This window comes from Tepidiphilus margaritifer DSM 15129, assembly GCF_000425565.1.
Lineage (GTDB): Bacteria > Pseudomonadota > Gammaproteobacteria > Burkholderiales > Rhodocyclaceae > Tepidiphilus > Tepidiphilus margaritifer.
In genome coordinates this window covers 226,209-307,500 of the sequence record NZ_AUDR01000014.1, presented here as the reverse complement: position 1 = coordinate 307,500, position 81,292 = coordinate 226,209, and the positions used below count along the sequence as shown (strand labels likewise).

General features: G+C 65.4%; 78 protein-coding genes, 1 tRNA gene, 1 other RNA gene and 1 pseudogene (2 of these 81 only partly in view). 25 read left to right on the top strand and 56 right to left on the bottom strand.

The window, feature by feature from the left end:
• The 8 genes from H607_RS13085 to H607_RS0104030 form a co-directional block, all read right to left on the bottom strand.
• A protein-coding gene (locus tag H607_RS13085) for an ATP-binding protein (RefSeq protein WP_083961926.1) crosses the window boundary here: on the bottom strand, positions 1-239 show its 5' end (the start). 1,498 nt of this gene lie to the left of the window's left edge; the window shows 239 of its 1,737 coding nt (coding positions 1-239); it begins with the start codon at positions 237-239; its stop codon lies beyond the left edge, outside the window.
• Positions 240-244: 5 nt separating this feature from the next.
• A complete protein-coding gene (locus H607_RS0104060; RefSeq protein ID WP_211218468.1) occupies positions 245-1,426 on the bottom strand; it encodes an SIR2 family protein in 1,182 nt (393 codons plus the stop codon).
• Entirely contained in the window at positions 1,419-2,744 is a 1,326-nt protein-coding gene (locus tag H607_RS11645; RefSeq protein ID WP_051240630.1) for a restriction endonuclease subunit S, read from the bottom strand. The genes H607_RS0104060 and H607_RS11645 overlap by 8 nt, the downstream gene beginning before the upstream one ends.
• Entirely contained in the window at positions 2,734-3,909 is a 1,176-nt protein-coding gene (locus H607_RS0104050) for a Fic family protein (RefSeq protein ID WP_211218467.1), read from the bottom strand. The genes H607_RS11645 and H607_RS0104050 overlap by 11 nt, the downstream gene beginning before the upstream one ends.
• Before the next feature lie 251 nt (positions 3,910-4,160).
• On the bottom strand, positions 4,161-5,858 hold the full coding sequence (locus tag H607_RS0104045; protein ID WP_028874374.1) for an RNA-binding domain-containing protein: 1,698 nt from the start codon (positions 5,856-5,858) through the stop codon (positions 4,161-4,163).
• 51 nt (positions 5,859-5,909) lie between these two features.
• Positions 5,910-7,457 carry a class I SAM-dependent DNA methyltransferase gene (locus tag H607_RS0104040; protein WP_028874373.1) on the bottom strand — a complete coding sequence of 516 codons (1,548 nt, stop codon included), beginning with the start codon at positions 7,455-7,457 and terminating at the stop codon, positions 5,910-5,912.
• 33 nt (positions 7,458-7,490) lie between these two features.
• On the bottom strand, positions 7,491-8,420 hold the full coding sequence (gene msrA, locus H607_RS0104035) for a peptide-methionine (S)-S-oxide reductase MsrA (RefSeq protein ID WP_028874372.1): 930 nt from the start codon (positions 8,418-8,420) through the stop codon (positions 7,491-7,493).
• A gap of 20 nt (positions 8,421-8,440) precedes the next feature.
• Positions 8,441-9,841, bottom strand: a complete 1,401-nt coding sequence (locus tag H607_RS0104030) for an amino acid permease (protein WP_028874371.1) — start codon at positions 9,839-9,841, stop codon at positions 8,441-8,443.
• A gap of 166 nt (positions 9,842-10,007) precedes the next feature.
• On the opposite strand from H607_RS0104030, the gene H607_RS0104025 reads away from it, so the two are divergent.
• Positions 10,008-11,039, top strand: a complete 1,032-nt coding sequence (locus H607_RS0104025) for an XdhC family protein (protein ID WP_028874370.1) — start codon at positions 10,008-10,010, stop codon at positions 11,037-11,039.
• 43 nt (positions 11,040-11,082) lie between these two features.
• Here H607_RS0104025 and H607_RS0104020 read toward each other — a convergent pair whose 3' ends face one another.
• The 13 genes from H607_RS0104020 to H607_RS0103960 form a co-directional block, all read right to left on the bottom strand.
• Entirely contained in the window at positions 11,083-11,505 is a 423-nt protein-coding gene (locus H607_RS0104020) for a SufE family protein (protein WP_028874369.1), read from the bottom strand.
• Positions 11,502-12,032 (bottom strand): putative Fe-S cluster assembly protein SufT, encoded by a 531-nt coding sequence (gene sufT / locus H607_RS0104015; RefSeq protein WP_028874368.1) that lies wholly within the window; start codon positions 12,030-12,032, stop codon positions 11,502-11,504. Before sufT ends, H607_RS0104020 begins: the two co-directional genes overlap by 4 nt.
• Positions 12,029-13,309, bottom strand: a complete 1,281-nt coding sequence (locus H607_RS0104010) for an aminotransferase class V-fold PLP-dependent enzyme (protein ID WP_051240629.1) — start codon at positions 13,307-13,309, stop codon at positions 12,029-12,031. The genes sufT and H607_RS0104010 overlap by 4 nt, the downstream gene beginning before the upstream one ends.
• Positions 13,266-14,474, bottom strand: a complete 1,209-nt coding sequence (locus H607_RS12845; RefSeq protein ID WP_051240628.1) for a SufD family Fe-S cluster assembly protein — start codon at positions 14,472-14,474, stop codon at positions 13,266-13,268. Before H607_RS12845 ends, H607_RS0104010 begins: the two co-directional genes overlap by 44 nt.
• A complete protein-coding gene (sufC, locus tag H607_RS0104000; protein WP_028874366.1) occupies positions 14,471-15,223 on the bottom strand; it encodes a Fe-S cluster assembly ATPase SufC in 753 nt (250 codons plus the stop codon). The genes H607_RS12845 and sufC overlap by 4 nt, the downstream gene beginning before the upstream one ends.
• Positions 15,223-16,650, bottom strand: coding sequence for a Fe-S cluster assembly protein SufB (gene sufB, locus H607_RS0103995; protein ID WP_028874365.1), 1,428 nt, complete (start codon positions 16,648-16,650; stop codon positions 15,223-15,225). Before sufB ends, sufC begins: the two co-directional genes overlap by 1 nt.
• Before the next feature lie 88 nt (positions 16,651-16,738).
• Positions 16,739-17,014: a cell division topological specificity factor MinE gene (gene minE, locus H607_RS0103990; protein ID WP_028874364.1), complete on the bottom strand. Its 276-nt coding sequence runs from the start codon at positions 17,012-17,014 to the stop codon at positions 16,739-16,741.
• Entirely contained in the window at positions 17,014-17,826 is an 813-nt protein-coding gene (minD, locus tag H607_RS0103985; protein ID WP_028874363.1) for a septum site-determining protein MinD, read from the bottom strand. The genes minE and minD overlap by 1 nt, the downstream gene beginning before the upstream one ends.
• Positions 17,827-17,838: 12 nt before the next feature.
• On the bottom strand, positions 17,839-18,600 hold the full coding sequence (minC, locus tag H607_RS0103980; RefSeq protein ID WP_028874362.1) for a septum site-determining protein MinC: 762 nt from the start codon (positions 18,598-18,600) through the stop codon (positions 17,839-17,841).
• Between the two features lie 21 nt (positions 18,601-18,621).
• On the bottom strand, positions 18,622-19,497 hold the full coding sequence (hslO, locus tag H607_RS11635; protein ID WP_037989445.1) for an Hsp33 family molecular chaperone HslO: 876 nt from the start codon (positions 19,495-19,497) through the stop codon (positions 18,622-18,624).
• Between the two features lie 8 nt (positions 19,498-19,505).
• Entirely contained in the window at positions 19,506-21,824 is a 2,319-nt protein-coding gene (locus H607_RS0103970; RefSeq protein WP_028874361.1) for a Tex family protein, read from the bottom strand.
• Between the two features lie 53 nt (positions 21,825-21,877).
• On the bottom strand, positions 21,878-22,732 hold the full coding sequence (locus H607_RS0103965; RefSeq protein WP_028874360.1) for a D-hexose-6-phosphate mutarotase: 855 nt from the start codon (positions 22,730-22,732) through the stop codon (positions 21,878-21,880).
• 2 nt (positions 22,733-22,734) lie between these two features.
• A complete protein-coding gene (locus tag H607_RS0103960) occupies positions 22,735-25,428 on the bottom strand; it encodes a bifunctional acetate--CoA ligase family protein/GNAT family N-acetyltransferase (RefSeq protein ID WP_028874359.1) in 2,694 nt (897 codons plus the stop codon).
• Between the two features lie 125 nt (positions 25,429-25,553).
• Here H607_RS0103960 and H607_RS0103955 point away from each other — a divergent pair, with 125 nt between their 5' ends.
• On the top strand, positions 25,554-27,011 hold the full coding sequence (locus H607_RS0103955; RefSeq protein ID WP_028874358.1) for an NAD-dependent succinate-semialdehyde dehydrogenase: 1,458 nt from the start codon (positions 25,554-25,556) through the stop codon (positions 27,009-27,011).
• A 7-nt stretch (positions 27,012-27,018) separates the two neighbouring features.
• Here H607_RS0103955 and H607_RS11630 read toward each other — a convergent pair whose 3' ends face one another.
• From H607_RS11630 to gluQRS, 8 genes are all read right to left on the bottom strand, one after another.
• Positions 27,019-27,939 (bottom strand): DMT family transporter, encoded by a 921-nt coding sequence (locus H607_RS11630; protein ID WP_037989444.1) that lies wholly within the window; start codon positions 27,937-27,939, stop codon positions 27,019-27,021.
• A complete protein-coding gene (locus H607_RS0103945) occupies positions 27,936-28,646 on the bottom strand; it encodes an ABC transporter ATP-binding protein (protein ID WP_028874357.1) in 711 nt (236 codons plus the stop codon). Before H607_RS0103945 ends, H607_RS11630 begins: the two co-directional genes overlap by 4 nt.
• Complete coding sequence (locus H607_RS0103940; RefSeq protein ID WP_028874356.1) at positions 28,639-29,451, bottom strand: ABC transporter ATP-binding protein; 813 nt, start codon at positions 29,449-29,451, stop codon at positions 28,639-28,641. Before H607_RS0103940 ends, H607_RS0103945 begins: the two co-directional genes overlap by 8 nt.
• The gene (livM, locus tag H607_RS0103935) at positions 29,448-30,734 is read right to left on the bottom strand and encodes a high-affinity branched-chain amino acid ABC transporter permease LivM (protein WP_028874355.1); all 1,287 of its coding nucleotides are present in this window, start codon (positions 30,732-30,734) and stop codon (positions 29,448-29,450) included. The genes H607_RS0103940 and livM overlap by 4 nt, the downstream gene beginning before the upstream one ends.
• Positions 30,734-31,648 (bottom strand): ABC transporter permease subunit, encoded by a 915-nt coding sequence (locus H607_RS0103930; protein ID WP_028874354.1) that lies wholly within the window; start codon positions 31,646-31,648, stop codon positions 30,734-30,736. The genes livM and H607_RS0103930 overlap by 1 nt, the downstream gene beginning before the upstream one ends.
• A gap of 31 nt (positions 31,649-31,679) precedes the next feature.
• Positions 31,680-32,771 (bottom strand): branched-chain amino acid ABC transporter substrate-binding protein, encoded by a 1,092-nt coding sequence (locus H607_RS0103925; RefSeq protein WP_028874353.1) that lies wholly within the window; start codon positions 32,769-32,771, stop codon positions 31,680-31,682.
• 101 nt (positions 32,772-32,872) lie between these two features.
• Positions 32,873-36,511 carry a bifunctional proline dehydrogenase/L-glutamate gamma-semialdehyde dehydrogenase PutA gene (gene putA, locus H607_RS0103920; protein WP_037989442.1) on the bottom strand — a complete coding sequence of 1,213 codons (3,639 nt, stop codon included), beginning with the start codon at positions 36,509-36,511 and terminating at the stop codon, positions 32,873-32,875.
• Between the two features lie 32 nt (positions 36,512-36,543).
• A complete protein-coding gene (gene gluQRS, locus H607_RS11625) occupies positions 36,544-37,461 on the bottom strand; it encodes a tRNA glutamyl-Q(34) synthetase GluQRS (protein WP_037989440.1) in 918 nt (305 codons plus the stop codon).
• A gap of 67 nt (positions 37,462-37,528) precedes the next feature.
• Here gluQRS and H607_RS0103910 point away from each other — a divergent pair, with 67 nt between their 5' ends.
• The gene (locus H607_RS0103910; protein WP_083961924.1) at positions 37,529-38,440 is read left to right on the top strand and encodes an alpha/beta fold hydrolase; all 912 of its coding nucleotides are present in this window, start codon (positions 37,529-37,531) and stop codon (positions 38,438-38,440) included.
• A 10-nt stretch (positions 38,441-38,450) separates the two neighbouring features.
• On the opposite strand, the gene H607_RS0103905 is transcribed toward H607_RS0103910, so the two are convergent.
• The 15 genes from H607_RS0103905 to H607_RS0103835 form a co-directional block, all read right to left on the bottom strand.
• Positions 38,451-39,032 (bottom strand): glycine zipper domain-containing protein, encoded by a 582-nt coding sequence (locus tag H607_RS0103905; RefSeq protein ID WP_037989437.1) that lies wholly within the window; start codon positions 39,030-39,032, stop codon positions 38,451-38,453.
• 129 nt (positions 39,033-39,161) lie between these two features.
• Entirely contained in the window at positions 39,162-39,923 is a 762-nt protein-coding gene (locus H607_RS0103900) for an SIR2 family NAD-dependent protein deacylase (RefSeq protein ID WP_028874349.1), read from the bottom strand.
• Between the two features lie 54 nt (positions 39,924-39,977).
• Positions 39,978-40,910: a DMT family transporter gene (locus H607_RS11620; RefSeq protein ID WP_051240627.1), complete on the bottom strand. Its 933-nt coding sequence runs from the start codon at positions 40,908-40,910 to the stop codon at positions 39,978-39,980.
• A 17-nt stretch (positions 40,911-40,927) separates the two neighbouring features.
• Positions 40,928-42,019 (bottom strand): redox-regulated ATPase YchF, encoded by a 1,092-nt coding sequence (ychF, locus tag H607_RS0103890; protein ID WP_028874348.1) that lies wholly within the window; start codon positions 42,017-42,019, stop codon positions 40,928-40,930.
• A complete protein-coding gene (gene pth / locus H607_RS0103885; RefSeq protein ID WP_028874347.1) occupies positions 42,019-42,639 on the bottom strand; it encodes an aminoacyl-tRNA hydrolase in 621 nt (206 codons plus the stop codon). Before pth ends, ychF begins: the two co-directional genes overlap by 1 nt.
• A 14-nt stretch (positions 42,640-42,653) precedes the next feature.
• Positions 42,654-43,289, bottom strand: a complete 636-nt coding sequence (locus tag H607_RS11615) for a 50S ribosomal protein L25/general stress protein Ctc (protein ID WP_051240626.1) — start codon at positions 43,287-43,289, stop codon at positions 42,654-42,656.
• Between the two features lie 78 nt (positions 43,290-43,367).
• Positions 43,368-44,321: a ribose-phosphate pyrophosphokinase gene (locus H607_RS0103875; RefSeq protein WP_028874346.1), complete on the bottom strand. Its 954-nt coding sequence runs from the start codon at positions 44,319-44,321 to the stop codon at positions 43,368-43,370.
• An 87-nt stretch (positions 44,322-44,408) separates the two neighbouring features.
• Positions 44,409-44,485 (bottom strand) — tRNA-Gln (locus H607_RS0103870).
• Positions 44,486-44,507: 22 nt separating this feature from the next.
• Entirely contained in the window at positions 44,508-45,350 is an 843-nt protein-coding gene (gene ispE, locus H607_RS0103865; protein ID WP_051240625.1) for a 4-(cytidine 5'-diphospho)-2-C-methyl-D-erythritol kinase, read from the bottom strand.
• The gene (locus H607_RS0103860; RefSeq protein WP_083961923.1) at positions 45,347-45,922 is read right to left on the bottom strand and encodes an outer membrane lipoprotein LolB; all 576 of its coding nucleotides are present in this window, start codon (positions 45,920-45,922) and stop codon (positions 45,347-45,349) included. The genes ispE and H607_RS0103860 overlap by 4 nt, the downstream gene beginning before the upstream one ends.
• The gene (locus H607_RS0103855) at positions 45,919-47,637 is read right to left on the bottom strand and encodes a tetratricopeptide repeat protein (RefSeq protein ID WP_028874343.1); all 1,719 of its coding nucleotides are present in this window, start codon (positions 47,635-47,637) and stop codon (positions 45,919-45,921) included. The genes H607_RS0103860 and H607_RS0103855 overlap by 4 nt, the downstream gene beginning before the upstream one ends.
• 125 nt (positions 47,638-47,762) lie before the next feature.
• Positions 47,763-48,707 carry a metal ABC transporter substrate-binding protein gene (locus tag H607_RS0103850; protein WP_037989433.1) on the bottom strand — a complete coding sequence of 315 codons (945 nt, stop codon included), beginning with the start codon at positions 48,705-48,707 and terminating at the stop codon, positions 47,763-47,765.
• A gap of 12 nt (positions 48,708-48,719) precedes the next feature.
• Positions 48,720-49,592, bottom strand: coding sequence for a metal ABC transporter permease (locus H607_RS0103845; RefSeq protein ID WP_028874341.1), 873 nt, complete (start codon positions 49,590-49,592; stop codon positions 48,720-48,722).
• Positions 49,589-50,359 carry a metal ABC transporter ATP-binding protein gene (locus H607_RS0103840; protein ID WP_028874340.1) on the bottom strand — a complete coding sequence of 257 codons (771 nt, stop codon included), beginning with the start codon at positions 50,357-50,359 and terminating at the stop codon, positions 49,589-49,591. The genes H607_RS0103845 and H607_RS0103840 overlap by 4 nt, the downstream gene beginning before the upstream one ends.
• Before the next feature lie 97 nt (positions 50,360-50,456).
• On the bottom strand, positions 50,457-50,882 hold the full coding sequence (locus H607_RS0103835) for a Fur family transcriptional regulator (RefSeq protein ID WP_037989430.1): 426 nt from the start codon (positions 50,880-50,882) through the stop codon (positions 50,457-50,459).
• Positions 50,883-50,980: 98 nt separating this feature from the next.
• On the opposite strand from H607_RS0103835, the gene H607_RS0103830 reads away from it, so the two are divergent.
• A complete protein-coding gene (locus tag H607_RS0103830) occupies positions 50,981-51,688 on the top strand; it encodes a fumarylacetoacetate hydrolase family protein (protein WP_028874338.1) in 708 nt (235 codons plus the stop codon).
• A 7-nt stretch (positions 51,689-51,695) separates the two neighbouring features.
• On the opposite strand, the gene H607_RS0103825 is transcribed toward H607_RS0103830, so the two are convergent.
• A complete protein-coding gene (locus H607_RS0103825; RefSeq protein WP_028874337.1) occupies positions 51,696-53,042 on the bottom strand; it encodes a malonyl-CoA decarboxylase in 1,347 nt (448 codons plus the stop codon).
• Between the two features lie 4 nt (positions 53,043-53,046).
• The gene (lgt, locus tag H607_RS0103820) at positions 53,047-53,862 is read right to left on the bottom strand and encodes a prolipoprotein diacylglyceryl transferase (protein WP_028874336.1); all 816 of its coding nucleotides are present in this window, start codon (positions 53,860-53,862) and stop codon (positions 53,047-53,049) included.
• A 98-nt stretch (positions 53,863-53,960) separates the two neighbouring features.
• On the opposite strand from lgt, the gene ilvD reads away from it, so the two are divergent.
• The 7 genes from ilvD (at position 53,961) to H607_RS0103790 (ending at position 58,687) form a co-directional block, all read left to right on the top strand.
• Positions 53,961-55,811, top strand: coding sequence for a dihydroxy-acid dehydratase (gene ilvD, locus H607_RS0103815; RefSeq protein WP_028874335.1), 1,851 nt, complete (start codon positions 53,961-53,963; stop codon positions 55,809-55,811).
• Positions 55,812-55,814: 3 nt separating this feature from the next.
• Positions 55,815-56,024: a hypothetical protein gene (locus H607_RS11610; RefSeq protein ID WP_037989428.1), complete on the top strand. Its 210-nt coding sequence runs from the start codon at positions 55,815-55,817 to the stop codon at positions 56,022-56,024.
• A complete protein-coding gene (locus H607_RS0103805; protein WP_028874334.1) occupies positions 56,017-56,319 on the top strand; it encodes a cell division protein ZapA in 303 nt (100 codons plus the stop codon). The genes H607_RS11610 and H607_RS0103805 overlap by 8 nt, the downstream gene beginning before the upstream one ends.
• Before the next feature lie 14 nt (positions 56,320-56,333).
• A non-coding RNA gene (gene ssrS / locus H607_RS13785) (6S RNA) lies at positions 56,334-56,515 on the top strand.
• 46 nt (positions 56,516-56,561) lie between these two features.
• Positions 56,562-57,362, top strand: a complete 801-nt coding sequence (locus H607_RS0103800; RefSeq protein WP_028874333.1) for a sulfite exporter TauE/SafE family protein — start codon at positions 56,562-56,564, stop codon at positions 57,360-57,362.
• Positions 57,363-57,368: 6 nt separating this feature from the next.
• A complete protein-coding gene (gene queF, locus H607_RS0103795) occupies positions 57,369-58,175 on the top strand; it encodes an NADPH-dependent 7-cyano-7-deazaguanine reductase QueF (protein WP_028874332.1) in 807 nt (268 codons plus the stop codon).
• 197 nt (positions 58,176-58,372) lie between these two features.
• Positions 58,373-58,687: a c-type cytochrome gene (locus H607_RS0103790; protein ID WP_028874331.1), complete on the top strand. Its 315-nt coding sequence runs from the start codon at positions 58,373-58,375 to the stop codon at positions 58,685-58,687.
• A 41-nt stretch (positions 58,688-58,728) separates the two neighbouring features.
• Here H607_RS0103790 and H607_RS0103785 read toward each other — a convergent pair whose 3' ends face one another.
• A complete protein-coding gene (locus H607_RS0103785) occupies positions 58,729-59,874 on the bottom strand; it encodes an EAL and HDOD domain-containing protein (protein WP_028874330.1) in 1,146 nt (381 codons plus the stop codon).
• Positions 59,871-60,896 carry a CDP-6-deoxy-delta-3,4-glucoseen reductase gene (locus H607_RS0103780; RefSeq protein ID WP_028874329.1) on the bottom strand — a complete coding sequence of 342 codons (1,026 nt, stop codon included), beginning with the start codon at positions 60,894-60,896 and terminating at the stop codon, positions 59,871-59,873. Before H607_RS0103780 ends, H607_RS0103785 begins: the two co-directional genes overlap by 4 nt.
• Positions 60,897-60,943: 47 nt before the next feature.
• Between H607_RS0103780 and H607_RS0103775 the strand changes: the two genes are divergently transcribed.
• The 3 genes from H607_RS0103775 (at position 60,944) to H607_RS0103765 (ending at position 63,473) form a co-directional block, all read left to right on the top strand.
• Positions 60,944-61,825, top strand: a complete 882-nt coding sequence (locus tag H607_RS0103775) for an NAD-dependent epimerase/dehydratase family protein (RefSeq protein ID WP_037989426.1) — start codon at positions 60,944-60,946, stop codon at positions 61,823-61,825.
• Positions 61,826-61,892: 67 nt separating this feature from the next.
• Positions 61,893-62,306 (top strand): CopD family protein, encoded by a 414-nt coding sequence (locus H607_RS0103770; protein WP_028874327.1) that lies wholly within the window; start codon positions 61,893-61,895, stop codon positions 62,304-62,306.
• Between the two features lie 9 nt (positions 62,307-62,315).
• Positions 62,316-63,473: a THUMP domain-containing class I SAM-dependent RNA methyltransferase gene (locus H607_RS0103765; RefSeq protein ID WP_028874326.1), complete on the top strand. Its 1,158-nt coding sequence runs from the start codon at positions 62,316-62,318 to the stop codon at positions 63,471-63,473.
• A 156-nt stretch (positions 63,474-63,629) separates the two neighbouring features.
• Here the strand turns inward: H607_RS0103765 and H607_RS0103760 are convergent, their stop codons facing one another.
• Both H607_RS0103760 and H607_RS11605 read right to left on the bottom strand, forming a co-directional pair.
• On the bottom strand, positions 63,630-64,763 hold the full coding sequence (locus H607_RS0103760; protein WP_028874325.1) for a PilT/PilU family type 4a pilus ATPase: 1,134 nt from the start codon (positions 64,761-64,763) through the stop codon (positions 63,630-63,632).
• Between the two features lie 19 nt (positions 64,764-64,782).
• Positions 64,783-65,874, bottom strand: a complete 1,092-nt coding sequence (locus H607_RS11605; RefSeq protein ID WP_051240624.1) for a type IV pilus twitching motility protein PilT — start codon at positions 65,872-65,874, stop codon at positions 64,783-64,785.
• Between the two features lie 72 nt (positions 65,875-65,946).
• On the opposite strand from H607_RS11605, the gene H607_RS0103750 reads away from it, so the two are divergent.
• The 4 genes and pseudogenes from H607_RS0103750 to H607_RS11600 form a co-directional block, all read left to right on the top strand.
• On the top strand, positions 65,947-66,666 hold the full coding sequence (locus H607_RS0103750; protein ID WP_051240623.1) for a YggS family pyridoxal phosphate-dependent enzyme: 720 nt from the start codon (positions 65,947-65,949) through the stop codon (positions 66,664-66,666).
• Positions 66,663-67,481, top strand: coding sequence for a pyrroline-5-carboxylate reductase (gene proC, locus H607_RS0103745; protein ID WP_028874323.1), 819 nt, complete (start codon positions 66,663-66,665; stop codon positions 67,479-67,481). The genes H607_RS0103750 and proC overlap by 4 nt, the downstream gene beginning before the upstream one ends.
• Complete coding sequence (locus H607_RS0103740; protein ID WP_051240622.1) at positions 67,481-68,074, top strand: YggT family protein; 594 nt, start codon at positions 67,481-67,483, stop codon at positions 68,072-68,074. Before proC ends, H607_RS0103740 begins: the two co-directional genes overlap by 1 nt.
• Positions 68,071-68,346, top strand: a pseudogene (locus H607_RS11600) (DUF167 domain-containing protein); the annotation flags it as partial. The gene H607_RS0103740 and the pseudogene H607_RS11600, both read left to right, overlap by 4 nt.
• 103 nt (positions 68,347-68,449) lie before the next feature.
• Here the strand turns inward: H607_RS11600 and H607_RS0103730 are convergent.
• Genes H607_RS0103730 through H607_RS11595 form a run of 6 tightly spaced genes read right to left on the bottom strand, consistent with a single transcriptional unit; the run spans position 68,450 to position 74,636 of the window.
• On the bottom strand, positions 68,450-69,724 hold the full coding sequence (locus tag H607_RS0103730; RefSeq protein WP_028874321.1) for a dihydroorotase: 1,275 nt from the start codon (positions 69,722-69,724) through the stop codon (positions 68,450-68,452).
• Positions 69,721-70,692 (bottom strand): aspartate carbamoyltransferase catalytic subunit, encoded by a 972-nt coding sequence (locus H607_RS0103725; protein WP_028874320.1) that lies wholly within the window; start codon positions 70,690-70,692, stop codon positions 69,721-69,723. The genes H607_RS0103730 and H607_RS0103725 overlap by 4 nt, the downstream gene beginning before the upstream one ends.
• On the bottom strand, positions 70,670-71,194 hold the full coding sequence (pyrR, locus tag H607_RS0103720; RefSeq protein ID WP_028874319.1) for a bifunctional pyr operon transcriptional regulator/uracil phosphoribosyltransferase PyrR: 525 nt from the start codon (positions 71,192-71,194) through the stop codon (positions 70,670-70,672). The genes H607_RS0103725 and pyrR overlap by 23 nt, the downstream gene beginning before the upstream one ends.
• Positions 71,191-71,670, bottom strand: a complete 480-nt coding sequence (gene ruvX, locus H607_RS0103715) for a Holliday junction resolvase RuvX (RefSeq protein WP_028874318.1) — start codon at positions 71,668-71,670, stop codon at positions 71,191-71,193. The genes pyrR and ruvX overlap by 4 nt, the downstream gene beginning before the upstream one ends.
• On the bottom strand, positions 71,654-72,220 hold the full coding sequence (locus tag H607_RS0103710) for a YqgE/AlgH family protein (protein ID WP_028874317.1): 567 nt from the start codon (positions 72,218-72,220) through the stop codon (positions 71,654-71,656). Before H607_RS0103710 ends, ruvX begins: the two co-directional genes overlap by 17 nt.
• Before the next feature lie 25 nt (positions 72,221-72,245).
• Positions 72,246-74,636 (bottom strand): penicillin-binding protein 1A, encoded by a 2,391-nt coding sequence (locus H607_RS11595; protein WP_037989421.1) that lies wholly within the window; start codon positions 74,634-74,636, stop codon positions 72,246-72,248.
• A gap of 120 nt (positions 74,637-74,756) precedes the next feature.
• On the opposite strand from H607_RS11595, the gene pilM reads away from it, so the two are divergent.
• From pilM to aroB, 7 genes are all read left to right on the top strand, one after another.
• Positions 74,757-75,827 (top strand): type IV pilus assembly protein PilM, encoded by a 1,071-nt coding sequence (gene pilM / locus H607_RS0103700; protein WP_028874316.1) that lies wholly within the window; start codon positions 74,757-74,759, stop codon positions 75,825-75,827.
• Complete coding sequence (locus H607_RS0103695; RefSeq protein WP_028874315.1) at positions 75,824-76,414, top strand: PilN domain-containing protein; 591 nt, start codon at positions 75,824-75,826, stop codon at positions 76,412-76,414. The genes pilM and H607_RS0103695 overlap by 4 nt, the downstream gene beginning before the upstream one ends.
• Positions 76,411-77,079 (top strand): type IV pilus inner membrane component PilO, encoded by a 669-nt coding sequence (locus tag H607_RS0103690; protein ID WP_051240621.1) that lies wholly within the window; start codon positions 76,411-76,413, stop codon positions 77,077-77,079. The genes H607_RS0103695 and H607_RS0103690 overlap by 4 nt, the downstream gene beginning before the upstream one ends.
• Positions 77,076-77,618: a pilus assembly protein PilP gene (locus tag H607_RS0103685; protein ID WP_037989419.1), complete on the top strand. Its 543-nt coding sequence runs from the start codon at positions 77,076-77,078 to the stop codon at positions 77,616-77,618. The genes H607_RS0103690 and H607_RS0103685 overlap by 4 nt, the downstream gene beginning before the upstream one ends.
• Positions 77,615-79,774, top strand: a complete 2,160-nt coding sequence (locus H607_RS0103680; protein WP_051240620.1) for a type IV pilus secretin PilQ — start codon at positions 77,615-77,617, stop codon at positions 79,772-79,774. Before H607_RS0103685 ends, H607_RS0103680 begins: the two co-directional genes overlap by 4 nt.
• A 112-nt stretch (positions 79,775-79,886) precedes the next feature.
• On the top strand, positions 79,887-80,447 hold the full coding sequence (locus H607_RS13585) for a shikimate kinase (protein ID WP_088178692.1): 561 nt from the start codon (positions 79,887-79,889) through the stop codon (positions 80,445-80,447).
• Positions 80,440-81,292, top strand: partial view of a 3-dehydroquinate synthase gene (gene aroB, locus H607_RS0103670; protein WP_028874311.1) — the 5' portion only. It continues 227 nt past the right edge of the window; 853 of the gene's 1,080 nt are visible here — the first part of the coding sequence; it begins with the start codon at positions 80,440-80,442; its stop codon lies beyond the right edge, outside the window. Before H607_RS13585 ends, aroB begins: the two co-directional genes overlap by 8 nt.

Here is an 81,292-nt window from a genome sequence, read left to right as displayed (position 1 = left end):
TCAGATTCGCGAAGCTTGACTTCCGCAATCCGGCCAAGCAGCAATCCCTGCTGGCCCTCGATAAGGACAAACTCCCCGACCTCGCCCCGCCCGTACCTGGCGCCAGAAAAGTGCGAGCCACTAACTCTGCCAGCCTCGCTCAAATTCACGCCAACCGAGCGCGCGGAGACCGAAGCGACAACGCCGATGAACAGCTCCGGGCGTAACACACCCCGTGGGAAAACCTTTTCGAGCTCCATCGCCTTTACTCCGCCGTCGCTACGCCCCGAATCGCCTTCACCAGCGCATCAGCAGGACTCAGCGATCTCAAATCTGGAATAAGTTGCGCAAACTGATTGAAGTCCGCGGAAATCAGCCAGACATCTTCCCCTTGTGCGTTCAGCTCTCCAAGGCGCCCCCAGTGTTCATTGCCATCAACCAGCCTTTCCTTGGCTGATGGATCAACAACAATCAGGCGCAGGTGCGGATTCGAATTAACCGCCGACATCAAAGGCTCACTCAAATGGTCATCATTGAACCCAAAACCCGTGACGATAATGCAGGTATTGGGCTCCCGTACTGACGCCATATATTGCGCCATGAGTTCAAGATGAGGCTGCCGGAAACTTTGCTGATATTTGCCTGCGGCCGGGTAGATCAAGCAGGCCTCGTGAGGTTCTGGTGATGCCTCCTGGACAACATTGCCATTACCCTTGTTTGCCCAGTTCACCGACCCATGCAGCTTGTAGAGAAGGAACACCCCTTCGAGATAAGTCGCGGATTCGCTGCCGTTGCGTGGGCGCCGCACGATATCCTGATCAAAAAACCTGGGGTCGAACCTGCGGGGATAGGAAAAAGAGAAACCATCAATCACCACAATCCCAAGCGCACCGGCGGCGCTCTCAAAGCACAGGTCGTAGTTGGTGGTGAAGATCTTTAGGCGCTGATCGCGAACGCGACGCCGGGATAGACGATGAACGAAAGTCCTGTGCGCTTCTAGTTTTTCTTCGTTGGCAAGAAATTTAGAACATTTCTCTAGGATCTGTCGCTTGCTATCGTTCAAGAACGATTCTAAAGCCTTATCTTCATTCAAAGCCAAGCTTGCTTCGATGCGTGACAGAAGCGCTTCGATATTTTTGTGTGTGATGTCATACCTTACGGTATCAATCACACTTTTCACTTTGTCGCTAGGGTTTGTGCCGACGACTTCATTCCAAAGGTCTAACATGCTCGGCCCACCGGCTCCCATTGAGCACCCGGAACCAGCGAGAACGACAAGATGCTGCATTTGCAGCGAGGAAAGTAGCACGTTGTAAAGCTCATCTTGGTTTCTCCGCGCCTGATCTACACCTATGTCATTGCTTTCTTCAGTCTGCAAAGACTTCCATTCGGATGACCGGGGAGGCTTGAAGGCCATGACGACAGCTTTTTTCTTTTCTTCAGTCATCGCAGACTCCTTGAATATCCAACTTTGAAACGCGCAGCTCGCCGGAGATTAGCCTAGGCAGCAGGGTGTCGCGGAGTTCGGCGAGGGTGCGGGATACGTGTTCGTTATCTGTAATACCTGATAGCATCGGACGGACTTGTCGCGAGAACTCGTTGATTAGCTCTTTGCCTGCACGTGGCACCGGTGTCGCAGATACGACTTCAGGTCGAACGGCAGGATATGCCCCGCCATCTGCAAGATTCGAGAGTCTCTCGATGTTTTCACGAGAAGTAGCCGCCAGGTAGATGAGCTCGGCAAACTCGCGCTGTACTGGCCGCAGAACAGCAAACCCTGTGCTGCCCGTCAGTCCTTCATCCGAGATCATCGCGTAGGAGCCATTCCCAGGACGAACCGTCCCGACAATCGTGTCCAATGGACGCAATACACGCTGTGCACGACTAGGCGCATTGTCAGCATCATAATTTGCGACGCTTTCAATACGCCCCCACTTTGTATTCGAAAGATCTACATAGTGAATTTGCTTCGGTCGTGTACTTCTTGTCCAAGTTTCCGGATTCAGGGAAGAGAACTCTGCCAGCGACGTCACTTCCCACCCCTCCGGAATCTCCCCCAACTCCGATTCGACGAGGCGGTCGGGGAAGAGCTCGTAGAGGTGGGCGGGGAGGCCGGGGAGGGATTGGCCGCGCTGCCAGCGGCCTTCCATCTTGGCGCGCACGGGTTCGAAGTCCACGAACCATGCCTTGAACAGGGCGCGGGCCATGGCTTCCAGCGTTTCGTTCTGCTTGCGGTTGAGTTCGATCTTGTCGTCGAGCGTGCCGAGGATGTGGGCGATGGCACTTTGCTCCGGCAGATCCGGTAGGCGCAAGGTGAATCCAAGAATGCGGTCACGCGACAGATTCATGATCGCAGTTCCGACCGCCCGGGTTTCGACGTGAGTTCGAAACGCTGGTGACTGAAGCACGTAGCCCAGATACTCCGGATGCACGCGTTTAGGATCGGCCCGAACTACTCCGCAAAACGCACCAACACAGCCTACCCAGTCTCTGCGGAGTTGCGCGAGCCGACCAACAGCATCGCGACTACCACTAGACATGGCGATTACGACATCGAAGCGGCGCAGTCGCTGATGATCCCGAACCAACGCAGGCGGAACGAAGAGAACGTCGGCGAGCTCAAGCGCCTGGTTCTTGATGTTGGTGGCGCGGAGCAATGGGATGCCCTCCGCGCCGTCCGCCAGCAGATCGCTTGGGCGATACGAGACGCCTCGGACCAAGTCGGCAACATCGCCGAGCGTGACTACGCGCCACTTATCCGCCATAGCCGTCCTCCCTCTGTTCATCAAACAGCCTCAAGTACGGCTCGAACACGAACCGCCGGTTGCGCGCGTAGCCGGTGATCTCGCGCAGCAGGCCGATGCCTTCCAGCCTGCTGACGATCTGGTTGGCGCCAGCGGGAGTGAGGTCCAGCCATTCGCGCACGGTGGCCACGTTGACGATGGGGTGGTCGAACAGCTGGTCCATGACGCGCTGGCCGTTGGCCGCGGCGCGGCCCAACCCTTCGGTGATGCGGGCGCGGAACTCTTCACGCATGCGCAGGATGGCGGCGGCGGTCCGGGCGGCTTCGCGGCTGACGCTGACCACACCTTCCAGGAAGAAGCCCAGCCAGCCTTCCCAGTCCCCGGCGTCGCGCACGGCCTGCAGGCGTTCGTAGTACTCGCTGCGGTGCTGCTTGATGTAGTGCGAGAGGTAGAGCACCGGCTTGCCCAGCAGGCGCTTTTCCGTGAGCAGGAAGGTGATGAGCAGGCGCCCCACGCGGCCGTTGCCATCGAGGAAGGGGTGGATGGTTTCGAACTGGGCATGCGCCAGCCCCACCTGGATCAGGGGCGGCAGGCCGGCGCCGTCGTGCAGGAACCTTTCCAGGTCGGACAGGGCGCCGGGCACCTCGTGCGGCGGAGGCGGGACGAAGGTGGCGTTGGCCAGGGTGCAGCCGCCGGGGCCGATCCAGTTCTGGCTGGTGCGCAGCTCGCCCGGTGTGAGGCGCCCACCGCGTACGCCCTGCATCAGTTCGGCGTGGATCTCGCGGATCAGGCGCACGGAGACGGGCAGGTCGGCCAGCCGGGCCAGGCCATGGTTCATGGCGCGCACGTAGTTGGCCACCTCGTTCACGTCCCTGGGGGTATCCGGGTCGAACAGTTGCGCCTCGGCAGCCAGCAGGTTCTGCAGGGAGCTTTGCGTGCCCTCGATCTGGCTGGAGAGCACGGCCTCGCGCCGCACGTAGGCGTAGAGGAAAAGATCGGGCTCGGGCAGCAGCGCGGTGATGGCATCCAGCCGTCCGCAGGCGAGCAGCGCACGTTCGAGCAGGCGCTGGCGCGCACCGGTCAGCTCGATGGCGGGTGTCGGCGGCAGGGGCGCCGGCACGAAAGCGCGCACCGTCTCGCCCGCCACGGCGGTGGCGGTGTATGTTCCAGTAATTCCGCGTTGCACGGGCTGCTCCTGGGTTTGGCTGTTTTCACGAGTGAAAATGAGGCACTAGGCTATTTTTACATGAATCGACCCGTGAAAATAGCACATTTTCAAAACCCTGTAGCGGACAATATGTGCTACGAAACCGGACAGTTCTATTTGTTGACAACAGCCCTGTGAGCAATACGAGTACCGCGAAAGCGAATGCACGCGTGCATTTTTATGGGAATCGCTCATAAATATGAGCGGCTCTCCAAAACTTATGAGCGCGCTCATATCTTTTGTCCCCGCTCATACCAGGCGCCCTTGCGCGCACCATGGCGCACCAGGCGGCCCTCGTCCACGAGCCGGGACAGCAGCCGTGTGGCCTGGTAGGGGCCGATGCGGCATAGCTCCGCGACTTCTCGGCGTGTGATCCGCCCGTGTTTTTCCACGTATTGCAACACCATTTGCTCCTGCTGCAACGGCTCGAATCCGCGCTGCCGGACGTAGCCTGCTTTGTCGCCCAGCAGCCTATAGACGGCGGCGGCCAGATGCCAGGTGCGGCCTTTCTTTTGCCCGCGCTCTTCGACGAGGCCCGCTTCCACCAGAGTGTGCAAGGTGGAGCGGGTTTGCGCTTCGGATTTCTGCAACAGGTGTGCGGCATCACCGGTCGTGAGGTTGCGCTCCTGCCACAAGGCGTTGAGGATCAGCAGCTCGTCCAAACCCAAGACACGTCCGCTTTGACCTTCCGTGACGATCAGACGCACGAAATCGAGATTGGCCTCGCCGCCGGGGATGACGAGGGTGACCCCAGTTGCATCGCTGCGTGCGTAAGACGGCGCCGGGCGACCGTTGCGCAACTGCTCGTAGAAGATGGTATCGATGCCGCGCGCGGTGCGTTCGACGATGCCGGCGCGCTTGAATGCATCGGCGAGCAGAGGGTTCCTTGGGCGAGGGGCGGTGACGAGCAGGTTGTCGAGGCGCACGCCTTCGGGAAAGCCGCCGGGGTTGCTGATTTCGATCCGGTCCGGGTGCCATTGGAAATGCACCGCCCCCAGGCGCAGATAGTCGCGGTGGATGAGGGCGTTGGCTACCGCCTCGCGCAGGGCACGCTCGGGGTAGTCTGGCACGCCCACTCGTAGCAGTCCGACCATCAGCTCCTGCTCGCGGTTGCGGGCACGGATGCGAGCCTCGATTTCCTCCATGATCCTCAGCAGCGGCCAGCGGAAGAAGTCGTTGACCTCCACGTCGAGTCCGCGCAGCACCTGAAAGGCCGCCTCGTGGGCTGGCACAAAACGGCGCAGGGCGTCTTCCTTGCCAAAGAGCAGCAGAGCGGCCAGACGCACGCCGCGCACGCTGCCGTTGGCTTCGACTACGCCGAGTGCCTTGGCAAGGTCCAGATCCGGAAGGTCGAGCAGGCTTTCGTCACTGCGGCCGCGCCGCTCACGTACGCTGCGGCGGAAGCGCTCGAACTCCAACGGGTCGAGGTCCTGCCAACGGGCTTCAGCGATAATCTGCGCCGAGGGATCCAGCAACCCTCGACCGGCTTGCAGGGACTGCACGTCATGGGCATCCATCGGCATGCAGGCGGGTTTACCGTCACCGCCTGTTGTTCGGCGTAAAAAGACGCCGTCCGCGCTGGCTATGGGGTGCTGCTGCGGTGGAATTTCAATCACGAGTACAAAGCGGCCATCGAGTTCGACCGACTCAACCCGCACCGCTACCGAAGGGCGGGTCTGGTTGGCGATCAGGGCAGCCAGCTTGTTTCGGTCGGTGGTGTCGCCGTGTCTCGGGCGTGCACCAGTGATACGTCCATCGTCTTCGACTCCGATCAACAGGTATCCCGGTTCATGTCCGCTGCGATTGGCCAGGCACACGACGGCTTTCACGAGGTCGCGATCGTTGAGCGGTGTCCGTTCCTCGCCCTTGAACTCGACCGCAAGGGTTTCGCCCGCGGTGATCATCCGAACGAGTTCATCGGGTGTCATCTCACTCTCCACGCTGCAGTCACGGGAAGACTGCCATCTTGAACGCAGCGTTCAAAACCCCAGCTCCCGCAGATTCGCTTCGATCGCCGCATCCAGCCGCGCTGCTTCTTCGCGCTGCGCGCGCCATTGGGCCGAGAGGCGCGCCATTTTCTCGGCGAAAGGTTCGCCGTCGTCGTCCTGGGCGGCGGCGCCGACGTAGCGGCCGGGGGTGAGGACGTGGCCGTGCTTGCGGATTTCTTCCAGCGTGGCCGATTTGCAGAAACCGGGTTCGTCGGCGTAGTCGCCCGCCTCCGCTTCGCCGCGCCAGGCATGGTAGGTACGGGCGATTTTCTGGATTTCTTCGTCGGTGAGCTCACGCCGGGTACGGTCGACCAGCACGCCCATCTTGCGCGCGTCGATGAAGAGCACTTGGCCACGCCGGTCGCGCAGCCCTTTGCCGGGATTTTTGTTGCGGGCGAGGAACCACAGGCAGGCGGGAATCTGGGTGGAGTAGAAGAGCTGGCCGGGAAGCGCGACCATGCAATCCACCGCGTCGGCTTCGATCATGGCGCGGCGGATGTCGCCTTCGCCGGATTGATTGGAGCTCATCGAGCCGTTGGCCAGCACCACGCCGGCGGTGCCGGACGGCGCCAAGTGCCAGTAGATGTGCTGCAGCCAGGCGAAGTTGGCGTTGCCCGCGGGCGGAATGCCGAAAGTCCAGCGCGGGTCGTCGCGCAGGCGCTCGCCGCCCCAGTCGGAGACGTTGAAGGGCGGGTTGGCGAGAATGTAGTCGAAGCGCAATTCGGGGAATTCGTCCTTGTGAAAACTTCCTTCGTTGTTCCAGCGGATGTCGGCGTCGATGCCGCGCACGGCGAGGTTCATTTTGCACAGGCGCCAGGTGGTGTAGTTGCTTTCCTGACCGTAGATGGCGATGTCGCCGATGCGCCCGCCGTGCTCTTCGACAAACTTTTCCGATTGCACGAACATGCCGCCGCTGCCGCAGCAGGGGTCGTAGACGCGTCCGTGGTAGGGTTCGAGCATTTCCACCAGTACGCGGACCACCGAGCGCGGTGTGTAAAATTCGCCGCCGCGTTTGCCCTCGGCGCCGGCGAACTGGCCGAGGAAGTATTCGTACACGCGCCCGAGCACGTCTTTGGCGCGGTTGGCTTCCTCGCCCAGGCCGAGGTTGGAGAAGAGGTCGATGAGCTCGCCCAGCATCACTTTGTTGAGCGCCGGGCGGGCGTAGTCTTTGGGTAGAACCCCTTTCAGGGACTCGTTTTCTTTCTCGAGGGCGCGCATGGCGTCATCGATGAGCACGCCGATGGAGGGATGGCGGGCGTTGGCCTGCAGATGCGACCAGCGCGCCGCCGGGGGCACCCAGAAGATGTTGTCGGCCAGATACTCGTCGCGGTCTTCGGCGGCCAGCGGGTCGTCGGCGAGGAGCGCCCGATGTTTGGCTTCGAACGCATCCGAGATGTATTTGAGGAAGACGAGACCCAGCACGACGTGCTTGTAATCGGAAGGCTCCATGTTGCCGCGCAGTTTGTCGGCGGCTTTGAAGAGTTCGGCCTCGAAGCCGAGGCTCGCGCCGTTGTTGGTAGAGGTGCGTTTTTTGGCCATGGCGTACTCTGGGCGTTTTGCCGCGAGGGGCGATCAAGGATGCGTGTCGGGAATGAAGCGCAAGACTTCGCCGTTGATGCAGTAGCGCAGGCCCGTGGGCGGTGGGCCGTCGTCGAAGACGTGCCCCAGGTGAATGCCGGTGCTCGCGCTGCGCACTTCGGTGCGGATCATGCCGTGCGAGCGGTCTTCGTGTAGCGTCACCGCGCCGGGAATCGCTTCATAGAAGCTTGGCCAGCCGCAGGGGCTGTCGAACTTCGCTTCCGAGCGGAAAAGCGGCGCATTGCTCAGGCGATCGACATAGACGCCGGGGCGCCGCTCATCGAGGTAGGGGCCGGTGAAGGAGCGTTCCGTGCCTTGCTCGCAGGCGATCCAGCGCGCGAGCGGCGGCAGGTGGCGCTCGGCGAGCGTGCGCCAAAAGGAATGCGGCATGCTTACGCCTGTACCCCCTAGGCCGCAGTATCCATTCGGGTTCTTCAGCAGGTAGTGCTGATGGTATTCCTCGGCCGGGGTGTAGGAGGAAAGCGGGGCGATTTCGGTGACGATTTCTTCGTAACCAGCGGCCGAGAGCGCCTGTTGATAGGCGTCGCGCGTGGCGAGCGCCGCGTCTCTTTGTTCCGGCGTGGTGGTGTAGATCGCGCTACGGTAGTTGCTGCCGAAGTCGTTTCCTTGGCGATCGCGCTGGGTGGGATCGTGGTTTTCCCAAAACCAGGCGAGCACGGCTTCCGGGAGCACGAGTTTGGGGTCATAGATGACTTTGACGACTTCGGCGTGGTTGCGCCCGCGCACCAGCCCTTGGCGCAGGCGTTGCTCGAAGTCGAGCACATCGTCGTAAGTGGGATGGGGAAAGCTGCCTCCGGCGTAGCCCACTTCGGTATCGAGCACACCGGGTAGCGCGGCCATGCGCTTTTGCGCGCCCCAGAAACATCCCATGCCGAGGACGAGGGTTTCTTTTCTATCGTTCATGATGGGTCCATGGTTCGTTCTCAGGCGGGGACGGCGCGCCCTTGCAGCCGCAGCCGCAGGCGGTAGCAGAGCCACATGAGGGCCACCCAGATGGGCAGGGCGATGACGGAAGCGCGCGTGCCGGGGTTGTCGAGCATCAGGAAGAGCAGGAAGGCGACGAAGGCGAGGCAGGCATAGTTGGCGAGCGGGCTCCAAAAGGCCTTGAAGGCGGGGGTGATGTGGCGTTGCCGCAGTACCCGGCGAAATTTGAGGTGGGTGAGGCTGATCATGGTCCAGTTGATCACCAGCGCGGCCACCACTAGCGACATCAAGAGTTCCAGGGCGCTTTGCGGCAGGAGGTAGTTGACCGCCACGCAGAAGAAGGTGATGAGCGCGGAGACGCCCACGGCCAGGACCGGTACGCCGTAGCGATTGATCTTCATGAGAGCTCGGGGCGCGTCGCCTTGCTCGGCCAGACCGTAGAGCATGCGGCTGTTGCAATAGACGCCGCTGTTGTAGACCGACAAGGCCGCCGTGAGGACGACGAGGTTGAGGAGGTGCGCCGCCGTGTCGCTGCCGATGAGCGAGAAGATGCGCACGAAGGGGCTGGCGCTGTAGGGGTCGCCGGCAGCGGTGAGCGAGGCCACCAGCTGGTCCCAAGGGTAGAGGGAGAGCAGCACGGCGATCGCGCCGATGTAGAAGATGAGGATGCGGTAGACCACCTGGTTGATGGCTTTGGGGATGACACGCCGCGGGTCGGAGGCTTCGGCAGCGGTGATGCCGACGAGTTCGAGCCCACCGAAGGAGAACATGATGATCGGCAGGGTAACCACCAAGCTGCCGAAGCCGTGGGGGAAGAATCCGCCGTGACGCCAGAGATTGGTGATGCTCGCCTGCTCGCCGCCCCGGCCGCTCGTGAGCAGGTAGAGGCCGAGCACGATCATGCCGACGATGGCGGCCACTTTGATGATGGAGAACCAGAACTCTGCCTCGCCGAAAGCGCGCACGTTGGCCAGGTTGATCAGATTGATGAGAAGGAAGAACGCCAGAACGGTGACCCAGGTGGGGATCTGGGGCCACCAGAATTGGACGTATTTGCCGATCGCCGTCAGCTCGGCCATGCCGACGAGCACGTAGAGCACCCAATAGTTCCAGCCGGAGAGGAACCCGGCGAATCGGCCCCAGTAGGTGTGGGCGAAGTGGCTGAAGGAGCCGGCCACGGGTTCTTCGACGATCATCTCGCCGAGTTGGCGCATGATGAGGAAGGCGATGAGACCGCCGATGGCATAGCCGAGCAGCATCGACGGTCCGGCGGTGGCGAGCACGCCGGCCGAGCCGAGGAAGAGCCCGGTGCCGATGGCGCCGCCCAGGGCGATGAGTTGGATGTGACGGTTTTTCAGGCCGCGGCGCAGCGGGGCCTCATGCAGGGTGGAATCGGTCATGGTCGAACGTTCAGAATCGTGGTGAGGTGAGCAATCTTACACGCGTCTTGGGACGCTGAGCGGGCCGGCCGGGTTCCTGCATCCTCATCGGGATGCTTGTACCCTTGCACGAAGTTTCTGATAGGCTCAGCATTACCGTGATTGGCGTTCCTCTGAGAAAGGCGATATGGACAGCACGGATCTTTCGGTATTGAATACGGCCATCGAGTGGCTTCATGCCGGTCGTCGGACGGTGTTGGCCACGGTGGTGGAGACGTGGGGATCGTCGCCGCGTCCGGTCGGGGGCTGGCTGGCGATCCGCGACGACGGACAGGTCGTCGGTTCGGTGTCCGGCGGTTGCGTGGAGGACGACCTGATCGCTCGGATTCGTTCGGGGGAATTGTTGGCCGAAGACGTCCCCGAATTGGTCACGTACGGAGTGACCCGAGAGCAGGCGGCGCGCTTCGGTCTGCCGTGTGGGGGAAGATTGCGGCTCGTCATCGAACCGGCCCCGGAGGTCGGATTGCTCGAGGAATTGAGAGCGAGGATCCATGCCAAACGTCTGACGATAAGGGAACTCGATACGTGTTCGGGGCGCTCGGTACTGCGCGATGCGACGCGGGATGAAACGTTTTTCTTCGACGGGCGCCTCATGCGCACCCTCTACGGACCGCGCTGGCGTTTGATCGTCATCGGGGCGGGGCAGCTGTCGCACTACGTGTGTGAGATGGCGCTCGCCGCCGATTACGAGGTGGTGGTGATCGATCCGCGCGAAGAGTTCGCTGAAGGATTTACCAACCCGGCGATCACGTTTCGCCGCGACATGCCGGACGATGCGATCCTGGATCTTGCCGTGGATGCGCACACGGCGATCGTGGCCCTGACGCACGATCCCAAGCTCGACGACATGGCGTTGCTCGAAGCCTTGAAATCCCCGGCATTCTACGTCGGGGCGCTCGGCAGCCGCACCAATTCGGCCAAACGCCGGGAACGGCTCGCGCTGTTCGACCTCACCGCCGAGGAGATCGACCGCTTGCACGGACCCGTGGGATTGTTCATCGGAGCCCGCTCTCCGGCGGAGATGGCGGTGTCGATCCTGGCCGAGATCACCGCGGCAAAGTATGGCGTGCCCATCGTGCAGAAGCGCGCCCTTGCCGAACGGGAGCGAGCCGAGCGGCATACCCTTCTCGATACGATGTCTTCCGCCTGCCGCACTTGATCGCAGGCGCAAGGCGATGATGGCAAGGAGGTGACGCTCGCGTTCAGGAGCGAGGGGCCGCTTCGATCGCCGCGCGGGCGCACTCGCGGATCCGCTCGATCATCGCCCTCAGGCCGTTGCCGCGAGTGGGAGAGAGGTGGGCGAGCAGCCCCAAGCGCTCGAAGAGGGCGAGGGTGTCGAGCGAGAGCGCTTCTTCGGGCGTCTTGCCTTCGTAGGCAGCGAGCACGATGGCGGCGAGCCCGCGCACGATGAGCGCGTCGCTGTCGATCGCCAGGTGCAAGCGACCGTTGTCGAGGCGGCAGACGAGCCAGACGCGGCTCTGGCAGCCGCGCACGAGGTGGGCGTCGGTGCGTTCGGTTTCCGGGAACGGGGGCAGCGAGCGACCCAGCTCGATGAGGTAGTCGTAGCGCCCGTCCCAGTCGTCGAAGAGGGCGAAATTCTCTTCGATCTCGGCGAGCGTCGTCATAGCAGCCCCAGTTCGAGCCGTGCGGTTTCGGAGAGGCGGTCGGAGGTCCAGGGAGGGTCGAAGACGACGTTGACCATGACTTCTTTGACTCCGGGAATTTGCTCCACCCGCTGCTTGACTTCCTCGCTGAGCACGGGGCCGAGTGAGCAGCCGGGGGCGGTGAGGGTCATGTCGATCTCGACCCGGGCGCCGTCTTCGTATTCTTCGATGTCGAGGCGGTAGATGAGGCCCAGGTCGACGATGTTGACCGGGATTTCAGGATCGTAGATCTGGCGCAGCACCTCGAGGATGCGCTCGCGCAGCTCGCCTTCGGCAGGAAGCGGCGAAGGGGCGTAAGGGTCGAGCCCGAAGGCGTCGGCATCCTCGCCGGCCACGCGCACGAGGCGCCCGTCGTGGAGCACGGTGAGGCTGGTGCCCAGCGTCTGCGTCAGGCGTACTTCGCTGCCGGCGGGAAGGGTGACGGGCTCACCCGAGGGGACGACGATACCGTAGACGTCGCGCCGCGTGGTGACCGTTTGGGTGTTCATGGGGCAAGGGCTCCCAGACGTTCGAGGGCGCGGGAGAGCGCCGACAGGGTTTGGTCGATGTCCGCTTCGGTGTTGTAGAAGGCGATCGAGGCGCGCACGGTGCCGGGCAGTCCGTAGCGGGCGATCAGCGGCATGGTGCAATGGTGCCCGACGCGCACCGCGATGCCTTGGGTGTCGAGCAGGGTGCCGAGGTCGGCCGGGTGGGTGCCGACGACGTGGAAGGAGGCGATGGGGGCCTTCGCTTCCGGAGGAAGGTCGGCGAGGAGCCGCAACCCGTCGATCGCCGCCAGACCGTCCCTCAACCTGCGGTAGAGGTGGGTTTCCCAGGCGGTCAGCTGCACCCGATCGAATTGGCGCAGGTAGTCGATCGCGGCGCCCAGGGCGATGGCTTCGGCGATGGGCGGGGTGCCGGCCTCGAACTTGTAGGGAAGTTCGTTGGGTTCGAAGCCGTGCTCGTCGACCCAGGCGATCATCTCCCCGCCGCCTTGCCAGGGAGGCATGGCTTCGAGCACTTCCTGCCGCCCCCAGAGCACACCGATACCGGTGGGGCCGAGCATTTTGTGACCGGAAAATGCGTAGAAGTCGCAGCCCAGCGCCTGCACGTCGACGGGAAAATGCCCTACCGCCTGGGCGCCGTCGATGAGCACGGTCGAGCCGACGGCCTTGGCTTCTGCCGTGAGTTCGGCAACCGGATTGATGGTGCCCAGGGTGTTGGAGACGTGGGCGAGCGCCACGAGCCGGGGTCGCCGCTCGAGCAACTGGCGGTAGCGTTCCCGGTCGAGCGTTCCGTCGTCCTGGACTGGTACGAGGGCGAGTTCGGCACCGGTGCGCCGGGCGAGCATCTGCCAGGGCACGAGGTTGGCATGGTGCTCCATCTGGGTGGCGACGAGGAGATCTCCTGCTTTGACGAAGGCATTGCCCCAGGCTTGGGCCACGAGGTTGATCGCTTCCGTGGTGCCGCGCGTCCAGAGGACTTCTTTTTCGCTCGCGGCGTGGACCCAGCGGGCGACGGTGGTGCGGGCGGTCTCGAAACAGTCGGTGGCTTCCGTGCTCAGGGCGTGCGCGCCGCGGTGCACGTTGGCGTTGCGGTTCTCGTAGAACTCGGTGAGCGCCTCGATCACCTGCCGTGGTTTCTGGGTGGTGGCGGCGTTGTCGAGATAGATGAGCGGCTTGCCATAGACCCGCCGGTGCAGGATGGGAAAGTCTTCGCGCCAGCGCTCGACGGTGGCCGCCTCAGGCAGCGGCGTCGTCGGGGAGGGGGAGACGGGAGTGGACATGGCGGAGGACCTCTGCAAGGGTGAAACGCTGCAGGACCGGAGCGAGGAAGGCGTCGATGAGCAGTCGGCGCGCTTCGACTTCGGGAATGCCCCGGCTGCGCAGATAGAAGAGCGCTTCGTCGTCGAGCCGGCCGAGAGTGGCGCCGTGGCCGCAGGCGACATCGTCGGCGTAGATTTCGAGCTCGGGTTTGACGTCAGCGGCGGCGCCGTCGGCCAGGAGCAGGTGATCGAGCCGCATGGCGGCGTCGGTGCGCTGGCCGGTGGGCTCGATGAGGATGCGGCCGATCACCGCGGAGTGCGCGGCGGCCGGCACCAGGCCGCGCCAGCGCACGTCGGTGGTGGCGCCGGGGGCGGCGTGGCGGATGCGTAGCGCCACGTCGGCGGAACCCTCCGGCTCACCTTGGGTGATGCCGGAGAGGCGCAGGGTGGCGGATTCGCCCAGGGTGACATCCCATTCGAGCCGCTGATAGCGGCGGGCGGCGGCGAAAGCCTGCACGTCGAGGCGGGCACGCGCACCGAGCCGGGCGCGGACGCGGTGCAGCAGGGCTTGCTCTTCGTCGGCCGTAAAGACGCCGTGGGTGAGTTCGGCGCCCTCGCCGAGCCAGAGATGCACGGCGCCGTTTTGCGTGGAAGGGCCGAAGGAGGCGAACGTTTCTACGAGCGCGCCGCGCGCCCCCGCGGCGACGTCGACGAGCAGGAGCGGCTGGACCCAGCCGGCGCCGTGGCGGTACTGGATCTGCAGGGGAGCGTCGGCCGTTTGCTCGAGCTCGAGGAGCAGTACTGCATCGGCTTCGACCAGGTTGCGCACGGCGAAATAATCCTCGTCCGGTTCCAGCCGCTCGCGCCAGCGTGCGCGGGTGGCCTCGTCCAGTTCGGACCAGGAACGCAGGCGCCATACGCGGGTGTGCGCAGCCACTGGCCGGCCCTGGTCGAGGCGGATCCATTCGCCGGTAAGCGGCTCGGGTGAAGGGAAGGGGAAATCAAGGCCGCGGCCGGCGCGCTCGGGGGCGAAACAGGCGGAGAGCCGCGAGTAGCGCCAGAATTCGTTCTTGCGCGTGGGGGGCGTGAGCGTGGCGAGCCGTTCGGCGAGCTGCTCGTGCCAGGCGCGCGTTGCCGCGTCTTCCGCCCAGCCGCAGGGGTGGCAGACGGCGAGTGCGGTATTCATGCGACCGACCCCTCGAGCACGGCGGCGTAGCCGCCTGCTTCGATCTGGTGGGCGAGCTCGGCTTCGCCCGAGCGTGCGATGCGTCCGCCGTGCAGCACGTGCACCCGGTCGGGGCGGACGTATTCGAGGATGCGGGGGTAGTGGGTGATGATGAGGAAGGCGCGATCGGGGCGGCGCAGGCGATTGACGCCGGCGGCCACGAGCTTGAGCGCGTCCACGTCCAGACCCGAATCGGGTTCGTCGAGGATGACGAAGCGCGGTTCGAGCAGCAGCATCTGCAGGATTTCGTTGCGTTTCTTCTCGCCGCCGGAGAATCCTTCATTGACACCGCGCTTGAGGAAGTCGGCCGGCAGCCCCAGCAGCTGCGCCGCTTCGCGCGCGGCGCGCAGCAAGGCGGCGCTGTCGAGCGGGGGTTCGCCCCGGGCCTTGCGCAGGCAGTCGAGGGCGGTGCGCAGGAATTGCAGGTTGCTCACGCCGGGGATTTCCACCGGATGCTGGAAAGAGAGAAAAAGCCCTGCCTGGGCGCGCGCTTCCGGCTCCATCGTGAGCAGGTCTTGGCCATCGAGGAGCGCTTTGCCTTCCAGGACTTCGTACCCTTCGCGGCCGGCCAGCACGTTGGCGAGCGTGCTCTTGCCCGCGCCGTTGGGGCCCATGAGGGCATGGACTTCGCCGGCGGCGATGTCCAGATCGAGCCCGTCGAGGATGCGCCGGCCTTCGACGGCGACGGTGAGGTTGCGTATCGTGAGCATCATCCGACCGATCCTTCTAGACTGACTTCGAGGAGTTTGCCGGCCTCGACGGCGAATTCGAGCGGCAGTTTCTGGAACACGTCCTTGCAGAATCCCCCGACGATGAGGGCGACGGCGCGCTCGGGGTCGATGCCACGCTGGCGGCAATAGAAGAGCTGCTCTTCGCTAACGCGCGAGGTGCTGGCTTCGTGTTCCACGATGGCGCGCGGATTGCGGCTCTCGATGTAGGGGAAGGTGTGCGCGCCGCAGTGCGGGCCGATGAGCAGCGAATCGCACTGGGTGTAGTTGCGCGCCCCGCTCGCGCCGGGGTTGATGCGCACCAGCCCCCGGTAGGCGTTCTGGCTGTGGCCGGCGGCGATGCCCTTGGAGACGATGGTGCTGCGGGTGTTGCGCCCCAGGTGGATCATCTTGGTGCCGGTATCGGCCTGCTGCCGGCCGCGGGTGAGCGCCACCGAGTAGAATTCGCCCACGCTGTCGTCGCCCTTGAGGATCACGCTGGGATATTTCCAGGTGATGGCCGAGCCGGTCTCGACCTGGGTCCAGGAGATCTTGGCGCCGCGCCCGGCGCACAGCCCTCGCTTGGTGACGAAGTTGTAGACGCCGCCGCGGCCTTCTTCGTCGCCGGGGTACCAGTTCTGCACCGTGCTGTAGCGAATCTCGGCCCCTTCGAGGGCGATGAGCTCGACCACCGCGGCGTGCAGCTGGTGCTCGTCGCGCATGGGCGCGGTGCAGCCCTCGAGGTAGGAGACGTAGCTGCCTTCGTCGGCGATGATGAGCGTGCGTTCGAACTGCCCCGTGCGGGCGGTGTTGATACGAAAGTAGGTGGAGAGCTCGAGCGGACAGCGCACGCCCTTGGGGACATAGACGAAGGAGCCGTCGCTGAAAACGGCGGAATTGAGCGCGGCGAAGAAGTTGTCTCCCGGCGGCACCACGCTGCCGAGGTACTTCTGCACGAGCTCGGGATATTTTTGCACCGCCTCCGAGATGGGGCAGAAGATGACGCCGGCTTCGGCGAGCTTGTCCTTGAAGGTGGTGAGCACCGAGACCGAGTCGAAGACGGCGTCGACCGCCACGCCAGCGAGCGCGGCGCGCTCGTGCACCGGCACGCCGAGTTTTTCATAGGTCTCGAGGAGCTTGGGATCGATCTCGGTTTCGCTGCGGCGCTTGGGCGCGGCGTAGTAGATGAGCCCTTGGTAGTCGATGGGCTCGTAGTGCACGTGCGCCCAGCGCGGTTCGCGCATCGTCTGCCAGCGGTGAAAAGCATTCAGCCGCCATTGGCGCAGAAAATCGGGTTCGTTCTTCTTGACTGAGATGTATTCGATCACCTTCTCATCGAGGCCGGGCGGTAGCGTTTCGGTTTCGATGTCGGTGACGAAGCCGGCCTCGTAGGCTTGGCTGAGGGCGGCGTCGAGTTCAGCGGTGGACATACGGCTCACTCCCCCGGAAGTCCGTGGATTTGTTGACCATTATACTAGGTTTTTGCGAGGGAGAGCCTATACGCTCCCTAGCCTGCCCCTATTGAGGGGCCGGGGGAGAGGCGGTTTCGCTGAGAACGATGTTGACTTCGAGGATCTCGATGTTGTCTTGCCGCTCGAGCTGGACCTTGATGTCTTCAGGAGCGATCTTCACGTACTTCGAGATGACGCCGAGCAGTTCTTTTTGCAAAGCGGGGAGAAAGTCGGGCGAGGACTTGCCGTCGATGTGTTCGCGCGCGATGATGAGCTGCAGGCGCTCCTTGGCGATCGCCGCGGTTTTTTTCTTTTCCCCGAAGAGGCGCGTGAGCAGCGACATCAGGTGCTCCCGAAGAGACGTTTGATGAGGCTGGGTTTTTCGTAAGAGACGAAACGCAGCGGTTTGTCCTCGCCGAGAAATCGGGAGACGACGTCGGCGTAGGCTTCGGCGACGTCCGTGCCTTTGAGGTGGATCGCCGGAACCCCTTGGTTGGAGGCTTGCAATACGGCATCGGACTCGGGAATGACGCCAAGGAGCGGAATGCGCAGCAGCTCCTGGATGTCTTTGTAGGAGAGCATTTCACCCTCCTCGACACGCTTGGCGCTGTAGCGCGTCACCAGTAGGTGCTCCTTGACCGGCTCCCGCCCTTCCATGGCGCGGCGGGACTTGGATTGCAGGATGCCGAGGATGCGGTCGGAGTCGCGCACCGAGGAGACTTCGGGGTTGGTGACGACGATGGCCTCGTCGGCGAAGAGCAACGCCATCAGGGCGCCGCGCTCGATCCCGGCAGGGGAATCGCACACGACGTAGTCGAAACCCATCGTTTCGAGCTCTTTGATCACCTTTTCCACGCCTTCTTCGGTGAGGGCATCCTTGTCCTTGGTCTGGGAGGCGGGTAGGATGTGGAGGGTATCGACGTGTTTGTCCTTGATGAGCGCCTGGGTGAGCTTGGCATCCCCTTGGAGCACATTGACGAAATCGTAGACGACGCGGCGCTCGCAGCCCATGATGAGGTCGAGGTTGCGCAGACCGACGTCGAAGTCGATGACGGCGGTCTTGAAGCCGCGAAGCGCCAAGCCCGAGGCGAAAGCGGCACTGGTGGTGGTCTTGCCCACCCCTCCTTTGCCGGAAGTGACGACGACGATGCGCACGTGTGGAGCCTCTCAAATGGTGTCGATGGGTTCGATGAGCAGGTGGCTTTGCCCTTGAATGATTTGTAATTTTACCTGCACGGCGCGGTTTGCGATAGACGGGGGGAGGCCGTTTTCGAACGTCTGGTAAATGCCGGCGATGGAGACGAGCTCGGGGCCGAAGTGGGTGGCGACGATACGGGCTTGCAGATTGCCGCCGGCACCGGCGAGTACCCGTCCGCGCAGGGGGCCCCAGCAGTGGATGCTGCCGGCAGCGATGATCTCGGCACCAGGGTTGGAGCCGGCCATGAGCACGACGTCTCCTTCGGGCGCATAGATCTGCTGACCGGAGCGCACCGGCCGATCGATGAATTTGGTAGGCGCCGCGGCGCGTGGTGTGTCGGCTGGGGGCGGGGCAGGGGTTTCGGGCGCGGCAGCCGGGGCTGTCTTGGCCGGTTCGGCACGACGTACGGCTTCCAGGCGCAGCGCCGTGGCGTCGAGCTGAGCGAGGTGCAGGCGCTTCAAGGCGGCGTCGAACGATTCGGGCACGCCGCGCACGCCGATGGGTTGCAGCCCGAGACGGCGAAAAAAAGCCACCAGACCGCTCCAGTCGACTTGTTCGGGCCAGTCGCTCACTTCGGAGAAATCGAGCACGGCCGGCTCTCCTCCAAAATAACTCTCGGTGCCGGCAAAGCGCTTGTGCAGCACGTCGGCAAGCCGTGCCGGACTCACGAGCGGGGAGCGCACGACGATGCCCTCGAATTGTCCGCTCTCGAATCGTACGTCTTCACTCATGATCGATGAAAACCTTTGCGGTCAGTGACGGGTGGCGGGTGCGGTGCCGTCGTCCTCGGTGAAGATGCGGGGAAGATCGTCGCGGGTGAAACGGTATTCCAGACCGCCGAGCTCGTCGCGCACGAGGATTTCCCCATCGCGCTCGAGTTGCGCTTCGACTTCCTCCCGGCCGAGTAATCGCAGCATCCGGATTACGGCAGCCTCGTTGGGCTTGACCTCGTGTGTGATGCCGAGCGCCGTGAAGAGGCGCACCGTTTCTTCGGGGAAGAGGCGCGAAAGGAGCTCGGGGGCGTCGAGGGAAAGGAGTTCGGCCGCTGTGACGGTGTCGGCGAGCCGGGTGAGTCGGTTCCAGCCGTCGGGGTCTTTTTCGTCGGCAGAGGGGAGTTTTTGCAGCAATAGCCCGGCGGCGGCGTGCCCGTCGGCGGCAAGCCACAGGCGCGCCGGCTGCTGCTCGGACTGGGCGAGAAAGGATTCCAGTGTGTCGCGTAGCGTCTGGCCGCTCCAGGGAACGATGCTCACGTAGGGCTCTTTCGAGACCGGGAGGTCGAGCACCATCTGCAGCTGGGCTGCACCCAGGAGCTCGCGCGCGCCAGCATCGGGCCGCGGCGCCCGCTCGCCCTCGTAGCGGGCGAAGGCACGCAGGTTGCGATCGGGGCCGAGGTCGACCACGAGCAGGCTCACCGGGCCTTCTCCTTGGGCCTGGAAAGTGATGCGGGTGGGATCCTTGAGCCGGGCGGAGATCATGGCGGCGAAGGCGGCGAGTTCGCCGAGCAGGCGCTGCACGGCGGGGGGATCGTTGCGGCGCGCGACGATGCCTTGCCAGGCGTCGACCAGGCGGACGTGGGCGCCGCGGATGTCGGCGTTGTCGATGAGGAAGGGTTGGACGGCGTCGTGCATGGCGAACCTCAGCGTTCCAGGGCGCGGGCGAGCGCCTGGGCGAGGGCGCTCTCGGGGGCGGGGGATTCGCGCCGGCCGGGTTTGGCGGGTTTGGCCGCCTTGGCGGGGCGACGCGCTTCCTTGTCGGCGGGTTCGGCGCGCGGCTTGGCCGTCGGGGCCGCTTCGGTACGGTCTTTTTTCAGCGACAGGGCGATGCGGCGCCGCTCGAGGTCGACTTCGAGCACGCGTACGCGCACGATTTGCCCTGGTTTGACGACCTCGTGCGGGTCGCGCACGAAGCGCTCGGAGAGTTCGGAGACGTGCGCGAGACCATCCTGATGCACGCCGATGTCGATGAATGCGCCGAAATTGGTGACGTTGGTGACCACGGCTTCGAGCCATTGGCCGGGGCGGAGGTCTTCAAGCGTCTCGATTCCTTCGGCGAAGCGGGCGGTGCGAAATTCCGGCCGCGGGTCACGCCCCGGCTTGACGAGCTCGGCGAGGATGTCGCGCACGGTGGGTAAGCCGAAGCGCTCGTCGGTGAATTCGGCCGGGTCGAGCGTTTCGATGAGGGCGCGCTGGCCGAGGACTTCGCGCACGTCCTTGCCGATGCGTTGGAGGATTTTGCGCACCACGGGGTAGGCTTCGGGGTGCACGGCGGAGGCGTCCAGCGGGTCGTCCCCTTCGGGGATGCGCAGGAATCCGGCGGCTTGCTCGAAGGTGCGGGGGCCGATGCGCGGGACCTCACGCAGTTGTTCGCGCCGGCGAAATCCGCCGTGGCGCTGGCGCCAGGCGACGATCTCTTCGGCGATACTGCGGTTGAGCCCCGAGACGCGGGCGAGCAGCGCGGGGCTGGCGGTGTTGAGGTCGACGCCGACGGCGTTGACGCAATCCTCGACCACGGCATCCAGCGTGCGTGACAGCTGCGTCGCGTCGAGATCGTGCTGATACTGGCCGATGCCGATCGACTTGGGGTCGATCTTGACGAGTTCGGCGAGCGGATCCTGCAGGCGGCGGGCGATGGAGACGGCACCGCGCAGGGAGACGTCGAGCTCGGGGAGTTCCTGGGAGGCGAGCTCGGAGGCGGAGTAGACCGAGGCGCCGGCTTCCGAGACGACCACTTTCTGCGCCCGCAGCTCGGGGTGGCGCGCCAGGCACTCGGCGACGAGGCGTTCGGTCTCGCGGCTGGCGGTGCCGTTGCCGATGGCGATGAGTTCGACGCCGTGCCGGGCGATGAGCTCGGCGAGCGCGGCGATCGTCGGCTCGTAGTGGCGCCGCGGCTCGAAGGGGTAGAGGGTGTCGGTGGCGATCACGCGGCCGGTGGCGTCGACCACGGCAACCTTGATGCCGGTGCGGATGCCCGGGTCGATGCCCATCGTCACGCGGGCGCCGGCCGGGGCGGCGAGGAGCAGTTCTTTGAGGTTGCGCCCAAAGACGCGGATCGCTTCCTCGCCGGCGCGCTCGCGCATGCGGTTGAGGGCGTCGAGTTCGAGGTGGACCGAGAGCTTGGTCGCCCAGGCCCAGCGGGCGGTGTCGAGCCGCCAGCGGTCGGCGGGGCGCCCCTGGTCGGCCAGGCCGTAGCGGCGTGCCATGACGGCGAGCGCGGGGTGGGGACGATCTTCGTCGTGGGGGACGTCGACGCTGAGCCGCAGCACGCCCTCGTTGCGCCCGCGCAGCAGGGCGAGCGCCCGGTGCGAGGGGATGGCGGCGATCGGCTCGTGGTGGTCGAACCAGTCGCGGAACTTGGCGCCTTCCGTTTCCTTGCCCTCGACGACGCGGCTATGGACGTGGGCTTCGTGCTCGAAGAGGGCGCGCAGCTCGGCGAGCAGATCGGCGTCTTCGGCGTAGCGTTCGGCGAGGATCTGGCGCGCCCCCTCGAGCACGGCCTTGACGTCGGCAAAACCCGCTTCCGGGTTGAGGTAAGCGGCGGCGAGCGCTTCCGGTTCGGCGAGCGGGTCGCTGGCGAGCGCGTCGGCGAGTGGCTCCAGCCCCGCCTCGCGGGCGATCATGGCCTTGGTGCGCCGTTTGGGACGATAAGGGAGGTAGAGGTCTTCGAGTGCCTGTTTGGTGTCGGCGGCGCGCAGCTTTTCGTCGAGTTCGGCGGTGAGCTTGCCTTGCCCGGCGATGGAGGAGCGAATCGCTTCGCGGCGTGCTTCGAGTTCGCGCAGGTAGCCCAGACGCTCTTCGAGCTGGCGCAGCTGCGTGTCGTCGAGCCCGCCCGTGAGCTCCTTGCGGTAGCGGGCGATGAAGGGGACGGTGGATCCGGCATCGAGCAGCGCCACGGCGGCCATCACCTGGCGCGGCGCGACGCCCAGTTCTTGGGCGATTCGGTTTTCGATCGTCGACATCGGCTATCGTCTTGTCAGGAAAAGGCGGATTGTGGCCGTCGGCGCGGCGGCGGTCAACGTTCGGGGAGCATGAGTGCCTGTCGTCCGGCCCATTCCTCGTCGGGTTCGAGCGACACGGGGACGCTCGCCTGCGCGGCCTCGATGCAGACGAAACGGCGCCATGCGCCGGGGGGAAGGTCGGCGGGGCCGGATTCGCCCGGGTTCCAGAGCACGGTCTCGCCGAAACCGGCCTGTGCGATCTCGGTGCGCAGGGTGGGCGTGGCGAGCGTGAGCACGCGTTCGCCACCGCGGTAGAGCCGGTCGAGCGGCGGCTCCAGTCGTGTGACGTTCTCCGCTTCGGCGTGCCACAGGCGGGGGTCGGCCGGGTCGGTGTATTCGCTGCCGCCCAGTCCTTGCAGGGCGCTGCGCTCGATCTCGGGTACGGCCAGATAGGTGTGTAGCGCCGCGGTGAAGGTGAAAGGGGCGGTGCCGGTATTGCGCACGGCGAGTTCCACGTCCAGGCGCCGTTCGGAGAGGAGCACGGTGACTTCGGCGAGGAAGTCGTGAGGGAAGGTGGCGCGTGCGCCGGGTGCGAGCAGGGAAGGGTCGAGCTGCAGGGTCACGAGTACGTAGTCTTCGCCCTGGCGTGTCTCGTCGATGCGCCAAGAGTGGGTGCGGGCGAAGCCGTGGCGCGCTCCGGAGCCGAGCGTGCCGAATTGGGGAAAAATGATGGGGATGCCGCCGCGAATGGGCTGCGCTCCGGTGAGGGCGGCGGATTCGCTCAGATAGAGCCGTTCCTGGCCGTCTTCGGGGATCCAGGAGAGGACCTGGGCGCCGAACGGGGTGAGGGTGGCGCGGGCTTCGCCCAACGAGAGGGTGAGCGCCGGGAGTTCGCCGAGGCGGTGGGTGTCGATGTGGACGGCGGGCATGGTCAGGAACCTTGCAGCGGCAGGATGCCTTTCTTGATGGTGCGGTCTTCGGGGTCGTCGGTGAGGGTGAAGCCGAGGCTTTGCACGAAACGCAACATGCGCTCGTTGTTGGCAAGAAAGACGCCGGTCATGTATTTCAGGCCCCGGCTGCGGGCCGTTTCGATGAGGATCTGCATGAGGCGGCGGGCGAGCCCCCGCCCCTGCCATTCGTCATCGACGACGATGGCGAACTCACAGGATTCACCGTCGGGATTCACGGCATAGCGGGACACGCCCAGTTCGATCTCCTTGCCGTTCTTGTCTTTGGCGACGGCGATGAAGGCCATCTCTCGATCGTAGTCGATCTGGGTGAGCCGCGCGAGCATGGGCGGGGGCAGCTCGTTGAGCGTGGTCATGAAGCGGAAGTACTTGGTCTCGGGCGAGAGACGGCGCACGAAGTCGGCCTCGAGCTCGGCATCTTCGGGGCGGATGGGACGAATGGTGATCTGGGTGCCGTCACCCAGAGTCCAGGTTTGGATGAGGTGTGAGGGGTAGGGGTGGATCGCCATGTGGTCGTAGCGATCCGCCGAGGGATTGATGGGTTGGATGGTGATCTTGGCATCCAGGGCGATGGCGTCCTGATCGTCGACCACCAGCGGATTGATGCTGAGATAGTCGATCCAGGGGAGTTCGCACACCATCTCGGAGACGCGCAGCAACACCTGCTCGAGCTTGTCGAAGGCGATCGCCGGCATGTTCCGGTATTCTTTCAGCATAGGGAAAACCCGGCTGTTGCGCACGAGATCCTGGGCGAGAAAGCCGTTCAGGGGGGGCAGGGCCACGCTCATGTCTTCTTCCATGCCGACGCGCCTGCCGCCCTCACCGAAGAGGATCACGGGGCCGAAAATGGGATCCCGGCGTACACGGATCGCCAATTCCCGCCCATGGCGCTTGATGACCATCGGTTCGATGGCCACGCCGTTGATGATCGCATCGGGCACGTTCTTCTTGACGTCGGCGATGATCTCCTGATAGGCGGTACGGACCGCGGCCAAGGAGCCGAGGTTCAGGCGCACGCCGCCCGAGTCGGCCTTGTCGATCACCGAGGGGGAATCGATCTTCATCGCCACGGGCAAGCCCAGCTCTTCGGCGAGCACCATGGCTTCGGTGACGCTGCGCGCGACTACCGTCTGGGCGATGGGAATGTGGAAGGCGGAAAGGATCGCCTTCGATTCCATTTCGTTGAGGCGATTGCGCCGCTCGGAGAGCGCCGTTTCGATGACGAGTTGCGCATTTTCCACGCGCGGCGGTTCGTGGTGCGACAAAGGGGCCGGCGTTTGGGCGAGGAGTTTCTGGTTGCGGTAATAGGAGGAGACGTGCGAGAAGAGCTCGACCGCAGGCTCGGGCGACTCGAACGTGGGGATGCCGGCGGCGATGAATTTCTGCCGTGCCTCTTCGACGAGCTCCTGTCCGAGCCAGCAGGTGACTACGGGCTTTTCGGCGTGCTTTTCTTCTTCGATGATCGCCTCGGCCACGGCGGTGGAATCGGTCATGGCCTGCGGCGTGAGGATGACGAGCACGCCGTCGACTTCGGGCGATTCGAGCACGATCTGGAATGTCTTGCGGTAGCGTTCGGCGTCGGCATCGCCCAGGATGTCGAGCGGGTTGCCGTGTGACCAGGATTCGGGCAGGAAGGCGTTGAGCCGCCCGAGGGTGTCGTTGCTGAGTTCGGCCAAGGGGATTTTCAGATCGGTGGCGCGGTCGGCCGCCATCGCGCCCAGGCCGCCGCCGTTGGTGATGATGGCGAGCCGGTTGCCCCGTGGACGGAGGCGGGCGAAGAGGGCCGTGGCGGCGGCGTAGAGCTGGCTGATGTTGTAGATGCGAATCACGCCGGAGCGGCGCAGGGCGGCATCGAACACGGCGTCGTTGCCGGGCTGGTTGCCGCTATGCACCAAAATGGCGCGCATGATTTCGGGGTGGCGCCCGGCCTTCAATACCAGTACCGGTTTGACCCGGGCGGCGGCGCGCAGCGCGCTCATGAAACGGCGCGCGTTGCGGATCCCTTCGATATAGAGAATGATGGATTCGGTGCGGTGGTCGGTGGCGAGAAAGTCGAGGACGTCGCCGAAATCGACGTCGGCCGACACCCCCAGCGACACGACGGCGGAAAAGCCCACGCCATTGGGCTTGGCCCAGTCGAGCACGGCGGCGCACAGCGCGCCCGACTGCGACACGAGCCCGATGGACCCCTTGATGGCCGAGGCATGGGCAAAGGTGGCGTTGAGCCCGATGCTGGGGCGCACGAGCCCGAGACAGTTGGGTCCGAGCACGCGCATCTTGTAGCGCCGGGCGATCTCGATGATCTGTCGCTCGAGGTAGCTGCCGCGTGGTCCGGATTCGGAGAAGCCGGAGCTGAGCACGACGATGGCCTTGACTCCCGCCCGGCCACAGGCTTCGACGATGCCGGGAGCCCGGTCGGGTCGGGTACAGAGGACCGCCAGGTCGAGCCGGTGTGGCACGTCTTCGACGGACTTGTAGCAGGGCAGGTCGAAGAGCGTTTCGTGATTGGGATTGATGAGGAAGAGCCGCCCGTGAAAGCCGGCTTCCAGCATGTTGCGCGTGACGGTCTGCCCGAGCGAACCCGGGCGGTCGGAGGCGCCGATGATACCGACGGAACGCGGTTCGAGCAGCGGCTGGAGATAATGGGTCTCTTTCATGACGTCGGGCCCCGGGCGATGACGCCATAAGTTTATCTCACCGCGGCCTGCGGCGGGTCTCCTGGGGGCGGGCAGGAGTAGAATCGGCGAGAAATTTGCGCGGGGCAAGAGGAAAGGAGCGAAGGATGTCGTTGGAGGCGGTGCGGGCGAAGGCGCTGCTGGTCGAGCGGGCCTGGATCGGAGGGCAATGGTGCGAGGCCGATTCCGGGAATCGTTTCCCCGTTTTCGACCCGGCAAATGGCGAGCGTCTCGCCGAAGTGCCGGACATGGGGGAAGCCGAGACCCGACGGGCGATCGCCGCGGCTGCGGCGGCGTTCGATCCCTGGCGCCGGAGCCTGCCCCAGGAGCGAGCGGCGGTGCTGTCGCGCTGGGCGGGGCTGATGCGCGAGGCGCAAGAGGCGCTGGCCGAGCTGGTGATGCACGAGCAGGGCAAGCCGCTCGCGCAGGCGCGCGGCGAAGTGGCGCACGCGGCGGCTTTCGTCGAGTGGTTCGCCGAAGAAGGAAAGCGCATCTACGGCGAGATCGTGCCCACCAATCGGGCCGACCGGCGTTTTCTCGTGCTGCGTCAGCCGGTGGGCGTCTGTGCGGCGATCACGCCGTGGAATTTCCCCGCCTCGATGATCACGCGCAAGGTGGCGCCGGCGCTGGCGGTGGGCTGCACGGTGGTGGTGAAACCGGCCGAGCAGACGCCGCTCACGGCCCTGGCGCTCGCGCGGCTCGCCGAGCAGGCGGGCATGCCGGCCGGGGTGCTCAACGTGGTCACCGGCGCCGATCCGGTGCCGATCGGTAGGGCCCTCACGGCCGATGCCCGCGTGCGCAAGATCTCTTTCACCGGCTCGACCGAGGTCGGGCGGCTGCTGATGGCCCAAAGCGCCGCTACGCTCAAGCGCCTGTCGCTGGAGCTCGGGGGTGACGCGCCTTTTCTCGTGTTCGACGACGCGGACGTGGAGGCCGCGGTGCAGGGGGCAATCGCCTCGAAATACCGCAATTCGGGCCAGACCTGCGTGTGTGCCAACCGCATCCTGGTGCAGGAGGGGATTTATGATGCGTTCGTGCGCCGCTACGTCGAGGAGGTGGGCAAGCTCGCCGTCGGACCGGGCTGGCAGCCGGGGGTGACGGTGGGGCCGCTCATCGACGAGACGGCGCTCGTCAAGGTAGAGACCTTGGTGGCCGATGCGATCGGGAAAGGGGCGCGGCTCTTGTGTGGGGGTCGCCGCTTGCACGGGCTTTTTTATGCGCCGACGGTGCTGGAGGGAATCACGCCCGAGATGCGCATCGCCCACGAGGAGATCTTCGGACCGGTGGCCCCGCTGCAGCGTTTCGTCACGGAAGAGGAAGGGGTGCGGCTGGCCAATGCCACCGACTATGGCCTGGCAGGGTATCTGTACGCGCGCGATGTCGGCCGCATCCTGCGCGTGGCCGAGGCGCTCGAAGTCGGCGTGGTCGGGGTCAATACCGGCTCGACTTCGAACGAGGCGGCGCCTTTCGGCGGCATCAAGCAGTCCGGCTTCGGGCGCGAGGGCTCAAAGTATGGGGTGGAGGAGTATCTGGAGTTGAAGTCGGTGTGCTTGGCGGGGCTGTAGCCCCGTTTCACCCTTCCTGGGCAGCGAGCGCGCGGGCGGCGGTGCGTTGATTCTCGCCCAGCGCCGCAAGGCCGATGCCTAGGAGCAGCAGCATGAAACCGAGCGCCTGCAGGCCGCCGAGCCGCTCGTCGAATATCAGCCAGGCGAGCAGGCTGCTGCCGACGGGTTCTCCCAGGGTAACGATGGCCACGAAGGCGGCCGAGACGTGGCGCAGCGACCAGTTGTAGGCCGTGTGCCCCACCACCTGAGGTAGCAGCGCAAGGAGCAGGAGCGCCTCCCAGCCCTTGACCGACCAACCCGATAAAGGTGTGCCGCTGAGCAGGCAGGCGAGCATGAGGAGCACCGCGGCGCTCGTGTAGACGCTGAAAACGTAGGCCGGCAGCGTGAGTCGTGCCCGCAGCCGGTGGCCCACCAGCAGATAAGAAGAAAAACACCAGGCGCCGGCAAGGGCGAGGAAGTTGCCCCGCAGGGAATCGGCGCCACCCGTGTGCCGGTCGCTCCAGAAAATAGCCAGGCTGCCGGCGAGTGCGAGCGCCATGCCGGCGAGCAGCGTGCGGTTGAATCGCTCGCGCAGGAAGAAGAAACCAACGAGCGCGATCCAGATGGGGTTGGTGGTGACCAGTACCGTGCTCGAGGCGACCGAAGTCAGGGCGAGCGAGCGGATCCACAGCGCGAAATGCAGCGCGAGGAAAGTGCCGGCGAGCAGCGCGAGCGCCAGCTGCCGCAGGGTCATGGCGCGCAGCGAGGCCCGGTCGAAGAAGAGTGCCACCGGCGCCACGGCGAGCGCGGCGAAGGTGAGCCGCCAGGCAGCCACGGCGAGCGACTCCACGCCCTCACTCTGGGTGAGGCGCGCGCAGATCGCCCCGGCGGCGATCGATAGCATCCCACCCACGGCGACGAGATAGGCGAGCGGCCGGCGTTCGTTCATGAGGCAGCATCGAGGTAGGCGGCGCGCACCTGGGGATCGGCGAGCAGGGCGGCACCGCTACCTTCGAGCACGATACGTCCGTTTTGCAGCACGTAGCCGCGGTGCGCGATCTTCAATGCCTGCCGGGCATTCTGCTCTACCAGCAGGATGGTGAGTCCGTGTTCGCGGTTGAGGGCGACGATGGTGCGAAAGATGGTGCGGATGACGAGCGGCGCGAGCCCCAGCGAGGGTTCGTCGAGCAACAGCAGGCGTGGTTCGCTCATCAGCGCCCGCCCGATGGCCAGCATCTGCTGCTCGCCGCCCGAGAGCGTGCCGGCACGCTGGGTACGGCGCGTCTCGAGCACGGGAAAGAGCGAGAAAACTCGCTGCAGGTTTTCTTCGACGTGCGCTCCCTCGAGCGGCGTCGCGCCCAGCAGCAGATTTTCGTAGACGCTCATTTTGGCGAAGACGCGCCGCCCCTCCGGAACGAGGGCCATGCCGAGGCGCGCGATGCGGTGCGGCGGTAGCGCCGTGATGTCCTCGCCCTCGAGCAGGATGCGGCCGCTGCTCGCGCGCGGAGTGCCGAAGAGCGTCGTCATCAAGGTGGATTTGCCGGCACCGTTCGCCCCGATGAGCGTGACGATTTCGCCGGCGCGCACCACCAGGTCGACCTCGGCCAGTGCCTGGATGGGACCGTAGTGGGCGCTGACGCGCTGCAATTCAAGCATCGGCGGCCTCTTCATCTTCTTCGCCCAGATAGGCGCGGATCACTTCGGGGTCGCGGCGCACCGCCTCGGGCGGCCCTTCGGCGATCTTGCGCCCGAAGTTCATCACCACCACGTGATCGGACACGTTCATCACCACGCTCATGTCGTGCTCGATGAAGAGCAGCGTCAGGCCGTGTGCGTCGCGCAGCGCCGTGAGCAGCGCCTTGAGCTCGGCCGATTCGCGCGGATTGAGGCCGGCGGCCGGCTCGTCCAGGCACAGCAGGCGCGGTCGCGCGCACAGGGCACGGGCGATTTCCACGCGGCGTTGGGTGCCGTAGGGTAGCGCCCCGGCCGGTGTGTCGGCAAAAGCGGTGAGCCCCAGCTCGGCGAGCCAGCGCCGGGCGAGTTCGATCGCCTCGCGTTCGGCACGTCGATAGCCCGGTGTGTGCAGCAAGCCGGCAAGGGCGAAACGCGACGCCCGCGCGAGCGCCTGATGCTGGGCCACGAGCAAATTTTCCAGCACCGTCATGCCACCGAAGAGGCGGATGTTCTGGAACGTGCGCACGATGCGCGCCTCGCGGGCGATGCGGTGACCCTTGAGGCGGGTGAGGTCGCGCTCGCTGCCGTCGTCCTCGTGCAGCAGGATGCGGCCGGCGCTGGGGCGATAGAAACCGGTGAGGCAGTTGAAGAGCGTCGTCTTGCCCGCTCCGTTGGGGCCGATGATGGCGGTGATCGCTCCGTGCGGCACCTGCAGCGAAAGCCCGTCGATGGCGGTGATGCCGCCGAAGCGCATCACGAGGTGGTCTACCGTGAGGAGCGGCGTCATGGCGCGCTGCTCCGCGACGGATTCAAGCGCACGGTGGGTTCGCGCCGCGCGAGCAGGCCCGTGGGTTTGACCGCCATGATGGTGACCATGGCCGCACCGAAGACGAGCATGCGGTAGTCGGCGAACTGGCGACCCACTTCCGGCAGCACGACCAACACCGCCGCGGCGAGCACTACGCCGAGCTGCGACCCCATGCCGCCGAGCACGACGATGGCGAGGATCGTGGCCGATTCGCTGAAGGTGAAACTCTCCGGCGAGATGAATCCCTGCCGGGCGGCGAAGAAGACGCCGGCAAAGCCGGCGAGCATCGCCCCGGTGGCGAACGCCGAGAGCTTGACGGTGGTGGTATTGAGCCCCAGGGCTTTGCAGGCAATCTCGTCTTCGCGCAGCGCCTCCCAGGCGCGCCCCGTGGGCAGCACGCGCAGGCGGCTGACCAGGGCGTGCGTGAGCAGCGCCAAGGCGACGATGAGATAGTAGAGGAAGATGAAGCGGTGCATGGGCGAAAATTCCAGCCCGAAGAATTCATGGAAAGTGCGCCCTTCGGCGCTGCGTGCGAACGGTAGCCCGAAGAAGCTGGGTCGGGGAATGTTGCCGATGCCGTTGGGCCCCCCGGAAAAGGAGGTCCAGTTGAGCAGCACGATGCGGATGATTTCGCCGAAACCTAGGGTGACGATGGCGAGGTAGTCTCCGCGCAGCCGCAGCACCGGATAACCGAGCAGGATCCCGAAGAGTGCCGCCAGGGCGCCCGCCACCGGCAGCGCTGCCCAGAAACTCCAGCCGAACTGGGTCGATAGCAGCGCATAGGTGTAGGCACCCACGGCGTAGAACGCGACGTAGCCCAGATCCAGCAGCCCGGCGAGCCCCACCACCACGTTGAGCCCCCAGCCGAGCATCACGTAGATGCCCAAGGTGGTGGCCGTGTCGATCACATAGCGGTTGTCGGCAAAAAAGATCGGCAGCAGGAGTGCCACTGCCAGCAGGCTCGTGCCGGCAGCCCGGCGCAGCACGGCGTCCGTGCTCGAGAAGGCCGCACTCTTGTGCGAGGGCTTGCGGCTGCGCCAGGCATCGAGCGCCGCCCGAAATGCCAGGCGCCCAAGGAAGATTGCCACGAGCGTCATGGCCCAGGCGCCCCAGCGGGTGCGCACGGCGAGCGCTCCTCCCTCCTCGACGGTGACGAGTCCGATGAAGGGCAGGGCGAGCAAGCCGCCGAGCACCGTGATGACGAGGGCATCGCGCAGGCGCAGGGCGAGCGGCGAAGGTGCAGGGAGTGCGGCAGCGGTCATCACACTTTCTCCACGTCGGGTTTGCCCAGCAGTCCTGTGGGGCGAAAGAGCAGCACCAGCACGAGGATGGAGAAGGTGGCCACGTCCTTGTATTCCGGCGAGAGGTAGGCCGACCAGAACGCCTCGACGAAGCCGATGAGGAGGCCCCCCAGCATCGCGCCGGGGACGGAACCGATGCCGCCGAGCACGGCGGCGGTGAACGCCTTGATGCCGGCGATGAAGCCGATGGAGAAGTCGATCACGCCATACTGCAGCACCGTCATCACGCCGGCGACGGCTGCCAGGGCGGCCCCGATGATGAAGGTGAGCGAGATGGTGCGATCGACGTCGATGCCCAACAGGGCGGCCATTTTGGGATCCTGCTCACAGGCGCGCTGCTGGCGGCCGAAGGCGGTACGCGTGATCATCCAGGCAAACCCGGCCATGACGATCAACGTGACGAGGACCACGGTGAGCTGTGCCCAGCCGAAGGTGACGCGGAAGTCGTCGGCCGACCACAGTGTGACGCCTCCCTGCCACAGCGGCGGCACGGACTTGATGCGCGCGCCCTGCGTGAGCTGGACGTAGTTCTGCAGGAAGATGGACATGCCGATGGCGGAGATGAGGGGGGCGAGCCGCGGGGCGCCGCGCAGCGGCCGGTAGGCGATGCGCTCGACCGCCCAGCCATAGAGGGCGGTGAAAGTGATCGAGGCAAAGAGCATGGCGAGCAAGACGAGCGGCGTGGGCCCGACCCCCAGTGCGGTGCAGAGCACGTAGGTAAGCACCGAGAGGAAGGCGCCGATCATGTAGATCTCGCCGTGGGCGAAGTTGATCATCCCGATGATGCCGTACACCATCGTGTAGCCGATGGCGATGAGACCATACATCGCCCCCAAGCTCAGCCCGTTGATGAGCTGCTGTAGCGCGTAGCCCAAAGGCGTCTCCCTCTCGTGTGTCCGGTATCTCTTACTCGGCGTAATCGTAGCGGCCGCCGGTCCACTTGTAGATGGCGAAGGCCGGTTTCTTGAGATCGCCTTTTTCGTCGAATTCCAGTGTGCCGATGGCCGTGTCGAATTTTCCTTTGCGCAGCACCGGCTCGAGCTTGGCGCGCTCGACTCCGCCGGCCTGCGTCACGGCCTGCTCGAAGAGCTGCAGGGCGGCGTAGGCATAGAGCACGTACCCCTCGGGTTCGATCTTGGCGGCGCGGAAACGCTCGACGATGGGCGCGGCTTGCGGATTCTTGCGCGGATCAGGCGTGAACGTGAAGTAGACGCGATCGGCGAGCTTGCCCGCGGCGGTGACGAGTTCGGAGTTGGTCATGGTGTCGCCTCCCACCACGACCAGCGGCAGTCCCACCTGATCGGCCTGGCGCAGCAGCAGCGCGACTTCGGTGTGATAGCCGCCGTAGGCGAGCACGTCGACGCCGGCGTTCTTCAGCCGGGTGACGATGCCGGAATAATCTTTTTCGCCGGCGGTGATGGATTCACGCAACACCGGCTCTTTGCCGGCGGCTTTCATCGCCTTGGCGATCTCGTCGGCGAGCCCCTTGCCATAGGCGCTCTTGTCGTCGAGCACGGCGACTTTCTTGTCCTTGAATTTGCTGGCGATCCATTGCCCGATCACCGAGCCTTGCTGGTCGTCGCGCCCCATGATGCGGAAGATGTTCTTCAGGCCGCGTTCGGTCACCTGCGGGTTGGTCGACACGGTGGCCATGAGGATGTCGGCGTCGTTGTAGATGTCGGAGGCGGGGATGGTGGAGCTGGAGCACCAGTGGCCATGTACGAACTGCACTTTTTTGTTCACGAGGGCGTTGGCCACGGCCACGGCCTGTTTGGGATCGCAGGCGTCGTCGCCGTATTCGAGCTTGATCTTCTGCCCGAGCACGCCGCCCTTGGCGTTGATGTCGGCGGCGGCCGCTTCCGCCCCTTTCTTGATCTGGTCGCCGGCGGAGGCGTATTGGCCGGTGAAGGGGCCGGCCACGCCCACCAGCCAGTCGGCATGGGCAAGGAGCGGTGCGGCAAGGCCGGCGGCGAGGGCGAGGGTGCGCAGCGGAGTCATCGGAGTCTCCTTTCTCGGTGTGGGTAAGAACGGCGCTCGGAGGGGGTGCGGCGCGAAGGATAGCGTGCGCCGCGCTGCCTGCCTATTGGGGTTTTCCCGCCTCAATCCTCCAGCGTCATGAGGCTCGCGTTGCCGCCCACCGCGGCCGTGTTGATGCTGAGGCTGCGCTCATGGATCAGCCGCTCGGGGCGGTAGGGCGGAGTGAGCAGCGGCACGATCGGCCCGGGACGCTCGGCAAGCCGCCTGCGCCACAGGGCGGCGAGCGCGGCTTCCCCCTCGAAGAGCAGCAAATCGATGGGTTCGGCGAGCAGGTCTTCGCTCAGGCGGCAGCGGGCTTGCAGGGAAGCCGGCAGGTCGTGCCGGATGCGCTCGGTCTGCGGGTTTGCGGGCAGCACGAGCGGGGCGCCGTTGGCGAACGCCGTCACGATCTGGCCGGCGTAGCCCTCGGGCGTGGTGGCGAAGCCGCCGATGAGATGGCGCGGCAGGAAGCGCAGGCGATTCTCCTCTCCCGTTGGACCGGGCAAGAGCAATTCCTTGCCGACGAGCGAGCGTCCGCGCCAGGCTTCCAGCGTTTCGAGGAGCCGCTGCCTCGTTTCGGTGCCGAAGAGCGCTTCGCCACGGGCTTCCAGCCAGTCGCGCAGCGGGCCCAAGTCTGGAGGTTCGTGCAGGAGCCGGGCCTGGGGAAAGCGCGGCTCCGGGGCGCGCGCGAGCAGCCGCAGCAGGTAGAGCGGCCCGCCGGCCTTGGGGCCGGTGCCCGAGAGCCCCTCGCCGCCGAAAGGCTGCACGCCCACTGCGGCACCGATGATGGTGCGATTGACGTAGAGGTTGCCGACGTGGGCGCGCCGGGCGACGAAGTCTACGGTGGCGTCGATGCGGCTGTGCACGCCCATCGTCAGCCCGTAGCCCGTGGCGGAGATCTCGTCGAGCAGGGCGTCGAGCGCTTCGGCGCGGAAGCGCTTCACGTGCAGGATGGGGCCGAAGTGCTCGCCGCCTATGTCCTCGATGCGGTCGATCTCGATCATGGTGGGGGCGACGAAGGTGCCGGCGGCGCAGGCCGGCGGCGGCTCCAGGCGATGGACACGATGGCCGGCGCGGGCCATGCGCTCGACGTGCGCTTCGAGCGCGGCTTGGGCTTCGGCGTCGATCACGGGGCCGACGTCGGTGCGCAGGTCCCGTGGATCGCCCAGGCGCAGCTCGCGCAGGGCCCCGAGCAGCATGGTCAGGGTCTTGTCGGCGATTTCTTCCTGCAGACAGAGCACGCGCAGGGCCGAACAGCGTTGTCCGGCCGAGTCGAAAGCGGAAGTGATCGCGTCGGCCACCACCTGCTCGGTGAGGGCGCTCGAGTCGACGATCATCGCATTGAGCCCGCCGGTCTCGGCGATGAGCGGCACTTCTTCCTCACGCCCGGCGAGCGTGCGCTGGATGGCACGCGCCACGGCGGTGGAACCGGTGAACATCACGCCACGGATGCGCGGGTCGGCCACTAGGCGTGCGCCCACCGTCTCGCCGCGTCCCGGCAGCAGCTGCAGCGCTTCGCCGGGGATGCCCGATTCGTGCAGCAGCCGCACGGCCTCGAAGGCGGTGAGCGGCGTCTGCTCGGCGGGTTTGGCGAGCACGGCGTTGCCCGCCGCGAGCGCCGCGGCGATCTGGCCGATGAAGATGGACAAGGGAAAGTTCCACGGGCTGATGCACACCACGGGCCCCAAGGGTTGGAGCTCGGGCGCTTCGGTGGCGAGGCGACGGATCTCGGCGGCGTAATAGCGGCAGAAATCGACCGCCTCGCGGATCTCACCCACGGCATCGGCCCAGGTCTTGCCGGCCTCGCGCACGATGAGGGCAAGCAGCGCATCGGTATGGGCTTCGAGGGCATCGGCTGCCGCCTCGAGTCGTCGGGCGCGCTCCGGCGGCGGGGTTTCGCCCCAGCGGGCACGGGCGGCGATCTCGAGGGCCGCCTCGATCGCCGGTTCGCCGGCTTCGATCGCCTCGCCGAGCAGGTCGGACCTGTCGGCCGGGTTGCGGCAGGGCAGCCCGACGGCTCCTTCGCGCACCGTTCCCCCCACGAGCGGGGCGGCCGTGCGCCGGATCGTGTCCTCGGCGGCGATGCGGGCCGCGAGCCGGCGCTGGGTGGGGCGATCGGCGAGATCGAGTCCCAGCGAATTGCGCCGCTGCGGCGCGAAGAGCTCGGGCGGCACGGGAATGTTGGGGTGCGGCGCACCGCCCAGCGCCCGGGCGCGCGCCACCGGGTCGGCGATCAGGGTCTCCAGGGGCACGTCGGCGGCGATGCGGTTGACGAAACTGGTGTTGGCGCCGTTTTCCAGCAGGCGGCGCACGAGGTAGGGCAGCAGCGTCTCGTGGCTACCCACTGGCGCATAGATGCGTACCTGTCGGTGGCGCTCGGGGTGTCCGACGAGCGACTCGTAGAGCGGCTCGCCCATGCCGTGCAGGCATTGGAATTCGTAATCGCCCGGCTGCCAGCGCTCGCCGGCCAGGTGAAAGACCGCCGCGAGCGTATGAGCGTTGTGCGTGGCGAATTGGGGATAGATCACGTCGCGCGCGGCGAGCAGCCGTTTGGCGCAGGCGAGATAGGAAACGTCGGTGTAGACCTTGCGCGTATAGACGGGATAGCCCGTGAGCCCGTCGACCTGGGCGCGTTTGATCTCGCTGTCCCAGTAGGCGCCTTTGACGAGACGGATCATCAGCCGGCGCTCGCGCGCACGGGCCCGGGCCACCACCCAGTCGATGACGAAAGGGGCGCGTTTCTGGTACGCCTGCACGACGAATCCGAGCCCTTGCCAGCCGGCGAGCTCGGGATCGGTGAGCGCCGCATCCAGCAGGTCGAGCGAGAGTTCGAGCCGGTCGGCTTCCTCGGCGTCGATGTTGAGTCCAATGTCGTAGCGCTTGGCGAGGTGGCACAGCTGCAGCAGGCGCGGCAGCAGCTCGGCGAGCACACGGTCGGGCTGCGACCAGTGATAGCGCGGGTGCAGGGCGCTCAGCTTCACCGAGATGCCGTTGCCGTCGACCACGCCGCGTCCGGCATCGCGCCGGCCGATGGCGTGGATGGCGTGTTCGTAATCGGCCAGATAACGCGCGGCGTCCTGCGCCGTCATCGCCGCTTCGCCCAGCATGTCGAAGGAGTAACGGAATCCTTTCTGTTCGAGCGGTTGCACGCGCTCGAGCGCTTCTTCGATCGTGCGGCCGGTGACGAAGGTCTCGCCCAGCAGGCGCATGGCCACGTCCAGCCCTTTGCGCACCAGGGGCTCGCCGCCGCGCGCGAGCAGGCGCGTGAGTGCGGAGGAGAGTGCCTTTTCCTCGGCGAGGGCGACGAGCTTGCCGGTGACGACCAGGCCCCAGGCAGCGGCGTTCACGAAGATCGAGCGGCTGCGACCCAGATGCTCGCGCCATTGTCCACGGGCGAGCTTGTCGCGGATGAGCGCATCGCGCGTGGCGACGTCGGGGATGCGCAACAGCGCCTCGGCCAGGCACATGAGCGCCACGCCCTCACGACTTGAGAGGCTGAATTCGGCCATCAGCGCGGCCACGCCGCCCTGCTTTCGCTGGCGCTCGCGCAACGCCCGGGCGAGCTCGGTGGCCAAACCTTCGATGCGCGGCAAGAGTTCGGCAGGCAAGGTAGCCTCGTCGACTCGGGCCGGTACGCAGTCCGGCTCGGGTGGCCGGGTAGCAAGCGCGATGATGTCGCGCCGGGGGTCCGCGGGGGCCGCGGACGGGGGAGTGAAGCTCATGGCGTCTCCCGCAGGATCAAGGGGTGCGCCGATTATAAAGTATCTGGATGGTAATATTGACGGATTGCGGGCACCTGGCCGATGTTCCAGTGCGCCACCGCCCAGGCGAGGAGTTCGGCAGGCGGGGCGCCACGCAGTTCCGCCGGCGGCGCATGGCCGAGAAAGTCGAGCGCCTGGACGAGACGCACGCTCGCCTCGGCGGCCTCCAACGGGCGGGCGAGCGTTTGCTTCGAGAGTTTGTCGCCGCGCGCGTCGACGGCCACCGGCAGATGCGCGTAGCACGGCACGGGCAGCCCCAGCGCACGGTGCAGGGCGATTTGGCGCGCGGTGGAACCGAGCAGGTCGGCGCCGCGCACCACGTCGGTCACGCCGCCGAGCGCGTCGTCGATCACCACCGCGAGCTGGTAGGCGAAGACGCCGTCGGCGCGCTTGATGACGAAGTCGCCCACCTCGCGCGGCAGATCCTCGGCGACGCGCCCCTGGATACGATCGTCGAAACTCACGCAGCCCTCGGCACGGAAACGCCATGCTCGCGCCGCTTTGCCCGGCGGCAACCCCTCGCGGCAGGTACCGGGGTAGAGCGTGCTGCCGTCGATCGCCCGCGGCGCCTCGGCGAGGTCCTTGCGGCTGCAGCCGCAGGGGTAGAGCCAAGCACCCTCGCGCAACCTCGCGAACGCGGCCTCGTAGTGCGCCAGATTTCGGCTCTGGTAGGCGACTTCGCCGTCCCAGGCAAAACCGTAGGCTTCGAGCGTGCGCAGAATATCCGCATCCATCCCGGGGACGACGCGCGCCGCATCGAGATCGTCGATGCGCACGAGCCAGCGCCCGCCGCGCGATCTCGCATCGCAATGGCTCGCGAGCGCCGCCAGCAAGGAGCCGAAGTGCAGCCGCCCGGTGGGCGAGGGGGCGAATCGGCCGACGACGGATTCAGGGGCGACAGGGTTCGTCATGCGATCTGGCGATGAGAATGAAAAAATGGCAGGTCCCATCCTACTACGGACCAAAGGAGACGGAAAAATGGAGAAACCCGTTGCATACCGGCCGCGACACACGCCGCGCATCCGGCAGTTGCCGCTGCGTGGTCTGGAGTCGTGCGTGCGCGAATGGGGGCCGGAGGCAGGGCTGCCCGTGTTCCTATTGCACGGCTGGATGGACAGCGGCGCCACCTGGCAGTTCGTGGTCGATGCGCTGCTCGATCATCCGCTACCCTACCGCTTGATCGCCCCCGACTGGCGCGGCTTCGGCGATAGCGCCTGGTGTACCCACGGATACTGGTTTCCGGACTACCTGGCGGATCTGGAAGCGCTGCTCGACGCGCTCGCGCCCGGGAAAGACGTGGTACTGGTCGGTCACAGCATGGGAGGCAACGTCGCCGGACTCTATGCCGGCATTCGCCCGGAACGCGTGCGCGCGCTCGCCCTGCTGGAAGGCTTTGGTCTGCCCGAACATCGCCCCGAAGAAGTGCCCCAGCGTTATCGCAGCTGGCTCGACCAGCTCGCAGCGCCGCCCACCTTGAACGCCCCGGAATCGATCGAGGAATTCGCACAGCGCCTGTGCCGGCGGCACCCTCGTCTGCCGCTCGATCGGGCGCGCTTCGTGGCCGCCTGCTGGCTACGGCAAGCCCCCGACGGACGGCTCGCCTTCCGCGCCGATCCGCGGCACAAGATCCTCAATCCCATCCTCTATCGCCTGGAGGAAGCCAAGTCCTGCTGGCGCGCCGTCACCGCGCCTTGCCTGTGGCTATGGGGCGAAGAATCGGAAATCCCGCGCCAGCTCTCCGCCGATTGGGAGGCGCGCAAGGCGTGTTTTCGCCACTGGGAGGGACGGTCGATCGCCGAAGCGGGACACATGATGCACCACGAACAGCCGCAGGCCGTGGCGCAGGCGCTGGGGGAGTTCATCGAACGGGCAGTGCAGACGCCAACCTGAGACCGTCGGTTCAGTCGATCACTTCCCAGCGACCTTCACCCACGGCGCACGCCTTGCCGCGGACTTTCTCCTTGCGCCCGTCGCGTGTGATCACCGTCTCGTAATGACGGCACTTGCGCCCATCGCGGACGAATTCATCCAGCGGGGTGACGGCATAGGTAACGCCATAAGGAGTACGCCAGCTCACGGTCTGTCCCCGTTTACCGAGCTCCAGCGTGTGCCCGAAACAGGCCCGATCCTCTTCGTCCATCTGGCGTCCCAGTTCGGCGCCGAGCACAGCGCCGAGGACGCTGCCGAGGATGATCGCCGCCGCCCGACTGCCGCCCTCGCCGATTTGGCTACCCACGGCGGCGCCGGCCATTCCGCCCAGCGCGGCACCGAGCGCCTCGCGATTGCAGCGGCCAGCGTAGATGCCGAAATCGTTGCCCCATTTTTTCCCCGAGTACCCTAGGTAAAGGGGATCATGCTGTTTGCGCCAACCGTGGGCCGGTGCCCAAGGGGGTGGATCGGCGGAAGCAGTGGTAAGCATCGTAGCGGATAGAAAGGCGGCTGCGGCGGTGATCAGGAGGCTTCGGGAGAAGTGGCGTTTCATCGGCAAATTCCTATAGAATGACTTGGTTATATGGAATAAGGATTGTCGCTTACCTTTGGCCATCCAGTTTTTCAAGGCGGACGGTCGATCTGCGGGGTTGGCAGCAGCGGCTCTCACTGATCTCTGGATTTACCCCTCCCTCGCCCGCGCTCCGGCCACGATCCGTGGCAGGAGCGTGGCCGCATCGCCACGCAGGCGGTAATCGACGAGATGCGAGACGGCGGTTCGTTCCGGGTTGATTTCTACCGTAGGTATGCCGGCGCTGGCGGCGAGCGCCACCGGTTCGGCGATGTAGGGAAAGAGGCTGGTGGTGCCGATGGTGAAGACGAGATCGAATCCGCGTGCGAGCTCTTCTTCAAGTCGTTCCACGGCCAATCGGGGAAGGGGCTCACCAAAGAGCACGACCCCGGGACGCAGCACTGCGCCGCACTGGGGACAGCGCGGCGGAATCGGCAGGCGCCCCCAATCCCCTGCCGGACGGGTATGGGCGCAGGTGGTGCAATAGAGTTCGCGCAAGTTGCCGTGGATTTCGATGACTTGGCGGCTACCCGCCTCGAGGTGCAAGCCGTCGACGTTCTGCGTGAGTACCACCGCGTGCGGCACTTCCGCAATGGCGCGGTGCGCGGCGTTGGCACGTGCGTGCGCCAGCCGGCAGGCCATGCGCGCAAGCTCGCGCCAAGTGAGTTCCGGCCTTGCCTGCAGCATGTGCCCGGACAGCACTTCTTCGTAAGGCAAGCCTTCCTCGTTGACTCCGTCGGCATAGAGTCCGCCCGTGCCGCGGTAGGTGGGCAATCCGGAGGCTGCCGAGATACCGGCTCCGGTAATGAAGAGCGGCCGGCGGGAGGCCGCGAGCAGTTCGGCGATTTCTTCCAGGATATGCGTTTCGGTCATGACGATCGTTTCCTTGCGAACGATGATTCTAGGTGGATCGTCGGACCAAAAAGATCAACCGCGGTTCGCGCGCCCGCGGCGATGGCGCAAGGCGTCGTCGAGCGTGGCGGCCACCAGGCCGGTGAGGATGAATACGAAACCGGCGAGGTCGTTCCACGGCAGCGTCTCGCCCAGCATGGCCATGGAGGCGAGATAGCCCACCAGCGGCACGCTCAGGGTGGCGAGGCTGGTGGTGATGGCGGGCAACGCCCGCGTGACGGTGATCATCGCCCAAAAACAGAAAGCGGTGGTGATCGGCCCGTTGTAGAGCAGGATGGCCCACAGCGGGGTTTCCCAGCGGATGTGGGCGACGTCTTCCAGCGCGAGGGAGAGCGGCAGCAGAACCAGGGCCGCGATGCCCATCTGCCAGGGAGCGAGCGAAAGCGGCGTGCCGCGCCAGCGATGGCCCCGTACCTGCACGATCAGTACCGCCCACAGGAGCGCCGCGAGCAGCAGCGCCCCGTTGCCGAACAGCACCTGAGGATCATGCCAATCGAAGGCAAGCGGATTGAAGAGGATCAGCACGCCGGCAAGCCCTAGGGTGACGCCCAGCAGCCGCAGACGGGTGAGCGGCTCGCGCAGCCGCCACACGGCGAGCGGCAACACCCATAGCGGTGTGGTATAGGCGAGGATGGCCGAACGACCGGCGGAGACGTACTGCAAACCGACGTTGACCAGGGCGCTGAAAGCGGCCATCTGCAGCAAACCCACGCCGAGCACCACCGGCCAGTCGTCGCGGTGCGGCCACTGCAATTGCCCGCGCCAGGCGGCCACGGCGGCGAGAATGGCGGTCCCGAGCACCATGCGCGCCGCGGCAAACGCGATTGGCGGGATGTACTGCAGCCCGTATTTCATGATGGGCCAGTTGGCCCCCCAGAGGATGACGACGAGCAGCAGCAGGGCCCAGGCGCTACGCGGAGAAGGGGGGGCGGGATCGGACGGCGACATGGTGCTTCGGCCTGCGCTTAAACGTTGAACAGGAAGTGGATCACGTCGCCGTCCTGAATCACGTAGTCCTTGCCCTCGGCGCGCATTTTGCCGGCTTCCTTGGCGCCGTGTTCGCCGCCGTAGCGGATGAAATCTTCATAGGCGATGGTTTGGGCGCGGATGAAGCCGCGCTCGAAGTCGGTGTGGATGACGCCGGCGGCCTGCGGGGCGGTGGCGCCGATGGGAATGGTCCAGGCGCGTACTTCCTTGACGCCGGCGGTGAAGTAGGTCTGTAGGCCGAGCAGGCGGTAGGCGGCGCGAATGAGCCGGTTCAGGCCAGGTTCTTCCAGCCCCATCTCGGCGAGGAAGGCTTGTTTGTCCTCGTCATCGAGCTCGGCGATCTCGGCTTCGATCGCGGCGCAGATGGGGACGACTTCGGCCCCCTCGGCGGCGGCGTGTTCGCGTACGGCTTCGAGCAGGGGGTTGTCGGCGAAACCGTTCTCGCTCACGTTCGCGGCGTAGAGCACGGGCTTGGCGGTGAGCAGAAAGAGGGGCTTGAGGAGCGCCTGCTCTTCCTTGGTGAGTGCGAGCGCCCGCACCGGTTTGCCGGCGTCGAGTTGGGCGTAGGCGCGTTCGAGCACGGCCACCAGCGCCTTGGCGTCCTTGTCGCCGGCCTGTGCCGGTTTGCGCCAGCGGGTGAGGGCCTTTTCCACCGTGGCGAGATCGGCGAGCGCGAGCTCGGTGTCGATCACCTCGATGTCGCGCAAGGGATCGACACCGCCAGCGACGTGTACCACGTTGGGATCCTCGAAACAACGCACGACGTGCACGATGGCGTCGGTCTCGCGGATGTTTGCGAGGAACTGATTGCCCAGCCCCTCGCCCTTGCTCGCACCGGCCACCAGTCCGGCGATGTCGACGAATTCGACGATGGCCGGGACGATGCGCTGGGGCTGTACGATGCGGGCGAGTTCGGCCAGGCGCGGGTCGGGGACTTCGACCACGCCCACGTTGGGTTCGATGGTGCAGAAGGGGTAGTTGGCCGCTTCGATCCCCGCTTTGGTAAGCGCGTTGAAGAGGGTGGATTTGCCGACGTTGGGTAGTCCGACGATGCCACAGCGCAGACTCATTACTTTACTTCCTTGTCTGTTGGGCCGCTCTTGGGCGGTTTGGTTTTGGCGTTGATGCGCCCCATGGCGCGTTCCCACTGCCCGGCGGCGATGTCGGGCCAGGCGGCGAGCGCGCGCTCGATGGCCTCCTCGATCGCCTCGCGCTCTTCGGCGCGGGGGGGCTTGAGCACGTAGTGGATCACCGCGTCGCGCTGCCCCGGATGACCGATCCCCAGGCGCAGACGCCAGAAGCGGTCGGTACCGAGCGCGGCTTGGATGTCCTTGAGGCCATTGTGGCCGGCGTGACTGCCGCCGAACTTGAGGCGCACCTGCCCGGGGGAGAGGTCCAATTCATCGTGGACCACGAGGATTGCTTCGGGTTCGATGCGAAAGAAGTGTGCAAGGGTTCCCACCGCCAGGCCGCTGCGGTTCATGTAGGTGGTGGGCAGCAGCAGCCGTAGCTCGCCTGCGCGGCCGACGAGACCGTGGAAGCGGGACTCGGGGGCGAGCGTGATGCCGAGCATGTCGGCGAGGCGCTCACAAAACCAAAACCCGGCATTGTGCCGGGTCTGGGCGTATTCGGCCCCGGGGTTGCCGAGGCCGACCACGAGGCGCGGTGCCGCGCCAGGTCGCTGTGTCATGGCTGCAGTGGGGCTCAGGTGGCAGCCGATTCGCCGCCTTCGGTACCGGTTTGCGCTTCGCCTTCGCCCTCGCTCTCGCCTTCACCGCGTATCTTGAGCGCGGTGGCTACGACCGGATCGCCCTCGCCGTGGTATACGATCTCGACGCCAGGGGGCAGGGTGAGCTGCGATAGATGCAGCGACTGTTCGGGCTGCAGGCCGGAGAGATCGACGGTGATGTATTCGGGCAGATCTTTGGGCAGGCAGCGCACTTCCACTTCGGTGAGCACGTGGCTGACGATGCAGCCGCCGAGTTTGACGGCGGGGCTTTCTTCGGCGCCGACGAAGTGCAGCGGCACGTTGAGGTGGATTTTCTCGTCGGCCGAGACGCGCTGGAAGTCGACGTGCAGCACGAGCGGCTTGTAGGCGTGCCATTGGGTGTCGCGCAGCAAGACGTTCTCACGCTCACCATCGATTTCGAGCGTGAGGATGGAGGCGTGGAACGCCTCGTTGTTGAGCTGGTGGTAGAGCTCGTTGTGATCGAGTGTGATCGGCTGGGGGGCTTTGTCGCCGCCGTAGACGATACCGGGCACGCGGCCGGCACGACGCAGGCGGCGGCTCGCACGCGATCCCTGCTCGGTTCTCCGGCTGGCTTTCACGGTGATTTGCATCGAAGTTTCTCCTTGCGGTTGCTGGGTGCCGCCCGCGACCAGGCGGCAGGGTATCCGGCCCACGAAGGGCCGGGAAAACTAGACTTCGTTGAAGAGCGAGCTCACCGACTCTTCGTTGCTGATGCGAAGCAAGGTGTCGGCGATGAGCGCGCTCACCGAGACTTGGCGAATCTTGGGGCAGGCACGGGCATCGTCGCGCAGCGGGATGGTGTCGGTGACCACGAGTTCGTCGAGTTCGGAATCCTGGATTCGGGCGACCGCCGTGCCGGAGAGCACAGGGTGGGTACAGTAGGCGAGCACGCGCGTGGCCCCGTGTTCCTTGAGGGCTTGGGCAGCCTTGCACAGGGTGCCGGCGGTATCGACGATGTCGTCCATGATGACGCAGGTGCGCCCCTTGACTTCGCCGATGATGTTCATGACTTCGGAGACGTTGGCCTTGGGGCGGCGCTTGTCGATGATGGCGAGGTCGCAGTCGAGGCGCTTGGCAAACGCGCGGGCGCGCACCACGCCGCCGACGTCGGGCGAGACGACCATGAGGTTCTCGTAGCGTTGTTTTTCGAGGTCGTCGAGGAGCACGGGGGTGGCGTAGATGTTATCCACCGGGATATCGAAGAATCCCTGGATCTGGTCGGCGTGGAGATCCATGGTGAGCACGCGCTGCACCCCTACGGCCTGCAACATGTTGGCCACGACCTTGGCGGTGATGGGGACCCGCGCCGAGCGGGGGCGTCGGTCTTGCCGCGCATAGCCGAAGTAGGGCAGGGCCGCGGTGATGCGCCAGGCCGAGGCGCGCTTGAGCGCATCGACCAACACGATGAGCTCCATGAGGTTGTCGTTGGTCGGGGCGCAGGTGGGCTGCAGGATGAAGACGTCCTGACCGCGGACGTTTTCCAGGATTTCGACGTTGATTTCTCCGTCGGAAAAACGGCCGACCGTGGCCGCTCCCAGCGGGATTCCCAGGCGCCGCACCACGTCTTGTGCGAGCTTGGGGTTGGCGTTGCCGGTGAAAACCATCATGCTGCCGCGAGGCATGCGTATTCTCCGCACCCGAGTCCGTCGTCACGGGACCAGACCCGCGAAAGTCGAAACGGGCAGGCGAGAGGCGCCTGCCCGTCGTGTTGGCTGGGGAGGAAGGATTCGAACCCTCGAATGCCGGAATCAAAATCCGGTGCCTTGACCAGCTTGGCGACTCCCCAAGTAACCGGTTCGCAGCGGCGCTCAGAACCAATCATGGAGCGGATGGCGGTGCAGCGTTCGCGCGACTTTTGCCTGCCAGCCCGAAGGGACTTGGGCGGCGATGCGCTCGGCCTCGGAGGGCTCCGCGAATTCGGCGAACACGCAACTGCCCGATCCGCTCATTCTGGCCGTTCCGGCATGCCGGGCGAGCCATTCGAGCGCCGCATCGACTTCTGGAAACAACGCTCTTACCACCGGTTCGAGATCGTTTCGCAGAGGCGTCGTTGCGAGAGACGCTATTGTGCCAATGGGGGTATTCCTTGTCAAGCGGGGCGAGGCGAAAACCTGGGCTGTGGAGACGTGAATACCTGGCCACACGACCACGAACCAGCGCTCGGGACCAGGATAAGGGGTGAGACGCTCGCCGATCCCCTCGACGAAAGCGTCTTCGCCGAAGAGGAAGAAAGGGACGTCGGCGCCGAGCTGCAGGCCGAGTTCCATGAGCTGGGTACGGGAGAGCCCTCCGTTCCAGAGGCGGTTGAGGGCGATCAGGGTGGTGGCGGCATCCGAACTGCCTCCGCCCAAACCGGCGCCCGTGGGCAGGACCTTGTGCAGGGTGATGTCGACGCCGTAAGGGGTGCCGAGTCGCGACTGGAGCAGATGGGCGGCGCGCAGCGTCAGATCGGCCGATTCGGGCACGCCGGGGACCTCGTGCGTGCGGCGGATGAGCCCGTCGTCGCGGCGCTCGAAGTCGAGCATGTCGCTCCAGTCGATGAGGCGAAAGTGCGATTGCAGCAAATGGTAGCCATCGGCGCGTCGACCGACGACGTGCAGGAAGGTGTTGAGCTTGGCCGGGGCCGGACAGCCTGTTAGGCGCTCGCTCATGGTTCGGAACTCCAGCCGTCGATCAGGAGCACGAGGCGGGCGGCGCCGCGTTCGATCGTCAGGCGCCGGGGGCGGGCATCTTGCCAGGAATCGAAGGTGACGATCCAGCCGGAATGCCAGACGCGATAGGGCCTGCCTGATTCGTCGCGTTCGATCCGATCGGGCACGGGGCCGGGATCGCCTTGGACCCAGGCGGTGAGGGCGGGGAGCGGGGGCGGAGCAAAACCGAGGAGGGGTTCGAGCAGTGTCGCGGCGTCGGTTTCGTGCCGCTCGCCTTCGGCCGTGGCGAGCGTGGCATTGCCGTCTTCCAGGGTGAGCCGCGCCAGCGTCTGGCCGGTAGGGGAGAACAGGGAGAGTTCGGCGCGGCTCGGCGTGTGACTCCAGGAAAACGCAGTGGCGAAGCGATGCTCTCCGTCATCGGCGGCGAGCCGTCCGGTGAGATGGAATCGGGTGAGCAGCGGCGCAGAGCTTGCGGTTTTCGGCTCGGGGGCGTTTCCGGGGACGGTGGCGCAGCCCATGGGCAGCAACAGCGCCGCCATGAGCGCGAATCGTAGCGTTGCAGGAAGAATCATCGCCCTTGTTGGTGCAGCCAGCGCTGCACGCGGCGCAGCGCTTCGGCATCGGGCGAGCGGCCGATCGCCTGCTTGAGCAGGGCTTGCGCTTCTTGGGTACGTCCGAGCACGGTGAGGACCTCGACCAGATGGGCAGCGATCTCGGGGTCGTACTGACGGCGATAGGCGCTTTGCAGCAGCGTCAGCGCTTCTTCGGGGCGGCCTTGGCGATAGCGCAGCCAGCCGACGCTGTCGAGGATGAAGGGGTCGTTGGGGGCGAGTTCGAGCGCCCGGGTGAGGAGTCGCTCGGCTTCGTCGAGGTCGCGGTTGGCATCGGCGAGCAGATAGCCCAGGGCGTTGAGACCATGAGCATAGTCGGGGTGCAGCGCGACGAGTTTGCGCAAGTAGCCTTCGGCGGCTTCGTGCTGGCCGAGTTTTTCTAGGATCATGGAGTATTCGTAGAGAAGCTCGGGTTCGTCGCCGAGTTCGGCGATCGCTTCGTCGACCCAACGGCGGGCGTCTTCTAGCCGACCGGCGTCTTGCAGCAGGCGGCTCTTGAGGAGCACTTCCGTCTTGGGATCGAGCACGGCGCGGGTCTGGTCCAGCGTGTCGAACGCCGCTTCGATCTTGCCTTGCATGGCCAGGGCGTCGGCAAGGAGCCGTTTGCTCTCGTCCTCCAGCTGGGGATTGGAGATCTTGCGCAGCTCGAATTCGGCGCGCCGCGGCTGGCCGGCAGTGAGGTAGAGCTGAGCGAGCTGCAGGCGCAGGAAATCGGGATTGTTTCCCCCTTTGGCGATGGCGCGCTTGAGTGCGGAGATGGCGCGATCGAGCCGGCCCGTGCGCTCGGCCATCAGGGCCACGGCTTGCAGCAACTGGGTGTCGTCAGGGGCGTCGGCGAGCAGTCTTTCGAGGTGCTGGAGGGATTCTTCTTCGCGTCCTGGAGTGACGGCGAGGTGCTTGGCGAGCGTGAAGCGCACGACGCGCGCGTAAGGGTGTTCTTGCAGGTAGGATTCGAGACGGGTGATGGCGGTTGCGGTGTCGCCCTGTTCGCCGAGGATCTCGGCCCACAGCGCCAGCGCGAGATCCCAGTCGGGCCGCAGGGTGAGGGCGTGCTCGGCCGCTTGACGCGCGGCCGGGAGGTCACCGGCGCGGCGGGCGGCTTCGGCGCGGGCCAGATGTGCTTCGGGATATTCGAGGTAAGGGGTGGTGGCGAGCTCGACGATGCGGCGGGCCATCTCGGCATCGCCCAGCTCGTCGAGGGCGGCATTCAGCCCGAGGAGGTTCTGCGGCAGTTGCTCGGGATGGCTTTTGAGGATTTCGTCGAGTTGTGCCAATACGGCTTTTTCGCGCTGGGCGTCGAGCTCGGCGCGCATGCGCTCGAAGCGCTCGATGGCTTCGGTATCGGGTTCGAATTGGCGCCATAGGGTGAGGGCGCGGTTGAGGGCGTCGCTCTGGCGGGTGATGGCGGCGATCTCGGCGGCGCGGCGGGCGAGTTGGGCCGAGCGGGCGTGGCGCGCCGCGAGCAGGAACGCCTGGGTGGCCCGGCCGTACTCTTGCTGGCGCAGGGCGATCTCACCGATCAGGGTCCAATAGACTGTTTCGCCGTCGAGCTCTTCTGCCGGCGATTCAGCCGGTGCGGCGGTGTCCATGGGAGGGTGGGGCGACTGGGCGAGCGCGCAGGTACAGGCCGTGGCCAGGCCCAGCGAAAAGAAGAGACGGCGAAAGCGACGGTTCATGGCACCTCGACAAGGGGGAGGGCCGGATCGGTGAGAAGTTGCGGCAACGAGGCCGTTTGGCCGATCACGGCCGGCTTTTTGCATAGGATAGCGCAAAACGGTCGATCCGCGCTGCTCGGCCTCGTTCAGGAGGCAGGGGACGCCGCCAGGGCCTCATAGAGCGTGCGGGCGTTGACTTCGATGAGGTCGCGATAGGTGGGGGCGGGGCCTGTCGGGCCGCTGAGGGCATCCGAATAGAGGCGTCCGCCCACGGTGAGCCCTGCTTCACGGCGCAGTTGCTCGACGAGGCGGGGGTCGGAGACGTTCTCCAGAAAGGCGACGCGGATGCCTTCGCGCCGGGCGCGGTCGGCGAGCGCGGCAAGGGCCTTGGCGCTGAGCTCTCCATGCGGAACCACGCCCTGGATGCCGATGAGCTCGAGACCATAAGCGCGGGCGAGGTAGCGGAACGCATCGTGATTGGTGTAGGCGCGACGCGATTCGGGAGGAAGGGCGGCAAAGCGTTCGTGCCATTCGCGCCACAGGGATTCGATGCTATTCGCATATTCAGCGGCGCGTCGCCGGTAGTCGTCGGCGTGCGCGGGGTCGTACTGGGCCAGCGCTTCGGCCAGCTTGGGCATCGCCTTGGCCACGAGGCGCGGGTCCTGCCAGAAATGGGGGTCGAAAGCGCCGTGGTGGTGGTCGTCATCGTGCTCGTCGTGTGTGTCTCCGGCGGGCAGGAGGTCTTCGGGGGGTAGCAGCTCACCCAACATGACGATCTTTTTTTTGCCGGCGCTGCGGGCGAGTCGTTCGACCCAGTCGTCGAATCCCAGGTCGATGCGGACCACGACGGCCGCTTCCTTGATGGCGCGGGTGTCCGAGGGTTTGGGTTGGTAGCCGTGCGCATCGGCGTCCGGGCCGATCAGGGGGACGACTTCGACCAGTTCTCCCCCTACTTGGCGTACCCAGTCGGCGGCGATGGAGAACGTGGCGACCACGCGCAGGGGGGCTTCTGCCCGGGCGCTCAGGGAGGCAAGAGAGAGGAGTGGAGTGAGGGCGAGCGTGAGGAGGACGCGACGGCGGGCGATGGGCATGGGGCGCTCCGGTCAGTTTTCGAGGTGGCGTTTGCGCGGATGGCGCTGGCGTAGAAAGCCATGAGGGGCGAGGAAGAGCGAGACGAGATAGGGCAGCGCGAGTGCGAGTGCGATGGCAGGGCCGGCGGGGAGGTCCCAGCGAAACGACGCGACGAGCCCGAGGTAACTGCCCAGGGCGCCGCAGCCGGCGGCGAGCACGAGCGCTTTCCCCAGGCCGTTGACCCACAGGCGGGCGGTGGCAGCGGGCAGAATCAGCACGCTGATCGCCAGCAGGGTGCCGATGGCATGGAAGGCGGCTACGAGGTTGAGTACCACCAGGACGAGGAATCCGTAGTGTGCCAGCGCCGACAGGCGCGGGCTGTGGCGGCGCAGGAAAGGGGCGTCGAAACATTCGAGCACGAGGATGCGCCAGCCCAGGGCGAGCAGTACCAGCGTGGTGGAAGCGACCAGGGCGATGAGCGCGAGCGTGTCGCGGTCGATCGCGAGGATGGAGCCGAAGAGCAGCTGCAGCACGTCCACGGGGCGGCCGTGCGCCGTCATGAGCAGGATGCCGGCGGTGAGCGAGAGGATTTGGAAGGTCCCCATGGCGGTGTCCTCGAAGAGCACCGAGTGGCGCGCCGCCCAGCCGGTAGCGATCGCCACGAGCACGCCTGCAGTCAGCCCGCCCAGGGTCATCGCGCCCAGGGACAGGCCGGAGAAAAAGTAGGCGGCGGCCACACCTGGGAGCACCGCATGGCTCATCGCGTCGGCCATGAGGCTCATGCGGCGCAGCATGAGGAAGACGCCCACGGGGGTGGCGCCCAGCGTGAGCATCAGGGCGCCGGCGAGCGCCCGGCGCATGAAATCGTAGTCGGCAAAGGGGGTGAGGAGCTGGGGCAAGGTCATGAGGCAACCTCGTCTTTTTCCTCGTCCGCGGGCAGAGGGCAAGGGGCGGCATGCTCGTCGAAAGCTTCCGCATGATGTCGGGCTCGTTCGAGGTGCTCGGGGCTCAGCACCGCTTCGGTGGGGCCGAAAGCGACGAGCTCGCGCGCGAGCAGCAAGGTCAGAGGGAAGTAGCGACGCACTCGCTCGAGATCATGCAGCACGGCGATCACCGTGCGCCCTTCTTCGTGCCAGCGACGGATGAGGGCGAGGAATTCTTCTTCGGTGGACTCATCGAGTGCGTTGAACGGCTCGTCGAGCAGGATGAGCCGGGCATCCTGCACGATGATCTGGGCAAAGCGCACCCGCTGCAATTGACCCCCGGAGAGCGATGGGAGCGGCCGATGCTCGAATCCTTGCAATTTGACCGCCGCAATGGCTTCCGCCACCCGGCGGTGCGCCGCCTTGTCGAAAGCGCGCCAAGGACCGAGCCAAGGCCAACAGCCCATGGCTACCGCGTCGTGGACGTCGACGGGAAAATCCAGGGACCACGTCGGCTGCTGCGTGAGGTAGGCGAGTCGTTGCCGGTACTCGGGCGGCAGACCGATGCGACCGGTCATGGGCTTGAGCTCGCCGGCGAGCACCTTGAGCAGTGTGGATTTGCCGGCGCCGTTGGGGCCGGCCACGGCGAGCAGCGCGCCGCACGGAATCGTCGCGTGCAGGTGATGGATGGCCGGATGGCGGCCGTAGCCGGCCGTGAGGTCGTACAGGACGATGGCCGGGGTGTTCATCGGGTCCCCCAAAAGTAGAGCAGCCAGATGAGTCCCAGGGGCAACGCTGCCAGACCGAGGCGACCGACGATGCCCAGCGTCCACAAGGATCGGGCGCTCATTCATTTTCTCCGGCGCGGCAGGCGGCGCACAGGCCGTGGATCACCAGCTCGACGCGTTCGGCGACATACCCCGACGGCAGCGGCGGCAGCGGCGGTGTGGGTGCGGGCAGGCAGCGCGTCTGAGCGCAGCGGCGGCACTGGAAATGGGCATGCGCTTCCCGATCTTCGACCGGCTCGTAGCGGGCGGCGCGCCCTACCGTCGCCAGCCGCCGTACCAAACCGTGGACGGCGAGCCAGTCGATCGCGCGATAGATGGTGACCCGATCGGGGACGTGATCGGAATTCCGGGCGAGATGCTCCAATACCTCATCGGGCGTGAGCGGCTCGTCGGCCTCCGCCAGACAGCGCAATACGGCCAAGCGCGCCGCGGTCACGCGGCCGCCGGCATCACGGATGCGCCGGGAAAAATCCGGATCGTTCATAGCGGGGCTTCGTTTGGGTCTTTTTGCCATTTTATTGCATTTTTACCTGACGTCAAGGCAGCGTAGAATCGCGCCGGAAGTCCAATGAGGAGTCGATCATGTCCCGTGAAGAATTCGTGATTCCTGCGCCGGCGCTGCCGGCGGTGCCGGTGGGCTGCGGCGGGCTCTTCCCTGTGCGCCGCATTTTCTGCGTGGGGCGCAATTACGCCGAACACGCACGCGAGATGGGAGGGGATCCGAGTCGCGAGCCGCCGTTCTTCTTCATGAAACCGGCCGACGCCGTCTGGCACCCCGGCGATGCCGACGCGCGCTGGCCCTATCCGCCGGCCACCCAAGAAGTGCACCACGAGGTCGAACTGGTGGTCGCCCTGCGCGGCGGAGGCCGGGAACTCTCCTTCGAGGAGGCCGAAGAGGCGATCTACGGCTATGCCGTCGGTCTCGACATGACGCGGCGTGACCTGCAGGCGGAGGCGAAAGCCAAAGGTCGGCCGTGGGACGTGGCCAAGGGGTTCGATGCCTCGCTGCCGATCTCCACCCTCTTGCCGAAGCCGGGCGAAGTGCTGCGCGACGGGCAGATCGGCCTCGAGATCGACGGTGCGCCGCGCCAGCGCGGTGACCTCGCACAGATGATCTACGACGTACCGGCGGTCATCGCCGAGATCTCGCGCTATTGGCGGCTCGCGGCGGGCGACTTGATCCTCACGGGAACGCCCGCCGGCGTCGGTCCCGTACGCCCGGGCGAGCGCGTCCGCGCCTGGGCGGAGGGCGTGGGCGAGCTCGCTTTCGTGGTGGGCGAGGCGGCTTGAGGCGGCGCTAGCGCGCGAGGCGACGCACTACGGAAGTCGCCTCGATGAGGCCGTCGCGCTCGTAGGCGTCGATGCGATCCTGCAGCTTGTCCGGCTCGTAGCGGTAATTGACCATGATCGCCCAGGATTGGCGCCAGCCTTTGGGGGAAGTGTCGGCGAGCCAGTTGAGCCGTTCGAGGCGCGCGCCGTTGCCCAGGTGGAAGCGCGCCACCGGGTCGAGGGCACGACCGTTCTCCGTGGCGAGCAGATAGCGGGCGGCGGCGCGCAGCAGCGGCGCGGCAAGCGCCTCGCGCCACGCTTCGGTGCTGGCGACTTCCGGCACCTCGAGGAGCCGCTGCAGGAGTTCCGTTCCTTCAGGGGCACCGGCGGCGCGCAGCTTGCGCCAGTCGGAGGCGGTAAAGGCTTGCGCGAGTGCCTCCGGATGCGCCCGGTACCAACGCACCAGCCCAGGGATGGGCGAGAGGGTGGCAAAACGCTCGAGTTGAGGAAAGTCGCGGCGCAGATCGTCGATCACCCGCTTGAGCAGGAAGTGACCGAAGGAAATGCCGCGCAGTCCTTTCTGCGTATTGCTGATGGAGTAGAAGATGGCCGTATCGGCCCGCTCAGTGGCAAAGAGCGGCGCCGAGACGTCGAGCAGCTGCTGCACGTCGCCCGCCAGCCCTTCGGTCAGCGCGACCTCGACGAAGATGAGGGGCACCGAAGGCATGCGCGGATGGAAAAACGCATAGCAGCGCCGGTCGGAATCGAGCCGGTTCTTTAAATCCTGCCAGGATTTGATTTCATGCACCGCCTCGTAGTGCATCAGGCGCTCGAGCACGTCGGCCGGGCTATGCCAGGTGATGCGCTGTAGCTCGAGGAGCGTCACGTCGAACCAAGAGGCGAGCAATCCCTGCAGTTCCAGGTCGAGCGGGGCGAGCAGAGGATCGTCGCGCAGAAATTCGAGCAGCTCGGCGCGTAGATCGACGAGGAAATGCACGCCCGTGTCGGAAGCGGAAAATTGGGTGAGGATGCGGCTGCGGGGGGTGCGCAGGCTCTCGCGCAGCGCCGCTTCCGCCTGCCACTGCGCATCGCTGCCGCGCGCTCTGCGGTAGGCCTCATAGGCATCGTCGATGCGCTCGGGTTCGGGGCCGAATTCGGTGAGCAGGATGCGCAGGAATGCCCGCCGGCCATTTTCGTCGAGTTCGGTATAGGTCTTGGCGAGCTTGGCGGCGCGCTGGCGCGCGCTCACCTCGCCGCCGATGAGATCGGCGCATTCGCGCAGCTCGTCGCGGATGCGCTCGAGCACTTTCTCGGGCGGCGGCTCGAACCAACCGCGCACCAGGGACAAGCCCTTGCTCAGAAGGTCGTTGCTCATTGGTTCATCCTTGCGTCGCAGGAAAGGAAGAATCGGGGCGTTGGCGTGCATACAGATACAGGACGGCGCCAGCCAGTAACATTGCCAGCGAGAGCCACTGCGCCGTGCTCAACGCCGGGGTGAGCCAGGAGAGGATGCCCGGATCGGGGGTACGGAAGCACTCACAGACGAAGCGGATGGCACCGTAGCCCATGAGAAAGACCGCGGCGACCCGCCCCGTGGGGCGGGGGCGGCCGGCATACCACCACAGCAGCACGAAGAGCAGCACGCCTTCGCCGAGCGCCTCATAGAGCTGCGATGGGTGGCGCGGCAGGGCATCGACCTGGGGATAGACCATGGCCCAGGGCAGGGACTCGGGGGCCGGACGCCCCCACAGTTCGCCATTGATGAAATTGCCCAGCCGCCCGAATCCCAGCCCGGGCGGCACGAGCGGGGCGACGAAGTCGGCTACTTGCCAAAACCCCATACCCTCACGTCGCGCAAAGAGCAACATGGCGACGATGGCGCCGACGAGCCCGCCGTGGAAACTCATGCCGCCACGCCAGATGGCGAAGATCTCGAGCGGATGGGCGAAATAGTATTGTGGCTGGTAGAAGAGCACCTCGCCCAGTCTTCCCCCCAGTACCACGCCGAGCACCCCGTAGAAGAGCAGTGTGTCGAGTCGCTCCCGCGTCCAGCGGCCATCGCCCAGACGATGGGCGTGGCGTGGCGCGAGCCACAGGAAAGTGAGAAAGCCGGCGAGGTACATGAGGCCGTACCAGCGTACCGACAGCGGGCCGAGCGAGAAAGCGACGGGGTCGAACTGCGGATGTACGAGCATGAACGAAAGACCGTTGCCTGAACCGGGGGTTCATTGTAGCCCAAGGCCGGTTCGGGACTAGAATAACGGACATCATAGCCGACGTTCGAGGACCTCCCATGCCGCAGTATCGCTCCCGCACCAGCACCCACGGCCGCAACATGGCCGGCGCCCGCGCCCTGTGGCGCGCCACCGGCATGAAGGAAGAGGATTTCGGCAAGCCGATCATCGCCATCGCCAACAGCTTCACCGACTTCGTGCCCGGGCACGTGCACCTGCGCGATCTCGGTCGCCTCGTGGCCGAGGAGATCGAAAAGGCGGGTGGCGTGGCCAAGGAGTTCCACACCATCGCCATCGACGACGGCATCGCCATGGGACACCAGGGCATGCTCTATTCCCTGCCTTCGCGCGATCTGATCGCCGATTCGGTCGAATACATGGTCAATGCGCACTGCGCCGATGCGCTGGTATGCATCTCCAATTGCGACAAGATCACTCCGGGCATGCTCATGGCCGCCTTGCGGCTCAATATCCCCGTGGTCTTCGTCTCCGGCGGCCCGATGGAAGCCGGCAAGGTGCGCTGGAAGGATCAGGACCTCTCGCTCGATCTGGTCGACGCCATGGTGAAGGCGGCCGACCCCAACGCGAGCGACGAGGAAGTCGCGCTCGTTGAGCGTTCGGCCTGCCCCACCTGCGGCTCCTGCTCTGGGATGTTCACCGCCAACTCGATGAACTGCCTCACGGAGGCATTGGGGCTGGCGCTGCCGGGCAACGGCACGCTCGTGGCCACGCACCGCGACCGCGAAGGGCTTTTCCGCCGCGCCGGGCGGCTCATCGTCGAACTCGCCAAGCGCTATTACGAGCAGGGTGACGAATCCGTGCTGCCGCGGCGCATTGCCACCCTGGCCGCGTTCGAGAACGCCATGTCGCTCGACGTCGCCATGGGCGGGTCGACCAATACCGTGCTGCACCTGCTCGCCGCGGCGCACGAGGCCGGAGTGCCCTTCACCATGGCCGACATCGACCGCATCTCGCGCCAGGTGCCCTGTCTGTGCAAAGTGGCTCCGGCGGTGAGCACGGTCCATGTCGAGGACGTGCATCGCGCGGGCGGTGTGATGGGCATTCTGGGCGAGCTGCAGCGTGCCGGATTGCTGCACGACGAGGTGCCCACCGTGCACAGCCCGACGCTGCGGGCGGCGCTGGCGCACTGGGACGTCATGCAGACTTCGGCGCTCGACGTTTTCGAGTTCTATCGCGCCGCTCCTGGCGGCGTGCCGACCCAGCGCCCCTTCTCGCAGGAGCGGCGTTATCCCTCGCTCGACATGGACCGTACCGCCGGGGTGATTCGCGACCAGGCCAACGCCTTTTCCCGGGACGGCGGGCTGGCGGTACTCTACGGCAACCTCGCGCCCAAGGGCTGCATCGTCAAGACGGCGGGCGTGGACGAGTCGATCTGGGTTTTTCGCGGGCGTGCCCGCGTCTTCGAGAGTCAAGAGGAAACCGTCGCAGCCATCCTCGGCGACAAAATCCAGCCCGGCGACGTGGTGGTGGTGCGATACGAAGGCCCCAAAGGGGGGCCGGGCATGCAGGAGATGCTCTATCCCACGAGTTATCTGAAATCCAAAGGCTTGGGGAAATCCTGTGCGCTCCTCACCGACGGACGTTTCTCCGGTGGAACCTCGGGTCTCTCCATCGGGCACGTTTCGCCGGAAGCCGCCTGCGGCGGCACGATCGCGCTCATCGAAGAGGGCGACACGATCGAGATCGACATCCCGCAGCGGCGCATCCATCTGGCGGTGGCTGACGAGGAGCTCGCGCGTCGGCGCGCGGCGATGGAGGCCAAAGGGGAGGCTGCCTGGCGTCCGGCTTCGCGCCAGCGCCAGGTCTCGGTGGCGCTGCAGTCCTACGCGGCGCTCACCACCAGCGCCGATACCGGGGCCGTGCGCGATCTCGGGCAACTGCGGAGGTAAGCGATGGAAACCGAACTCGCGCATCTCGAACGCCAGGCCGAGCGGCTCGCGCAGCTCGTCGAGCGTCTGAGCGCGCACAATCAGCGATTGCAACGCCAGGTGGCGCAGCTCGAAGCCGACAAGCGCATCCTTGAGGGTAAGCTCGCCCAGGCGATTCGTGGCATCGAGCGTGCCGTGACCCTGCTCGAACCGGCGGAGACGAGCGATGTCTGAAACGCACGTCGACGTGACCCTGATGGGGCGAACCTACCGCCTGGAGTGTGAGGCGGGCGAGGCGGAGCCGCTGGCCCAGGCGGCAAAACTGCTCGACGAGCGTATCTCCGCCCTGGCGAAACGCTCGGGGCTGAGCGGCGAGAAGCTGGTGCTATGGACGGCTCTGGAAGTGGCGCTCGACCTGGTCAAGCTACAGCAGCAGGGAGGGTTTGACATCACACGTTTCAAGCGTAGAATTGAGCTCATCGGTGCACGGCTCGATGGGGTGTTGAGTCAATACGATTGCCCCTTGTAGCCGTTGCCCTCAGGTTTCCCCTGCGGCGTTCGGGAGGGTCGTACGATCCTAGAACCAATATCGTGACGATGGGTCGCGGCCCCGAGAAACCGCCAGTGTGCGCGCCCTCTACGGGCGTGCCTGAGGCGGAAGGAAAGCGACCAACCTGAACCTCGGGTTCAGGAGCATCGGCCCGATCGGCGCTCGCGGGGGATCTCCTTCGCCAAACCCGGCTTAGTCCGGGTTTTTTCATGGGGCACGCGATGGACGCATGGTGGCTGGCCTATCCGCTGCTCGGTGCCGTGGTCGGCATCTTCGCCGGTCTGCTCGGTGTGGGCGGCGGGGCGATCATGGTGCCGATCCTCACCTCGCTCTACACCGCCCAGGGATTCCCGACCGAGAACGTCGTGCACCTGGCGCTAGGGACTTCCATGGCGAGCATCGTGCTCACCTCGGTGAGCAGCTCCCGGGCGCATCATGCGCGCGGGGCGGTGGAGTGGGGCGTAGTGCGCACCATGGGGCCGGGCGTACTCGTCGGCATTTTCCTCGCCTCGTTCATCGCTGCTGCTTTGCCCTCCCGGCCATTGGCGATCTTCTTTGCCTGCTTCATCGCCTACGTCTGCGTGCAGATGTTGCTCGACATCAAACCCAAGCCTTCGCGTCAGCTGCCCGGCCCCTGGGGGTTGGCGACCGCCGGCGCCGTGATCGGGGCGGTGTCGGCGCTGGTGGCGATCGGCGGAGGCTCGCTCACCGTCCCTTTTCTCACCTGGTGCAACGTGCCGGCGCATCGCGCCATCGGCACGTCCGCCGCCTTGGGGCTGCCGATCGCCTTCGCGGGCGCGATTGGCTATATCGTCATGGGCTGGGGACATCCGGGATTGCCACCCTATTCGCTGGGCTACGTCTATTTGCCGGCGGTGATCGGAGTGAGCGCCGTGAGCTATTTCACCGCCCCGCTGGGGGCTGCGCTCGCTCATCGCCTGCCGGTGCGCACGCTCAAGCGCATCTTCGCCTTGGTGTTGCTCGCGTTGCTCGCGAAGATGCTGCATTCTCTCTTCGGATGATCGACCATGAGTGAATTGTGGCTCGGACGTCAGGTGGCGGTTCCTTCGTCCTACGACCCCGGCGTGCTTACACCGATCGAGCGTGCGCAGACGCGCCGCGACCTCGATCCGCCGCCTTTCGTCGGTTTCGACGAGTGGCATGCCTATGAGCTCTCTTGGCTCGATGAGCGCGGCAAACCGGTAGCGGCGCTGGCGCGCTTGCGCGTGCCCTGCGATTCGCCCTGTCTCATCGAATCGAAGTCGCTGAAGCTCTACCTCAACGGCTTGGGCGGCACGCGTTTTCCCGAGGTCGAGGCGGTCGCGGCCACGATCCGGACCGATCTGTCGCGGGCAGCCGGGGCGTCGGTGGAGGTGGCGATTGCACCGCTCTCGGCTCGGCCGCAGCGCGCGCCGGGCTATCCCGAGGGGTATTGCGTCGACGAGCTGCCGGTGGAAATCGAGACCTATCGCTACGATCCGGCGCTGCTGCGCATCGCCGAGGAAACGCCAAGGGCGCAGCGGCTCGTGAGTCATCTGCTCAAGTCGAACTGCCCCGTGACGGGACAACCCGACTGGGGCTGCGTCGTCGTGCACGCCCTGGGACCGGTGATCGATCCAGCTTCATTCCTGCGCTACGTCGTCTCCTTTCGCGCGCAGCAGGAATTCCACGAACAATGCGTCGAGCGCATCTACCGCGACCTGTGGCGCCTGGGGATGCAGGAACTGATGGTGCTTGCCTGCTACACCCGCCGCGGCGGGTTGGACATCTCCCCGGTGCGCGCCTCGCGCGTCGGCTTGCTGCCGCACACTTTGCCCGAGGAGATCCGGCAATGAGTGCCGATTGTTGCGCTTCGTAAAAAGCGCTTGTTTTCCCCGGCGCCAGGATTAGGATGAATGATGTGGGCGCGTTCAGTTTGGGTTAACATAGCGCCTCGCGCCGCGGGAGAGGCCGCGGTTTGAGCGACGAAGACGCCGGCAGTGCCTCTCGCCGGTCGCTTCGAACTTTTTTCAGTGACTCAAAGGAGAGTACGATGCACAAGGCACTCTGGGTTGGCGCTGCGGCGCTGTTCCTGGCGGGTCCGGCGCTGGCCGCCGATGCGGTGGATGGCGAAGCGCTCATGAAGAAATACGGCTGCGTGGCCTGCCATGCCACCGACAAGAAACTGGTCGGTCCGGCCTACAAGGACGTGGCCAAGAAATACACCGAGGCCGACGTACCCAAACTGGTGCAGAAAGTGAAGAACGGCGGTTCGGGTGTGTGGGGGCCGGTGCCCATGCCGCCCAATGCGCAAGTGCCGGAAGCCGACATCGAAAAACTCGTTCGCTGGATCCTGACGCTGAAGTGAGATTGTCGCGCCGCGGTGCATTTCAGGACCGCGGCGTTTTTTCAGGCGTTGAGTCGGTCGGCGTATTCCAGCGCCGTGAGATGCGCCCGGTTCAGGACGGTGGGCGCAAGTTCGAGTTTTTCTGCATGATGACGCAGGAGGGTTGCATCGGGGCTTTCGCATGCTCGAGCGAGCTCGAGGAAAGGGGCGAATTCCCCTTGGCTGCGGATGAGCGCTTCTCGTATCGCCTCGCTCACGGTGATGTGCTGTAGTACTTCCGTCATTGGTATTCCCAGCAAGACGTCGAGGATGGAAAAGACGCCGCACAGAAACAGCTGTTCCGTCACCTCGGCAGAAAAAAATCCTTTGCCGATCTCTTCCATGAGTCGCCCCCGGACGAGGGACGTTTGGGCAAGGGCTTGCTGCGAGGGATGCTGCGAGGCATTGAGCAGCAGTAACGACAACCATTTCAGCAGATTACGGTAACCGAGGATCTGGACCGCGTGCCGGAACGAGGTCACTTCACACATCAGCCCCATCCCGGCCGAATTGATGTAGCGCAACAGGCGATAGCTTAGCGCGACGTCTCGTTTCAGGAGTTCTTCGATCTCGGCGAGGTCGGCGTCGTGTTGAAGTTTCTGGATGAGCTGCAAGACGATACCGAAGCTGGGCGTGGCGCGTTTCTGGGGTGTTTCTGGGGTGCTGTGCAGGAAGAACCAACCGCAGGCGCCGGAAAACCCTCGTGCGATGATGTCGGCGAAGGCAGCGGGATCGGTTAGGCCCCAAGCAAGCGCGATGCCCGGTGCCTGCCCGGGAACGAAACTGCGTCGTAGGTCGACCAAGGTGAAGCGCCAATCGCCCAGGGGAGGAACGGGACTTACGCCGTCATACCAACCGAGGCAGAGGGGAATCCCTTGGGCATGGACGAGAGGCAAGAGGGCCTGGACTTTGGGGTGGGTGAGGGCGGGAGCGGGGATCTCGAGAAAGGTCCCTTCGGGCCAGGACCAATCGAGAAGTTCGGGCCCCGGAACCAGGCGTCCGAAAGAGAGGAAGACCGTGTGTGCAGCCGGCCAATAGGGGCGCAAGCGGGTTAGTTCTTCGAGCGCGGCTTGCGTCGAGGAGGCGTGCAGGAACAGGCGGTTGGCGGTGATCGCCTGTTTGCGATTGACGGTGGGTTCGCGCGTCAGGACGGTGGCGCTGTCGCTCATGTAGGGCTCGTGGCGAAGGTGAATGCATCGCTGAAGAAAGAATCGGCATCCATGCCGTGGGCCAGAAAGTCGCGCCGCGCCGCTTCGATCATTGCCGGGGCGCCGCAGGCATAGACTTCGTGGCCGGCGAGTGTCGGCAGATCCTGTAGCACGGCGCGGTGCACGAGCGCGGTGCGCCCTTCCCAGCGATCCTCGACGAGGGGCTCCGAGAGTACGGGAACGTAGCGCAGCCAAGGATGTTCGGCGGTGAAGCGTTCGAGCCATTCGTGCCGATAAAGGCCGGCACGCGTGCGTGCGCCCCAGTAAAGCATGGTGGGACGGGCGATGCCGGCATGGTGCATGTGCCGCAGCATCGATTGGATCGGAGCAAATCCCGTACCGCCAGCGAGGAAGAGGATCGGTGCTTCGCTTTCCTCTCGCAGAAAGAAACTACCGAGCGGCCCCTCGAGTCGCAGCATTTCCTTGGGCTTCATCGCTGTGAAGACGTGCGTGGTGAAGCGGCCGCCGGGCACGAGCCGGATGTGGAGTTCGAGGAAATCGTTTTCCTCCGGGGCATTGGCGAGCGAGAAGCTGCGCCGCGCCCCGTCGGGCAGCAGCACGTCTACGTACTGGCCGGCCCGGAAGCGGAAATCAAGGCTCGCCGGCCGTTTGAGGGTGAGGATCATCACGTCTTCGGCGGCACGCTCCAGGTGTTCGACCCGGGCGGGGAATTTTTGGACCGGGAAGTCGTCGGCACGGCGCAGCTCGCGCACGGCGATGACGAGATCCGTGATCGCCCGGGCGCGACAGGGCAGGAACCAGCCTTGCGCTTGTTCTTCTTCGGTGAGCGCCGAGGCGGCCACGGGACCGGTGTATTCGACCCGGCCTTCGATGAGCCGGGCGCGGCAGGCGCCGCAGGCGCCGTCGCGGCAGCCGTAGGGCAACAGCAGGCCGGCGGCGAGCGCCGCTTCGAGCACGGTCTGATCCGGTGTGACGCGGAAGTCGGCGCCGGGATGGTCGACGATGCGGACGGTGGCGTTCATGGTAGGCTTGTGCATCCAGCGTGACGCAGAAATCGCGAAAGGATAGCATGAAGCGGGCAAGGAGATTGCTGGTGGTTGGGGCGGGCGACGTGGCGGCACGGGCGATGCGTTTTCTGCCTGCCGGGGTTCGCGTCGTCGTTGTGGTGCGTCGTCCCGAGGCGGCGACGGCCTGGCGTGAGAGGGGGGCGAAGGTGCTGATCGCCGATCTCGACGACCGGCGCAGTCTGTGTCGCCTCGCCGGGCTCGCGCCTTGGGTGTGGATGCTCGCACCGCCGCCAGCCGAGGGGACGGAGGATCCCCGCTCGCGGCGTCTCGCGGCGGCGTTGGCTCGCTGCGGAAGGCGCCCCCGCCGCCTGGTCTATGTCGGCACGAGCGGCATCTACGGCGATCGGGGGGGCGCTTGGGTGAGAGAATCCGATCCGCCGCGGCCGCAAACCGCCCGGGGAAAACGTCGTCTCGCGGCCGAGCACCGCTGGCGCGGCTTTGCGCGCCGTCTGGGGGTTCGCCTGACGATCCTGCGCGCGCCGGGGATTTACGCCGAGGATCGCTTGCCCTTGGAGCGGCTGCGCCGTGGCTGGCCGGTGCCGCGCGAGCCGGTATGGACCAACCACATCCACGCCGACGATCTCGCCCGTGCCTTGTGGCTTGCCACCTTCCGGGGGGCGAGCTTGCGCGCCTATCACGTGGTCGATCAAAGCGAGCTCACCTTGAGCGAATTCTACGAACGGCTCGCAGAAACCTTCGACTTGCCGGCACCGCCGCGCCTGCCCCTGGCCGAGGCGCTGGCGGCGGTACCGTCCGCCACGGCCTCCTTCATGCGAGAATCGCGCCGTCTGCGTTCCGAGCGGTTGCGGCGGGAATTGCGCCTGCGCCTGCGCCATCCGACGGTGGAGGGTGTGTTGGCGGCGCTCGCAGCCCATGGTAAGTAACGGATGAGTGGCTCGAAGAACCGTCGCGCAGGAGGTTATTCGAGGTGCCCAAAAGGAGAATCAGTCCATGCTGGTCGTCAAATCCCTGCACATTATCTTCGTCGTGAGCTGGTTCGCCGGGCTCTTCTACCTGCCGCGCATCTTCGTCAATCTGGCGATGGTCGAGAACGAGCCGGCGGTGCGGGCGCATCTCTTGGTGATGGCGCGCAAGCTCTACCGCTTCATGACGCCTTTGGGGGTGCTCGCGATCGTCTTCGGTCTGTGGCTGTGGTTCGGCTTCGACTTTTCCGGCGGCTGGCTGCATGCGAAGACGCTGCTCGTAGCCTTTCTCGTCGTCTATCACCTGGCGTGCGGCCGCCTGCTGCGCGCCTTCGCCGAAGGACGCAACCGGCACACGCATCGCTGGTACCGGGTCTTCAACGAGATTCCCGTGCTGGTGCTCACGGCGGTGGTGTTCCTCGCCGTGTTGAAACCTTTTTGAGGAGGCGGCGTGAGCGAGCGCTTTTTCGTCCCTTGTCCGCGGGGTCTGGAGGGGGTGCTCGCCCAGGAGTTGGCGAGCTTGGGGGTCGAGCGGCCCGAGCCGGCTTCTGCCGGGGTGGGGTTTGCCGGCGAGTTTGCGCTCGGTGCCTGGCTGAACCTGACGAGCCGCATCGCCACGCGCGTACTGTGGCAAGTGGGGGAAGGTGGCTATCGCAACGAGGACGAACTCTATCGCCTGGCCCGCGACGTTCCCTGGCCACGGTATTTCGCCGTGGAGCGCGCGATCCGCGTCGATGTGCGCGCGCAGCGCTCTCCTTTGCGTAGCCTCGAATTCGCGGCGCTGCGGGTCAAGGATGCGATCTGCGATCGATTTCGCACCCAGCTGGGCACGCGACCCAGTGTCGATACCGCCACGCCGGAAATACGCATCTGGGTTTTCCTGCAAGAGCGGCGCGCGCGGCTCTACCTCGACTTGAGCGGTGAGCCGCTCTACCGTCGCGGTTTCAAACGCTCGACGGTCGCCGCGCCCTTGAAGGAAAATCTCGCGGCGGGGATCCTTATGCTCACCGGCTGGCGGCCGGACGAGCCGCTGGTCGATCCGATGTGCGGCAGCGGGACTTTTCTGCTCGAAGCGGCGATGGCCGCGCGCGGCATCGCCCCGGGGCTCGCGCGGGGGTTCGCCCTGGAAAAGCTGGAAAATTTCGATTCGACGCAGTGGCAAGCATTGCGCCGGCGAGCCGAGGCGCTGCGCCATGATACGCCGCTGAAGTTATGGGGGTCCGACGTCGACGCGGCGATGATGGCAGCAGCGCGCGAGAACCTTGCCGCAGCGGGCTTGGAGGAGGCGGTGCACTGGCAGGTGGCCGATGTGGCAGAGCTGGTTGCCCCGGCACCGGAAGGCGTTTTGGTGGCCAATCCGCCCTACGGCGTGCGACTCGACGAGGCGCAGCGGCTGGCCGCGTGGTATCCGCGCCTGGGCGATGCCCTCAAACGCCATTGGACGGGCTGGCGCGCGTGGATCCTTACCGCCGATCCGGAATTGCCGCGCGGCATCGGGCTCAAGGCGAGTCGGCGCGTGCCGCTCTTCAACGGGGCGTTGGAGTGCCGCCTTTTGGAATACCGCCTCGTGGCTGGCCCGATGCGGCGGCGCGCCAGTACGCCGCCGTGAGGCATGCCCTCAGGGAGACGCTGAAGAAATGAGCGAGCGGGATGAAGCGCAAGGCGCACGGAGCGCAGCGACCGAGACATATCGAGTAGATAGGCGAGGGAGCGAGCACCGCGCAACGCAGCGATTCGCCCGCGCAGCCAATTATTCAGCGTTTCCTCAGAGGACGTCGAGGCCATCGGGCGGACGAATGTCGGGTTTGTCTTCCCGCTTGCTGTAGAGCTTGATCTGCAGCCGCAGGTCGTTGACCGAGTCGGCATAGCGCAGCGCGTCTTCGTAGCGAATGAGCCCTGCCTCGTAGAGGTCGAAGAGGGACTGGTCGAAGGTCTGCATACCCAGTTCACGCGAGCGTTTCATTACGTCCTTGATCTCGCCCACCTCCCCTTTGAAGATGAGATCGGCGATGAGGGGCGAGTTGAGCATGATTTCTACGGCTGGGACGCGGCCGGGGCCGTCGGCTCGTGGCAGCAGGCGCTGCGACACGAAGGCGCGCAGGTTGAGCGAGAGATCCATGAGCAGCTGCTGGCGCCGGTCTTCGGGGAAGAAGTTGATGATGCGATCGAGCGCTTGGTTGGCGCTGTTGGCGTGCAGCGTGGCGAGCGCGAGGTGACCGGTTTCGGCGAAAGCGATGGCGTAGTCCATCGTCTCACGATCGCGGATCTCGCCCATCATGATGACGTCCGGGGCTTGGCGCAAGGTGTTCTTCAGGGCGATTTCCCAGTTTTCGGTGTCGATGCCGATCTCCCGTTGCGACACGATGCAGTTCTTGTGCGTGTGCACGAATTCGATCGGATCTTCGATGGTGATGATGTGACCGAAGGAATTCTCGTTGCGGTAATCCACGAGCGCCGCAAGCGAGGTGCTCTTGCCGGTACCGGTGCCGCCGACGAAGACCACCAGGCCGCGCTTGAGCATGGCGATTTCCTTGAGAATGGGGGGCAGCATCAGCTCCTCGAAAGTCGGGATCCGGTCGGCGATGGCACGAAGGACCAAGGCGACGGCCCCTTTCTCGAGATAGGCATTGACGCGAAAACGCCCGATTCCCGTGGGATTGATGGCGAAGTTGCATTCCTTGGTCGCCTCGAACTCGGCGGCCTGGCGGTCGTTCATCAAGGCACGGGCGATTTCGGCGGTATGGACGGCGGTCAGCGGCTGTGCCGTTTGCGGAGTGACTTTGCCGTCGATCTTCAGCGCCGGGGGAAAATCCGGGGTGATGAAAAGGTCGGAAGCCTTTTTCTGCTTGGCGAGCTTGAGTAGGTCGTTGACGAAGCGCAGCGATTGGTCTTTTTGCATGATGACGGTCCTGAGCCGATTATTGCTTGGGTGGAATTCCACCAGCGACCTGGATGACGCGCGTAGGAGCAACTTGGAACTGATCCTTGTTCTGCGCCACCGACCGGGCTTCGTCGACCGAGATCACCTGCTGGCGCACCAGCTCCATGAGGCACTGATCCAGCGTCTGCATGCCGATGGCCTGATTGGTCTGGATGATGGAATACATCTGGGCCACCTTGTTCTCGCGGATGAGGTTGCGGATGGCGGCGTTGGCAATCATGATTTCATGTGCCGCCACGCGACCGGTGCCGTCCTTGCGCTTGAGCAGCACCTGCGAGATGACGGCACGCAGGGATTCGGAAAGCATCGATCGCACCATCTCTTTCTCGGCGGCCGGGAAGACGTCCACGATCCGGTCGATCGTCTTGGCGGCCGAAGAGGTGTGCAAGGTGGCGAAAACGAGGTGACCGGTCTCGGCGGCGGTGAGCGCGAGCCGGATGGTTTCGATGTCGCGCATTTCACCCACCAGGATCACGTCCGGGTCTTCGCGCAACGCCGAGCGCAGCGCATTCTCGAAAGAATGGGTATCGCGATGGACTTCGCGCTGGTTGATGAGAGCTTTCTTCGGCTCGTGGACGAATTCGATGGGATCTTCGATGGTGAGGATATGGACCGGTTGATGCGTGTTGATGTAATCGAGCATCGCTGCCAGAGTGGTCGATTTCCCCGAGCCGGTCGGGCCGGTGACGAGCACGATGCCGCGGGGCTGATCGCAGATGGTCTTGAACACAGGGGGGGCGGAGAGATCCTCCAAGGTGAGAACTTTGCTCGGGATGGTGCGAAAGGCCGCTCCCATGCCGCGGTCCTGCATGAACGCATTGACCCGGAAGCGGGCGATGCCGGGGACTTCGAAGGAAAAATCCGCTTCCAGATGCTCTTCGAAGTTCTTGCGCTGCGCATCGTTCATGATGTCGTAGACGAGCGCCTTGACGTCGGCATCGGCGAGCGTGGGGAGGTTGATGCGTCGGATGTCGCCGTTGATGCGCAGCATCGGCGGCAGGCCGGCGGAGAGGTGGAGGTCGGAAGCCTTGTTCTTGACGGAAAAGGCGAGCAGTTCGGTGATGTCCATACAGACTCCTGGGAGGCGGATGGCGGCGATGCTATACTCGATGCGGTCTTGGACTCGGAGTATGGCTTCGGAATGGCGATTGTAGCGGATTCACCGCATCGCGAGGAACTTTTGTGTCATCGGCTCGACGCGTTGCGTGCGCGCGTGGCCGAGGTCGAGGTGCGCGCCGGGCGTTCTCCCGGCTCGGTGACGATCGTGGCGGTGTCGAAGACCCAGCCGCCGGAATCCGTGCGTGCGGCTTTTGCCTGCGGACAGAGGGTATTCGGCGAGAACTATGTGCAAGAAGGCGTGGCCAAGGTCGAGGCGCTCGCGGATCTGCCACTCGAATGGCATTTCATCGGCCCGATCCAGAGCAACAAGACGCGCGCCATCGCCGAGCACTTCGCCTGGGTGCATTCCCTCGATCGGCTGAAAGTGGCCGAACGGCTGGCGGCGCAGCGGCCGGCCGCATTGGGGCCGCTGCAGGTGCTATTGCAGGCCAATGTGAGCGGCGAAGCGAGCAAGTCCGGCGTGGCGCCGGCCGAGGTGCCGGCGCTCGCGCAGGCGGTGGCGGCGCTGCCTGGTCTGCGTTTGCGCGGTCTGATGTGCATTCCGGAGCCGACGTCCGACGAGACCGTGTTACGTGCGCGCTTTCGCACGCTGCGCCATTGTCTGGAGGACCTGCGCGCGATGGGGCTCGAGCTCGACGTGCTCTCGATGGGTATGTCGGGTGATTTCACCCTTGCCATCGAGGAGGGGGCGACGCACGTGCGCTTGGGGACGGCGATCTTCGGGGAGAGGAAGAAACCATGAGAATCAGTTTTCTTGGCGGCGGCCGCATGGCCGAGGCCCTGATCGGCGGCTTGTTGGCGCGCCAGGTGGCGAGTGCGCGCGCAGTCCAGGTGATGGATCCCGACGCAGTACGCTGCCGGGCGCTGGAGGCGCGCTTCGGTGTGGCGGCGCAGCCGGTGCTCGACGATGCCTGGTTCGAGACCGACGTGATCGTGTTGGCGGTCAAACCCCAACATCTGCGCGAGGCCGTGGCTCCGCTCGCCGGCCGTCTGGGGCGAATCCTGGTGCTGAGCATCGCCGCGGGTCTGCCGCTGGGCGTGATCGGACGCTGGCTCGGCGGCCATCGACGGCTCGTGCGCGCCATGCCGAATACCCCGGCCTTGGTGGGGGCGGGAGTCACGGGGCTCTATGCCGACCCGAGCGTCGATACGCTGGGGCGCGAGGAGGCCGAGCGCATCATGGCGGCGGTGGGCGAGGTGCTCTGGGTCGAAGAGGAAGGCAAAATCGACGCGATCACTGCACTCTCCGGCAGCGGCCCGGCCTACGTCTTCGCCTTTCTCGAAGCCTTGCAGGCTGCGGGCGAAGCGCTGGGGTTCGACGCTGCCACTGCCCGGCGCTTGGCGCAGGCTACGGTCGCCGGGGCGGTGCGGCTCGCCCGGGAGAGCGAGGAGCCTTTGTCGCGCCTGCGCGAGAACGTGACGTCCAAGGGCGGAACGACGGAGGCAGCGCTGGCGCGCTTGAATGAACGCGGGTTCGCCGAGACCCTCCGTGAGGCGGTGTTCGCTGCTTACGCGCGCAGCCAGGAACTCGCGCGGCAGCTGGGCGAGGCGCCGTGATGATGGGACAGCAGCTCTTCGATCTGGTGTTCGGGACGCTCGCGCAGGCCTTTACCGCCGTGCTCTGGCTGCGGGTGCTGATGCAGGCGCAGCGCATCTCTTTCTACACCCCGCTGGGCCGCTTCGTCCTCGCGCTCACTGACTGGGCGGTCTTGCCGCTGCGCCGCGCCTTGAAGCCGCGCATGCGCTGGGACGTGGTGAGCCTGGGGCTAGCCTGGGCGACGCAATCGCTCTTCGTGCTGCTGAAGATGGCGGTGTTCGGTCAGCTCGCGCTCCTGCCGCTCGGCGGCCTCGCCGGTCTGGTGGTGCTTGGGGGGTTACTCGAGACGTTCTACGTGCTGGGGTATCTCCTCTTTTTCGCCGTCCTGTTCGCGGCGGTTTTGAGCTGGGTCAATCCTCATGCCTCGGCCGCAATGCTCACCGAGGCGCTGGTCGCGCCCTGGCTCGAGCCGATCCGGCGCGTCGTCCCGGTGATCGCTGGCATCGACCTGAGTCCCCTCGTCTTTCTGCTGTTGCTGCAGGTGCTGGCGATCGCCGGCGGACAACTGCGCTTTCTGCTGGTGCGGCTGTTGCTCGGTGGTGGGATGGGATGAGCGAGGCGCCGGTCCGCCTCGAGCGCGAGGCCTTGGTGGTGAGGCTGCACGTTCAGCCGGGCGCCAAACGCAGCCAATGGGCGGGATGCCATGGCAACGCGCTGAAACTGCGCGTGGCCGCGCCCGCCGTGGAAGGAAAGGCGAACGAGGCGCTCGTGCGTTTTCTGGCCGAATTCTGCGGCGTGCCGCGCTCGGCCATCGAGATCCTGCAGGGGGAGGCGAGCCGCACCAAACGCGTGCGCATCGCCACCCCGGATCCGCAGGCGGTGGCAGTCAGGGTGGCACGCTATGAGCGCCCGTGGCACGATATGCGCATCGCCACCCCGGATCCGCAGGCGGTGGCAGTGCGGCTTGCGACGATTGCTTCGCCGGTGCTCAGCGACTGAAGACCGGTCGGCCGCCTACCAGAGTGGCCACCACGCGCCCCTGTACCGTTTGCCCCAAGAGCGGCGTGTTCTTCCCGAGGCTTGCGAGCGACTCGGGCGTGACCTGCCAAGGGGCTTGGGGATCGAAGAGGCAGAGGTCGGCCACCGCGCCTGCTCCTAAATGTCCTGCCTCTTCCAGGCCGAGGAGCCGGGCAGGATGGTCGGTGATGGGGGCGAGCGCCGCGGCGAGGTCGAGCCCGCGCTCGCGCGCCCACGCGAGGGTGAGCGGCAGCAGCAGTTCCAGCCCGGTTGCGCCGGGTTCGCTCTCGGCAAAAGGTACGGCCTTGGCGTCGTCGTCGACCGGGGTGTGGTTCGAGTCGATCACGTCGATCAGCCCTTCGGCGACGGCCTGAGCGAGCGCTGCACGGTCGGCTTGGCTGCGCAACGGGGGGATCACGTGTGCGTGGGTGTCGAAGTGGCCGATGTCGTGTTCGCTGCAGACAAGGTGCAGCGCCGAGACGCTGGCGCTCACGGGTAGCCCCGAGGCTTTCGCCTGGGCGAGCAGCGGCAGCGAAGCGGCGCTCGAGAGGTGTTGCACGTGCAGACGCACGCCGGTGGCGCGGGCGAGTTCCAGTAGCCGCGCCAAGGCGATCGTCTCGGTGCAGGCGGGAACGCCCGGCAGGCCCAGGCGGGCGGCGACTTCCCCGTCGTGCGCGCAGCCGGCTGCCGCGAGCCATGGGTCGGAGGCCGTGAGCCACACGGGGAGATCGAAGGTCGCGGCGTACTGGAAGGCACGAAAGAGCGACAGGCTGTCGGCGATGGGTACGTCGGCCTGACCCAGGGCGACGCAGCCGACTTCAGTGAGGAGCGCCATTTCCGCGAGCCGTTCACCCTTGAGACCAAGGGTGAGTGCGCCCACCGGGTGCACGCGGGCAAGCCCCAGCGCTTCGGAGCGGAAACGCAGCATCTCGACGAGGCCGGCTTCGTCGAGCGGGGGATCGGTGTCGGGCGGGGTGACGACACGGGTGATGCCGCCGCCGACGGCCGCCTTGAGCTCGGAGGCGAGCGTGGCGCGATACTCGAACCCCGGCTCGCGCAAGCGTGCAAAGGTGTCGATGAGGCCGGGGCAGACGACCAGCCCTTCGGCTTCGATCGTCTGATCGGCGTGGAAATCCGGGTCCGGGCCGCGGCCGACGATGCGTCCGTCGGCGATCAGCAGATCGGCGAGCTCTTCCTGGTGGCGACGGGGATCGACGAGGCGGGCGCCGCGGATGCGCACTCTCATGCTTGGGCTCCTTGTCCGGCGAGCAGGCTCATCACCGCCATGCGCACGGCGATGCCGAAAGTGACTTGCGGCAGGATCACCGACCGGGGGCCATCGGCCACCGCCGAGTCGATCTCGATGCCGCGGTTGAGCGGTCCAGGGTGCATGACGATGGCGTCGGGCTTGGCGAGCGCGAGTTTCTCGGGCGTGAGCCCGAAGCGTTGGTGGTACTCTTCCTTCGAGGGCAGTAATGCCCCTTTCATGCGCTCGTTTTGCAGGCGCAGCATCATGACGACGTCGACGTCACGCAAGCCCTGGCGCAGATCGTGGAAGACCCGGGCGCCGAACTGTTCGAGCCCGACGGGCAACAGTGTTTTGGGGCCGATCACGCGCAGCTCGCCCACGCCCAGCGTGGTGAGTGCGGCGATCTCGGAGCGGGCCACACGCGAGTGGAGCACGTCGCCGACGATGGCCACCGTCAGCCCGGAGAAATCTTTCTTGTAATGCCGGATGGTGTACATGTCGAGCAGCCCCTGGGTGGGGTGGGCGTAGCGTCCGTCGCCGGCATTGACCACGTGGACGTGCTCGAGGCCGCGCTCGCGCAAGTGGCGGGCGATGAGGAAAGGCGCGCCGCTGCTCGCGTGGCGTACGACGAACATGTCGGCGTTCATCGCGCAGAGGTTGTCGATGGTATCGAGTAGCGACTCGCCCTTGGTGGTGGAGCTCGTACTGACGTTGAGGTTGATGACGTCGGCCGACAGCCGCTTGGCGGCGATCTCGAAGGTGGTGCGCGTGCGGGTGGAATTCTCGAAGAAGAGGTTGAAGACGCTCTTGCCGCGCAGCAAGGGCACCTTCTTTACCTCACGCTCGGTGACTTCGAGGAAAGGTTCGGCCATGTCGAGGATCTGGAGCAACACCTCGCGCGGCAGTCCGTCGAGGCTCAGGAGGTGCTGTAAGCGGCCATGTTCATCGAGTTGTGGGTGGCTCATCGCGCAGGGTCCGGAGGGTGAAGAGGCCCGCTTCGTCGCGGGCGAGTTCGAGCCGCTCGCCGGCGGGCAGCGGCTGGGGCAGGGTATGGGCCACGTAACGGGCGCAGATGGGGAGTTCCCGTTCGCCGCGGTCGACGAGCACGGCAAGTTCTACACGCGCCGGGCGGCCGTAGTCGAAGAGCTCGTTGATCGCTGCGCGTACGGTGCGGCCTGTATAGAGCACGTCATCGACGAGCAGGATCCGCGCATCCTGCACCGGGAAAGGGATGTGGGAGGCGCGCACGCGCGAGCGCCCCAGACCCCGCTGGGCGAGATCGTCACGGTAAAACGAGACGTCGATGCTGCCGAGCGCCTTGGAAGGGGCGAGCTCGCGCTGCAGCCGCTCGGCGAGCCAGGCTCCGCCGGAATGGATGCCCACCAGAGCATCGAACCGGTCGATGTCGGCAGCGAGCCGTTTGCGCAGCGTCGAGTAGAGGCCTTCCGCCTCGGGTATCGGGTTCATGCAGGCTCCTTGGTGGAGGCGACGGCATCGCGCCAAGGTGCGCCGTCGAAGAAACTTTGCAGGATGGCGCATGCCGCGAGTGCATCGCGTACCGGTTTGCGACGCCGCCAGTCGCGGTGGCCGGCTTCCACGAGTTGGCGTTCGGCCACACAGGAAGAGAAGGCTTCATCGACCAGCACCACGGGAAGCCGGTGGCGGCCGTGCAGGCGGCGGGCGAAGCGCTCGCAGCGCTGCCCGTGTTCGTGGTCTTGCGCTTCGCCGGGGCGGCCGACGACGAGGAGCACCGGCTGCCACTCTTCGACGAGCGCGGCGATGGCGGCGAAAAAGCCGGCCTCATCGCGCGAGGGAATCGTGGTGAGTGGCACCGCCAGGCGCAGCCCGAGATCGCCTTGGGCAAGGCCGGTACGCGCAAGGCCATAGTCGAAAGCGAGCACCGTTCCGCGCTGCGGCAGGGCCGATTCAACCGTGTCCGGCATGGATGACGAGATGGTGGAGGGCAACGCCCAGGAGGGCCAATGCGGCTTCGTAGCGCTGCTCCGGCTCTACCCCGAAGATGATCTCGGGGTCGGCCGGTACGGTGAGCCAGGCGTTCTGTGCGAGTTCCTGTTCGAGCTGACCGGGGGACCAGCCTGCATGCCCCAGCACGACGAGGAAGTCGTGCGGATCCTTGCCTTCGCCGATTGCCTGTAGCACGTCGCGTGAACTGGTGAGGGCAAGTCCGTGCGGCAACACCGTGGTGCCGTGCCAGGAACCGCCGGGACGATGCAGGACGAATCCGCGCTCCGTGGCGACCGGCCCGCCAAAGAAAACAGGGCGGACCGCGAGATCGGCTTGAGGGAGGGACAGGTTGATGCGCTCGAAGAGCGTCCCCAGGGTGATCTCGGTGGGGCGGTTGATGATCACCCCCATGGCGCCCTCTTCGGAGTGTTCGGCCAGATATACCACCGTCTGGGCGAAATTGGGATCGGCCATGTCGGGCATGGCGATCAAGAAATGATGTTTGAGGCTCACGTGGGATCGGCTCATGGGTGGATTCTAGCGCAAATCTCGTTCAATTCAGAAAAGGACGATCGAGCACCGGAGCGCGAGGAGCGGCGTCGGGCACACCCTGCCGCCGCTGCTGGATCAAATCGTAAAAAGGATCTTCCGTCATGTCGTTCGGCGGAGGAACTTCTTCGCTGGGTTCGGATGATGGCGGATACGGTGAGGGAGGCGGGTATTCGCTGTAATAGTATTCTGGTTTGCCGTCAAGCAGCACCGTGGAGATGCCTTCGGGCATGGGACGCTTGACCTCGGGTTGGCCTTGCAGCGCCGTCTCCATGTATTCGATCCAGATCGGCAGTGCGGCGCGTCCCCCCGTCTCGGCCCGTCCGAGCGAGCGCGGCTGGCTGAAACCGAGCCAGCTCACGGCGACGATCTTGGGCTGATAACCGGCAAACCAGGTATCGACCTGGTTGTTGGTCGTGCCGGTTTTGCCGGCCAGATCCGAGCGTTTGAGCCGGACCCGTGCCGATGCGGCAGTCCCGCGCTCGACCACCGTGCGCAGCAACGAGTCCATCATCCAGGCGTTGCGCTCGGAGAGCACGCGGGGCGCATCTTGTCCTGCGACCTTGGGCTGAACGCGCAGGAGCAGATTGCCTTGTCCGTCGCGCACTTCTTGGATGAAATAGGGTTCGACGAGATAGCCGCCATTGGCGAACACCGCATAGGCCCGCGCCATCTCCCATGGGTTGGCGCTGCCGGCCCCAAGCGCCATCGTCAGGTAGGCGGGGTGCTTGGCCGGATCGAAGCCGAAACGGGTGAGCCATTGTTGGGCGTAGGCAGGCGTGATGTCGTTGAGCACGCGGATCGCGACCACGTTCTTCGACTTGGCCACGGCGTCGCGCAGGCGCATCCAGCCTTCGTAGCGATCGTCGTAATTCTTGGGGTCCCAAGCCTTGCTGCCGGTGACCTCGGCGGAAAAACTGAGTGGTTCGTCCTCGACCCAGCTACCAGGCCCCCATCCCTTCTCTAGCGCGGCAGAGTAGATGAACGGCTTGAACGAAGAGCCGGGCTGGCGCTGGCCCTGGGTGGCATGGTTGAATTTCGTCAGACCAAAATCATAGCCCCCTACGAGAGCACGCACCGCCCCGGTGTCGGCGTCGAGCGAGACGAGCGCCGCCTGGGCTTCGGGGAGCTGGGTGAGTTCCCACTGGTCGTTTGCCAGCGGTCGCAGACGCACGACGGCGCCGGGCTGTATACGCTGTTCTTCGGGTGCCTTGGCACTGAGGCTACGGCGCACGAAGTCGAGCGCCTTGTCAGTGAATTCGAGCGTTTTGCCGTGACGCCAGACGACGAGTTTGCGTTCGCTCGCTTCCAGCGCGACGGCGGCCAGTGCATCGGGGAAATCGGGGTAGGACGAGAGCTGGGCATCCAAGGTATCCCAATCGCGCTCGGCTACCGCTTTGGCGTCGAGCATGCCTTCGGGGCCGCGGTAGCCGTGGCGTCGGTCATAAGCCACGAGCCCGTGACGCACGGCCGCCTCGGCCGCACGCTGGTCGGCCAGACGAATCGTCGTGAAGATTTGAATGCCGGAAGTATAAGCAGCTTCGCCGAATCGCTCCAGTGCGAAGAGGCGTGCCATCTCGGCGACGTACTGGCCGACGCCATTGGCGTTTACGGCGGTCGGATCGTTGCGATAGCGATCCTGGGCGAGCACGATCGGTTCGGCCATGGCCGCGGTGTATTGTTCTTGCGTGATGAATCCTGCTTCGAGCATGCGGGAGAGGACGTATTCGCGGCGTTTCTTTGCCGCCTCGGGATTGCGAATGGGATTGAGCTGCGAAGGCGCCTTGGGTAGCCCCGCGAGCAGCGCCGCCTCGGCCAGCGTGAGCGCCTGCACCGGCTTGCCGAAATAGGTCTGCGCTGCGGCGGCGAAGCCGTAGGCGCGTTGGCCGAGGTAGATCTGGTTGAGGTAGAGCTCGAGGATCTGATCCTTGCTCAGTTCGCGCTCGATCTTGAGGGCGAGCAGGATCTCGTAGAACTTGCGGTTGAAGGTTTTTTCGCGCGAGAGGTAGAAATTGCGCGCCACCTGCATGGTGATGGTCGAGGCGCCCTGAGCCTTGCCGCCACGCACGAAATTGACGAAGGCGGCGCGAACGATGCCTTGCACGTCGATGCCGGGGTGCTCGTAGAAGCGCTCGTCCTCGGCGGCGAGGATGGCCTGCTTGAGGTGATCTGGTATGACATTGACGTTTAAGACGACACGCTTCTCTTCGCCGAACTCCGCCAGGGGTTCGCCTTCGGCGGAGTAGACGCGCAAGGGGATCTTCGGCTGATAGTCGATGAGCTGATCGAGCGTGGGCAGCTGCTGCCAGGCGAGGACGATGGTCGTTGCAAGAATGCCACAGGCGGCGATTCCCAAGGCGAATAGGGCGAGTATCGAGGTTTTGACCCGAGACATGAGGGTGTCCGTAGAAAGTTTTTTGATTATACCGAGTGAAAGGGCGTTGTCCTTGGATGGATATGCCGATTATAATTGCCGCGCGACCGTGAGGCATGATGCCGGACAGGGGGCCATCGGATGATCTGGGACAAGTTGCTGGGGTGGGGGAGCGGTAGCGGAAGTGGGCTGATCGGGGTCGACCTTTCGGCTTCCGCGGTCAAAACATTGGAATTGTCTGGCAGCATCGAAGTTCCGCTCATCGAACAAAGCGTCATCGTGCCACTTGCCGAAGGGGCAATGGTCGACAACGCGCTGGTCAACTTCGATGGGGTGGCGCAGGCCTTGCGCGCCGCGATTTCCCAGCACCACGGGGGGGCGAAGCGGCTCGCCTTCGCCTTGCCAGATGCCGTCGTGATGATGAAGACGGTGACGCTGGCCGCCCTGGAGAGCGAACGCGAATTCGAAGAGCTCGTCCTGATGGAGGCGGCGCGTTTCGTCCCCTTCCCGCTCGAAGAGGTCGCGCTCGACTGGGAGATCACGGGGCCGGGCCATCTCGAAGAAACCGTCGAGGTCTTCATCGTCGCGGCCCGGCGCGACCGCGTCGATGAGCTCGTGGCGCTCGCCGATGCGGTCGGTGTGGAACCCGCGGTGGTCGATGTCGCCTCGCTCGCGTGGCAACGGGCCCTGGTTCGGGGTAGCGAGGAAGAAAGGTCGAAACGCATCGAGGCGCATTGTAATCTCGGGGCGAACCTCTTGGAAGTGTTCGTCTTCCATCGCGGCAGGCGCGTTTTCGATCGCACCCAGCCCGTGGGAGGGCAGCAGCTCGCCCGCGAATTGATGCGCCGCAGCGGCAAAACGGCTCAGGAAGTAGAGCAGATGACCGAAGAACATCGCTGGCCGGTCGATCTCCTCGGCCAGGTGGTGGTTCCTTTTTGTGACACGCTCGCCCAGGAAATCGCCCGGGCGCTGCAATATTTTTTTGCAACCCAGTCCTCGGATCACGTCGATCGGGTCGTCCTGGGCGGGGGCCTGGCGGCTTTGCCGATGCTCCCCGACGCCGTCCGGCAACGGGTGGCGGCTCCCGTCGAAGTGGCCGACCCCTGGAAGGGTTTTCAGGTCCATCCGCGCCTGCGTGACCGCCTTCGCCCTAGTCTCGCGCCGCGCATGGTCATCGCCACCGGTCTCGCCCTGCGGAGGTTCGATCAGTGACCCGTATCAATCTCTTGCCCTGGCGCGAAGCGCTGCGAGAACGGCGCCGGCGCCTGTTCTACAGCGGGCTCGTCGCCGCTGCCTTGGCCGGGGTGCTCGTTGGCATCATCGGCTCTCTCTACCTCAATGGGCTCATCGAGCGACAGCAGGAGCGTAACCGCTTCCTCACCGAGCAGATCGGCCAGCTCGACAAGCAGCTTGCCGAGCTCAAAGAACTGCGCACCCTCATCGATGGCATCGTCGCCCGCAAGAACGTCATCGAGTCCCTGCGCGCACGTCGCGTCGAGCCGGTGCTGCTCTTCGACGAGCTGCCCCGGCGCCTTCCCGAAGCCACTTTTCTCGAGTCCTTGGAGCGGCGCGACGCCCTCGTGACCTTGCGCGGCATTTCCCAGTCGAACGCGCGCGTCTCCGAGACCATGCGTTCCCTCGATGCCTCGCCTTATCTCACCGACGTGCGGCTCATCGAGACCTTGGGCCTCGATAGAAACGGGCAAAGGGTGGTTCGGTTCGCCTTGCAGTTGCGCATGGACCGTCCCGTGATCGAGGCGATGGGGGCGGAAAAACCGGCGGCGGAGGGCAAACCATGAAAGTCGATGTGCGCTTCGATCTGCGGCGCGACCCGTTGCGTTGGATCAGGCAGTTCCGTGACCTGGATCCTCAAGATCCCGGCAGATGGCCGCCGGCTCCTCAAATCACGGTCATGGTGCTGCTGTTTGCCCTCATCGTCGCCGGTGCCTGGTGGTTTTTCTGGACCTCACAGGCCGAGGAGCTCGAACGTGTCAAGGGGCAGGAGAAAGAGTTGCGCGACCAGTGGCTGGCGAAGAAGCGGCAAGCGGTCAATCTACCCGAATATCGCGCCCAACTGCGCACGGCCGAAGCCCAGTTCGGCGCTCTGTTGAAGCAGTTGCCGAGCAAATCCGAAATGGACGCCCTGCTGCAAGACGTGCATCAGTTCGGGCTGAAGCGCGGCCTACGCTTCGAACTGTTTCGCCCGGGGGATGAGGCGCGGCGTGACTTCTACGTCGAGATGCCGGTGGCGATCGTGCTCGAAGGGGGGTACCACGAGATTGCCGGTTTCCTCAGCGACGTCTCTTCCATGCCGCGGGTGGTGACGTTCGGCGACATCAAGCTCGCCCCGCAGAAAGACGTGGGCCTGAAGTTCGAGGCGACGCTGCATACCTACCGTTATCTGGACGAGGAAGAGCTCAACGCGACCGCAGCCCAGCCGGCGGGGAAAGGAGGGAAAAAATGAGCTTTCCTTCACTGCCGGCGTTGACGTCGGTTTTGGCCGTGTTCCTGCTGGCCGGATGCGTCGAGGCCCCTCCTTCGGACGTGACTGACATCCAGCAATGGATGGAGGAGTCTGCCAAAGGTCTGAAAGGGCGGGTTCCGCCGCTTCCCGAAGTCAAACCGTTTCCTCCGGTGGTTTATAAAGCCCAGGATTTGACCGACCCCTTCGACCCTGGCCGTCTAGCCCCGCCGGCGCTCAAGTCGGCCAAGGGAGGGGGTTTGCCTGCTCCGGACATGAATCGGCCGCGTGAGCCGCTCGAGCGCTTCTCGCTCGAAGAGCTCAAGCTCAGGGGGATATTGCGCCGGGGCAAAGAGATTCGGGCGCTGATAGAGGCGCCGGACGGTGTCTATCCCGTCACGGTGGGATCCTATCTCGGACAGAATTTCGGCCGGGTCGTGGCGATCGAGGAGACCAAGGTCAAGATCGAAGAAATGGTGCAGGATACCGAACAGCATTGGATCAAGCGGCCGGTGGAATTGAACTTGGAGGAAAAACGATGATTCGCGCAGCTGGAGAAGTTCTTGGTTTCGAGGCCAAGAGGGGTGCCGCCGCACGCTGGATGGGGATGCTCGTCTTGGGAATGTGCCTGATGCTGCTCTTGGCCGGCGGGCGTCCGGCCATGGCCGAGGAGAAGGCCGCGCTCCTCAAAGACATTTCCCTCGTGGAATCGGGACAGGGGGGAATGAGGGTCGATTTCGTCTTCGAGGGGAGCGTCGTCAATCCCTCGCATTTCGCGCTCACTAGCCCCTCGCGCATCGTCATCGATTTTCCCAATGCGAAGAGCCAGTTGGGGGCGCCCTCGCGGGAGATCAAACGCAACGGCATCGAGCGGATCTACGCAGTCGAGGCGGCCGGGCGCTTGAGGGTCGTCCTTGCCCTGTCGCAGCCGATGACCTACCGCCTCGCCCAGATCGGCTCGGGCTGGGGTCTCGAGCTCGAAGCCGGTACCGCCGCTCAAATGGCCAGCAAGGCGCAGGAAGCCCTCGTTCCCTACCAGACGCAGGCGGTGGGGCAAGCCGCCTCGTCGGGGGGTGGGGCCGTCGTTCCTTCGATCCTCTCGGTCGACTTCCGGCGGGGAACGAACGGTGAGGGCAAGGTGATGGTGCATCTCTCCACCCCTGAGATCGCGCCCGACCTGCGCCGTGCCGGCGAGCGCATCGAGGTCGTCTTCCCCGAGACGGCGCTGCCGCAGGAGCTCTACCGCCGCAGCGACGTGACCGATTTCGCCACGCCGGTGCAGAGTTTCCGCTTCGAGCGGCGCGGGCGTGATACCGTGCTCGTGATCGAGCCCAAGGGCAACTGGCAGCACACCGCCTATCAGGCCGACGCGCTCTTCGTCGTCGACATCCAGCCGGTTCAGGAAGACCCCAACAAGGTGCTCGTGGGCAAGCCCCAGTACAAGGGCGAGCGACTCACGCTCAACTTCCAGAACATCGACGTGCGTGCCGTGTTGCAGGTGCTGGCCGACTTCAGTGGCTTCAACATCGTCGTCTCCGACACCGTGCAGGGTACCATCACGTTGCGCCTGGTCGACGTGCCCTGGGATCAGGCGCTCGACATCATCCTGCAGAACAAAAAGCTCGATAAACGTCAGCAGGGCAATGTCATCTGGGTTGCCCCGGCGCAGGAGATCGCCGAGCAGGAGAAGGTGCGTCTGGACGCGCTCAACCAGAGCATCGAGAAAGGGGTGTTGGTCACCGAGAGCTTTCAGATCAACTACCATTCGGCCTCCGAGATCTATCAAATGATCTCCAATGACAACACGACCGGGGGAAGCAATAACAATACCAAGAAAATGCTCTCCGACCGTGGCATGGCGACCTTCGACATGCGCACTAACAAGCTCTTCATTACTGATGTTGAAGAGCGCCTTCAAGCGGTGCGGGAGCTCTTGAAACAGATCGACGTGCCGCCACGTCAGGTGGTGATCGAGGCGCGCATTCTCGAGGTGTCCTCGAATTTCAACAAAGAGATCGGGGCGCGCCTCAATACGAATGGTAGGCCAATCATTTCGGCAGATTACTTTAATATCGGGCCGATCAGCCGACCATTCTTCCAACAGAACAACAATATCAATGAAGGTCAGTTTTCGACTTTTGCCCTTTCTATCTTCAACCGGTCGGCGACGCGTTTCCTCAACCTGGAACTCAACCTGGCCGAAGTCACGGGGAAAACACGTATCGTCTCCAACCCGAAGATCATGACGGCGAACAACATCGAGGCGCGTATTGCCGTCGGTCAAGAAATTCCTTACGTGACCACGGTGACGGCCAACAACATGACTTCTCCCAACGTCCAGTTCAAGGAGGCGGTGCTCGAACTTCGCGTCACGCCGGTGCTCACGCCGGATGGCCGCATTCGTATGAAGGTAGTGGTACATGACGATCAGCCGGACTACTCACGTAGCATTCAAGGCAACCCGCCGATCCGCAAGCGTGAAGTGGTGAGCGACGTTCTGGTCGATAACGGCGGCACGATCGTTCTCGGTGGTTTGTTCCAAGAAAATGAAACCAACGGCGTCGATCAGGTGCCCTGGTTGGGCGATGTCCCGGTCTTTGGTAACCTTTTTCGCAACAAATCCAATTCGGCGACGCGCACCGAGCTGATGGTGTTCCTCACGCCAAGAATCGTGGCCGAAGACTTGCGCCTGCGCTGATCCCGCGGTTATGTCCTCCAAAAACCCGCCCTGCTCAGGGGTGGGTTTTTGCACTGTATGGCAGGGCTTTTTACGGTACACTAGCCTCGATCAACGAACGTGAGCGTATCGGGTGGAGCCCATTGTGTTCATCGGAATGATGGGGGCTGGCAAGACGACCGTCGGGCGCGCTTATGCGGCACGACACGGGCTGGCTTTCATCGACAGCGACCAAGAATTGGAGGCGCGTACCGGCGTCTCCATTCCCACGATCTTCGCCGTCGAGGGCGAGGAGGGATTTCGCGAGCGCGAGACGCGGCTGCTCGCCGAACTGCTCGGCCGCGAGGACATCGTGCTCGCCACCGGCGGCGGGGTGGTACTGCGGCCGGAGAATCGGGCGCAGCTGCGCCGCCGGGGCATCGTCGTCTATCTGCACGTGCCACCGGAGGTACTGTGGGAGCGGCTGCGGCACGACCGCCATCGGCCGCTGCTGCAGGTGCCACAGCCGCGGCAGCGTATTTTCGAACTCTATGCCCAGCGTGACCCGCTCTATCGCGAGGCGGCCGACATCGTCGTCGATGGCGGTCGAATGAAGCCCGCGGCCATGCTCGCGCGCGTCGAGGAGGCGGTACGCGACTACCTGTCGGGTAGAGGGGAAAGGGTAGTGATCGCGCAAGGAGAAGGGGATGCGTGAGCTGGCCGTCGATCTGGGTGAGCGGTCCTATCCTATTTTCATCGGTTCCGGCGTGCTTACGGCCCATGAGTTGCTGCTGCCGCACCTGGAGCAGCCGCGCGCGGTGCTCGTCACGAACGAGACGGTGGCGCCGCTCTATCTCGAGCGCGTAACGACCATGCTGGAGCGTCACGCCGTGCGCGTCGACTCGGTGGTGCTGCCCGACGGGGAACAGTACAAAAACTGGCAGACGCTGGAAAAAGTCTACGACACGCTCGTCGATACCCGCGCCGAGCGTGCCACCACCCTCATCGCCCTGGGCGGAGGCGTCATTGGCGACATGACGGGTTTTGCCGCCGCCACCTGGCAGCGTGGGGCTCCTTTCGTGCAGATGCCCACCACGCTCCTGGCGCAGGTCGATTCTTCCGTGGGCGGCAAGACGGCGATCAACCATCCGCGCGGCAAGAACATGATCGGAGCTTTCCATCAACCTCGTGCCGTGCTCATCGACACCGATACGCTCGCGACCCTGCCGCTGCGCGAGCTGCGCGCGGGGCTCGCCGAGGTGATCAAGTACGGTCTCATCCGGGATGCCGCCTTCTTCGATTGGCTCGAGGGGCACATGGAGGCGTTGCTCGCGCTGGAGCCGGAACCGGTGGCCTTCGCCATCGAGCGCTCCTGTCGCAACAAGGCCGAAGTGGTGGCGGCTGACGAGACCGAGCGTGGCGAACGGGCCCTGCTCAATCTCGGACATACCTTCGGCCATGCGATCGAGACGGGGACAGGCTACGTCGATTGGCTGCACGGTGAGGCGGTGGCCGTGGGGATGCTGATGGCGGCCGAGGTGTCACTGCGCCTGGGCTGGA

Coding starts and splice junctions, on each gene's coding strand:
- H607_RS0104060 (WP_211218468.1), bottom strand. CDS start 1,426: ATGACTGAAGAAAAGAAAAAAGCTGTCGTCATGGCCTTCAAGCCTCCC.
- H607_RS11645 (WP_051240630.1), bottom strand. CDS start 2,744: ATGGCGGATAAGTGGCGCGTAGTCACGCTCGGCGATGTTGCCGACTTG.
- H607_RS0104045 (WP_028874374.1), bottom strand. CDS start 5,858: ATGACACCCGATGAACTCGTTCGGATGATCACCGCGGGCGAAACCCTT.
- H607_RS0104040 (WP_028874373.1), bottom strand. CDS start 7,457: ATGGCCAAAAAACGCACCTCTACCAACAACGGCGCGAGCCTCGGCTTC.
- msrA (WP_028874372.1), bottom strand. CDS start 8,420: ATGAACGATAGAAAAGAAACCCTCGTCCTCGGCATGGGATGTTTCTGG.
- H607_RS0104030 (WP_028874371.1), bottom strand. CDS start 9,841: ATGACCGATTCCACCCTGCATGAGGCCCCGCTGCGCCGCGGCCTGAAA.
- H607_RS0104025 (WP_028874370.1), top strand. CDS start 10,008: ATGGACAGCACGGATCTTTCGGTATTGAATACGGCCATCGAGTGGCTT.
- H607_RS0104020 (WP_028874369.1), bottom strand. CDS start 11,505: ATGACGACGCTCGCCGAGATCGAAGAGAATTTCGCCCTCTTCGACGAC.
- sufT (WP_028874368.1), bottom strand. CDS start 12,032: ATGAACACCCAAACGGTCACCACGCGGCGCGACGTCTACGGTATCGTC.
- H607_RS0104010 (WP_051240629.1), bottom strand. CDS start 13,309: ATGTCCACTCCCGTCTCCCCCTCCCCGACGACGCCGCTGCCTGAGGCG.
- H607_RS12845 (WP_051240628.1), bottom strand. CDS start 14,474: ATGAATACCGCACTCGCCGTCTGCCACCCCTGCGGCTGGGCGGAAGAC.
- sufC (WP_028874366.1), bottom strand. CDS start 15,223: ATGCTCACGATACGCAACCTCACCGTCGCCGTCGAAGGCCGGCGCATC.
- sufB (WP_028874365.1), bottom strand. CDS start 16,650: ATGTCCACCGCTGAACTCGACGCCGCCCTCAGCCAAGCCTACGAGGCC.
- minE (WP_028874364.1), bottom strand. CDS start 17,014: ATGTCGCTGCTCACGCGCCTCTTCGGGGAAAAGAAAAAAACCGCGGCG.
- minC (WP_028874362.1), bottom strand. CDS start 18,600: ATGAGTGAAGACGTACGATTCGAGAGCGGACAATTCGAGGGCATCGTC.
- hslO (WP_037989445.1), bottom strand. CDS start 19,497: ATGCACGACGCCGTCCAACCCTTCCTCATCGACAACGCCGACATCCGC.
- H607_RS0103970 (WP_028874361.1), bottom strand. CDS start 21,824: ATGTCGACGATCGAAAACCGAATCGCCCAAGAACTGGGCGTCGCGCCG.
- H607_RS0103965 (WP_028874360.1), bottom strand. CDS start 22,732: ATGCCCGCCGTCCACATCGACACCCACCGCCTCGGCGAACTCCCGGCG.
- H607_RS0103960 (WP_028874359.1), bottom strand. CDS start 25,428: ATGAAAGAGACCCATTATCTCCAGCCGCTGCTCGAACCGCGTTCCGTC.
- H607_RS0103955 (WP_028874358.1), top strand. CDS start 25,554: ATGTCGTTGGAGGCGGTGCGGGCGAAGGCGCTGCTGGTCGAGCGGGCC.
- H607_RS11630 (WP_037989444.1), bottom strand. CDS start 27,939: ATGAACGAACGCCGGCCGCTCGCCTATCTCGTCGCCGTGGGTGGGATG.
- H607_RS0103945 (WP_028874357.1), bottom strand. CDS start 28,646: ATGCTTGAATTGCAGCGCGTCAGCGCCCACTACGGTCCCATCCAGGCA.
- H607_RS0103940 (WP_028874356.1), bottom strand. CDS start 29,451: ATGACGCCGCTCCTCACGGTAGACCACCTCGTGATGCGCTTCGGCGGC.
- livM (WP_028874355.1), bottom strand. CDS start 30,734: ATGACCGCTGCCGCACTCCCTGCACCTTCGCCGCTCGCCCTGCGCCTG.
- H607_RS0103925 (WP_028874353.1), bottom strand. CDS start 32,771: ATGACTCCGCTGCGCACCCTCGCCCTCGCCGCCGGCCTTGCCGCACCG.
- putA (WP_037989442.1), bottom strand. CDS start 36,511: ATGAGCTTCACTCCCCCGTCCGCGGCCCCCGCGGACCCCCGGCGCGAC.
- gluQRS (WP_037989440.1), bottom strand. CDS start 37,461: ATGACGAACCCTGTCGCCCCTGAATCCGTCGTCGGCCGATTCGCCCCC.
- H607_RS0103910 (WP_083961924.1), top strand. CDS start 37,529: ATGGAGAAACCCGTTGCATACCGGCCGCGACACACGCCGCGCATCCGG.
- H607_RS0103905 (WP_037989437.1), bottom strand. CDS start 39,032: ATGAAACGCCACTTCTCCCGAAGCCTCCTGATCACCGCCGCAGCCGCC.
- H607_RS0103900 (WP_028874349.1), bottom strand. CDS start 39,923: ATGACCGAAACGCATATCCTGGAAGAAATCGCCGAACTGCTCGCGGCC.
- H607_RS11620 (WP_051240627.1), bottom strand. CDS start 40,910: ATGTCGCCGTCCGATCCCGCCCCCCCTTCTCCGCGTAGCGCCTGGGCC.
- ychF (WP_028874348.1), bottom strand. CDS start 42,019: ATGAGTCTGCGCTGTGGCATCGTCGGACTACCCAACGTCGGCAAATCC.
- pth (WP_028874347.1), bottom strand. CDS start 42,639: ATGACACAGCGACCTGGCGCGGCACCGCGCCTCGTGGTCGGCCTCGGC.
- H607_RS11615 (WP_051240626.1), bottom strand. CDS start 43,289: ATGCAAATCACCGTGAAAGCCAGCCGGAGAACCGAGCAGGGATCGCGT.
- H607_RS0103875 (WP_028874346.1), bottom strand. CDS start 44,321: ATGCCTCGCGGCAGCATGATGGTTTTCACCGGCAACGCCAACCCCAAG.
- ispE (WP_051240625.1), bottom strand. CDS start 45,350: ATGAGCGAGCGCCTAACAGGCTGTCCGGCCCCGGCCAAGCTCAACACC.
- H607_RS0103860 (WP_083961923.1), bottom strand. CDS start 45,922: ATGATTCTTCCTGCAACGCTACGATTCGCGCTCATGGCGGCGCTGTTG.
- H607_RS0103855 (WP_028874343.1), bottom strand. CDS start 47,637: ATGAACCGTCGCTTTCGCCGTCTCTTCTTTTCGCTGGGCCTGGCCACG.
- H607_RS0103850 (WP_037989433.1), bottom strand. CDS start 48,707: ATGCCCATCGCCCGCCGTCGCGTCCTCCTCACGCTCGCCCTCACTCCA.
- H607_RS0103845 (WP_028874341.1), bottom strand. CDS start 49,592: ATGACCTTGCCCCAGCTCCTCACCCCCTTTGCCGACTACGATTTCATG.
- H607_RS0103840 (WP_028874340.1), bottom strand. CDS start 50,359: ATGAACACCCCGGCCATCGTCCTGTACGACCTCACGGCCGGCTACGGC.
- H607_RS0103835 (WP_037989430.1), bottom strand. CDS start 50,882: ATGAACGATCCGGATTTTTCCCGGCGCATCCGTGATGCCGGCGGCCGC.
- H607_RS0103830 (WP_028874338.1), top strand. CDS start 50,981: ATGTCCCGTGAAGAATTCGTGATTCCTGCGCCGGCGCTGCCGGCGGTG.
- H607_RS0103825 (WP_028874337.1), bottom strand. CDS start 53,042: ATGAGCAACGACCTTCTGAGCAAGGGCTTGTCCCTGGTGCGCGGTTGG.
- lgt (WP_028874336.1), bottom strand. CDS start 53,862: ATGCTCGTACATCCGCAGTTCGACCCCGTCGCTTTCTCGCTCGGCCCG.
- ilvD (WP_028874335.1), top strand. CDS start 53,961: ATGCCGCAGTATCGCTCCCGCACCAGCACCCACGGCCGCAACATGGCC.
- H607_RS11610 (WP_037989428.1), top strand. CDS start 55,815: ATGGAAACCGAACTCGCGCATCTCGAACGCCAGGCCGAGCGGCTCGCG.
- H607_RS0103805 (WP_028874334.1), top strand. CDS start 56,017: ATGTCTGAAACGCACGTCGACGTGACCCTGATGGGGCGAACCTACCGC.
- H607_RS0103800 (WP_028874333.1), top strand. CDS start 56,562: ATGGACGCATGGTGGCTGGCCTATCCGCTGCTCGGTGCCGTGGTCGGC.
- queF (WP_028874332.1), top strand. CDS start 57,369: ATGAGTGAATTGTGGCTCGGACGTCAGGTGGCGGTTCCTTCGTCCTAC.
- H607_RS0103790 (WP_028874331.1), top strand. CDS start 58,373: ATGCACAAGGCACTCTGGGTTGGCGCTGCGGCGCTGTTCCTGGCGGGT.
- H607_RS0103785 (WP_028874330.1), bottom strand. CDS start 59,874: ATGAGCGACAGCGCCACCGTCCTGACGCGCGAACCCACCGTCAATCGC.
- H607_RS0103780 (WP_028874329.1), bottom strand. CDS start 60,896: ATGAACGCCACCGTCCGCATCGTCGACCATCCCGGCGCCGACTTCCGC.
- H607_RS0103775 (WP_037989426.1), top strand. CDS start 60,944: ATGAAGCGGGCAAGGAGATTGCTGGTGGTTGGGGCGGGCGACGTGGCG.
- H607_RS0103770 (WP_028874327.1), top strand. CDS start 61,893: ATGCTGGTCGTCAAATCCCTGCACATTATCTTCGTCGTGAGCTGGTTC.
- H607_RS0103760 (WP_028874325.1), bottom strand. CDS start 64,763: ATGCAAAAAGACCAATCGCTGCGCTTCGTCAACGACCTACTCAAGCTC.
- H607_RS11605 (WP_051240624.1), bottom strand. CDS start 65,874: ATGGACATCACCGAACTGCTCGCCTTTTCCGTCAAGAACAAGGCTTCC.
- H607_RS0103750 (WP_051240623.1), top strand. CDS start 65,947: ATGGCGATTGTAGCGGATTCACCGCATCGCGAGGAACTTTTGTGTCAT.
- proC (WP_028874323.1), top strand. CDS start 66,663: ATGAGAATCAGTTTTCTTGGCGGCGGCCGCATGGCCGAGGCCCTGATC.
- H607_RS0103740 (WP_051240622.1), top strand. CDS start 67,481: ATGATGGGACAGCAGCTCTTCGATCTGGTGTTCGGGACGCTCGCGCAG.
- H607_RS0103730 (WP_028874321.1), bottom strand. CDS start 69,724: ATGAGAGTGCGCATCCGCGGCGCCCGCCTCGTCGATCCCCGTCGCCAC.
- H607_RS0103725 (WP_028874320.1), bottom strand. CDS start 70,692: ATGAGCCACCCACAACTCGATGAACATGGCCGCTTACAGCACCTCCTG.
- pyrR (WP_028874319.1), bottom strand. CDS start 71,194: ATGAACCCGATACCCGAGGCGGAAGGCCTCTACTCGACGCTGCGCAAA.
- ruvX (WP_028874318.1), bottom strand. CDS start 71,670: ATGCCGGACACGGTTGAATCGGCCCTGCCGCAGCGCGGAACGGTGCTC.
- H607_RS0103710 (WP_028874317.1), bottom strand. CDS start 72,220: ATGAGCCGATCCCACGTGAGCCTCAAACATCATTTCTTGATCGCCATG.
- H607_RS11595 (WP_037989421.1), bottom strand. CDS start 74,636: ATGTCTCGGGTCAAAACCTCGATACTCGCCCTATTCGCCTTGGGAATC.
- pilM (WP_028874316.1), top strand. CDS start 74,757: ATGATCTGGGACAAGTTGCTGGGGTGGGGGAGCGGTAGCGGAAGTGGG.
- H607_RS0103690 (WP_051240621.1), top strand. CDS start 76,411: ATGAAAGTCGATGTGCGCTTCGATCTGCGGCGCGACCCGTTGCGTTGG.
- H607_RS0103685 (WP_037989419.1), top strand. CDS start 77,076: ATGAGCTTTCCTTCACTGCCGGCGTTGACGTCGGTTTTGGCCGTGTTC.
- H607_RS0103680 (WP_051240620.1), top strand. CDS start 77,615: ATGATTCGCGCAGCTGGAGAAGTTCTTGGTTTCGAGGCCAAGAGGGGT.